Source organism: Clostridium sp. HCS.1 (assembly GCF_047900555.1).
In the GTDB taxonomy this organism is placed as follows: domain Bacteria; phylum Bacillota; class Clostridia; order Clostridiales; family Clostridiaceae; genus Clostridium.
Genome location: NZ_CP170704.1, coordinates 2326172 through 2441514, shown reverse-complemented (window position 1 = coordinate 2441514; position 115343 = coordinate 2326172). Strand labels below are relative to the sequence as shown.

General features: G+C 27.5%; 110 protein-coding genes and 1 pseudogene (2 of these 111 running past the window's edge). 97 read left to right on the top strand and 14 right to left on the bottom strand.

Annotation, left to right across the window (positions count from 1 at the left end; all coding sequences use genetic code 11):
* The 4 genes from ACFYH6_RS11630 to ACFYH6_RS11615 form a co-directional block, all read left to right on the top strand.
* On the top strand, positions 1-208 hold the end of the coding sequence (locus ACFYH6_RS11630) for an N-acetylmuramoyl-L-alanine amidase (protein WP_316343315.1). The gene continues 617 nt to the left of window position 1, outside the view; only the last 208 of its 825 coding nucleotides appear in the window; its start codon lies beyond the left edge, outside the window; it ends in the stop codon at positions 206-208.
* Positions 209-367: 159 nt separating this feature from the next.
* A complete protein-coding gene (locus ACFYH6_RS11625; RefSeq protein WP_416178654.1) occupies positions 368-988 on the top strand; it encodes a geobacillin-26 family protein in 621 nt (206 codons plus the stop codon).
* A 570-nt stretch (positions 989-1558) separates the two neighbouring features.
* Complete coding sequence (locus ACFYH6_RS11620; protein ID WP_416178653.1) at positions 1559-1816, top strand: hypothetical protein; 258 nt, start codon at positions 1559-1561, stop codon at positions 1814-1816.
* Between the two features lie 20 nt (positions 1817-1836).
* On the top strand, positions 1837-2049 hold the full coding sequence (locus tag ACFYH6_RS11615) for a LexA family protein (protein ID WP_316343318.1): 213 nt from the start codon (positions 1837-1839) through the stop codon (positions 2047-2049).
* A 94-nt stretch (positions 2050-2143) separates the two neighbouring features.
* On the opposite strand, the gene ACFYH6_RS11610 is transcribed toward ACFYH6_RS11615, so the two are convergent.
* Positions 2144-2365 carry a helix-turn-helix domain-containing protein gene (locus ACFYH6_RS11610; RefSeq protein WP_369076185.1) on the bottom strand — a complete coding sequence of 74 codons (222 nt, stop codon included), beginning with the start codon at positions 2363-2365 and terminating at the stop codon, positions 2144-2146.
* Positions 2366-2596: 231 nt separating this feature from the next.
* Between ACFYH6_RS11610 and ACFYH6_RS11605 the strand changes: the two genes are divergently transcribed.
* The 18 genes and pseudogenes from ACFYH6_RS11605 to ACFYH6_RS11520 all read left to right on the top strand — a co-directional run bounded on the left by ACFYH6_RS11605 (position 2597) and on the right by ACFYH6_RS11520 (position 18154).
* The gene (locus tag ACFYH6_RS11605) at positions 2597-2767 is read left to right on the top strand and encodes a hypothetical protein (protein ID WP_316343320.1); all 171 of its coding nucleotides are present in this window, start codon (positions 2597-2599) and stop codon (positions 2765-2767) included.
* A gap of 90 nt (positions 2768-2857) precedes the next feature.
* Positions 2858-3058, top strand: coding sequence for a DUF6290 family protein (locus tag ACFYH6_RS11600; protein ID WP_416178652.1), 201 nt, complete (start codon positions 2858-2860; stop codon positions 3056-3058).
* 331 nt (positions 3059-3389) lie between these two features.
* Positions 3390-3473: pseudogene (locus ACFYH6_RS11595) on the top strand (GGGtGRT protein); the annotation flags it as partial.
* A gap of 238 nt (positions 3474-3711) precedes the next feature.
* Positions 3712-4932: an SPFH domain-containing protein gene (locus ACFYH6_RS11590; RefSeq protein ID WP_416178651.1), complete on the top strand. Its 1221-nt coding sequence runs from the start codon at positions 3712-3714 to the stop codon at positions 4930-4932.
* Positions 4933-4936: 4 nt separating this feature from the next.
* Positions 4937-6343: a TFIIB-type zinc ribbon-containing protein gene (locus ACFYH6_RS11585; protein WP_416178650.1), complete on the top strand. Its 1407-nt coding sequence runs from the start codon at positions 4937-4939 to the stop codon at positions 6341-6343.
* A 153-nt stretch (positions 6344-6496) separates the two neighbouring features.
* A complete protein-coding gene (locus ACFYH6_RS11580) occupies positions 6497-6760 on the top strand; it encodes a hypothetical protein (RefSeq protein WP_316343324.1) in 264 nt (87 codons plus the stop codon).
* Between the two features lie 620 nt (positions 6761-7380).
* Entirely contained in the window at positions 7381-9081 is a 1701-nt protein-coding gene (locus tag ACFYH6_RS11575; RefSeq protein WP_416178649.1) for a peptide ABC transporter substrate-binding protein, read from the top strand.
* Between the two features lie 82 nt (positions 9082-9163).
* Positions 9164-10117 carry an ABC transporter permease gene (locus ACFYH6_RS11570; protein ID WP_416178648.1) on the top strand — a complete coding sequence of 318 codons (954 nt, stop codon included), beginning with the start codon at positions 9164-9166 and terminating at the stop codon, positions 10115-10117.
* Between the two features lie 16 nt (positions 10118-10133).
* Complete coding sequence (locus tag ACFYH6_RS11565; RefSeq protein ID WP_316343809.1) at positions 10134-11057, top strand: ABC transporter permease; 924 nt, start codon at positions 10134-10136, stop codon at positions 11055-11057.
* 13 nt (positions 11058-11070) lie between these two features.
* Positions 11071-12117 carry an ABC transporter ATP-binding protein gene (locus tag ACFYH6_RS11560; RefSeq protein WP_316343810.1) on the top strand — a complete coding sequence of 349 codons (1047 nt, stop codon included), beginning with the start codon at positions 11071-11073 and terminating at the stop codon, positions 12115-12117.
* A complete protein-coding gene (locus tag ACFYH6_RS11555; RefSeq protein WP_416178647.1) occupies positions 12110-13078 on the top strand; it encodes an ABC transporter ATP-binding protein in 969 nt (322 codons plus the stop codon). Before ACFYH6_RS11560 ends, ACFYH6_RS11555 begins: the two co-directional genes overlap by 8 nt.
* A gap of 18 nt (positions 13079-13096) precedes the next feature.
* Positions 13097-13444: a hypothetical protein gene (locus ACFYH6_RS11550; RefSeq protein ID WP_416178646.1), complete on the top strand. Its 348-nt coding sequence runs from the start codon at positions 13097-13099 to the stop codon at positions 13442-13444.
* Between the two features lie 138 nt (positions 13445-13582).
* Entirely contained in the window at positions 13583-13864 is a 282-nt protein-coding gene (locus ACFYH6_RS11545) for a hypothetical protein (protein WP_416178645.1), read from the top strand.
* A gap of 62 nt (positions 13865-13926) precedes the next feature.
* Positions 13927-14808: a LysR family transcriptional regulator gene (locus tag ACFYH6_RS11540; protein ID WP_416178644.1), complete on the top strand. Its 882-nt coding sequence runs from the start codon at positions 13927-13929 to the stop codon at positions 14806-14808.
* A 100-nt stretch (positions 14809-14908) separates the two neighbouring features.
* Positions 14909-15922, top strand: a complete 1014-nt coding sequence (locus ACFYH6_RS11535; protein ID WP_416178836.1) for a YeiH family protein — start codon at positions 14909-14911, stop codon at positions 15920-15922.
* Positions 15923-16166: 244 nt separating this feature from the next.
* The gene (locus tag ACFYH6_RS11530; RefSeq protein WP_416178643.1) at positions 16167-17381 is read left to right on the top strand and encodes an NADP-dependent isocitrate dehydrogenase; all 1215 of its coding nucleotides are present in this window, start codon (positions 16167-16169) and stop codon (positions 17379-17381) included.
* Between the two features lie 53 nt (positions 17382-17434).
* Positions 17435-17596, top strand: a complete 162-nt coding sequence (locus ACFYH6_RS11525; RefSeq protein ID WP_316343816.1) for a small, acid-soluble spore protein, alpha/beta type — start codon at positions 17435-17437, stop codon at positions 17594-17596.
* 102 nt (positions 17597-17698) lie between these two features.
* A complete protein-coding gene (locus ACFYH6_RS11520; RefSeq protein ID WP_416178642.1) occupies positions 17699-18154 on the top strand; it encodes a DUF3284 domain-containing protein in 456 nt (151 codons plus the stop codon).
* A gap of 131 nt (positions 18155-18285) precedes the next feature.
* On the opposite strand, the gene ACFYH6_RS11515 is transcribed toward ACFYH6_RS11520, so the two are convergent.
* Positions 18286-19518, bottom strand: a complete 1233-nt coding sequence (locus ACFYH6_RS11515; RefSeq protein ID WP_416178641.1) for an aminopeptidase — start codon at positions 19516-19518, stop codon at positions 18286-18288.
* Between the two features lie 168 nt (positions 19519-19686).
* On the opposite strand from ACFYH6_RS11515, the gene glsA reads away from it, so the two are divergent.
* The 4 genes from glsA (at position 19687) to ACFYH6_RS11495 (ending at position 24490) form a co-directional block, all read left to right on the top strand.
* Positions 19687-20604, top strand: a complete 918-nt coding sequence (gene glsA, locus ACFYH6_RS11510; RefSeq protein WP_316343818.1) for a glutaminase A — start codon at positions 19687-19689, stop codon at positions 20602-20604.
* 100 nt (positions 20605-20704) lie between these two features.
* On the top strand, positions 20705-23314 hold the full coding sequence (gene polA, locus ACFYH6_RS11505) for a DNA polymerase I (RefSeq protein WP_416178640.1): 2610 nt from the start codon (positions 20705-20707) through the stop codon (positions 23312-23314).
* Between the two features lie 14 nt (positions 23315-23328).
* Positions 23329-23931, top strand: a complete 603-nt coding sequence (gene coaE, locus ACFYH6_RS11500) for a dephospho-CoA kinase (RefSeq protein ID WP_416178639.1) — start codon at positions 23329-23331, stop codon at positions 23929-23931.
* Between the two features lie 10 nt (positions 23932-23941).
* Complete coding sequence (locus ACFYH6_RS11495; RefSeq protein ID WP_416178638.1) at positions 23942-24490, top strand: lytic transglycosylase domain-containing protein; 549 nt, start codon at positions 23942-23944, stop codon at positions 24488-24490.
* A 169-nt stretch (positions 24491-24659) separates the two neighbouring features.
* On the opposite strand, the gene ACFYH6_RS11490 is transcribed toward ACFYH6_RS11495, so the two are convergent.
* The 5 genes from ACFYH6_RS11490 to ACFYH6_RS11470 all read right to left on the bottom strand — a co-directional run bounded on the left by ACFYH6_RS11490 (position 24660) and on the right by ACFYH6_RS11470 (position 30015).
* Positions 24660-25526, bottom strand: coding sequence for a 50S ribosomal protein L11 methyltransferase (locus tag ACFYH6_RS11490; protein WP_316343822.1), 867 nt, complete (start codon positions 25524-25526; stop codon positions 24660-24662).
* 126 nt (positions 25527-25652) lie between these two features.
* Complete coding sequence (locus ACFYH6_RS11485) at positions 25653-26231, bottom strand: flavin reductase family protein (RefSeq protein ID WP_316343823.1); 579 nt, start codon at positions 26229-26231, stop codon at positions 25653-25655.
* A 71-nt stretch (positions 26232-26302) separates the two neighbouring features.
* Positions 26303-27595: a D-alanyl-D-alanine carboxypeptidase family protein gene (locus ACFYH6_RS11480; protein WP_416178637.1), complete on the bottom strand. Its 1293-nt coding sequence runs from the start codon at positions 27593-27595 to the stop codon at positions 26303-26305.
* A 319-nt stretch (positions 27596-27914) separates the two neighbouring features.
* The gene (locus tag ACFYH6_RS11475) at positions 27915-28640 is read right to left on the bottom strand and encodes a type 1 glutamine amidotransferase (RefSeq protein ID WP_416178636.1); all 726 of its coding nucleotides are present in this window, start codon (positions 28638-28640) and stop codon (positions 27915-27917) included.
* 16 nt (positions 28641-28656) lie between these two features.
* Positions 28657-30015 carry a Mur ligase family protein gene (locus tag ACFYH6_RS11470; protein ID WP_316343942.1) on the bottom strand — a complete coding sequence of 453 codons (1359 nt, stop codon included), beginning with the start codon at positions 30013-30015 and terminating at the stop codon, positions 28657-28659.
* 467 nt (positions 30016-30482) lie between these two features.
* Here ACFYH6_RS11470 and ACFYH6_RS11465 point away from each other — a divergent pair, with 467 nt between their 5' ends.
* The 4 genes from ACFYH6_RS11465 to ACFYH6_RS11450 all read left to right on the top strand — a co-directional run bounded on the left by ACFYH6_RS11465 (position 30483) and on the right by ACFYH6_RS11450 (position 37012).
* A complete protein-coding gene (locus tag ACFYH6_RS11465; RefSeq protein ID WP_416178635.1) occupies positions 30483-32414 on the top strand; it encodes a sensor histidine kinase in 1932 nt (643 codons plus the stop codon).
* Between the two features lie 6 nt (positions 32415-32420).
* Positions 32421-34430 carry a sensor histidine kinase gene (locus ACFYH6_RS11460; RefSeq protein WP_416178634.1) on the top strand — a complete coding sequence of 670 codons (2010 nt, stop codon included), beginning with the start codon at positions 32421-32423 and terminating at the stop codon, positions 34428-34430.
* 62 nt (positions 34431-34492) lie between these two features.
* The gene (locus tag ACFYH6_RS11455) at positions 34493-34990 is read left to right on the top strand and encodes a TspO/MBR family protein (protein WP_416178633.1); all 498 of its coding nucleotides are present in this window, start codon (positions 34493-34495) and stop codon (positions 34988-34990) included.
* Positions 34991-35056: 66 nt separating this feature from the next.
* Positions 35057-37012: a DNA topoisomerase gene (locus ACFYH6_RS11450; protein WP_316343933.1), complete on the top strand. Its 1956-nt coding sequence runs from the start codon at positions 35057-35059 to the stop codon at positions 37010-37012.
* A 115-nt stretch (positions 37013-37127) separates the two neighbouring features.
* On the opposite strand, the gene ACFYH6_RS11445 is transcribed toward ACFYH6_RS11450, so the two are convergent.
* Together ACFYH6_RS11445 and ACFYH6_RS11440 are read right to left on the bottom strand one after the other, a co-directional pair.
* The gene (locus tag ACFYH6_RS11445; RefSeq protein ID WP_416178632.1) at positions 37128-37832 is read right to left on the bottom strand and encodes an LrgB family protein; all 705 of its coding nucleotides are present in this window, start codon (positions 37830-37832) and stop codon (positions 37128-37130) included.
* On the bottom strand, positions 37832-38209 hold the full coding sequence (locus ACFYH6_RS11440; RefSeq protein WP_416178631.1) for a CidA/LrgA family protein: 378 nt from the start codon (positions 38207-38209) through the stop codon (positions 37832-37834). Before ACFYH6_RS11440 ends, ACFYH6_RS11445 begins: the two co-directional genes overlap by 1 nt.
* Positions 38210-38390: 181 nt before the next feature.
* Here ACFYH6_RS11440 and ACFYH6_RS11435 point away from each other — a divergent pair, with 181 nt between their 5' ends.
* The 8 genes from ACFYH6_RS11435 (at position 38391) to ACFYH6_RS11400 (ending at position 46974) form a co-directional block, all read left to right on the top strand.
* A complete protein-coding gene (locus ACFYH6_RS11435) occupies positions 38391-39419 on the top strand; it encodes an ABC transporter substrate-binding protein (RefSeq protein ID WP_416178630.1) in 1029 nt (342 codons plus the stop codon).
* Between the two features lie 167 nt (positions 39420-39586).
* On the top strand, positions 39587-40354 hold the full coding sequence (locus tag ACFYH6_RS11430; RefSeq protein WP_416178629.1) for an ABC transporter ATP-binding protein: 768 nt from the start codon (positions 39587-39589) through the stop codon (positions 40352-40354).
* Positions 40347-41135, top strand: coding sequence for an ABC transporter permease (locus tag ACFYH6_RS11425; RefSeq protein WP_416178628.1), 789 nt, complete (start codon positions 40347-40349; stop codon positions 41133-41135). Before ACFYH6_RS11430 ends, ACFYH6_RS11425 begins: the two co-directional genes overlap by 8 nt.
* Positions 41136-41345: 210 nt before the next feature.
* On the top strand, positions 41346-43190 hold the full coding sequence (locus tag ACFYH6_RS11420; protein ID WP_416178627.1) for a tetratricopeptide repeat protein: 1845 nt from the start codon (positions 41346-41348) through the stop codon (positions 43188-43190).
* A gap of 58 nt (positions 43191-43248) precedes the next feature.
* Positions 43249-44346, top strand: a complete 1098-nt coding sequence (locus tag ACFYH6_RS11415) for a hypothetical protein (protein ID WP_316343940.1) — start codon at positions 43249-43251, stop codon at positions 44344-44346.
* Positions 44347-44433: 87 nt separating this feature from the next.
* Positions 44434-45327, top strand: a complete 894-nt coding sequence (locus ACFYH6_RS11410; RefSeq protein ID WP_316343941.1) for an undecaprenyl-diphosphate phosphatase — start codon at positions 44434-44436, stop codon at positions 45325-45327.
* Between the two features lie 82 nt (positions 45328-45409).
* On the top strand, positions 45410-46087 hold the full coding sequence (locus ACFYH6_RS11405; RefSeq protein WP_416246458.1) for a transposase: 678 nt from the start codon (positions 45410-45412) through the stop codon (positions 46085-46087).
* Positions 46063-46974 carry an IS3 family transposase gene (locus ACFYH6_RS11400; protein WP_416246481.1) on the top strand — a complete coding sequence of 304 codons (912 nt, stop codon included), beginning with the start codon at positions 46063-46065 and terminating at the stop codon, positions 46972-46974. Before ACFYH6_RS11405 ends, ACFYH6_RS11400 begins: the two co-directional genes overlap by 25 nt.
* 55 nt (positions 46975-47029) lie before the next feature.
* On the opposite strand, the gene ACFYH6_RS11395 is transcribed toward ACFYH6_RS11400, so the two are convergent.
* Entirely contained in the window at positions 47030-47962 is a 933-nt protein-coding gene (locus ACFYH6_RS11395) for a hypothetical protein (protein WP_416179978.1), read from the bottom strand.
* 314 nt (positions 47963-48276) lie between these two features.
* Here ACFYH6_RS11395 and ACFYH6_RS11390 point away from each other — a divergent pair, with 314 nt between their 5' ends.
* The 10 genes from ACFYH6_RS11390 (at position 48277) to ACFYH6_RS11345 (ending at position 58089) form a co-directional block, all read left to right on the top strand.
* Positions 48277-49377: a 6-phosphofructokinase gene (locus ACFYH6_RS11390; RefSeq protein ID WP_316344202.1), complete on the top strand. Its 1101-nt coding sequence runs from the start codon at positions 48277-48279 to the stop codon at positions 49375-49377.
* A gap of 131 nt (positions 49378-49508) precedes the next feature.
* Positions 49509-50288: a serine hydrolase gene (locus ACFYH6_RS11385; RefSeq protein ID WP_316344201.1), complete on the top strand. Its 780-nt coding sequence runs from the start codon at positions 49509-49511 to the stop codon at positions 50286-50288.
* 171 nt (positions 50289-50459) lie between these two features.
* The gene (locus ACFYH6_RS11380; RefSeq protein ID WP_316344200.1) at positions 50460-51635 is read left to right on the top strand and encodes a LysM peptidoglycan-binding domain-containing protein; all 1176 of its coding nucleotides are present in this window, start codon (positions 50460-50462) and stop codon (positions 51633-51635) included.
* A 256-nt stretch (positions 51636-51891) separates the two neighbouring features.
* Positions 51892-52812 carry an aspartate carbamoyltransferase gene (gene pyrB / locus ACFYH6_RS11375; protein WP_416179977.1) on the top strand — a complete coding sequence of 307 codons (921 nt, stop codon included), beginning with the start codon at positions 51892-51894 and terminating at the stop codon, positions 52810-52812.
* Positions 52813-53244 (top strand): aspartate carbamoyltransferase regulatory subunit, encoded by a 432-nt coding sequence (locus ACFYH6_RS11370; protein ID WP_316344198.1) that lies wholly within the window; start codon positions 52813-52815, stop codon positions 53242-53244.
* 16 nt (positions 53245-53260) lie between these two features.
* On the top strand, positions 53261-54457 hold the full coding sequence (locus tag ACFYH6_RS11365) for a dihydroorotase (RefSeq protein WP_416179976.1): 1197 nt from the start codon (positions 53261-53263) through the stop codon (positions 54455-54457).
* A 9-nt stretch (positions 54458-54466) separates the two neighbouring features.
* A complete protein-coding gene (pyrF, locus tag ACFYH6_RS11360; protein WP_416179975.1) occupies positions 54467-55342 on the top strand; it encodes an orotidine-5'-phosphate decarboxylase in 876 nt (291 codons plus the stop codon).
* Between the two features lie 11 nt (positions 55343-55353).
* Positions 55354-56097, top strand: a complete 744-nt coding sequence (locus ACFYH6_RS11355; protein ID WP_416179974.1) for a dihydroorotate dehydrogenase electron transfer subunit — start codon at positions 55354-55356, stop codon at positions 56095-56097.
* A gap of 20 nt (positions 56098-56117) precedes the next feature.
* Positions 56118-57017, top strand: a complete 900-nt coding sequence (locus ACFYH6_RS11350; RefSeq protein ID WP_416179973.1) for a dihydroorotate dehydrogenase — start codon at positions 56118-56120, stop codon at positions 57015-57017.
* A 229-nt stretch (positions 57018-57246) separates the two neighbouring features.
* Positions 57247-58089 carry a hypothetical protein gene (locus tag ACFYH6_RS11345; protein ID WP_416179972.1) on the top strand — a complete coding sequence of 281 codons (843 nt, stop codon included), beginning with the start codon at positions 57247-57249 and terminating at the stop codon, positions 58087-58089.
* Positions 58090-58118: 29 nt separating this feature from the next.
* On the opposite strand, the gene ACFYH6_RS11340 is transcribed toward ACFYH6_RS11345, so the two are convergent.
* The gene (locus ACFYH6_RS11340; protein ID WP_416179971.1) at positions 58119-59561 is read right to left on the bottom strand and encodes an alanine/glycine:cation symporter family protein; all 1443 of its coding nucleotides are present in this window, start codon (positions 59559-59561) and stop codon (positions 58119-58121) included.
* A 243-nt stretch (positions 59562-59804) separates the two neighbouring features.
* A complete protein-coding gene (locus ACFYH6_RS11335; protein ID WP_416179970.1) occupies positions 59805-62462 on the bottom strand; it encodes a transglycosylase domain-containing protein in 2658 nt (885 codons plus the stop codon).
* A gap of 107 nt (positions 62463-62569) precedes the next feature.
* Between ACFYH6_RS11335 and yunB the strand changes: the two genes are divergently transcribed.
* A complete protein-coding gene (yunB, locus tag ACFYH6_RS11330) occupies positions 62570-63226 on the top strand; it encodes a sporulation protein YunB (protein ID WP_316344190.1) in 657 nt (218 codons plus the stop codon).
* 68 nt (positions 63227-63294) lie between these two features.
* On the opposite strand, the gene hpt is transcribed toward yunB, so the two are convergent.
* Positions 63295-63822, bottom strand: a complete 528-nt coding sequence (gene hpt / locus ACFYH6_RS11325) for a hypoxanthine phosphoribosyltransferase (protein WP_416179969.1) — start codon at positions 63820-63822, stop codon at positions 63295-63297.
* 229 nt (positions 63823-64051) lie between these two features.
* Between hpt and ACFYH6_RS11320 the strand changes: the two genes are divergently transcribed.
* The 25 genes from ACFYH6_RS11320 (at position 64052) to ACFYH6_RS11200 (ending at position 91358) form a co-directional block, all read left to right on the top strand.
* On the top strand, positions 64052-64831 hold the full coding sequence (locus ACFYH6_RS11320) for a GDSL-type esterase/lipase family protein (protein WP_416179968.1): 780 nt from the start codon (positions 64052-64054) through the stop codon (positions 64829-64831).
* Positions 64832-64834: 3 nt separating this feature from the next.
* Positions 64835-65311 carry a DUF4358 domain-containing protein gene (locus tag ACFYH6_RS11315; protein WP_416179967.1) on the top strand — a complete coding sequence of 159 codons (477 nt, stop codon included), beginning with the start codon at positions 64835-64837 and terminating at the stop codon, positions 65309-65311.
* 22 nt (positions 65312-65333) lie between these two features.
* Positions 65334-66737 carry an MBOAT family O-acyltransferase gene (locus tag ACFYH6_RS11310; RefSeq protein WP_416179966.1) on the top strand — a complete coding sequence of 468 codons (1404 nt, stop codon included), beginning with the start codon at positions 65334-65336 and terminating at the stop codon, positions 66735-66737.
* A gap of 16 nt (positions 66738-66753) precedes the next feature.
* The gene (locus tag ACFYH6_RS11305) at positions 66754-67920 is read left to right on the top strand and encodes a DHHW family protein (RefSeq protein ID WP_416179965.1); all 1167 of its coding nucleotides are present in this window, start codon (positions 66754-66756) and stop codon (positions 67918-67920) included.
* A 103-nt stretch (positions 67921-68023) separates the two neighbouring features.
* Positions 68024-69820 (top strand): GTPase HflX, encoded by a 1797-nt coding sequence (hflX, locus tag ACFYH6_RS11300; RefSeq protein ID WP_416179964.1) that lies wholly within the window; start codon positions 68024-68026, stop codon positions 69818-69820.
* Between the two features lie 113 nt (positions 69821-69933).
* Entirely contained in the window at positions 69934-70833 is a 900-nt protein-coding gene (locus ACFYH6_RS11295) for a nucleotidyltransferase domain-containing protein (RefSeq protein WP_316343459.1), read from the top strand.
* Between the two features lie 15 nt (positions 70834-70848).
* On the top strand, positions 70849-72252 hold the full coding sequence (locus ACFYH6_RS11290) for a PLP-dependent aminotransferase family protein (protein WP_316343460.1): 1404 nt from the start codon (positions 70849-70851) through the stop codon (positions 72250-72252).
* Positions 72249-72896, top strand: coding sequence for a YigZ family protein (locus ACFYH6_RS11285; protein WP_416179963.1), 648 nt, complete (start codon positions 72249-72251; stop codon positions 72894-72896). The genes ACFYH6_RS11290 and ACFYH6_RS11285 overlap by 4 nt, the downstream gene beginning before the upstream one ends.
* A gap of 80 nt (positions 72897-72976) precedes the next feature.
* Positions 72977-73714 (top strand): YebC/PmpR family DNA-binding transcriptional regulator, encoded by a 738-nt coding sequence (locus ACFYH6_RS11280; protein ID WP_416179962.1) that lies wholly within the window; start codon positions 72977-72979, stop codon positions 73712-73714.
* A 316-nt stretch (positions 73715-74030) separates the two neighbouring features.
* The gene (locus tag ACFYH6_RS11275; RefSeq protein WP_416179961.1) at positions 74031-75323 is read left to right on the top strand and encodes a TrkH family potassium uptake protein; all 1293 of its coding nucleotides are present in this window, start codon (positions 74031-74033) and stop codon (positions 75321-75323) included.
* A gap of 10 nt (positions 75324-75333) precedes the next feature.
* On the top strand, positions 75334-76008 hold the full coding sequence (locus ACFYH6_RS11270; RefSeq protein ID WP_316343464.1) for a TrkA family potassium uptake protein: 675 nt from the start codon (positions 75334-75336) through the stop codon (positions 76006-76008).
* Between the two features lie 486 nt (positions 76009-76494).
* Positions 76495-76632, top strand: a complete 138-nt coding sequence (gene scfA / locus ACFYH6_RS11265; protein WP_016208429.1) for a six-cysteine ranthipeptide SCIFF — start codon at positions 76495-76497, stop codon at positions 76630-76632.
* 67 nt (positions 76633-76699) lie between these two features.
* Positions 76700-78055, top strand: a complete 1356-nt coding sequence (gene scfB / locus ACFYH6_RS11260; RefSeq protein WP_416179960.1) for a thioether cross-link-forming SCIFF peptide maturase — start codon at positions 76700-76702, stop codon at positions 78053-78055.
* An 87-nt stretch (positions 78056-78142) separates the two neighbouring features.
* Positions 78143-79360, top strand: a complete 1218-nt coding sequence (locus tag ACFYH6_RS11255) for a M16 family metallopeptidase (RefSeq protein WP_416179959.1) — start codon at positions 78143-78145, stop codon at positions 79358-79360.
* A gap of 38 nt (positions 79361-79398) precedes the next feature.
* Positions 79399-80811: an aminotransferase class I/II-fold pyridoxal phosphate-dependent enzyme gene (locus tag ACFYH6_RS11250; protein WP_416179958.1), complete on the top strand. Its 1413-nt coding sequence runs from the start codon at positions 79399-79401 to the stop codon at positions 80809-80811.
* A gap of 137 nt (positions 80812-80948) precedes the next feature.
* Positions 80949-82805, top strand: coding sequence for a molecular chaperone HtpG (gene htpG, locus ACFYH6_RS11245; protein ID WP_416179957.1), 1857 nt, complete (start codon positions 80949-80951; stop codon positions 82803-82805).
* Between the two features lie 136 nt (positions 82806-82941).
* Positions 82942-83781, top strand: a complete 840-nt coding sequence (locus tag ACFYH6_RS11240) for a pyridoxamine kinase (RefSeq protein WP_316343469.1) — start codon at positions 82942-82944, stop codon at positions 83779-83781.
* Positions 83768-84292, top strand: a complete 525-nt coding sequence (locus ACFYH6_RS11235) for a TIGR04002 family protein (protein WP_416179956.1) — start codon at positions 83768-83770, stop codon at positions 84290-84292. The genes ACFYH6_RS11240 and ACFYH6_RS11235 overlap by 14 nt, the downstream gene beginning before the upstream one ends.
* A 25-nt stretch (positions 84293-84317) precedes the next feature.
* The gene (locus ACFYH6_RS11230) at positions 84318-85097 is read left to right on the top strand and encodes an endonuclease/exonuclease/phosphatase family protein (RefSeq protein ID WP_416179955.1); all 780 of its coding nucleotides are present in this window, start codon (positions 84318-84320) and stop codon (positions 85095-85097) included.
* Positions 85098-85276: 179 nt separating this feature from the next.
* Positions 85277-86134, top strand: coding sequence for an S-adenosyl-l-methionine hydroxide adenosyltransferase family protein (locus tag ACFYH6_RS11225; protein ID WP_316343472.1), 858 nt, complete (start codon positions 85277-85279; stop codon positions 86132-86134).
* A 44-nt stretch (positions 86135-86178) separates the two neighbouring features.
* Positions 86179-86730: an ECF-type riboflavin transporter substrate-binding protein gene (locus ACFYH6_RS11220; RefSeq protein WP_316343473.1), complete on the top strand. Its 552-nt coding sequence runs from the start codon at positions 86179-86181 to the stop codon at positions 86728-86730.
* Positions 86731-86916: 186 nt separating this feature from the next.
* Positions 86917-88626, top strand: coding sequence for an ABC transporter ATP-binding protein (locus ACFYH6_RS11215; protein ID WP_416179954.1), 1710 nt, complete (start codon positions 86917-86919; stop codon positions 88624-88626).
* The gene (locus ACFYH6_RS11210) at positions 88619-89446 is read left to right on the top strand and encodes an energy-coupling factor transporter transmembrane component T (RefSeq protein WP_316343475.1); all 828 of its coding nucleotides are present in this window, start codon (positions 88619-88621) and stop codon (positions 89444-89446) included. Before ACFYH6_RS11215 ends, ACFYH6_RS11210 begins: the two co-directional genes overlap by 8 nt.
* 172 nt (positions 89447-89618) lie before the next feature.
* Positions 89619-91043: a transcriptional repressor LexA gene (lexA, locus tag ACFYH6_RS11205; protein ID WP_416179953.1), complete on the top strand. Its 1425-nt coding sequence runs from the start codon at positions 89619-89621 to the stop codon at positions 91041-91043.
* Positions 91044-91151: 108 nt separating this feature from the next.
* Positions 91152-91358 carry a hypothetical protein gene (locus tag ACFYH6_RS11200; RefSeq protein ID WP_316343477.1) on the top strand — a complete coding sequence of 69 codons (207 nt, stop codon included), beginning with the start codon at positions 91152-91154 and terminating at the stop codon, positions 91356-91358.
* A gap of 169 nt (positions 91359-91527) precedes the next feature.
* Here ACFYH6_RS11200 and ACFYH6_RS11195 read toward each other — a convergent pair whose 3' ends face one another.
* Entirely contained in the window at positions 91528-91854 is a 327-nt protein-coding gene (locus ACFYH6_RS11195; RefSeq protein ID WP_316343478.1) for a DUF1622 domain-containing protein, read from the bottom strand.
* A gap of 145 nt (positions 91855-91999) precedes the next feature.
* Here ACFYH6_RS11195 and ACFYH6_RS11190 point away from each other — a divergent pair, with 145 nt between their 5' ends.
* The 23 genes from ACFYH6_RS11190 to ACFYH6_RS11080 form a co-directional block, all read left to right on the top strand.
* Positions 92000-92611 carry a DNA-3-methyladenine glycosylase gene (locus ACFYH6_RS11190; RefSeq protein ID WP_416179952.1) on the top strand — a complete coding sequence of 204 codons (612 nt, stop codon included), beginning with the start codon at positions 92000-92002 and terminating at the stop codon, positions 92609-92611.
* Positions 92612-92668: 57 nt separating this feature from the next.
* Complete coding sequence (locus ACFYH6_RS11185; protein ID WP_316343630.1) at positions 92669-93052, top strand: hypothetical protein; 384 nt, start codon at positions 92669-92671, stop codon at positions 93050-93052.
* A 46-nt stretch (positions 93053-93098) separates the two neighbouring features.
* Positions 93099-93539: a peptide-methionine (R)-S-oxide reductase MsrB gene (msrB, locus tag ACFYH6_RS11180; protein ID WP_316343631.1), complete on the top strand. Its 441-nt coding sequence runs from the start codon at positions 93099-93101 to the stop codon at positions 93537-93539.
* A gap of 126 nt (positions 93540-93665) precedes the next feature.
* The gene (locus tag ACFYH6_RS11175; RefSeq protein WP_416179951.1) at positions 93666-95852 is read left to right on the top strand and encodes a stage V sporulation protein D; all 2187 of its coding nucleotides are present in this window, start codon (positions 93666-93668) and stop codon (positions 95850-95852) included.
* 15 nt (positions 95853-95867) lie between these two features.
* Positions 95868-97031 carry a stage V sporulation protein E gene (gene spoVE, locus ACFYH6_RS11170; RefSeq protein WP_416179950.1) on the top strand — a complete coding sequence of 388 codons (1164 nt, stop codon included), beginning with the start codon at positions 95868-95870 and terminating at the stop codon, positions 97029-97031.
* Between the two features lie 75 nt (positions 97032-97106).
* Positions 97107-97973, top strand: coding sequence for a DegV family protein (locus ACFYH6_RS11165; RefSeq protein ID WP_416179949.1), 867 nt, complete (start codon positions 97107-97109; stop codon positions 97971-97973).
* 232 nt (positions 97974-98205) lie between these two features.
* Complete coding sequence (ruvA, locus tag ACFYH6_RS11160) at positions 98206-98811, top strand: Holliday junction branch migration protein RuvA (protein ID WP_291707453.1); 606 nt, start codon at positions 98206-98208, stop codon at positions 98809-98811.
* 10 nt (positions 98812-98821) lie between these two features.
* Positions 98822-99847, top strand: coding sequence for a Holliday junction branch migration DNA helicase RuvB (gene ruvB / locus ACFYH6_RS11155; RefSeq protein WP_416179948.1), 1026 nt, complete (start codon positions 98822-98824; stop codon positions 99845-99847).
* A gap of 33 nt (positions 99848-99880) precedes the next feature.
* Positions 99881-100909: a tRNA preQ1(34) S-adenosylmethionine ribosyltransferase-isomerase QueA gene (gene queA, locus ACFYH6_RS11150; protein WP_416179947.1), complete on the top strand. Its 1029-nt coding sequence runs from the start codon at positions 99881-99883 to the stop codon at positions 100907-100909.
* A 21-nt stretch (positions 100910-100930) separates the two neighbouring features.
* Positions 100931-102073, top strand: coding sequence for a tRNA guanosine(34) transglycosylase Tgt (tgt, locus tag ACFYH6_RS11145; RefSeq protein WP_416179946.1), 1143 nt, complete (start codon positions 100931-100933; stop codon positions 102071-102073).
* Between the two features lie 99 nt (positions 102074-102172).
* A complete protein-coding gene (gene yajC, locus ACFYH6_RS11140; protein WP_316343647.1) occupies positions 102173-102448 on the top strand; it encodes a preprotein translocase subunit YajC in 276 nt (91 codons plus the stop codon).
* A gap of 51 nt (positions 102449-102499) precedes the next feature.
* The gene (locus ACFYH6_RS11135) at positions 102500-102868 is read left to right on the top strand and encodes a TIGR04086 family membrane protein (RefSeq protein WP_416179945.1); all 369 of its coding nucleotides are present in this window, start codon (positions 102500-102502) and stop codon (positions 102866-102868) included.
* A gap of 158 nt (positions 102869-103026) precedes the next feature.
* Positions 103027-105156, top strand: coding sequence for a protein translocase subunit SecD (secD, locus tag ACFYH6_RS11130; RefSeq protein WP_416179944.1), 2130 nt, complete (start codon positions 103027-103029; stop codon positions 105154-105156).
* A 129-nt stretch (positions 105157-105285) separates the two neighbouring features.
* Positions 105286-106137: a DHH family phosphoesterase gene (locus tag ACFYH6_RS11125; protein WP_316344052.1), complete on the top strand. Its 852-nt coding sequence runs from the start codon at positions 105286-105288 to the stop codon at positions 106135-106137.
* 102 nt (positions 106138-106239) lie between these two features.
* Positions 106240-106758 carry an adenine phosphoribosyltransferase gene (locus tag ACFYH6_RS11120; RefSeq protein WP_316344051.1) on the top strand — a complete coding sequence of 173 codons (519 nt, stop codon included), beginning with the start codon at positions 106240-106242 and terminating at the stop codon, positions 106756-106758.
* Between the two features lie 100 nt (positions 106759-106858).
* A complete protein-coding gene (locus tag ACFYH6_RS11115; protein ID WP_316344050.1) occupies positions 106859-109048 on the top strand; it encodes a bifunctional (p)ppGpp synthetase/guanosine-3',5'-bis(diphosphate) 3'-pyrophosphohydrolase in 2190 nt (729 codons plus the stop codon).
* Positions 109049-109060: 12 nt separating this feature from the next.
* On the top strand, positions 109061-109510 hold the full coding sequence (gene dtd / locus ACFYH6_RS11110; RefSeq protein WP_316344049.1) for a D-aminoacyl-tRNA deacylase: 450 nt from the start codon (positions 109061-109063) through the stop codon (positions 109508-109510).
* A 19-nt stretch (positions 109511-109529) separates the two neighbouring features.
* Positions 109530-110132 carry an MBL fold metallo-hydrolase gene (locus tag ACFYH6_RS11105; protein ID WP_316344048.1) on the top strand — a complete coding sequence of 201 codons (603 nt, stop codon included), beginning with the start codon at positions 109530-109532 and terminating at the stop codon, positions 110130-110132.
* 11 nt (positions 110133-110143) lie between these two features.
* Positions 110144-111568 carry a coproporphyrinogen III oxidase gene (locus ACFYH6_RS11100; RefSeq protein ID WP_416179943.1) on the top strand — a complete coding sequence of 475 codons (1425 nt, stop codon included), beginning with the start codon at positions 110144-110146 and terminating at the stop codon, positions 111566-111568.
* Between the two features lie 11 nt (positions 111569-111579).
* Complete coding sequence (gene hisS, locus ACFYH6_RS11095) at positions 111580-112827, top strand: histidine--tRNA ligase (protein ID WP_416179942.1); 1248 nt, start codon at positions 111580-111582, stop codon at positions 112825-112827.
* Between the two features lie 17 nt (positions 112828-112844).
* Positions 112845-114629 carry an aspartate--tRNA ligase gene (gene aspS / locus ACFYH6_RS11090; protein ID WP_416179941.1) on the top strand — a complete coding sequence of 595 codons (1785 nt, stop codon included), beginning with the start codon at positions 112845-112847 and terminating at the stop codon, positions 114627-114629.
* Positions 114630-114862: 233 nt separating this feature from the next.
* On the top strand, positions 114863-115237 hold the full coding sequence (locus ACFYH6_RS11085; RefSeq protein ID WP_316344044.1) for a GntR family transcriptional regulator: 375 nt from the start codon (positions 114863-114865) through the stop codon (positions 115235-115237).
* A gap of 2 nt (positions 115238-115239) precedes the next feature.
* Positions 115240-115343: the start of an ABC transporter ATP-binding protein gene (locus tag ACFYH6_RS11080; protein ID WP_416179940.1), read on the top strand. The gene runs 748 nt beyond the window's last position; 104 of the gene's 852 nt are visible here — the first part of the coding sequence; its start codon is at positions 115240-115242; the stop codon falls past the right edge of the window.

Below are 115343 nucleotides of genomic sequence, written 5' to 3'. Positions count from 1 at the left end.
AAGAGCAGCAGAGTACCTAGCAGATTACTTACAATGTCCTTGTATAGATGCAACATTGCCATTTAATTATAAAGGCGTGGCAGAAAATATAATTGCAGTAGGTGGAAATGCTACTCCAGTTGGATTTAGTGGATATACTACTAAATATATAGCTGGACCTAATAGATATGAAACAGTAAAAGAAGTTTTAAAATTTATAGGTAAGTAATAATTTAAAGGCTAGTAGGCAGGAGAAATCTTACTTACTAGCCTTTTTACTAATAATTTAATAAAAAATTTAATTTATTTAAAAAAATAAAGGAAAAATACATTTAATATGGAATATATATAATACAACCCAAAAATAGAAAAAAATGGAGGAGATAAAATGAAAAAAAATCTAAAAAAAATAATCACAGGAACACTTTGTGGGATAATGACAACATCATTATTGCAAATATCAGCTTTAGCTGAGACAAAACAATCAAGTAATGCAGTAGAGTACGATAACTCTACTTATTACGTAGAAGAATCTGTAGATAATTCTACAAATAGAGTTGTAACTGTTAAAGAGGGTGATTCAACAGTTACAGCAGAATTCAATAAAGAAACAGGGGAAATGACAGTAATTGAGAATGGGATAGTATTATTAAGTACAAATATAAATAATAATATAGAGGTTTCTACTCAAGAACCTTATGCGATGCCAAGAGCAGCTTTATTAGATTCAGAAACAGATTTTAATGGAGAGTATGGATTTTGGCGTTATGCTGGTGGGCAATGGGTATTAAAAGTTCCAACTGGGGGAGATGTAACATATGAAAATAGTAATAATAAGGAATACTTATTAGGTTTTGCAAGTGCAGTAAGAGATATTCTTAGTGCTCAAGTTACTATTCTTAGTATAGCTGGAGGAGGAACTATTGCAACTATAACAGCATTATTTGCAGCAAGTGGTCCAACTTTAGGAACTTCAGCAGTAATAGCATTGTTAGAGCGGCTGGTGTAGCAGTAGCATGTACTCCTGCGGCGCTTAACTGGTATTTTGCAGTTAAAGATGCCAATTTGAACTATAAGCTTGCATAATATAAAAAAGAAATCTACTAACAGTAGATTTCTTTTTTATATTATTTTTTTACACAGTTTTTTTAGCTTATTATTTAGTATAATTATAGTTAGTGGAGTAGATAATATTATAATTAAAATATACAATTGATTATCAAGAATCAACAAAAATCCAGATAATATAAATAAGAAGCCTAAGGTTTTCAAAGCAATTCTAAAGCACTTGTAATAATAAGTTTTGTTTGTTACAATATATTTTTTCTCATTAGGAGAAATAAAACTGTATGGAATAAAGTTAGAAATTATTATTATTAAGAGCCCAAAAAGTGGAAGGATTAAATCAGACACTATTTTAAAAAACATAAATAGATCACCTCATAAAATACAAATATTTTTATTAATATTATAACACATATACATAGGTTAATAAAATCATTATAAATATAGTATCGGCTTTACAAAAGAACGTTTGTTCGCTATAATTTTATTAAGAATTACCAGGGGAGTGATATTCTTGAAAGTTGTTGCTAAACCAATACAGATGATAGCATGGTTTAATAAGGATGGTTCTATTAATCCGATAAGATTTAAATTAGAAGAAGATGAGGATAAAGTTATTAAAGTAGATAGGATATTAAAAGCAGAGCAAGAACGATTAGCAGGATGTATAATGGAGAAATTTACTTGTAGTAGTAATATAAATGGAGTAGAGAGAATATTTGAATTAAAGTATGATAGTAAAAGTTATAAATGGATATTATTTAAAATTTAAATGAAAAAGGGATGGGAATTATGACAGAAAGACAACATGAAATATTGAATATGATCAATGAATATATTAATAAGGAAAGAATTTCTCCTACAGTAAGAGAGATATGTGATATTGCTGGCTTAAAATCTTCTGCGACTGTACATAGGCATATTAAAGTATTGCAGAATAAGGGATATATTCAAATGATAAAGAACTCCCCAAGGAGCATGAGAGTAGTAAAAGAGTTAGCGTGATCACTAATGTCATTAAGTTAACAAATTGGGTTTAACAAGTCTTATAAGAGCAAGATGTAAACAAATATCTTGCTCTTTTTTAATATGAAAAACTTTAAAGTTCTGTTATATTATTTAAATCAGTAAAGTCTTTACCATTGGCATAATTGATAAACCTTTCTAATTCAGTAGAAGTTATCTTTAGTGAACCTAATTTTAATGCTTCTAAATGACCTGCTTTAATTAATAAATACACATAATTAACATTTACTTTCAAGAGTTTTGCGACCTCAGCTATTGTTAATAACTCAACAGGTTTATTATTATTTGTAGACATTGATTTGGATTTATTAGTATTACACAAATTATTTAAGCTTGAAGATATATCTATAATAAAGTCTTTAAGTTCATTACATGGAATATTTATTTCTAATTTAATAAAATCTTCTATTATAATAATCACCTCAAATAGATTAATATCCAATTCTATAAAATTTAAACATACAAGTTCTATAATGTACTCCTAAGGCATACAATGTATTACTAAGCAATATTTAGGAGGTGCATTATGGCTGAAAGATTAAGAATAATTGTAGAGTTTTCTAAGACTAAGGAAAGGGAATTAAAACTTTATGCTAAGTTACAAGATTATTCAGTTCCATCTGTAGCAGTTAAAGATATGCTACTAGGTTTAATTCCATTACCAGATATAAAAGGCGACAATGGTATGCAGAAGTAGCAGTTTATTAGTCCGTACAGTCCTAACGTGTACGGACAAGCCTTTTAAAAGTATTAAAATTTGCGTTGAAAAGAAGTGGGGGAGAGTAGAGTGAATAAGATAATAGAGTTGCTTAATTCTATATTTGGAAAGAAAGAAATTATTTTAGATGATAGAATAGAATTTAGAGTCAATAAAAAAGAAAAGATTTTAATTAAAAAGTATTGTGATCTTAAGAGAATTACAACAAGTGATTTCTTTAGAACTCTCGCTATGAAAGAAATAGATAGCTTTATTAAACAAGGAAGGTGAATATATGTATATAGATATAAAAATAGCCAGTATAAAAATTAAATTGATGGTCCTCTAAAACACATTAAAAAATTTAGATACTAGCTAATTATTATTATAATATTAAGGGTAGAAATAATCTACCCTTTTATATAGTATTCTACTAGATATAATTTAATTTTCATCAAATTTTTATATTTATTTATGTTTTGTCAACGATTTGTCAACGCTAACTAAATTTAATTATAGGACAAGCTATGGAAAGAGATTGAATTAAATTTTTTATAATATGGGTAAAGCTAATAAAATAGCCATATTACAATTTTATAGGTGATTGTATGTGTAACTAAACTTAAATATTATTTATATGGGTAACAATCCAATGGTAGGTGCTACAGTTGCTGTTGCAGTTGCTGTAGAAGAAGCAATGAAATAGAAAAGTTTAAAAATATAGAGTCTTATATGAAATTATTATGTTTTCATATAAGACTCTTTTTATATTACAAATAAAACCATTAAATTTACTTTGAATATTTTGGAAGAAAAATATAATTTTTTTCAGAATATATAACTATACTATATTAATAAAAAGAATAGAGGGTTAATAATATATTTTTATAAATCATATTATTTTAAAAGCAACTATTCAAAAATATTAAAAAAGAGGTGGGAAAATGGGATTTATTAAAGCATTTACAGGTGCAATTGGTGGCACACTTGCTGATCAATGGAAAGATTATTATATGCCGAGAACTGATGTGCCTTCAACAGCTGGTTTATTTCAAGCTGTCCCAAGAGGAAAAAATAACGGACGTGGAGCAAATACAAAAGGAAATGATAATATCATTAGTAATGGTAGCAAAATTGTAGTACCAGAAGGAACTGCTCTTATTACTTTGCAAGATGGTGCAATAACTGGAATAATTGCTGAGCCAGGAGGATTTATTTTCACATCAAATGATTCAAATTCACAGACGATTTTTCAGGGAGATGGAATAATGTCCTCTTTGATTAAATCAAGCTGGGAAAAAGTGAAATTTGGAGGACAAGCAAACTCTCAACAATTAGCCTTTTATATTAACTTAAAGGAGATACCTAATAATAAATTTGGGACTCAAGCAGAAATTTATTGGGATGATGCATATTTTGGAACACAAGTAGGAGCTTTAGTTAGAGGCACTTATACTTTAAAGATTATTGATCCTTTACTCTTTGTAAAGAACTTTGTACCAGCAAAATATTTACAAGCTTCAGCGCCAGTATTTGATTTTAATGATATGGATAATGATGCAGGGGAACAGCTTTTTAATGAAGTTGTTGGTACTTTATCTGCTGCCTTTTCAAATTATACAAATGATCCAAGGATGGGAAATCGTATTTCAAAAATACAAGGGGACCAAATAGGCTTTGCTAAGGCTATGTCTCAGGCTGTAGAAGATGCATATCAATGGAAAAGAGAACGTGGACTTGAAATAGTTAAAACTGCAATACTTGCTATAGAATATGATGAAGATACTAAAGCATTAATGAGTGATGTTAAGAAAGCAGATGCATTATCTGGAACTCGTGGGAATTCATTTATGCAACAAGCAGCAGCTCGTGGCATGCAAAATGGTGGTGGAGCTAATATGGCATTTATGGGTATGGGTATGAATGCAGCTAATGGAATTATGGGAGGAATGAAACAAGAAGTAACTCAATCAAGTTATCAACCTTCCTTTGGACAACAACCAACTGAACCAGCAATTGAGCAACAAGTTCAACAAACTCAACAATCAGCACCAGTACAGGAGGATCCAGTAGCTAAATTATTACAAATGAAAAAACTTCTTGATGCTGGAGCAATTTCACAAGAAGAATATGATATTTTAAAGGCAAAAATATTGGGGTTATAATATTATGAGTAAAGATTATAGCAATATTATAGATAATGAAAATAATCTATCTGATGAATCTAGAATTATACAAACAGATTTTGGTGCTGAAGATGGACAAGATAAATGTCCTAAATGTGGTTCTACAGATATAAAACTTAACATCAAAACGGGACAATTAAAATGCAACTTTTGTAGACATGAATTTGAACAAGAGAAAGTAGATGTATTAGAAACTGATATAAGTAATTTGCAAGGACAAGTTATGGGATCTGCTCTACAAGATATCATAGAAGATAGTAATGATATTTTAACATTAAAATGTAGTAGCTGTGGTGCTGAAGTCGTAATAGATACTTCACAAGTAACACAAGCGAGATGTCACTGGTGTAGAAATACATTGTCAATAAATCAACAAATTCAAAATGGTAGTATTCCAGATTTAGTATTACCTTTTAATATTACAAAAGAAACTGCTGAAAATGAAATAAGAAATTTTGTAGGAAAAAGGAGATTTTTTGCTAACCATAAATTTAAAGAAGAATTTACAACAAACAATATAATGGGTACGTATCTTTCATATGTATTAGTTGATATAAATGCTCATGTAAAGCTAGCAGGGCAGGGGGAAAAACTAGTTAGAAGATATTCAGAGGGGGGTAAAGATAACAAAAAGACTTATTATGATGCTGATTTATATGAAGTTGAAAGAGAATTTGATTTAGTTATTGATGGCCTATCTGTTGAATCTAGTTCTGATAAATTAAATATAAATGCATCAGATAAAACTAATAATATAATAAATTCAATAATGCCTTTTGATGTAGAGAATTCTGTTAAATGGAATGCAAATTATTTAAAGGGATATACATCTGAAAAGAGAGATACTAATGTGGAGCAACTAAGACCTATAGTTAATACTCAAGCAAAAGATATTGCAAGATTTTCTGCTAATAATACATTAAAGGCATATGATCGTGGGGTAGCTTGGTCATCTGAAGACTTTGATATTAAAGGACAGCAATGGAAGTCAGCATATTTACCAGTATGGTTATACAGCTATCAGCAAGTAAAGGGAAGTAAAAAAATGCTACACTACATTGCTGTAAATGCTAGAACAAAAGAAACAATGGGAAGTGTACCAATTCATATGGCAAAATTGTTTTTGGTATCAGTTTTAGTTGAGATATTAGGACTTATAGCAATGATATTTGTTGACTTTGATTATAACTGGATTTTCTTGTTGTCAGGTTTTATATATTTCACATTAATTTTCTTAAGGTATCGTAATTCAGATGCTAGACATGAATATGAAATTGAAACAAAAACAGACATGACAAATTTAAGAAAAGTTGATAAATTTATAAAAGCTAAGAAGAGGCTTACTAATTCAGTGATGGTAGGTGCAAATAATAAAAATCTAAATGGTTAAAGAATTTAAATAACCTACTTGATAAAATTAGAAAATTTGAAGAAAAGATAATAAAAAAGGATGTTAATAACAGGGGATTATGTATATATTAAATATCTATTTTTGAAGGAATATATAATTATTTGTAGAATTATATATAAAAGGAGTGATATTATGATAAATAAAGAAATACAAATTGAAGATATGGCTAAAAAGGCATTAGAAACATTAAAATGCCCAGTATGTAATTCAGATAATTTTATGGCGAATTATAATATTACAGCAAAATTTCCAGTAGATAGAGATGATAATCAAATTAATGGAGACATTTCTCCTTCAATAGAATTTACATGCTTGGAGTGTGGGAATATAGTTTCCATGAATGCGGATATATTAGCAAAAAGGGTAATAGAAAGTGAAGAAAAAGAAACTCAGTAATTTTAGATACAGTAAGAAAGATATAGGATAGTTAGTATAATAACTATCTTATATCTTTTTTTTATAAGTAAATTCACATTAAAATTTATAAGTGAAAAATAAAACTTTCAATATTTTAAATTTAATAATCAAAGCATTATAAATATCAGTTATAAAAAATATTCCTATAATTTTTTTATATAAGAATAATAGAAATTTTATTAAATATAATATATTAAGGATAAATTAGCATTTTAACTTTATTTTTGATAAATTATCGAAATTAGAAAGCTTTGCACTAATAAGTATTAAAAAAGTATAGAAAAATTTGAAAAATTCGAAAAATAAATATTGACATTAAATACACTATAATGTATTATTTGTATAAATTAAACAATGAAGTTGAGTTTAAATGATAATACTATTATAGGATTAGAGAGTAAATTCAATTTTTATTTTAATAGTATTAATTTATATATTTAAATATATAGATAATAATATTAAAAAATATTCATATAAAATAGATTTTATATGGTGAGAAAAATTAATTAGGAATAAAGGAGGTTTACACTAAGGAAATAATTATTTTTATACTTAATTATAAATATTAAATAAGTAATATTAAAAAGGGGGAAATTTTAATGAAAAAGAAATTAGTTTCATTACTTGCAATAGGTTTAAGTTGCATGATGATACTTGGAGGTTGTGGGAAAAAGACCACTGAAGAAAAAGGAAATAATACAGCAAAGGATAGTGAACAAGTACTAAATACTATTTATTTTGACGTTGCAACTTTAGACACTAATGATGTTACGGATAACCAAAGTTCATCTATTCTTAATGCAGTACAAGAAGGTTTAGTTAGAATTGAAAATAATGGTAAAGGCGATGAAATAGTACCAGCTGGGGCAGAAAAATGGGAAACATCAGATGACGGTTTAACATGGACATTCCATCTAAGAAAAATGAATTGGTCAGATGGAAAGCCAGTAGTAGCACAACATTATGTTGATTCATTCCAAAGAATATTAAATCCTGATAATGGATTTGCTTATTCATTCTTAGCTTATGATATTGCAGGAGCAGAAGAATATAATACAGGTAAGGGATCTCTAGATGCTGTTGGAATAAAAGCACCTGATGATTATACTTTAGAATTTAAATTAAAGCATCCATTGCCTTACTTTGTATCAAAAGTATCTTATACAGTTTTCCATCCAATTAGATTAGATGTTATTGAAAAATTAGGTGACAAATTTGCTAGTGAAATTAAAGACACAGTATATAATGGACCTTTTAAGATAGAGAGCTGGGATAATGGAAACTCAATGGTATTAGTTAAAAATGATACTTATTGGGATGCTGAAAATGTATCTCTTGATAAAATAAATATGACAGATATTAAAGAATTCGCAACTCAAGCTCAATTATTTGAAGCACAAGAGTTAGATATATCAGGAGCTCAAACTGATTATATTGAAAAATGGACTGAAAAAGCTGATGCAGGAGAATTCCAAAAGCTTACTGGTGAAGATCCAGGATCATTCTATTTATATTTCAATCAAAAGAGTGAATCAGCTAATGGTATATTAAAGAATGCTAAAATAAGAAAAGCTATAGGATTATCAATAGATAGAGATGTTTATACTAAGGATTTAGTTGGTAGATATCAATCTGCTTATGGAATAATCCCAACAGCTATAAATGTTGGAGATGAAAAGTATAGAGATAAAGTTGAAGGACCTTTAGCAAGTGATGCTAAAACTTATGTGAATAATAAAGAAAAATTACAAGAGTTATTTAAAGAAGGTTTAAAGGAATTAGGTCTTCAAGCAGATGATTTAAGTAAGTATGAATTAACTTATTTAAGTCAAGGTGCATCAGAATTACAAAAACAAAGAGCTGAATGGATGGCACAACAAATTAACGGGAATTTAGGAATAAAGATAAACGTTGAAACTCAAGGAGACTGGGGAGTGTATTTAGATACAATGGACAAGTTAGAGTATGATTTCACATTATCAGGTTGGTCAGCAGATTATAACAATCCAATGACTTTCTTAGATATATGGATATCAAATGGCGGAAATAACCATACAGGTTATGCAAGTTCTGAATATGATGACCTATTAGCATCTGTATATAAAGAAACAGATGAAGATAAGATAACAGAAATCTATAAAAAATTAGAGAATAAATTAGTTAACGAAGATGCTGTTATTTCACCAGTTTATTATACAGATAAATATTCATTCTATCAAAATTATGTTAAAGATATTCAATTCACTTCATTTGGTTCAGTTTATGAATTTAAACATGCATATATACAAGGAAAAAATTAATTAACTATATTATATAGAACTAGTATAATGCACATCAACGAATGTTGGTGTGCATTAATTGAATTCAGAAAGGGAGACGAATATGATTAGGTATGTTATAAGAAGATTTATTGAAATGGTTATTACTATTTATTTAATAGGAACAGCTACCTTTTTTCTTTTAGCAGCAGTTCCAGGAACAGCTATTGATAAGAAAATTCAAAAATTACCAGAGCAAACAAAACAAATTGTTATAGCAAAATATGGCTACGATAAGCCAGTAATGGAGAGATATTTAATAACATTAAAGAATTATGTAGTAAAAGGAGAATTTGGTGAATCTTTAGTTCATGCTGGAGATACTCTTTCAAGCATAGTAAAAAATAAAATGCCAGTATCATCAAGGCTTGGAATACAACAAATTATTGTAGGGGTTTCATTAGGTATTATCCTTGGTATTGCTGCAGCTATGAATAGAGGAAAGATTATAGATTATGTAATATTAGTAAGTGTATTATTATTGGCATCTGTGCCATCTTTAGTACTATCTTTATTATTACAACAATATTTAGCTAAAGGCCCTATATTTAATTTACCTATAATTGGGTGGCCAAAAGGATCTGATGTTTGGTTTGGAGGATGGAAGTATACTATTTTACCAACTTTAGCAGGAGCAGGATCATATTTAGCATATTATGCTAGATTAATGAAAACTAGTATGTTAGATAGTATAAATCAAGATTACACCCTTACAGCGAGATCTAAGGGACTATCAGAAGTTGATATAGTGAAGAAGCATGTTTTAAGAAATTCATTTATACCAATTATTACAGTATTGCCAGTTGCAATATCAGGAGTAATTTCAGGATCCTTCTTTATAGAGAGAGTTTTTGCTATTCCAGGTGCTGGTCAATATTTTATCCAAGCTTCAAACGATAGAGATATTCCAATACTAATGGGATTAACCTTATTATATGCATTAATTTATCTTGTAACAATATTTATAACAGACATACTTTATACAGTTGTAGATCCACGTATAAGATTAGTTAAGTAGACAGGAGAGAAGCGTTATGAGTAAATTAGATTTAAAAGATAAGAGATTTGAATTTGTAGATTCATCTACATTAGATAGTGATTTAGTTGTTAGACCTAATATTAGTTATTGGCAAGATGCTTGGAGAAGGCTTAAACAAAATCATGTTGCTATGACAGCATTAATTGTACTAATTGTAATTATTTTAATGGCTATATTTTCACCAATGATTAGAAACATGGATTATCAAACAGTAGTAACAGAAAATAAAAATTTATCTCCAAGTGGTAAGTTTTGGTGGGGAACAGATGCTATGGGAAGAGATTTATTTACAAGAGTATGGGTGGGAACAAGAATATCAATAAGTGTAGCTTTAATAGCTACTGTAATAGATATAGTAATTGGTTGTTTATATGGAGGAATAGCTGCCTATGTAGGTGGAATAGTAGATGAAATAATGATGAGAATCGTTGAAGTATTAAATAGTATTCCATATTTAATAATCACACTACTAATTTTAGTTGTTTTAGGTAATGGATACTTTCAGTTGATGCTAGCTTTATGTTTAACAGCTTGGACAAGCACAGCAAGAATGATAAGAGGACAAATTCTTCAATTAAGAGAAAGTGAATACGTCTTAGCAGCAGAAGCTTTAGGAGCATCACCATTAAGGATAATATTAAAGCATTTATTACCAAATACAATAGGGTTGATAATATTGGATGTTGCATCAACAATTCCAAGTGTAATTGTTTCTGAAACAGTACTTTCATTTTTAGGGTTAGGATTAAATATTCCAGCATTTAGCTTAGGATCATTATTATCAGCTGGACAACAAGCTATGTCATTCTATCCTTATCAATTATTATTCCCTACTGTAGTTTTATGTTTATTAATTTTAGCATTTAATGTTTTAGGCGATGGATTAAGAGATGCTTTAGATCCAAAGTTAAGACAATAGGAGGCATAAAGATATGGAGAATTTATTAAATAAAAATGAATCAATTTTGAATGTAAAGAATCTAAAGGTATCCTATCATACTTATGCAGGAGAAGTTCAATCTGTTAGAGGAGTTTCTTTTGATGTTGATAGAGGGGAAGTATTAGCTATAGTTGGAGAATCAGGATGTGGTAAAAGTGTTACAGCTAGGGCAATTATGGCATTAATACAAGCACCACAAGGAGAAATTAAAGAAGGTAGTGAGATACTTTTTGATGGAGAAAATATATTATCTTATGATAAAAATAAAATAAGAAGCTTTAGAGGTGGAGAATGTGCAATGATATTCCAAGATGCATTAACTTCACTTAACCCAACAATGAAGGTAGGAAAACAAATAATAGAGAATTTAATTATTCATAGAAATATGGATAAAAAGACTGCAAGAGAAGAGGCTATAAAAATTCTATCTTTAGTTGGAATACCAAATCCTGAAACAAGAATTGATCAATATCCACATGAATTTTCTGGTGGAATGAGACAAAGGGTTATGATAGCTATTGCAGTTGCCTGTGAACCGAAAATATTAATAGCTGATGAGCCAACTACAGCCCTAGATGTTACTATTCAAGCTCAAATACTTGAACTTATTAATGAACTTAAGGATAGACTTAATACTGCAGTAATATTAATTACTCACGATTTTGGAGTAGTAGCTGGAATGGCAGATAAAATTGCTGTAATGTATGCTGGTAAAATTATTGAAAGTGGAGAAAAAAGAGAAATATTTTACAATCCAAAGCATCCGTATACTTGGGCACTTCTAAACTCAGTTCCTAAGTTAGGATGGAAGGGTAAGCAATTATTAGATTCAATAAAAGGAACTCCACCAGATTTAATTGCACCACCAACCGGATGTGCCTTTGCAGCCCGTTGTAAATATTGTATGAATGTATGTTTAGAAGAAGAGCCTAAGGAATATTCCTTTGGAGATAAACATAATGTGAAATGCTGGTTATATAGTGAAGATATGCCAGAAGATAAGTTGAATTTAATTATGGAGGGAAGAAGAAATGGCTAATGAAAATAATATAATTTTAGAAGTGAAAAACTTGAAAAAATACTTTAAAATTGGCAGTAAAGACATTCTAAAAGCAGTAGATGATGTTTCATTTGCCATAAAAGAAGGAGAGACATTAGGCTTAGTTGGTGAATCAGGATGTGGTAAGACAACTTGTGGAAGAACCGTTATTGGTATGTATGATAAAACAGAAGGAGAAATTCTTTATAATGGCAAACCTATAGATAAGCTAAAAGGCAAAGATAAAAAGCAATTTAATAAAGAAGTTCAAATAATATTTCAAGATCCGTATGCATCACTAAATCCTAGAATGACAGTTGCAGATATAATTTCTGAAGGTATAGAGATACATGGATTAGCCAAATCAAAAGAAGCTAAGAATAAAAGAGTTTATGAATTATTAGAACAAGTAGGACTAAATAAAGAGCATGCTAATAGATTTGTGCATGAGTTCTCAGGTGGTCAAAGACAAAGAATAGGTATAGCTAGAGCTTTAGCTGTTGAACCTAAATTTATATTATGTGATGAACCTATTTCAGCCTTAGATGTATCAATTCAAGCACAAATTGCCAATTTATTAATAAAGCTACAAAAAGAATTAGGATTAACATATTTATTTATTGCCCATGACTTATCCATGGTTAAGCATATTTCAGATAGAGTAGCAGTTATGTATTTAGGAAGTATGGTTGAATTAGCAGATTCAGATGTATTATTTAATAATCCTAAACATCCTTATACAGAGGCACTTATGTCAGCTATTCCTATAGCAGATCCTGATGTAGAAGAAAATAGAAAAAGAATTATGTTAGAGGGAGATGTTCCTAGTCCGATAAATACTCCTAAAGGATGTAAGTTCCAAGGGAGATGCAGTAAGTGTATGGAAATATGTAGAAATATAGAACCTGAATTAAAAGAAATAGAAAAGGACCATTTTGTAGCATGTCATTTATATAATTAGAATTTAGGAGATTAACCAATGGAAAAATTAAGGAAAATTTTAAAGGATTTTATAAAATGTTTATTTACTGGAAGTCTAATATCCATAGGAATAATTATATTAATAGGCATAATATCATTATTAATAACGAATTTTAATTGGAGACAGTCATTACAAGTTGTAAAAAGTACCTTACTTATAATAGGACCACTAGGACTTATGTTAGGAGCTCTTTTAATACTTAAGAAGAGAGAAGAAAAAGAATTAATATATATTGAGCAGTGGAAAAAAAGGTTTAATATATTTTCATATAAAGTTGTATTAATAGTAGTTAGTTTAGTTATTGTATTTTACGGAGGACTTATTGATTGGATTTTATTTATATAAAATTAAAAATAGTTAAATAGTATTAATAACCTTTTAAAGAAATAAAATATATCCCTTGTTGAAATAATAATTTACCTATGGTATAATTACTCCAAGGTGGAGAAAAATAATATTATTAAAATGAAGAGGTAAATTAATATGAATGATAAAATTAAAACATGGTTATATATTGTCGGTTCTATATTAGTAATTGGAGTAGTTGGGTACTTAGCTATAAGTCTTTTAATTTATTTAATTCCTGTTTTAGTAGTTATTTATATAATTTTTAAAATTAAGGGATATATAGGTAGAAGAAAAGGTACTAGCTCAAAGAGGGAATACAAAACTCAATATAAAACAACTTATGATACTAAAATAGATGATGCTGACAATTCTTATGGGGAAGTTATTGATGTTGAATATGAGGATGTAAATAAATAAATTTAATTATTTTAATTAAAAACTCAGTATTTGCTGAGTTTTTATTATGTAAAGAGGTAAATATGAATTTTAGAAAACTTACTATATTTTATGAAACTGCTAAGTATTTAAATATGACAAAGGTTGCAAAAGAAATGTATATAAGTCAGCCATCTATAAGTCAAAGTATAAACGAGTTAGAATCAGAATTAGAAGTTAAATTATTTGATAGAATAGGAAAAAAGTTATATTTAACACATGAAGGAGAAGTGTTTTTAAATTACACTAGAAGAATATTAAATTTATATGATGAAAGTGTAAAAACTATTAGAGATATTAATTTAAATGAAAAGGGAAAATTAATTATAGGTGCAAGTACAACTATAGGAATATATATGCTACCAGAAATAATAAAGGAATTTTCAAGTAAATTTAAAGATATAGAAATATCTTTAATTATTGAAAATACTAAGCATATTGAAAAGTTAATCCTAGAAAATAAAGTTGACTTTGCATTTGTTGAAGGAGATATTCATTCTGAAGAAATATTAAAGGAAGTTATATGGAAGGATGAGTTAGTTTTTATTTGTGGACACGAAAATAATCTTAAATCTTATAAGGAGATTTCAGGAAAAGAACTTGAAAAAGAAAAGCTAATTATGAGAGAAGAAGGAAGCGGAACAAGGGAAGGTACAGAATTATTTCTTAAGAAAAATAAAATAAAATTTAATACTTTTTTAGAATTAGGAAGTACTGAAGCAATAAAGAAAACAGTAGAAGCAAATTTAGGTATAGGATGTCTTTCATATACTGTGGTAAAAGATAAAGTTAAAAGTAAAGAACTTTATATGTTTAGATTAAGTGAAGGCAGGATAGAAAGAGATTTATTTTTAATAGTACATAGTGATAAATTTATTTCTAATAATATGAAGACATTTATAGAGTATTCAAAAAATTACATATAGGTAAATTATTATTATAATAATAGAATAATAGTATTTTTACTTTTAACAAATAATATCTATAATAAGTTTTAGTAATTTAATTATAGATATTGAGGTGTTAATTTTGAAAAAATTAAAAAATATTTTGCCAGGAGTTTTTATTTGTTTAATAATAGGAATTATATCTGAATTTCTTGGGAAAAGATTTTCTACAGTCGGAGCAGCTACCTTTGCTATTTTTATAGGTATAGTTGCAGGTAATACTTTATTTAAAGGAAACCAATACGATAAAGGAACAAAGTTTGCAGAAAAAGACTTATTAAATTATTCTATAGTTTTAATGGGAGCAAATTTAAACCTTAGAGAAATTATTGGATTAGGCTTTAATGGACTATTTTTTATCCTTTTACAAATGACTTTAACTATTATCACTACCTATTGGATAGGAAGGAAGTTAAAATTCAATGAGAAATATTGCTTATTAATGGCTTCAGGGAATGCTGTTTGTGGATCTTCAGCAATAGGAGCAACTGCTCCTGTAGTTAAAGCTAGTGACTCTGATAAAGTAATATCTATTACTATTGTTAATGTAGTAGGTACAATACTTATGATTTTATTACCCTTTATAACTTCAGTATTATACAATAATGAAACATTACATACATCAGCTATGATGGGAGGAATTTTACAATCAGTAGGTCAAGTAATAGGATCAGCTAAATTCGTATCAGATGATGTTGTGAAATTAGCAACTGTATTTAAAATTATTAGAATAATATTACTAGTAGGAGTAGTCCTAGTATATGAAAAAGTTGATTTAACTGCTGATGAAGTTCCACAAAAACCTGATGAAATAATACATATTGATAAAAAGAGAAGAATAAATATCCCTTGGTTTATAACAGGATTTTTTATTATTTGTGTACTTTATACAATAGGATTTGTTCCACAATCAATTTCAAAATCATTTAAGTGGATAAGTAGTAACTTTGAAATAATTGCTCTTGCGGGTATAGGTATGAGAGTGAAAATTTCTGACTTAGTTAAAGAAGGACCTTTAGCAATGCTATATGGTGGAGCAGTAGGTGCTTGCCAAATTGTTTTTGCAATAATACTTATAAGTATTTTCTTTTAAATAATATTTTAAATTAACAAAGCAGACAATAATTTGAACTGCTCCCTGTCTACTTAACAGGGAGCATACCAATTTTGTCTGTTTTATTTTTTATACTTTAATACACTATAATTTGAAAAAATATAATTAAGGAAATTAGAGTATCAGCTTGCTAATCAGTATATAAGAAACAGAAAAGATATTTGTAAAAGGGTATATTATAATGTATAATTTATTTATCAAAATTTAGATAAGGGGGCTAATAATGGAAAAGATTAAAATGATAAATCCATTAGTTGAAATGGATGGAGATGAAATGACAAGAATCTTATGGGGCATTATAAAAGAGGAATTGTTATATCCATTCCTAGACTTAAAAACAGAATACTTTGATTTGGGGTTAGAATATAGAAATGAAACCAATGATGAAGTTACTGTTTTAGCAGCAGAAGCTATAAAAAAGTACGGAGTAGGTGTAAAATGTGCAACTATAACTCCAAATGCTGAAAGAGTAAAAGAATATAATTTAAAAGAAATGTGGAAAAGTCCAAACGGAACTATTAGATCAATTTTAGATGGAACAGTTTTTAGAGCACCTATTACAGTTGATTCTATTAAGCCTTATGTTAGGACTTGGGAAAAACCAATAACTATAGCTAGACATGCTTATGGTGATGTTTATAAGGATGTAGAAATGGAAATTGAGGGTAAAGGAAAAGCAGAACTTGTATTTACTAGTGAAGCAGGTAAAGAACAGAGAGAATTAATCCATAACTTTAATGGAGATGGAGTAGTTCTAGGAATGCATAATTTAAATAAATCAATTGAAAGCTTTGCGAGAAGTTGTTTTAATTTTGCAGTAGATACTAGACAAGATTTATGGTTTGCAACTAAGGATACTATATCAAAAAAATATGATCATACTTTTAAGGATATTTTTCAAGAGGTATTTGATAATGAATATAAAGAAAAGTTTAAAGAGCTTAATATCGAATATTTCTATACATTAATAGATGATGCTATAGCTAGAGTTATAAAATCACAAGGTGGATACATATGGGCTTGCAAAAATTACGATGGCGATGTAATGAGTGATATGATAGCTACTGCCTTTGGCTCTTTAGCAATGATGACTTCTGTTTTAGTTTCACCAGAAGGCTATTATGAGTATGAAGCTGCTCATGGAACTGTTCAAAGACATTATTATAATTATTTAGAAGGAAAAGAAACTTCAACTAATTCTATTGCAACTATTTTTGCATGGTCTGGAGCTTTAAGAAAAAGAGGGGAATTAGATGGAAGTAATGATTTGATTGAATTTGCTAATAATTTAGAAAAAGCTTCTATGCAAACAATTAATGAAGGATATATGACTAAGGATTTAGCTTTATTATCAGAATTAGAGAATATTACAGTAACTAATTCTTCAGAGTTTATAAAGGAAATAAGAATTAGATTAGAAAAGATTTACAATATATAATAATTAGAATAAAAAAATCACCTTCAATTAAAACTATAATTGGAGGTGATTTTATGTCTCATAAAAATAATAAAAATTCAAAGAAAAATAAGAAGGCAGGACAAAAGACTAAAGCTGAATTAAGAAAGATGAAGGTGGAAACAGCAGACGAAGTTGGATATTCAAAGGAGTCTAGAAAATTAGGAAAAAACAAACCAAGAAGTGAAGACAATTAGTTATTAAAATAAAAGGATTCCATATCCTTTTATTTTTTTATAGATGTTTTAAATAAAAAATGCAATAATATTATTATGATTAAATAGTTAGGGGGATTTAAATTGAGTAATTATAAGATTAAGACTACTGTAAACTATCCAATAGAAAGAGTATTTAAAGTGTTCATTGATTTAAATAAAAGAGAAATTCCAAAGTTTAATGATAAAAATCCTGTTGGATGCAGTAATAAAAGAACTATAAAATATGTAGCTAAGCAAAAGATAGAAATGTTAACAACAGTAACTGGATATGAAAAGAATAAATTATATGAAGTAACTAATTCAATTGATAAGGACAAGTATATTTCTAAATATACTTTTTCTGAAATTGATTCTAACTCCACAGAAATATCCTTAAGTGAAGCTCAAGATATAAAAAGTTTTTCTTCTAAACTTACTGTTTTAATACAAAAAATTGGTGCTAAAAAGAAAATGAAAGAAAAAATAAATAATTTAAAAGAAATACTTGAAAAAGAATTAGAAAGACGAGACAAAGGGACTGTAAATAAGGAAAATTAAAATAACAAAGTAAGAACATATAATAAAATAAGAGGCTGTTTCAACAGCCTCTTATTAAAAATATATCTTTTAATAAACTTCTTCAGGAGTTTATTCTTTCATTTTACATTCTACATTATTAATTCTACATTTTAAAAGGCCCAATTACCATTAGTAAATATTTTTATTTCCTTATTCTCAGATGTGTATCCAACAATATCTAAATCTTTTGTACCTATCATAAAGTCAACATGGATAATTGAATCATTAGCACCTTTATTTAAAAGCTCTTCAGTTGATAGATTTTCACCATTTACTAAACAAATAGGGTAGGATCTACCAAAAGCTAAGTGGCAAGCTGCATTTTCATCAAATAAAGTATTATAGAAAATAATATTTGAATTAGATATAGGTGAATCATAAGGAACTAAAGCAACTTCTCCTAGGTATCTTGCTCCTTCATCACTTTCTAATAAGTCTTTTAAAGTATCATAACCTTCTTCAGCCTGATAATCAACAACTTTACCATCTTCAAAAGTTAAGGAGAAGTTATTAATTAAATTACCACTATAACTTAATGGCTTAGATGATGTTACAGTACCATTAACTCCATTTCTCTTTGGTAATGTGAATACTTCTTCAGTAGGCATATTAGCATTAAATTCTATTCCTGAACTACATTTCTCAGCTCCACCAAGCCATATATGATCTTCAGGCAGCTCTATAGTTAAATCTGTTCCTTGTGAATTTTTATAATGTAATTTTTTAAATTTATATTCATTTAAGAATTCTAATTTTTTTGCAATATTTTTATTATGCACATCCCAAGCTTTAATTGGATCATCGTTATTTAATCTTACAACATCAAAGATAACCTCCCATAGTTTATCTACAGCATCTTTAGAGTTTGAATCTTTAAATACCTTCATTGCCCAAGCTTCCGTTGGAACTGAAACTACTGTCCAACGAATTTTATTTGACATAGAGTAATCATAGTACTCCTTTAAAGCTAATTGTCTACTTTTTTGAAAAGCAGATATTTTTTCCATAGGAATTCCTTTATAACCATCAGGGTCAGATGCAGAAATAGAAATTACACAACATCCTTCTCTTGCATAAGAATTATAAGATTCAGCTACCCAGTTTGGAACATCTTTTAATGTATCAATAGATGCCTTTTCTAGTTTAAGCCTTTGTATAGTTTGATCACCATAATGAACTATAACTTCTTTTGCTCCTTCTTCATATCCAACTTTAGCAATAGCTCTTGCAAAATCAACACATTCAACAGGTGTATTTATTAGTAAAACCTGATTTTTTTGCAAGTTAACTCCTTTTTTTACTGCTAATTTAGCATACTTTTCTAACATTTTTTCCATATCCATAAAAAATCACCTCAAATTTATAAACTTTATACTTTTATTATATCATTTTTACATAATATAGTAGATTAGTCTAGTTAAAATAAATAAGTATAAATTTTCTTGTGTAGAATAATAATTATTAATATAATATATAGTGCTATAAACCAATGAAACAAGAGGTGAAATTTAGTGTTTAGTTTATTAAATACACTAGTAGAAAAAAATAAAATATATGGAAAAGAAGGAAAAGTTGCATCTTATATACCAGCTCTATCAAAGGCTAATATAGATGATTTAGGTATTTATGTTGTAGATTCTAAAGGAAAAGAATATTATGCAGGAGACTATGATAAAAAATTTACTATGCAAAGTATTTCTAAAATAGTTTCTTTAATTTTAGCAATAAGAGATAACGGAAGATATAATGTATTTAAAAAGGTTGACGTTGAACCAACTGGAATGGGCTTTAACTCAATAGTTAATTTGGAAGCTAGAGATAGTGGAAAGCCATATAATCCAATGATTAATGCTGGTGCAATAGTTACAACTTCATTAATAGATGGTAAAAATGTAGAAGAAAAATTAGAGAAGATCCTAGATTTTATGAGGGCTGTAACTAATAATAATCATATAGATGTAAATGAAGAAGTATATTTGTCAGAAAAGGAAACTGGAAATAGAAATAGAGCTTTAGCCTACTTTATGAAAAGTACTGGAGTTTTAGAAGGTAATGTTGAAGAAATACTAGATCTATATTTTAAGCAATGTTCAATAGAATTAACTGCAAAGGATTTAGCAAGATTTGGTGCAGTACTTGCAAATGATGGAGTTATACCTTGGACAAATGAAAAGATAATACCTAAGGAAGTCTGTAGAATAGTAAAAACTATAATGGTGACTTGTGGAATGTATGATGCATCAGGAGAATTTGCTGTAAATGTAGGCATTCCAGCAAAATCAGGAGTTGGTGGAGGTATAATTGCAACAGTTCCAAGAAAGTTTGGAATAGGAATTTATGGACCATCACTAGATGAAAAAGGAAATAGTATTGCAGGTCTTAAATTGATTAAAGATTTATCTAATGAATTAGATTTAAGTATTTTCTAGTTTATATATTAATTAAAATGTAATGATTTATTTGCTTAATAATAGTATAATTTATATAAAAATAGCTTTAAGGAATTAGTTCCTTAATTTGGAGGAAAGAATGGAAAGATTATTGATTTTAGATTCAAACTCTCTTTTAAATAGAGCATTTTATGCAATTCCAGAGCTTACAAATTCTGAAGGCATTCATACAAATGCAGTTTATGGATTTGTAAATATGTTATTTAAAATGAGAGATGAATTAAAGCCGGATTATATAGTAGCAGCTTTTGATAAAAAAGGGCCTACTTTTAGACATAAAGAATATCAAGAGTATAAGGCTGGCAGAAAGAAAATGCCACCAGAACTTGCAGAACAATTTCCAATAGTAAAGGAAATTTTAAATTTATTATCAATAACGATATATGAACTGGAAGGATTTGAAGCTGACGATATTATAGGATCATTATCTAAGTATGCAGAAAAAAATAATATAGAAGTATTTATAGTTACAGGAGATAAAGATGCTCTTCAATTAGCTTCAGATAATATAAATGTAATTATAACTAAAAAGGGTGTATCTGAAACAGCTATATATAACTACAATAGTTTTATTGAAGAATTTGGTGTTACTCCAACTCAATTTATAGATGTAAAAGGTTTAATGGGAGATAAGTCGGATAATATTCCTGGAGTTCCTGGAATTGGAGAAAAAACTGCTTATAAGTTAATACAAACTTATGGTTCTATAGAAGAAGTATTAAATAATATAGATAATATTAGTGGTAAAAAAGTAAAAGACAATTTAGAAACCTATAAAGAACAGGCGATTTTTAGTAAAAAGCTTGCTACTATAATGACTGAAGTTCCAATAGACTTTGATTTAGATGATATAAAAAATCAAGAATCTTTTAATAAAGATGGTCTTAAGAAGATGTTCTTTAAATTGCAAATGAAAACTTTATTAGATAAGTTTTTCAATGGTGAAGATGATGATAGCGAAGATGAGGAAATAAATATTAAATATATAGATAATTCAAAGTCGCTTTTAGCACTTTCTAATGAATTAAAGCAAACTATATATATTTCTTTTGAGGCAAATAATAGTGAAAAGTATTCAGAAATATCATTAAATAATCTTTATATTTCATGTAATAAAGAAAACTATTTTATTAAGTTCAGTGAAATAAGTAATGAAGACGAGAATTCTGCTAATTTAGCTTTAAAAAATATAATGGAAAATAGTAAATTGAAAAAGGTTATTCATGAAGGAAAGCCTTTAATTACTATATTAAATAAGCTTGGAATATCAATTGCTAGCTTTGACTTTGATACAGCAATAGCAGCTTATTTAATAAATTCTGCAAGAAGTTCTTATGATCTTCTATCTTTAGTAAATGAATACTTAGGTGAAGATATTAAAGGAAATAAAGATGAAATTAAGTGTAGGATTAACAGTAAATTAGAGGATATTTATAATATTCTTAAGGAAAAAATTAAAGAAGAGAATATGGAAGAACTATATTACAATGTAGAACATCCTTTAATTTTTGTTTTATCATCAATGGAATCATTAGGTTTTAAAGTTAATGGGGAAATGCTAGATACTTTAGCCATAAAATTTAAAGAGGAAATTGGAAGAACAGAAAAAGAAATATTTGAATTAGCTGAAGAAAAATTTAATATAAATTCACCAAAACAGCTAGGAAAAATTCTTTTTGAAAAACTTGATTTACCAGTTATAAAGAAAACAAAAACAGGTTACTCAACTAATGCTGAGGTATTAGAAAAGCTTCAAGATAAGCATGAGATAATACCAAAGATAACTTATTATAGACAAATAACGAAACTTAATTCAACTTATGTGGAAGGTTTAAAAAATGTTATTGATGTTGATGGAAAGATACATTCAACTTTCAATCAAACTGTAACTACTACAGGAAGATTATCTAGTACAGAACCTAACCTTCAAAATATTCCTATAAAATATGAGATGGGAAGAGAAATAAGAAAAGTATTTATACCTGATGAAGCAGAAGATATATTGCTATCTTGTGACTATTCACAAATTGAGCTTAGAGTATTAGCAGAAATGGCAAAGGATGAAAAAATGATTGATGCCTTTAAACATCATAGTGATATTCATAGAAAAACAGCATCAGAAGTATTTAAGGTTCCAATAGAAGAGGTAACGCCATTAATGAGAAGTAGAGCAAAGGCTGTTAACTTTGGAATAGTCTATGGTATTAGTGATTTTAGTCTTTCTCAAGATTTACACATAACTAAAAAGGAAGCTTCAGAATATATGGAAATATATTTTGATAGATATCCTAAAATAAAAGGTTATCTAGATGGTTTAATTGAAGAAGCTAAAGAAAATGGATTTGTAATAACTATATTAAATAGAAGAAGATTTATTCCTGAAATAAAATCATCTAATAGAATAGTTAAGGCATTAGGGGAAAGATTAGCTATGAATGCACCTATCCAAGGAAGTGCTGCTGATATAATTAAATTAGCAATGGTTAATGTATATAATAAATTAAATGAGCTTCAATTAAAGAGTAAAATAATATTACAAGTTCACGATGAACTTATATTAAATGTTAAAAAAGATGAATTAGAGCAAGTTAAAGCTTTAGTAAAAGAAGAAATGGAAAATGTACTAAAGATGGATGTACCTTTAGAGGTAGATATAAATATTGGTAATACATGGTATGAAGCTAAATAGGGAGGCCGAATATAATGATAAAAATAGGGTTAACAGGAGGAATTGGTTCGGGAAAGAGCACTGTTTCAAAAATGCTAACAGATAAAGGCTTTAAGGTAATAGATGCAGATAATATAGCAAAGGAAGTTTTAGTAAAATATCCAGAAATAATAGATAAGATTAAAATAGAATTTGGAACAGGATTTTTTGACTGGAGAGGTGAATTTAGAAGAAGGGAATTTGGAAATCATATTTTTAGATTCCCTAAGCAAAGAAAAAAATATGAAGATATAATTATGCCTTATATAAAAAGTGAAATTTTTAATGAAATTGATAATTATGAAAAGGCAGGGGAAGGTATAATAATACTTGATGCCCCAACATTAATAGAAAATGATCTTCATACATTTATGGATTATATAATAGTAGTGTGGGTAGATAATAATACTCAAGTTATTAGATTGAAAAATAGGGATAGGTTATCTAGAGAAGAAGCTATAAATAGAATGAATGCTCAATTATCATTAGATAAAAAAAGAGATTATGCGCATATAATTATAGATAATAATGGAGACTTATTAAAAACAAAGAATCAAGTAGATAAGGTGATGGATTTTTTAAATGTAATTAATAAGTAAGGAGAAAGTAATGAAGTTTAAACGAATAGTAACTATTTTAATTGCAATTCTTATATTTTATTTTGGATTTATGTTTGCAATGAAAAAGTATGTGTATCCTTACAAATATGCTGAATATGTGAATAAATATAGTGAGGAATATGAATTAGATCCATATCTAGTTTTAGCTGTAATCAAAACAGAAAGTGATTTTGATAAAGCAGCAGTATCTAAAAAAGATGCTAAAGGATTAATGCAAATAATGGATACAACAGGCGAATGGGTAGCCAAGGAAATAGGAATTAATTATTTTATGGCATCTATGATGTTTGATCCAGAGTTAAATATAAAAATTGGATGTTGGTATCTTAGAAACTTGAATGAAGAATTTGACGGGAATTTAGATTTAGTTTTAGCTGCATATAATGGTGGAAGTGGAAATGTAAATAAGTGGCTAACTTATGAGGAATACTCTGCAGATGGAGAAAACTTAGATTATATTCCTTTTCCAGAAACTAAGAAGTATGTAGATAAAGTAAAGGCAAATTATAATATTTATAAATATTTATATGATAAATAGAAAAAGCACAGTTATGCTGTGCTTTTTTATTTTATAGAAATTTATAAAAATTTAACCCTGTAAATAAGTTTTAATAAATTTATACCTTCAATTTTGAAGGATATAAATCTTATATGACGGCGACTTGGAGCTTGCGACGGAGCAAGGAATATAAGATTTATGTCCTTTTCTAATTAAATATTGCAGTAATCCATTCATTACTTTGGTATTTATCTGTTAACTTAAATCCATGACTTTCAACTATTGATTTAACCTTATCAAAGCTCCATTCTACTAGACCAGATACTAGTAATTTACCACCTGGTAATAAATGTTCTTTTATAAAGTTCATGAATAATTCAGTTTCTTCTCCACCTATATTTATATATATCCAATCATAATTATCTTCTATTTTAACTTCACCCTTTAAAGCGTCTCCCACTAAGGTTTCTATATTATAAATACCGTTAAGAGATGAATTTAATTCAACTTCTTCTCTAACATCTCTAATATCTAAGGCTGTTACCTTTGATGCACCTATAATTGCTGAAGCGATAGATAATATACCTGAACCAGTTCCAATATCTAAAACTTTTTTATCGCATAAATCAATTTTAGTTAAGATTATATTTAATAAATCTTTAGTTGTTTCATGCAAACCTGTACCAAAGGCTCCTTGAGAAATAAAAGATATTTTATGAATATTTTTATCACAAATATCCTCATCAGGGGAAGCTAGTACCCAGTTATCATTAATGCTAATTGATGGAAAATCGTATGTTTCATAGTTATAATTGGCTTCTTCAACAGAAATACACTCACTATTTATTAATGAAGATATTTTATCTTTAAATATATTTAAATTATCCACTTCTTCATCATAAGCAATTTTAATATCAATTGTAGAAACTTCCTTTTCTAAATAGCCATAGCCATATTCATCAGTTGTAATTTCTAAAGGACTTTCATAAAAAACATTAAATATATCATTAATTTGCAACAACTCGATTATTTCATCTAAATTTCTAAAATTGACATTATAAGTTAATATATACATTTTGAATCCCCCAAATTAATTGATTATAACATTATAGAGTATAGATACATTTTAGTTTTATGTCAAGAAATTAGTAAAAAATTAATAATTATTACTTATATTATGTCATTAAATATCGGAATAACTCTATCTTTTCTTCTTTTTCTTCTTAATAGAATAACCAAAGGAACCTAATGGTTTAGCATTTAATCCATAATATTCTCCGTGATTATAACAAATTAAATTAGCCTTATTAAAGCAGATTTTACCTCTTTCATCAATTATATCTTCATTAACCTTAACATTAATTACATCTAATAAAAAAAGATCATGAGTACCAAGAGGAGTGATACTTTTTACTTTACATTCAAGAGCAACTGGTGATAAATCTATTGAAGGAGTACTTATGGCTACACCCTCAGATAATTTATATCCAAAATGCTTAATTTTGTCTATCTTCCTACCAGATGTAACACCACAATAATCAACAAATTTAACCATATCTCTTGAAGGAAGATTAATTACACATTCCATGCTTTCTTTTATGTAATCATATGAAAGACGTTCTGGTCTTACTCCCATAGCTAATATAGGTTCTTTTGTACAAACTGTACTAATCCAACCTACAGTAAATGCATTAACTTTATCTTCTTTATTTTTACAAGTTACTATAACAACTGGAGTTGGATTTAGCATTACACTACCTTTAAAATTTTCTTTTTTCATAACTAATCCTTTCGGTAACAAAAAATTTTTATCAAGAAGAATGGAGCTGCTTTATAACAGCTCCATTATTATTAATAATATCTTCTTCTACGTTTTCTCTTACGAGTATTGATAATTCTTATTACTAGAACAACTAATACTAAAACTATCACTAAAATAAGAAGTGATAATAAATATAATGGTAAGTTAGCTTTAATTAATTCCATAGCAGAAACTTTAATAGTTCCATTTACATCTTGAGAGTAGCCAGGAGTTGAATAAGTTAAAGTAACTTCTTTATTTCCACTTAGCTTCCAAGCATCTTTAATTTCTCCATTATATGAAATTGTTGCATTCTTATCATTAAAATCATTTTTATAATACTGTACATCTTCATTAAGATATATAGGAGCAGTTATTTGCTTTTCAGTACCAAAAAATCTAAAAGTTTTATAAGTTAAATCTATAGATCCAACTTCATCACCTGAATTTTTATAGGTTTGTTTTTCAGCAGAATAACTATAATTAGCTACTTTTTCAGTATCTTCAAATACGTGAAGACCAGTTGCACCGTAGTCAGATTTTAGAACAACAGTAACTAAGTTTCTACCATCTTTTTCAAAGAATCCAACGAAACAATGGCCAGCTAATTCTTCTGTACCAGTTTTTCCACCTACATTATTATATTTACCAAGTATCTTATTTCTAGATTCTATTTCTATTGGATAGCCTGATAAAGTTATAGATGTTTTACCATTCTTAGGTGAAACAGTATCTTTTACCCACTCATTCTTAAAAGCAGCGATACCTATTTTAGCTAAATCATAAGCTGTAGTTTGATTTACATTAGTATTACTTGGATTTAAAGGATCTATTTCTAGCCCAGATGGGTTTTCAAAATGAGTATCTTTTAAACCTAATTCAGCAGCTTTTTCATTCATCATATTAACAAAATTATCTACTGTTCCTCCTACAGATTCTGCCATTAAATAAGCAGTATCATTTGCAGAAAAAATAAGAACAGCCTTCATTGTATCTTCAGCAGAAATTTTATCCCCAGGTTTTAGAGCTACATAATTATTTAAAGCTGTTTCTGTTACTTTTAATGATGTATCAGTAAAGTTTAGTATATCTGTTTTATTTTTGTTTTCCGCAAATAATAAAGCAGTCATTAATTTTGTAGTACTTGCTGGTGAAAGTTTTAAATCTGCATTTTTTGAATAGATAACTTCTCCTGTATCTATATCCATAGTTATTGATGCTTCACCAATAATTTCTGGAGCTTGAATGTTTACATCTTGTGCACTAACTTTATTAGCTAAAGGAGCTAATAATGAAACTGAAAGAGCAAGTGCTAGTGTTTTAAATAAGTTTTTTGCTTTCAAGTTCATCTCCCCATTTCTTTAGATTTTAGTTATTATGTTTACTTACTTACGCACTGTTAACAGTATAACACCTACATTTAATAATAACAATAATTATAAAAGTTGTTAAGTAATTTAAATTACTTATAATATATTTTTAATAATTAGTAAAAATATATTAATTAAATTCATATTATAAATGTTAATATATTTATAATATTTTTTATAAATTATATCCAGGTTTAAGATAAATATTCTAAACCTATTGTAAAATATAATATCTTTAATAATGTACAAAATTATAGGAGCTACACTTTATAAAAGAAGCTCCTATAATTAATTATTTATTATTTAATTTATTTATTATTATATTTTTAGCCTTAAGTTCTAATTCATCATCAAGTTTGTCTAATTTAACTTCACCATATTTATGACTAAGTGCAATATTTAGGAATCTATCAGCAAGTTCAGGATTCTTAGATAAAAGAGAACCATGGAAGTAGCTACAATAAGTATTCTTATAAATACAACCTTCATAACCATCTTCACCATTATTGCCATAACCATGAAGACATTTTCCTAAAGGCTTTAATCCATTAATATAGGTTCTTCCTGAATGATTTTCAAATCCAACATATGTTTCATTAAATTCTTCATTATATATTACAGTATTTCCAATAAAACGAGTATCTCCGCCTTCAGTATATATATCTAAAATACCTAATCCTTGAATTTTTTCCCCGTTTGGCGCCATATAGTAGTTTCCTAGAAGTTGATAACCACCACAAATAGCAATAACTAATTTTCCATCTTCAATATATTTTTCAAGAGAAGGCTTTTTTATATTTTTTAAATCATCTGATACTATTGATTGTTCAAAATCTTGACCTCCACCAAAAAATAGTATATCAGTATTTTCAGAATCAAATTCATCATTTAATGATATATTTATTAAGTTTACCTTTATTCCTCTTTCTTCAGCTCTATGTTTAAGTATTAATATATTACCAACATCTCCATATACGTTAAGTAAGTCAGGATAAAGATGACAGATATTTAACTCCATATATAGGCCTCCTTTCTTACCAAAGCTTCTTAATATAGCCTTTTGAATATAAGTGCTTTCTATAATTAATCATAGCAGTATAAGTAGCTAAAATATAAATTTTATTATTTTTACTAGCTTTAATTTTTTCTGTTAATGAATCAAAGTTTTCTTCTATAATAAATTTATCTTTATTTAATCCAGCAATTTTAAGTCTTACTGCCATATCATAACATCTAATACCAGAAATAAATATTTCATCTATATTTAAATCATGAAGCTTTTCAAAATCAACATCCCAAATCCAAGAAACATCAGTGCCATCCGCATAATTATCATTTAAAAGAAAAGCAGCAGCAAAATTATCTTTATTTAGGCAAAGAGTATCTAGTGCTTGATTATAACCAGCAGGATTCTTAACTAAAATAATTTTAACTTCTTTTCCTTCTATATTTAATGATTCTTGTCTACCAAAGCTTGAATCTTGGTTTTGTAAGGAATTTCCAATAGACTCATCATTTATTCCAAGTTCTTTAGCAATAGAATAAGCACATAATGCATTATAAATATTGTATACCCCTGATTGACTTATATTTACTACTAAATCATTAATTTTAACATTAGAGCTATCAGGAGTTAGTTCTAATATTTCATTTACAGCATATTTAAGCTCAGCTCTTTTGAAACCACAGCCTGTACAGTAAAAGTCACCTAAATGGTTATATGTAATGTGGTTATACTCATAAGGAGATTTACAAAACTTACAGAACTTTGCATCTGCATTAATATCAATATTTTTATTATCATTTATTTTTGCATTAAAACCATAAAATACAGTTTTATTAGGAAGTTTTAAATCACCTAAAAGAGATTCATCACCATTTAGAACTAGAGTAGTATTTGGAGAAAGAGTAATTCCTTCTAATATTTTAGAAAGAGTAGTATATACTTCACCATATCTATCTAATTGATCTCTAAAAAGATTTGTTACTGTAATTATTTCAGGAGAAATATATTCAGTAATATATTTTAAATTTGCTTCATCTACTTCAATTATTGCATAAGCATCTTTAGTTGGACTAAAGAACTTGTAATTATCAATAAAAGTTGTTACTATTCCAGGAAAAAGGTTAGCTCCAGTATTATTTGTAATTACTTCTTTTCCACTCATCTTTACAATGTTGTAGATCATGCTAGTAGTAGTAGTTTTACCATTAGTTCCTGTAACTAAAACTACTTTGTAGCCTTTTGATACTTTTTTTAGTATATTACTATCTATTTTTAAGGCTACTTTTCCAGGGAAGGTAGTTCCCCCTTTTAGTATTGTTTTTGTAAGAAAAATTGTTAATTTTGAAGCTATAATGCTTATTGTAGATTTAATACTAATCTTATTCACCGCCTTATAATATTTATTCATATTATTTACAATAATATAAATATATAATCATGTTAAAGTAAAATTTAAATTTACAAAGAATAGTATAACATAACTTTAGATACTTAAAAATAATCATATGATAAGATTTTATTAATATTTTCTATGAAAGGGGAAGAGAATTTTGGAGAAGTATGTATTTAAAAATAGTGAAGGAAAATCCAGAGCATATTAAAAGTAGGAAAGCAGTAAAAAATCTAATGGAATAATTCAATTATTACATGAAGTGTCAGAGTGGATATGAAAAAATGATGATTTCGCTGAAAAATAAATAAACATATATTTTAAAGTTTTAATTGAAGCTATTTATTTAGAGCATTTTTTAATATATAAAAATATATTTATTTACAATATGTTACAATTGTATTCACATATAAAAGAAATTGATGTAAAATTATGTAGTAATAATGTTTAGCGAGGGGAAAAACATGGATTATAATAATTTTAAAGAAAAAATTTATTATATGAATTCACTAGAGATTTTGTTATATATTTTAGGTACATCATTTATATATTGTTTATTTAGCCAAGTTGCTTTTTTTAATAAGAATATGGCATCTGATTTATTAAAGTTAATTGAATTAATGGTGTCAATTATTCTGTTAATATTTTCAATACATATAAAAAGTATTACGCAAAAGAAGATATATGGAATAGTAAAGATATTTCTAATAATTAATTGTACTATAATATTAGTATTTTTATCTCCAGAAGGACAATTTATATTTTTAAAGAATTTACTTAATAATATAGGATATAATAGTGCTGATTTTAGCTATATTAATATAGTTATTTTTTATTATATGATATCTAAATATAGAGTTAGTGAAGATAATATTGAAATTATGCATATAGAATACATAATTTTGATTGTTATAAGTATTATTCAAATAAATTTACTAAATAAATATAATAGCTGGCAGATAGGTATTATACATATATTATTTATTTTCATTCTTATTTTTATAACCTTAAGAAATACCTTTAAAGTTGATTTTAATTGTAAAGGTAAGGTTGATTTAATTAAATTAAGTTTATTTATTGAAATAATAAGATTACTTTTTATTATTATTTCAATAAATATAGTAATTAATACAATAAGTAATTTTATTATAATCCTAATGAAAATTATATTGATATCAACTATGATTGGAGTAATTAGTAATGTAATTAAAGAATGCTATGTATTTCTTTTTAAAGAAAAAGTAGATACAAGTAATTACTTAGAAGATATAAATAGAAAAATAATGAATAATAATTATAAACTTGAAGAAATTTCAAAAAAATTAAGTGATAACCAAATGATGTACAAAAGCTTTTTAGAAAGCTTGACAAGTCCTATTGTAATTGTAAATAGCAATTTTAGAATTACATATTGTAATATAAAATTTTTAAATGAAATAGGAGATAAAAATATTAGAAATGTTATAAATAGACGTATAGATAGATTTGTTGACTTTAACGTTAAAATTAATAAGGAGACTTGCTTTGGTAATAGCTCAAGTCCTTATACAACTACAGCATATCTAAATGATAAAAAACTAGAAGTAAGATTTTTTAACTTAAATAATGATGATTCAGAATTTATTTTAATATTTAAAGATTTAACAGAAGAAATAAAATTATTAGGTATGAAAGAAGAACTTCAAGATATTAAAGTGAGAGAAGAAATAAAAAAGAATTTTTTATCAAATATATCTCATGATTTAAAAATACCAATTAACGTCATATATTCTGCTATTCAGCTTGAAAAAATATTAATAGATAAAAATGATATTGAAAAGGTAAAATCCTATAACCAAATTAGTATGGAAAATTGTTTGATATTAACTAAACTTACAAATAATATAATTGACATAAGTAAAATAGACACAGAAAATTTAGAAATAAATTTAGGCCTTTATAATATAGTTGAATTTATTGAAGATTATTTGTTTTCTTTGACTCCTTATATAAATAATAGTGGTCTTGATATTATATTTGATACTAGTGAAGAGGAAATATATATTCATTTTGATAAGGAAATGATGCAAAGAGTTATATTAAATTTAGTTTCAAATTCAATAAAATTTACTAATAGTGGTGGAAATATATTTGTAAAAATAGAGGATTTTAGTGAGTATGTATTAATAGAATTAAGTGATAATGGAATAGGAATGAATAAAGAGTTTATTTCTAGAGCTTTTAATAAATATGAAATGGAAAAAAGAAATAAGAGTAATTTTTCAAAGGGATTTGGAGTTGGGTTATTTGTGGTACATAATTTAATAAAAGCTCAAAATGGTGATATAAAACTTGAAAGTGAAGTAGGTAAAGGAAGTCGTTTTTCCATAAAGTTATATAAGAAAGGGGTGGTATAAATATAAATGATTAAAGAGAAATTAAGATATTCTTATAAAGGGTTAATGTCTCAAGTATTTGTACCAATTATTATAGTACTTACTATATTAAAAATTTTTTATAACATGGATAATGAATTTATTTTTGTTACAGGAATTTTATGTCTATCAATAACAGTATTATTATTTACTATGAGTATGGTTAAGGTGGATAATGAAGAGGTAGGAAGCTTAAAACTAATAGGACGAGGATATTTTTTTATAGCTATATTAGGATTTGTCTTTGGAGAAGATGCATATTTAATAAATAATATTAATTTATCTACAACCTTTTTTCAAATTTTAATTTTTTTAACTTTAATAAATATACTTGTAAGTATAATAATTTATTATAGAAAGTATTCATCAATGATACATTGGGTGCTTTTTTTATTATTAATACCACTTATGTTTTTTATTATGAAAAGTCAATGTAATAATTTAAAATATGCTAACTATTTTTTTCAAAGTAAAATAGGATTAATAACTAATTTATTATTTGGGATTCTTATATTTTTAAGTATATTATATTCATATAAAAGGTTTAATTTAACTAAAAATAAAGAATGGATATTAGAAATTAGTTTTTTTATGATTTTAAGTAATATTTTTTTGTTTCTTGCTCTTTACTATAAAAAAGATTTATCTTATTTTATATGGACAAGTAATTTGATTTCGTGTTTTATATTATATAATGAGTTTGAAAAAAAGTTATTATATAATCTTTATGCTAATGCATATGAGAGTTTAAACAAAGCTAAAGAAATAAAAAAGAATTTGAATAAAAGTTTAAAAAGTAGGGAAAAGGATTTAAAGGATTTAAATTTATTATTAAAAAAGAGTGAAAAAAAATATAAAGATGTAGTACAAGCTTTTTCTAAAGGATTACTAGTATTTGAAAATGATATATTAGTTTACTCATATTATTTTCAAGAAATTTTCGATATAAAAGATATTAACATGAAGTATAAAAAAAATAAAATAACATTAAATGAAATACTTAATAAAATAACAGGTGAAATTTATATTGATAATGGAGAAAATAAAGAATTTTCTGCTGAAGTAAAATTAAAAGATAAATTTGGTAAATTAAGAGATTATGATATGTGTTTGATAAATATTAAAGAAAATAAGAAAATACTTGTTTTTTTTGAAGTAACTGAAATTATAAAGCAAAGAAAAGAACTAGTAAAGATAGAAAAAAAGCTAAAAGAAGAAAATATAAATGAGGGCTTCTATTCAAATATTTCTCATGAACTTAGAACTCCAATTAATGTAATTTATTCAGCTCTTCAATTAAATGATATCTATTTAAAAGATAATAAAATAGATAAGATTAATAAAAACAACCAAATTATTAAGCAAAATTGTTTAAGACTTATTAGAACTATAAATAATTTTATTGATAGTAATAAGCTTTCAGAAGGATTTTTAGAAAGCGATATTAAAACCTATAATATAGTTGACATTATTGAAAATGTAATATTATCTTGCGATAATTATATGAAATTAAAAAAAAATAACCTTATTTATGATCCACAATTTGAAGAAATATATTTAAACTTTGATAAAGACCATATGGAAAGAATAATGCTAAATATATTATCAAATTCATTAAAGTATGGAAAAGAAAATGGGAATATTTATATTTCCATAAAAATTGAAAATGATAATATAATAATTGAGGTTTTAAATGATGCGGAAACTATACCAAAAGATAAAAGAAATGAAATTTTTGAAAAATTTACAAAAGTAAATGCTTCTTTTAGTAGACCTTCAGAAGGAAGTGGATTAGGTTTATATTTAACTAAAGGATTAGTGAATCTCCATAAAGGAGAAATTACTATAAGTGCAGGACCTAAATATGGAAATCTATATAAAATAGTATTGCCATATAATAAAAACTTAAAGGCTAAAGACAGCTGCTTAAGTCATGATATGACTATAAATGAGCTTCAGCAAAAAATAGATATAGAGTTTTCAGATATTTACTTCTAATAACATAACTTAAATTATTAAAGCATATATAATAAAGAATAATTTATATAGGAGTGTTATATGTGAAAAATAAACTTAATAGAAGTATTAAAATTATTCCATTAGTTTTTAATATATTAGTTCCTCTTCTTGGTGGTTTTTTAGTTTCTTACATAAATAGGAATGCTATTAATTTTTACAGTGCTAATGTAAAAAAGCCATTTTTCATGCCGCCAAGCATTGTATTTCCTATAGTGTGGAGTATTTTATATGTTTTAATGGGAATTGCAGCATATAGAATATATATAAGAAATAAAGAACATAATGAAGATAATGGAGCATATTTCTTTTATTTAATTCAACTTATATTAAACTTTATGTGGAGTTTTATATTTTTTACTTTTAGATTATATGGAGTAGCCTTTATATGGATAATAATATTATTTATTTTTGTTGCAATTACCTTTATAAAGTTTATAAAAATAGATAAAATTGCTGGAGCATTACTTTTTCCATATATGCTTTGGTTAGTTTTTGCAGGAGTTTTGAATTTCTTTATTTGGGTTTTTAATGAAATGTAAATTAAGTTGTAGTATAATAAAGTAGACCTTCTATGAAGGTCTACTTTATTTAGAAAGGAAGTTTCTATGGGGAAAACTTTATTTATTGCAGAAAAACCTTCAGTTGCTATGGAATTTGTGAAGTTGTTAAATGTCAAGGGGAAGAGAAACAACGGATATATTGAGGGTGAAAAAAGCATCTTTACTTGGTGTGTAGGACATATGGTAACAATGAGTTATCCAGAAGTTTATAATGAAAAATTAAAATTTTGGAATTTAAGAGACTTACCTTTTTTACCAAAAGAATATAAATATGAAGTAATTCCTTCTGCCTCTGCACAATTTAATGTTGTAAGTGGTTTAATGAATAGAGAAGATGTAGAAACCATTTATGTTTGTACTGACTCTGGGAGAGAAGGGGAATATATATATAGACTAGTGGATGATATGGCTGGTAATCCTAAAAAAGTAAAGAAAAGAGTATGGATAGATTCTCAGACTGAAGAGGAAATAAAAAGAGGGATTAAAGAGGCAAAGCCATTGTCAGAGTATGATTCTTTAGCACATTCAGCATATTTAAGAGCTAAAGAAGATTATATATTTGGTATAAATTTTTCAAGGCTATTAACACTATTGTATGGTAAGACTCTTGCTAATATTCTACAAAAGGATAAGAATGTTGTTATAGCTGTAGGTAGAGTTATGACTTGTGTTCTTGGAATGGTGGTAGAAAGAGAAAGAGAAATAAGAGATTTTAATAAAAAGTCTTTTTATAAGATATCTGGTAAATTCTCAAAGGAAGAAGATACTGTAGAAATAGTAGCAGATTGGAAGGCCATAGAAGGATCAGAGTATTTTGAATCTCCTAAACTATATAGTGAAGTAGGTTTTAATAAGAAGGAAGATGCTGAAGAGCTAATTACTAAATTAAGAGATATAGGATTTGGAACTATAAAAGAAGTTAAGAAAACTAAGGAAAAAAAGAATCCACCTCTTTTATATAACTTAGCAGAACTTCAAAATGAATGTACAAAGAGATTTAAAATTAGTCCAGATGAAACCTTAAAAATAGTTCAAAATCTTTATGAAAAGAAGATGGTTACATACCCAAGAACTGATGCAAGAGTATTATCTACAGCAGTTGCAAAGGGGATTAAAGGAAATGTCATTAAACTTAAGAATATGCCCATAGGCGAAGAACTATCCAATGTAGCAAATGAAATAATAGAAAAGGATTATGCAAAGAGCATATTAAAGAGCAAATATGTAGATGATAGTAAAATTACTGATCACTATGCCATAATACCAACTGGAGAAGGAAAAGATACTTTGCTAAAGCTACCTAGCTTAGATAAACAAGTATACTTTGTTATTTTAAGAAGATTTTTATCTATATTCTATCCTCCAGCACAATATAGTAAAATGGCTATTACTATATTAGTTGGAAAAGAAAACTTTATTTTAAATAAAAAGGTATGTATTGACAAGGGATATCTAGTTATATTAGGTAATGATAAAGAAGAAAAGGAAGAGGCTTTTCCTGAAAACTTACGAAAAGGAACTAAGCTAATTATTAATGAATTAGAAATAAAGGAAGGTGAGACTTCACCACCAAAGAGATATACTACTGGTTCAATGATAATAGCTATGGAAAATGCGGGAAAGCTTATAGAAGATGAAGAGCTTAGGGAACATATTAAAGGAGCTGGAATTGGAACATCAGCTACTAGAGCAGAGATTCTTAAAAAGTTAATTAATATAGAATATATGCAAGCCAATAAGAAAACTCAAATTATAACTCCAACTAATCTTGGAGAAATGATATATGAAGCAATAAAGGTTTCTGTACCATCTCTTCTTAATCCTGCATTAACAGCTTCCTGGGAAAAGGGATTAAAGCTTGTAAATGATAAGGAAATAGAGCCAGATGAGTTTATGACTAAGCTTGAAGCATATACTAGAAATAATACACAAAGGGTATTAAAATCATCTAATATAGGAGCTTTAAATACTAAATTATTAAAGATTAAAAACCAACAATAGTAATTAAAGAATGAAGAGTAAAAAAACTCTCTAAAAATTTGATTTCATCAAGTTTTTAGAGAGTTTTTATTTGCTTAAAATTATGTAAGTTTAAATAATATGTAAATTATATTGTTTATTTAATTAAAAATGATAATAATGCATAGAAGGCTGGAGCTAAGAATACGGTCATAATTCCAGCTATACCAATTGATAATGAACTCATTGCACCTTCAGTTTCGCCAAGTTCTAAAGCTTTAGATGTTCCAACAGCATGGGATGCTGTACCTATAGCAATACCAATAGCAACCTTATCATTAATTTTAAATTTCTTGCATAATAATGGTCCAATTATAGATCCAATAATTCCAGATATAACTATAGATAATACTGTAACTGGAGCTAAGCCACCAAGTTGATTGGTTATTTCTATACCTATAGGAGTTGTAACAGATTTTGATAATAAAGATATAGTTAATACTTTGTCTAAACCAAAGATATTAGCTAATAAAATTACTGATGATATTCCTATAGAACTTCCTATTAATATACCTATTAATATAGGTAACAAATGTTTTTTTAATAAATGGAATTGCTTATAAAGTGGCACTGCTAAAACTACAGTTGCAGGACCAAGAAACATATTTATAAACTGCCCACCTTTATTATATACATCAACATCGATTTTAAAAATTAGTAAAAAGCTAATAACTAAAGCTATAGCTATTAATAGTGGGTTAAAAAGTGGGAATTTAGTTTTTTTATATATTAATAAACCAGCTTCGAAGGCTAGGAGTGAGATTATTATTCCAAATAAAATGTTTTCTGTTAGTATTTCCATTACTTTGCATTGTATCCTTTCTTGATTTTCTTTTCTTTAATTCTTATTACATATTGGACAATAGTACCAGTAGATATAACTACAATAGCTGTAGTAATTAAACATAAAAGTAAAATATATATTAAGCTATCCTTTATTGAGCTAAAGGATGAAATCAATCCTACACCAGCTGGTATAAAGAAAAACGACAAATGATCTAAAAAAAATGTAGATATGCTTTCTATCTTTTCAACTTTAATTACTTTTGCAAATAATAATACTAATAAAATTATCATTCCTATAATATTTCCAGGAAGTGGAAGAGAAAACCCTTTAGAAATTAGCTCTCCAACTAGATAAATACCAAGAATAATAATAGCTTCTCTAAATATTTTCATTAGATTACCTCCTTAAACTATCATTATTAATTTATCACTATTAAAAACATAAGTAAATGAAGTAAAACATTTACACAGAAATAAAAGTAAAAATAAATTATAATCCCTTATTTTTTAACAAAATTTGCTACCTATTCATATTATAAACCATAGATTAATTACTATTCTTATGGAGGATTAAATGAAAAGCAAATTAATTAAAATTGCATCAACGGTTGCTTTATTAGGAATAACTTCATTAAGTTTAATTTCTTGTAATAAAAAAGCTGTTGATGAAAGTAAAGAATTAACAAAAGTTAGGTTAAATGAGGTAGTAAGATCAGTATTTTATGCACCTATGTATGTTGCTATAAATGAAGGTTTCTTTAAGGAAGCGGGGCTAGAAATAGACCTTAGCACTGGACAAGGCGCAGACAAAACCATGCAACAAGTTTTAAGCAAAAATGCAGATATTGGTTTTGCAGGACCAGAACAAGTAATTTACATTAATAATCAAGGTAGAGAGGACTATCCAGTTCTTTTTGCTCAATTAACTCAAACTGATGGAGCCTTTTTAGTAGGAAGAGAAGCAAAGGAAAACTTTAAATGGACAGATTTAAAGGGTACTGAAATCATAGGAGGAAGACCAGGTGGAGTTCCTGAAATGGCTTTCGAATATGCTTTAAAGAAAAATGGATTAGATGCAAAAACAGATGTTAATATGGTAACTAATATAGACTTTACAGCTACTTCTGGAGCATTTAAAGCTGGAACTGGTGAATATGTTACTTTATTTGAACCAACAGCTTCAATGTTAGAAAAAGAGGGGAGTGGTAAGATTATTACTTCTATTGGAAAAGAAGTTGGAAATTTACCATATACTTGTTTCTTTGTAACTAAATCATATATGGATAAGAATCCAGAAATACTTCAAAGATTTACTAATGCAATTTACAAGGGACAGAAATGGGTTGAAACACATAATAATGAAGAGATAGCTGATTCTATTAGTTCATTTTTCCCTGGAACAGACAAAGATATAATAGTTTCAGTTGTAAAAAACTATAAAGAGATAAATGCTATTGCTACTAAACCTTCAATAAAAGAAGAAGACTTAGCAAGATTAATGGATGTTATAGAAAGTTATGATAGTAGTCTATTACCTGAAAGACCTTCATTTGAAAAGATAGTAAATAATACTTTTGCAGAAGAATCTATGAAAGCTAAGTAATATAATAAGAGGCTGCTAAACAGCCTCTTATTAAAAATTTACATTTTTATAAGCTTTGAAGAAGCTTATTTCTGAATTCTACGGCCTTAATTTTTAATTTTATATTTTAAAAGAGCTCTTTATATGCGATTTAAAGTATTAATACATAATTGAAAGGAGGTTAGAAAATGAGTTTAATAAATATTTCAAATGTGGGTTTAACTTATCACTCTATAAATGCAGAAACTAAAGCAATAGATAAGTTAAATTTTTCAATAGAAAAAGGTGAATTTGTAAGTATAATTGGACCATCGGGTTGTGGAAAATCCACGTTATTAAATATAATTAGTGGTTTATTAAAGCCATCTGAAGGTGAAATAGTTTATAATGATAAAAATATTAAAAATAGATTAGATAAAATGGGATATATGTTTCAAAAAGATTATTTATTTCCATGGCTTTCTGTTAGAAATAACATAATGCTAGGTCTTAAAGTAAAAAAAATAAATACTAAAGAAAATATTGAAAGGGTAGATAAGCTATTGAAAAATTATCAATTAGATAGATTTAAAAACCATAAACCAACTGAATTATCTGGAGGTATGAGACAAAGAGTTGCACTAATTAGAACTCTTGCTTTAAATCCAGATGTGCTTCTTTTAGATGAACCATTTTCAGCTTTAGATTATCAAACCAGACTAAAGGTTTGTGATGATGTAAAGGGAATTATAAAAAAAGAAGGAAAAACTGCCATAATGGTAACCCATGATTTAGGAGAAGCCATTGCCACTTCAGATAGAATAATAGTTCTTACTAAAAGACCAGCAAAGCTAAAATTAGATGTAAAAATTGAATTTAATAATAAAGAAGCTACTCCTTTTCAAAGGCGTAAAGAGCCAGAGTTTAACGAATACTTTAATTTGTTATGGAAGGAGTTGGACATTGTAAATGAGTAATGAACATTTAGAATATATAAAGAAAGTAAAAAGAAATTCATTGAAGGTTACTTTATTTAGAGTAGGGTTATTAATAATTTTCATAGTTTTATGGGAATCTTTAGCAGAACTTAAAATTCTAGATCCATTTTTAACATCTAGTCCAAGTAGAATAATAAAATCATTGGTTTCATTTATAAAAGAAGGAACTCTTTTTAGTAACATACTAATCACATGTTATGAAACAATATTAGGCTTTACATTAGGCACTGTATTAGGAGCTATAATAGCTATTATTTTATGGTCTTTTCCTTTTGCATCAAGAGTATTAGATCCATACCTTGTAGTATTAAATGCACTCCCTAAGGTTGCACTTGCCCCTATAGTTATATTTTGGGTAGGTAATGGTATTACAGCAATTATAGTTGTAGCATTACTTATTTCAATTGTAACTACTATTATAACTGTATTAACTGGATTTAATGAGGTTGACAAAGGTAAATTAAAACTAATGGAAACTCTACAAGCAAATAAATTTCAAACTTTAAGATATCTTGTTTTCCCAGCTAATATTCAAGTTATAATATCAGCATTAAAAATAAATGTAGGCTTATCCTGGGTAGGAGTAATAATGGGAGAATTCTTAGTAGCAAGAAAGGGGCTTGGATTTTTAATCGTTTATGGTGGACAAATATCTCAACTAGACATGGTTATGATGAGTATAGTTATACTTTCAGTAATTGCATTTATTATGTATAAGCTAGTTTCAAAGCTTGAAGAAAAGCTTAAGAATATAAGTTAAATTAGTAATTAGAATAAAAGTAATAGTAAGTTTGTTTAGGGCTGTGATATATAGAAATTAAAAATATGAATCTAGGTTAAATATACTTCACAGCTCTTTAAATAGCATATATTCCATATTTAAATTTATAATTGTAAAAAAGGTGAATATTTGATAAAATCTATATGTATTAAAATAGAACACATAGATAAACTTATTTTGGAGGGGAATATGAAAGAAGTAAAGGGACTTTTTTCTAAGTTTAAAACACGTTTGAAACCGTTTTTTAACAAAGTTAAAAGCTTATTTAAACCAGTTAACAAAGCTTTAAAAAGTAGCATGAAAAAGATAAGCTATTTATATAAAAAAGCAAATTCTAAAAATAAATATGTAGAACCACTTTTTGTTATAAGCACTTCATGTCTTTTAGTTCTTATTATGATAATATCAATAAAAAGTTTTACTACTGTGGAAGAAGTAAATATTGCTAGTAATTCTGCAGAATATTTATACTATGAAAATGAAAATGATAAAGCTATTGAAGAATATAGAAAAATGCAAGAAAATGATAATTGGCCAATATGGACAGTTAAAATTGCAGATATATATTCATTACAAGGTGAAAAAGAAAAATCAAATACTTTATTAAAAGAAGCATTAATAAAGAGAGACAAAGTTATAAAAGCTGAAGGCTATGAAGCATATAAAGAAAAAGATTTAGAATTAATAAAATCAATGCTATTTACCTTTACTTTTAACCAAGAATATGGAGATGTAATTTCCTTTGGGGAACAATACATTAAAGATTATGGACAAAATAAAGATATTGCAAAAATTTTATTTATTGCATATCTTCAAAATAATAATGAGTATAAAGCAGAGGAACTTTTAGATACTTATCCTTTAGATGAAAAATCATCACATGACATTGCTACATATGCTAATATGAACATATTAATTAATAGATGGGATAAAGGAATAGATTTATTAAAAGAGGCTTGGAATATAGATAATAATGACATAAAAATATTTAATGTAATAAGAGAAATGTATTTATTTGATAAGGATTCTTTAATTGAGGAATTAAAAAATAGAATAAATGATTCAAATGAAGATGAATATAAGGTGTTTTTAGCAGCTGCATATTCAATGGACAAGAATTCTACAGATAAGGCATTAAAGTTAATTAATGAATTAGATAATAAAAAGATTGACACTATTAATACTGATCTTATAAAGCAAGAAGTATATAATAATTCAAATAATGAAAGTATGAAGCAAGAATATTTAGAAGATGCTATTCATAAATCAAAAGCAATAGATAAGGAATCCTATTCAACATATTATTTATTATCTCTTAAAGCCTTAAGTAATGGAAAATATGATGAAGCTTTAACATATGCAAAGAAGAGCATAAACTCTAATATTAATAATGGTGAAAGTTTTGGAATATTAATACCAAGTATACTAAATGGTAAGAAGGACTTTAATACTATTGAAATATATTATAGGGAAGCAATGAAAAAAGAACCTTTTAACTATGAAATAATATTGAATTTGGCTAATTATTGTACAAATTATGTTTCTAATGATGAAAAAGCAAAGGAATACTATAAATTTGCCATTAATTTAAGAAATAATAATAGCGATTTATATAAAAAGCTTGCAGAAATAGATATAAAAGATGAAAAGTATGAAGATGCTATAGAAAATATTAAAGAAGCTATAGAAATTGACGATAATATACAAGAGTACTATACAACATTAGGGGCCCTTTATTTAATAGAAGGAAATTATGAAGAGGGGATAGAGGTAACTCGTAAGGCTTATTCAATGAATGATAAAGATGTTAGAGCATTAAATAATGCAGCATGGTATTATTTAGTTGTTGAAAAAGATTTGTTAAGAGGTTTTGAAAATCTTAAAGCAGCTTATTCAGAAATCTCGGCAGGAATGACTGATGAAGATAAAAATATAATAATAGAAAACTATAATTCTATTAAAAATGCCTATGATAAATATATGGCAGATGAAACAGAAGAATTTAATATTAAAGATTTAAAATTGATATATTAAAAGTGCTATTTAGCACTTTTTTTATAAAAAAAATCATTTAAAGGTTTTTGGAGGGTGTATGAAAGGTGCTAAGAAAGGAATTAAAGTTATTTTAGTTATACTTATTATAATTATTGGATTTTTTTATATTTATAAGAATAAATATAAAGAAGGCCTAAATGTTAAGAGTTGGGAAAATATATACAATGAAAATAATATACAGTTTTTTTATAGTGATGAAAATGATAAAAAAATAAGTGTATTAAAGCAAACTAATAATGTAGAAGAAAAATTAAGAGGTGAAAAGGATAATCTTAAGAAGTCTATAAAGGTTATTACTGTACTTAATGAAATTATTACTTTTGATGATATTCAAAGTACAAATAGAATTAATGGCTTTGATATTTTAAAAGACAAGGCAGAGTCTAAAAAAGTATCAGCACGAGATTTAGGTATAATTTATAGAGATGTTTTGCAAAGCCTTGGATACACAGCTAGAATTGGCGAATTTAAGAGGCTTAATACTAGTTTTAATAAGGAAAAATCTTATTATGTAGTTGAGTACTGGAGCAAGGAATATAATAAATGGATAATGATTGACTTTATAGATAAGGGATATTTTGATAATAATGGATTCCCTTGTAGTGCTATGGAGTTATTAGATACAGATATAAGAAATTTAAATTATACTGGAAATACTGACAGAAGTGATTATATTCCTATGCTAAAGAAACTTTTATATACATATACAATAAGTATAGATAATACAACAGATATGTTAAAAAGTAATAGTTATATAACATATATAAAGGATAAAAAGGATATTACCCTTAAATTTAAGGGAAGTTATTTACCTCCAACTATATTTACAGAAAATAAAGAGTTAATGAATAAAAATCCTATTGAAGATGTTAAAAATCAAGACGAGAAAGCATATATAATATTAATGAAAAAACAGGATAATAGTATTGGAAATGAAGAAAATAGAGAGGCTTTTATAATAGGTGCTTTTAAAGATGGTAAAATTCTTGATGAATATTACATAAGAGAAAATAATGGAGAATTTATAAAGGTTAAGAAATATAAAGATATAAATCTTACAGAAGGAAATAATAGTATAGAACTTTCATTAAATGGAGTAGATGTAACAAGTAAGATAGAGGTGAATTTTAAATAATAAATTTTTAATATTTTATGAATAGACAGTATTTATATATGAATGTATAATAAAACTTGTTGTAGAAGACATAAGGGAGGAAAAGTAATGGGTTTAGATTTTATTTATATACTTAAAGCTATAGTTATAGCAATAGTAGAAGGTCTAACGGAGTTTGTACCGGTATCATCAACGGGTCATATGATTTTAGTTGGAAGTTTAATTGGATTTAGAACGGGAGCTCCTGGAGCGGAAGAGTTTGCTAAGATGTTTGAAGTTGTTATTCAACTTGGTGCAATATTAGCAGTTGTAGTATTATATTGGAATAAACTTTGGGGAGCAGTTGTAGAGTTTTTTACTTTTATTTTCTCAGGTGGGAAAAAAGGAGAAAAAGGATTTAAGTTTGGAATAAATATTATTATTGGTTCTATTCCAGCTTTAATAGTAGGATTAACTTTATATGATAAAATTAAAGAAAAATTTGAACCATGGGCAGTTGTAGTTGGATTTATAGTAGGTGGTATACTGCTAATAGTTATTGAAAATATGTTCAGAAATAAAGTTTCTAAAAGAAAAGGAAAGATGCCTACTAATGATGTATTTGATATAACTCCAATTCAATCAATTAAGGTAGGATTATTCCAAGTGTTATCTATGTGGCCTGGAATGTCAAGAAGTGCGTCTACTATTATGGGTGGATGGATTGCAGGACTTTCAACACCAGTAGCAGCAGAGTTTTCATTTTTCTTAGCTGTGCCAGCTATGGTTGGATCATCTGCAATGGATTTATTACATTTTGATTTTTCAATTATGAATTCAACATTTACTGTGGCATTAATATTAGGATTTATTGTAGCCTTTATAGTATCAATAATTGTTATGGATATTTTTGTAAGCTACTTAAAGAAGAAACCTATGAGAATTTTTGCTATATATAGAGTGGTTGCAGGTATAGTGTTACTAGCATTATCACTTGCAGGAATAGTAACTTTAACAATATAAAAAACAGGGGTATTGATATGCTCCCTTTATAGTAGACAGTTAAAATAATAAAACTGTTATTACTATGAAGGGAGTATTTTTTATGGGAAGAAAATCAAAAATATCAGTTGAAATTAAATTAGAAACTCTTGATGATTATATTAATGGTAATAAAACTATGTCACAAATATGCGCTGCTCTACAAATAAATCCAAGCTCAGTTGAAGATTGGTTACGTAAATACAAAACATTTGGGAAAGAAGGATTGATTACTGAATCTCATAACACAAAGTATTCATCTAAAATTAAAGTACAAGCGGTAAATGATTACCTTAACGGTAAGGGTTCTTTAAGCGATATATGTGTACTATACAAAATATCAAGTCGTAGTATTCTTAGAAGATGGATTAAGCAGTATAATGATCATAATATAGTTAAATTTAAAAAGACTAAAGGAGCTACTATTATGACAAAAGGAAGAAAAACTACTTATGAAGAAAGAGTTGATATTGTTTCATTTTGTATTGCTAACGCTAACGACTATAACTTAACTTCTAATAAATATGATGTTTCCTATCAGCAAGTTTATACTTGGATGAAGAAGTATAAAAAAGATGGATATAACGCCCTAGTCGATAGACGGGGTAGACATAAAAGAATTGAAGAGTTAAGTGAATCTGATAAAACTACTGCACATTTAAAACTTCTAAAAGCAGAAAATAAGCGTTTAAAAATGGAAAATGATTTCTTAAAAAAATTGAAGGAGATAGAAAGGAGGTAGATAAATACACTATTTCGTCAAAAAATAAGTATCTAGCAATAAAAGAGTTACATGAATTAGGATACTCAATATCAGGCTTATGTAAATGTGCGAAAATCGGACGAGCATCTTATTATAAATGGTTAAATCATTCAGAAACTTTTAGAGATAAAGAAAATAAAATTATCTTAGATGAAGTTTCTAAACTTTATTCAGAAGTAAATGGAATTTATGGCTATCGCCGTATAACGTTAAATATTAATCGAATATTAAATTCACAATATAATCATAAACGTATATATAGGCTTATGAGATCTATAAATCTTACGGCTGTTATTAGAAAGAAAAAGAAAAAATATATTAAAAGCACTCCTCAAATTACAGCTGAAAATATATTAAATAGAGAGTTTACATCAAATAAGCCAAATGAAAAATGGTTAACTGATGTTACCGAATTTAAATTAACTAATGGAAACAAGGCTTATTTAAGTGCAATACTGGATCTCGGTGATAACAGTATTATTTCTTATGTATTAGGTAAGTCTAACAATAATAAGTTAGTATTCGATACCTTAGATAAAGCTATTATTAGTAATCCGAACGCAACGCCACTATTCCATAGTGATCGAGGTTTTCAATATACAAGTAAAATCTTTAAAAATAAACTCAATGCTATTAATGCAATACAAAGTATGTCTAGAGTAGGTCGTTGTATAGATAACGGGCCGATGGAAAGCTTTTGGGGTACACTGAAGTCTGAAATGTATTACCTAAGGAAGTTTAATACCTATGAAGAACTTAATCAAGCTATTGATAAATACATGGAATTTTATAATACAAAAAGGTTGCAGAAAAAACTAAAAGGTATGGCTCCTATTGAATATAGAAGCCACACCTTAGCAGCATAATTTTTTATTATTTACCCTGTCTACTTGACAGGGGGCAGTTCATATCCCTGTTTTTTTATTTCTTAACCTCTTCCTCTAGCTTTATCTTTAGATTTTCTAAATTATTTTCGGCCAGTTTTAATTTATCTGTTAATTTATTTTGAATATTTATAACATTATTTTTTAAATTTATAGATGAATCAAGAGCAGAGTTGATTTTACCTTGAATAAAATAATCTGTAAAAAAGTTGTCAAAGAAATAATCCATAAATCCTGAAAAACTATCTAAATTCAATGATACACTTATATCTTCACTTAAATCATTTAGTTCAGAATTATATTTATTAAGCATTACCTTTATGGAGTTAAGTGCATTAGAAGCATCACTCATCTTAGATCTTTTAGCCATTGTAGCTATTAAATCTCCACCCATCATATCATAAATACCCCAATTTTTTGCACTATTTAATGAGGATATAGCATTATCTATATAAGGAATAAGTCTATCACCTTCAAATAAGGCTTCTTGAATTTCTCTTTTTTCTATGGATATAAATTTAATTTTCTCTAATATTTTCAATATACTTTTGCTCTTATCATTATTTAAGCTTAAAATATATTCAGAAGATTTGTTTAATAAATTATTATATTTTAAATCTAAATCTCCTAACTTAGATAGTTCATTTAATATTTCCTTTTTATTAAGTAATAATCTTTTTAAGTAATCTTCACATTCAATATATTTTGCTTGTGCTTCTAAAAATTCAAATCTTTCTTTAGATATTTTTTCATCTATGTTACCCTTCATCTTAAAATAAATATAGGATAAAGTAAAAGATTCAAGTTTATCTACATCTTTCTTTTCCTTAGATAATTTGATTTTTAATTCTTCGAAAGTCTTTTCAGTTTTATTAATTTCATTTCCAATAGCTAAAAGTTTATTCTTTAACTTTTTTTGCTTAGTTTTATCTAATTCAATTTTTGTAAATTCTTCATTAATATTGTTCATAATACCTCCTTAATAAAATAGTAATAATATAATTAAATAATAATGTATAATAAAATATATGAGGATTAAATTAATTATACATTATTATGAATTCATAGTATAATTTTACCTAAATAAAAAAATATTGAAAATATGAACAATTCTACTTTTCAGTAAATTATCTTTATGATATTATAATTATGATAAGAAAAGAATGAATTGTAAAGAATTACAAAAGAAAATTATAAAGCAATTATTTTTTTGCATGAAATTCACAGAAAATTTAAAAAAATACAATCAATTATAAAGTAACTAAATGGGTAGGGGGAATTTTTATGGTACAGCAAATAAAAAAAATAGCATTATTAACAGGTGGGGGAGATTGCCCTGGGTTAAATGCAGTAATAAGAGCCGTAACAAAAACAGCGATATTAAATTATGGAATGGAAGTAATAGGCTATAAGTTTGGTTATAGAGGATTGTACAATAATGACTATGTACCTCTAACTTTAGATAGCGTTTCAGGAATTCTAAATAGAGGTGGTACTATTTTATATAGTTCAAATAAAGACAATCTATTTGATTATTTAGTTGAAGAAAATGGCGTTATGGTTAAAAAGGATGTTTCTGATGTTGCGGTTGAAAATTTAAAAAAAGAAGGAGTAGATGTATTAATAGTAATTGGGGGTGATGGTACTTTAACTTCTGCAAGAGACTTTGCAAGAAAAGGTGTTAAAGTTATAGGAGTGCCTAAAACTATAGACAATGATTTAGCATCTACAGATGTTACTTTTGGATTTAATACAGCTATTGATGTAGCAACTGAAGCTTTAGATAGGCTACATACAACAGCAGAATCTCATCATAGAGTTATGGTTTGTGAAGTTATGGGAAGAGGTGCAGGTTGGATTGCATTAGAATCAGGAATAGCTGGTTCTGCTAATGTAATACTATTACCTGAAATCCCATATGATATAAATAAAATTGTGGAAAAAATTAAGGCTCGTGAAGCTGAAGGAAGAGAATTTAGTATAATTGTAGTTGCTGAAGGGGCTAAGCCAAAGGATGGGGAAGTAGTAGTAGCTAAAATTGTTGCTGATAGTCCAGATCCAATTAGATTAGGTGGAATAGGTAATAAGTTAGCAGATGATTTAGAAAAATTATTACCAGGAAAAGAAGTTAGATGTACAGTTCTTGGACACATACAAAGAGGAGGAACAACATCAACATATGATAGAATTCTTTCAACTAGATATGGAGTAGCAGCTGTTGAATTAATAAATGAAGGAAAATTTGGTGAAATGGTTTCTTTAAAAGATGGTAAAATCTCAAGTGATAGCTTAGAAAATGTTATTGGACAAAAATCAAAACTAGTTGATCCTAATGGAGAATTAGTTAAGGTGGCAAAAAAAGTAGGTATTTCTTTTGCTGATTAGGGAATTATAAGTGGTGGAGATTTACTTCACCACTTTTAATTTAAATTATTTTAAGGAATACTTCAAAATTTTCTGACAATATGGTATAATCAGAATAGGCAGAGAATACAGTAAGAAAGCTGGAGGGTATTATGAAAGAGATAAAGAAATATTTAGAATCAAGAATTGGAACATATGGATTTTTTTTCGAAGATTTGAAGAGTGGTTATATTTATGGTTACAATGAAAACGTTCAAATGACGGCGGCAGGTTGTATGAAGTTGCCTATAGCAGTATCTTTAATAAAAGCAGAAGAAGATAAGAAAATAGATTTCTTAGATAAAATTAAAATTGATAGTAAAGATAAAGTATATGGAACAGGAATAATTCATGAATTTAATGAGAGAGAATATACTGTTTTTGAATTATTAGTTGCAATGTTAATTCAAAGTGATAATACTGCAGCTAATAAGATAATAGATATACTTGGAATTGAAAATATTAATAGCGATATAAGAAGTATGGGTTTAAAAAACACTGTTTTAAATAGAAAAACAACTGATGAGAGAAATTCAAAGGATGAAGTTGAAAATATGACTTCTGCTTATGATTTAGCTCAAGTTTGGAAGCATTTATATAATGGAACATTTTTAAATAAAGAAGATAGTCAAATGCTAATTGATATATTAACTAGACAGCAAATTAAAAATAAATTAGCTTTATATATTCCAGATGATTTAAAATATGAAATTTCTAGTAAAACTGGAGATAAAACTGGAGTGGAAAATGATACAGAGTTAATAAGATTACCAAAAGGAAACTTTTCATTTACAGTTTTATCAATGGGTATACCTAATAGTGTTTATGGAACAGTTACACTTGCTAAGTGTGGTAAAATGATGTGGGATGATGTAATGAATAATTGGCATTAAACTAAAAATAAATAATAAGCGTGTTATAAAGAGTGTCAAAATTTTGACACTCTTTTTGTATTTATAATAAACTAAATAATTCGATAACATAATATCTTATTACTAATATAATAAATAGTAAGAGAAAATATATCAAAAGATAAAAGATATTTAATAGAGGTGAGATATAAAGTGAGCAAAACATTTGGTATAGATGTAAGCACTTGGCAAGGAAATTTTAATTTCAAGCAAGCTGCTGATGAAGGTGTCAAATTTGCTATAATTAGAGGTGCTTATAATAGAATTAAAGATAATAGATTTGAAGAATATTATAAAAATGCTAAAGCTGTTGGTTTAAAGGTAGGGGTATATCAATATAGTATGGCAACTACAGTGGAAGAAGCTATAGCAGAAGCAAAATTTTTAGAAGATAATGTACTAAAAAATAAAAAGTTTGAACTTCCTATTTACTTTGATGTAGAAGATAGTATTCAGAAAAATCTTAGTAAAAATCAAGTTTCAAATTTAGCGAAAGCCTGGTTAGATTATCTTGAGGAAAGAGGATATTTTGTAGGAGTATATTCAAGCAAGTCATTTCTTGAGAGCTATTTAAATGAGGATATAAGAATAGATTATTCTATATGGGTTGCACAATGGGCTACTGAGTGTACCTATAAAGGAGCTTATGGAATGTGGCAATTTGGAGGGGAAACAAATTTAATTAGAACTAATAAAGTAGCTGGTGTAGTTTGTGATCAAAACTATATGATAGTAGATTATCCTTCCATAATAATTAAAAAAGGCATGAATGGATATGACAACAGTAATAGTGGCAATGATAGTGGAAGTGATAGTGGTACTAAGGAAGAGCCTAAGGATACTATAGGAGAAGTTACTAGAGTTAATTATGTAGTAAAAGAAGGAGATACTCTTTCTTCAATAGCTGTTAAATATGGAACAACTTATGAATCTATAGCAAAATTAAATGGCATAAGTAATCCAAATTTAATATATCCAGGGCAAGTATTAAAGATAGAAGCATCAAAGAAAGATGCTTCAAACGGCGAAGCTATTTATTATACTGTTAAGGATGGAGATAGTCTTTCTTTAATAGCAGCAAAATATGGAGTTAGTTATCAAACTCTAGCAAGTATTAATGGAATAAGCAATCCAAATTTAATATATCCAGGACAAGTGTTATTAATAAGAGGAGATAATAAATCTAAGATTTATTATACTGTAAGACCAGGAGATACCATTTCTAGTATAGCTGCTACTCATGGATTAAGTTATCAGTCTATAGTTAATTTAAATAAAATAAGTAATCCAAATTTAATATATCCAGGAGAAGTATTAAGAATAATATAATAGTAAATTTTGAATAGAGCTGTTTTTTTCAGCTCTATTCTTATATATAAATAGTTTCTTGACAATGAGTAGTTTAAGTGTTATTCTATTGGAAAAGATAACCTTTAAGTTGATCCAGAGAGATTAATAAGGGAGATTAAAGTATTTTAAATACTTGTGTTTACTATGTCTTCCTTTATTATAAGGAAGTTTTTTTTATGTAAAAAATAGTATAACCTTTAAATTTAACACAGAGATGTTAACAAGGAGTGATAATATGAAAAATAAGCATTTAATTGATTCAATGGATTTTTCTAAAAAGGAATTAGAAGAAATCTTTAATTTAGCACATCAAATTATATCAAATCCTAAAGAATATTCTCATATTTGTCATGGGAAGATATTAGCTACACTATTTTATGAGCCAAGTACTAGAACTAGATTTAGTTTTGAAGCAGCTATGATGAAACTTGGTGGAAAGATCTTAGGTTTTTCTGAGCCAAATTCAACATCAACAGCAAAGGGGGAAACTTTAGCAGATACTATTACTATGGTATCTATCTATTCAGATATAATAGCAATGAGACATCCTATGGAAGGAGCAGCAAAACTTGCTAGTATGTATTCAAAGGTTCCAATAATTAATGCTGGTGACGGAGGTCATCAACATCCAACTCAAACCTTAACAGATCTTTTAACTATTCAAACATTAAAGAATGGTCTAGAAAATCACACTATAGGAATATGTGGTGATCTTAAAAATGGAAGAACAGTACATTCGTTAATAAAAGCAATTTCTAGATATAGTGGAACTAGATTTATATTGATTTCACCTAAAGAATTATCTCTACCAGCCTATATTAGAGAGGAAATATTACTAAAAAATAATATTAATTTTAAAGAAGTTGAAAAATTAGAAGATGTAATTAATGAAGTAGATATTCTTTATATGACTAGAATCCAAAAAGAAAGATTCTTTAATGAAGAAGAATATTTAAGATTGAAAGATAGCTATATATTAAATACAGAAAAGATGAAATTGGCAAAAGATGATATGATAATTCTTCATCCATTACCAAGGGTAAATGAAATAGATATAGAAGTGGACAAGGATAGTAGAGCTTGTTATTTTAAACAAGCAGAATTTGGAATGTATGTAAGAATGGCATTAATTGCAAAGCTTTTGGGGGTGGTATAGATGTTGGAAATAACTACTATAAAGGATGGATTAGTAATTGATCATATTAAAGCAGGGATTGGAATTAAAATATTTAATTATTTAAATTTAGATAAGGTAAATAGCCAAGTAGCTTTAATAATGAATGTGAAAAGTGAAAAAATGGGAAAAAAGGATATTATAAAAATTGAAAATTCTTCAGATGTTGATTATACCATCATTACTTTATTGTCTCCTCACTTAACTATTAATGAAATAATGAATGGAGAGATATTTAGAAAAATAAAGCCAGAATTACCTAGAGAGGTAGTAAATATAATAAAATGTAATAATCCAAGATGCATAACAACTGTAGAAAGCTATGTTCCTCATACATTTACATTAATTAATGGAGACAAAGGAACTTATAAGTGTGATTATTGCGATAATATAATAAAACTATCTGATTTATAATAGAAGAGGTGAAATTATGGATTTATTAATTAAAAATGCTAGGATTGTTGACTATTCTCAAGATTTTACTGGGGATATTTATATAGAAAAAGGAATAATTAAAGAAATAGGATTAAATATCAATATAGATAATATAGAAACTATTAATGCCAATGGACTTGTAGTAATGCCTTCATTTATAGACACACATGCTCACTTTAGAGAACCTGGATTAACATATAAAGAAGATATAGAAACAGGATCTAAAGCTGCTTTACGAGGTGGGTATACAGGGGTTTGTCTAATGGCAAACACTCAACCTATATGTTCAAGCAAAGAAGTTTTAGAAAAAGTTAGAAATAGAGAAAAGGAATTAGGATTAATAGATTTACATCAATGTATTTCAGTTACTAAAGGGTTTAATGGGAAAGATTTAAGTCATCTTGATGATTTTGAAAATGATGAAAGGCTTAAAGCAATTTCAGATGATGGCGTTGGAGTTATGGATTCCGAAATAATGTATAATGCAATGCTTAAAGCAAAAGATAATGGATGGATTATAATGTCTCATGCCGAAGATAAAGGTTTTTCAGATATAGATATGAAAATAGCTGAAAACATAATGACATTAAGAGATATATATTTAGCAAAAGAAACTGGGGCTAGACTTCATATGTGTCATGTTAGCACAAAAGAAGCTATTGAATATATTAGAGATGCAAAGAAGCACTTTAGCAATATAACTTGTGAGGTTACTCCACATCATATATATCTAACAAAGGATAAGAATGATTATAGAGTTAATCCACCAATAAGAGAAAAAGAAGATGTAATTGAAGTAATAAAAGCAATTAAAGATGGTGTAGTTGATTGTATAGGAACAGACCATGCACCACATACCAAAGAAGACAAAGAAAAAGGTTCTCCAGGAATGGTAGGATTAGAAACAGCTTTCCCAATTTGTTATAAAAGTTTAGTTAAAAGTGGAGAAATAACTTTAAATAAACTAAGTGAGATAATGTCTAGGAATGGAGCTAAAATACTTGGAATGAATAAAGGTGTTATAAGTCCAGGGATGGATGGAGATTTAGTATTATTAGATTTAGATAAAAAGATAGTTGTAAATTCAAAGGATTTCCATTCAAAAGCTAAAAATACGCCTTTTGAAGGAATGGAGTTTTATGGTGAAGTTCAAATGACTATAAAGTCTGGAAGAATTCTTTATAAAAAGTAGGAGGATAATATGAAAAGTTTTATAATAGATAAGTTATACAATAGAGTAAAGGAAAGAGGAGTTGTATGTGTTGGTTTAGATACAGCTATTGAATATATACCTGATCATCTTTTGGAAGGAAGAAGTGAAACAGAGGCTTTAGTTGAATTTAACAAAGAAATAATAGATGCAACTATAGATGTAGCTGCTTGTTTTAAAGTGCAAATAGCTTATTATGAAGCTTTAGGATTAAAAGGAATGCTTGCTTATAAAGAAACATTAGATTACTTAAGAGAAAAAGATGCAATTATTATTGCAGATATAAAAAGAGGAGATATAGCTGCAACAGCTAAACAATATGCAAAGGCTCATTTTGAAGGAGATTTTGAAGCAGATTTTATTACTTTAAGTCCATATATGGGAATGGACAGTATAGAACCATATATGCCATATATGGAAAAAGGAAACAAGGGAGTTTTTACACTAGTTAGAACTTCAAATCCAGGGGCAGAAGATATAGAAATGATAAAAACTGAAGACGGAAGAGATGTTTATAAAATTGTTGGAGATAAGCTTACTGAAATGGGAAGTAAAGTATCTGGAGACTGTGGTTATTCAAGTATTGGTGGAGTAATAGGCTGTACACATGTTGAAGAGGGAATTGAGATAAGAAAGAGATTTAATAATATGTTCTTTTTAATACCTGGATATGGTGCACAAGGTGGAAAAGCAGAAGATGTAGCTATATATTTAAACAATGGAAATGGCGGAATTGTTAATTCTTCAAGAGCTATACTTTTAGCTTATAAGAAGCAATCAGGAAGAGAAAAAGAATTTGCATTATGCGCAAGAGAAGAAGCTATTAGAATGAGAGATGAAATAAGAGCTGCAGTGGAGAATCTATAGGAGGAGAACTAATGAAGATGGCTTATACTAAATCAAAAGTTATATCAAATGAAAACATAGTCCCTGGAATATACAAGATGGTTGTAGAAGATAATAATGAAGTAAGAGCGGGACAATTTTATATGTTAAAGTTAAATGGACAAACTTTACTTCCAAGACCTATAAGTGTATGTGAAAAGAATCAAGGAACTATAACTTTCTTATATGCTGTAGTAGGAAATGGTACTAGAGAATATGTTGATCTTAAAAATGGAGATTATATAAATCTTACTGGACCATTAGGAAATGGATTTAATGTATATGAGGATCTTGGAAAAGTAGCATTAGTTTCAGGGGGAATTGGTACTGCACCTATGCTAGAGGTAGCTAAAAAGTTAAGAGAAAATAATAGAAATTCCCAAATAGATTTATATGCAGGATTTAGAGATGATATTTATTTAATAGATGAAATAAAGGAATATGCTGATAATGCCTATTTAAGTACTAATACTGGAAAGCATGGACACAAGGGATTTGTAACTGATATTCTCAAAGTAGAAGAATATGATACTGTTCTTTGCTGTGGTCCAGAGATAATGATGAAAAAAGTAGTAGATATGTGTAAAGAAAAGAATGTAAAAATATATGTATCTATGGAAAAGCATATGGCTTGTGGAGTAGGTGCTTGTTTAGTATGTACTTGCAAAACAAAAGATGGAAATAAAAGAACCTGCAAAGATGGTCCAGTTTTTGATGGATATTATGTGGAGCTTTAAAGTCAAGGGAGGAAGTTGTAATGTTAAAGGTAAATATAAATGGAGTAGAATTTAAAAATCCAGTGATAGCTGCCTCAGGAACCTTTGGATTTGGAGCAGAGTATAATAATTTTTATGATGTTGGAATTTTAGGCGGAATATCCTCAAAAGGACTAACATTAAATCCTAAAGCGGGGAATGGTGGCGTTAGAGTATACGAAACTCCATCAGGAATGATGAATTCTGTTGGATTACAAAATCCAGGAATAGATAAATTTATATCTGAGGAATTACCAATGATGAAGAAATTAGGAACAAACATAATTGCAAATGTTGGTGGTGGATGCATGGAAGATTATGAAGAAGCTATTGAAAGATTAATAGGAACAGATATAGATATGATTGAGCTAAATATATCTTGTCCCAATGTTAAATCAGGAGGAATGGCCTTTGGAATAAAATCAAATGTTGCATATGAGGTAGTATCCAAGATAAAGAGAATTTCTGATAAGCCTCTAATGGTTAAGCTTTCTCCTAATGCAGAGGACATTGTTAGGATGGCAGTTAGTTGTGAGGAAGCAGGAGCTGATTCAATATCTTTAATAAATACATTAAAAGGATTTGCAATAGATCCATATAAGAGAAAAGCTGTATTTAATAATGGATATGCAGGACTTTCGGGACCAGCGATAAAGCCAATTGCGTTAAGAATGGTTCATGAAGTTTCTAAGGCAGTAAATATTCCAGTAGTAGGAATGGGTGGGATTTCAAGCGGTATAGATGCAATTGAATTTATGATGGCAGGAGCAACTGCAATACAAATAGGAACTATTAATTTTATAAATCCACTAGCTGGAAAAGATATAATATCAGAAATAGAAGGCTTTTGTATAGAGCAGGGTATTAAAGATATAAATGAAATAATAGGATGTATAAAATAAAAATTATAAAGATTAAAAAGGTTGTAAGATTATATTTAGAATAGTCTTACAGCTTTTTTATATAATAAGATAATTTAAAAATAAAAGAGTATATCATGTATATATTTTTTAAAATATTCTTTATATTCTTTAATAAATGGTGTAGAATATATAATGAACAATAATATAATAAATCATTGTATGTAATAAAGATTTGATTTTATTACTATGGTAAGTTAAGGAGGATACAATGAGATTTAAAAAAGCAAGTATAGTTTTTAGTGTAATTATTATAGTATTGTTATTACTTATAGGATTTAGCGTAAGTAATATACTAGATAGAGGCACAAAAGAAGTTAAGGTAGCAAAAGAATTTATAGAGGAATTATATGATAATGATATAATTGAAAAAAATAGCATAATTAAAGATGCTGTAGTAGAAGAAGAGGCATTGAATAAATTATCAAACAAAAATTCTATTATAAAATATTCAGTTATAGTTGGTAACTATGGAGTTGATATTGATAAAGACTATAGGGTTGTAGGATTTTCTAATAAAAATTTAGGAGAAGAAAAATATAAAGCAGAAGAAATTAGTGGAGATAAAGCTATTGCTTTGGCTAAAACATATATTTCTAATATAACAAAGGAAAAGTTTGCTTTCAAGGAGATTAAAAGTAAGGATAATGATAACTCTTTAGTATATAATGTTATATTTTATAAATATAGAAATGAATATCCTTGTTATCAACAAGAAATAAATAGCTTAATTAACAAAATTACAGGTAAGTTAGAGGGATATACTAATTATTCATTAGAAGCAATGAATTATATAGATGAAATAAATATAGATGAAGAAAAAGCAAGAGAAAGTGTAAATAATAACTTTAAAAGTTTAAATATTAATGCAAAAATAGAAGGTAAGCCTATTTTAGCCTATATTAATAATTCAGATAAGGAAATGGTACTAGCATATATATTTAATATAAAAATTATTAATAAGGATAGTACAGAGGAATTTATTAAATCTTTTGTAAGAGCAGATAATGGAGAAATAATAAATTATAATTTAGAGGCTGTTGCTAAAAAATAAAAAGAGGTTGCTTAAGCAACCTCTTTTTATTATGCTACTAATTCATCGTCATCATCATCAGGATTTTCTTCAGAATATACTGGCCATTCTGTTATATGACCTTCTAATTCAGGAATAGATGATGAGTAGAATACTGGATCTTTAATTCCTTGGCTTTTTTGATATTTATAATCTTCTAAAGCTTTAATAGCTATTTTACTTAAAAGTACTATAGCTATAAGATTTATTATAGCCATAAGGCCCATAAATACATCAGCCAAATTCCAAACTATGTCCATACTTACTAAGGAACCAAAAAACACCATAAACCCAACAGATATTCTGTATAAATGAATATAGATTTTTTTGTCTGTAATAAATTGAATATTTGTTTCTCCATAATAATAATTTCCAACTATTGAACTGAAAGCAAATAATAAAATACATACGGAAATAAATATTCCACCCCAAGAACCTACTTGAGAACTTAAGGCTAGTTGAGTAAGCTCAATACCTTTAATTGAACCATCTAGTGGTACATCAGCTAATAATATGATAAAAGCTGTACAACTACATATTATTAATGTATCTGTAAATACTCCTAGAGTTTGTATAAACCCTTGTTTAACAGGATGTGAAACTGTAGCTGTAGCTGCTGCATTTGGAGCAGATCCCATACCAGCTTCATTTGAGAATAAACCCCTCTTTATTCCATGCATAAGTGCGGCACCAATCCCACCTCCAAGAACTTGATTAAATCCAAAGGCATTTTCAAATATCATTTTAAAAACACCAGGTAAAGAAGTGATATTTTTAAAAACTATAAACAAAGCAACTAATATATATGCAATAGCCATAATAGGAACTATAATAGAAGATATTTTTGCAATTCTATTAATTCCACCTAAAATAACAGCTAAGGTTAAAACTGTTATAATTGTGCCGATTACAATTTTATTAAAACCAAAAGAACTACTTAATGAAAGAGTGATTGTATTTGCTTGCACTGAATTAAAAACTAATCCAAAAGCAATGGTAATTAAAAATGCAAATATGACACCCATCCATCTTTTTTTCAATCCTCTCTCCATATAGTAGGCAGGACCACCAATGAAGCTCTTTCCATCCTTTTTTTTATATATTTGAGCTAAAGTTGATTCTATAAAACTTGATGCTGATCCAATTAATGCAATAAGCCACATCCAAAAAATAGACCCTGGTCCTCCAATAGATATAGCTGTTGCAATACCAGCAAGATTACCAGTACCAACTCTAGAAGCAGTGCTTATACAAAAGGCTTGAAAAGATGAAACAGAAGTTTTATCTTTAGATTTTCCATCGGATAAAAGGTTAAACATTTCTTTAATATTTCTAAATTGAACAAATTTTGTTTTAAATGTAAAATAAAGACCAATTATTATTAGCATTGCTATTAATATGTAAGTCCAAAGAATATCATTAATTGATAATATTACATTATTTAATGAATTCAAAATAATTCCCCCTTTTCATTAGTGTAAAATTTATTTAATTTCAATAAGAATATAATATAATATTTTATTAAATTATGCAAGGGAATAGCATAAAAGATTCATAAAAGTAGAATAAAATCCCTAATTTACAGGAAATTAAAAGAAAAAATGAAACTATTACATATTAAATATTCATAAAAAGAAATAAAAAAAGAGGCTACTTAAGTAGCCTCTAATTAAATATTCAAAATGTAAAATGAAGAGTTATTCATTAGGAGATTCTGTTTCTCCGTTTTCGTTTGGTTCTTCATTATTATTATTATTATTATTATTATTATTAGGAGTTTCTGCCTCTAGTTCTATAACTATAGTATCGCCCTTTTTAGCTTTATCAGAGGAGATACTTTTAATAGTTCTATTTTTAGAATCATTATTTTTAATAGTAACATTAACGCCTTTAGATTTTAGAAGATTTATTGCATCATCTGCATTAGTACCAACTTTAATTCCTAAGTCTGATAATTTAAACTCTTCAATTTTTTCAGGAGCCTTTGTATCATCCTTTTCTGTTGGTAAAACATATTTATAATCAGCAGCATTTTTATATGCATTTTCTTTCTTAATAAATACTTTTTCTTCAACTAAATCCTTTGGAGTATTTTCTGTAGCTAACTTATTATTATTTTTATTAACTTTAGCTGATACGTGAACATCACATACTCCTGAAGGTTCTGTTCCAGATATAAACATTTCTGTGTAAACTCTTGAGCCTCTTTGATCATGTGAACAAAGGTCAGTTGCTCTCTTACCAGAATCTTTACAAATTGTAACAGTTGTAACTCCACCAGGATTTCCATCAAATTCTTTATATTCTAAATCTGCATGAATTGGAGCCATAACAGCACCCCATAATGAAGCAGCTGAAGAACTATAACTTGCCCCACCCATTTTTCCATGGTTATCATAACCGATCCAAACAGCACCTGAATAGTAAGGAGTTAATCCAGCAAATAGGAAATCTGTAACAAGGCTAGTAGTTCCTGTTTTACCTATTACAGGCATATTGGAAAGTCCTGCTAAAGAACCATCAAAACTTAAAGGACCTTTAAGTAAATCTCTCATAATATATGCAGTTTGTGGGGAGAAAACTTGTTCTTGTTTAGGGGTCTTCTCTAGTAATACTTTGCCATTTCCGTCTACAACTTTAGTATAAAGAATAGGTTCAGTATATAATCCATTGTTACCAAAGGTACCAAAAGCAGAAGCTAAAATGAATGGATTGCCACCATCTATAGAACCATCTTCTTCATCATAACCAGTGAATTCTCCTAAAGAGAGTGTAGCTATACTACTTCTTGATTTTGTACCATAAATTATACCTAATTTTTCACCGTAGGATAATCCATTTTCAATACCAAGTTTATCTTCCACCATAACTGTAGGTACATTCTTAGATAGTGCAAGTGCTTCTCTAACTGTGATATATCCATCAGATTTAAAATTCCAGTTTTGAGGATTATAATTATTATACTTAGCACTAATTGAAGAAGGCAATAAAGCATCATCAAAAACTGTTCCGGCAGTTACAGCTCTGGTATCTATAGCAGGTCCATAAACTGTCAAAGGTTTAGTAGTAGAACCTATAGATCTTAAAGCATAATAGGCTCTATTAGTAGATCTTGCAGGCTGATCACCTCTACCACCAACTAAGACTTTTACTTCTCCTGTTCTATAATCCATTATAGCAGCTGCTGCTTGAAGAGCAGGAGTACCATTTTCATCAGTAACTTCTGGGTTAGCATAAATATCAAGTTGTTGAATACTACTTCTATCATTTAAAACTGCTTGAGTAGAATCTTGCATTGCTCTATCCATGGTAGTATATATTTTAAGACCACCTGTTGAGAATAATCTATCTACTTCTTCATCAGTGTATTTGTATGTTTCTTTTAAATCTTCTCTTACTTGATCGATTGCAGGATATACAAACCATTCATAGTTTATTTTATAAGTAATAACTGTTTGAGAAAATGCAAATTGATTTGCATCTACAAAAGCATAAGCTTCATCATATTCTTCTTGAGTTATTTTTCCTAAATCCTTCATTTTCATAAGAACTGTTTTAGTTCTATCTAAGTAAAGACTAGGATCTTCTTTGTTAGCAGGATTGTAGGGACTATAATCAGTAGGTGCTTGAGTTAATCCAGCAATAAATGCAGATTCAGGTAAGCTTAAGTCTTTAGCACTTTTTTCGAAGTAGTACTTTGCAGCAGCTTCAACACCATAAACCTTGCCACCTAAAGGAATAGTATTTAAATATGCTTCTAATATTTGATCCTTAGATAATTTCTTTTCTAGACTTAAAGAAAGATAAATTTCTCTAATTTTTCTTTCTATTTTTACGTCATTTGTTAATAATGTATTTTTAATTAATTGCTGAGTTAAAGTAGAACCACCTTGTACAGAACCTTTACCAGTAAAATAATAAATACCAGATCTTAAGGCAGATCCTATAGTTCTTTTTATATCAATACCAGGATGAGTTTCAAAACGTTCATCTTCGATGGCAATATAAGCATCTTTAAGGTAGTCGGACATTTCATCTAAACTTACTTTATATCTTTCTTCGTCAGTAGGTAAATTATCAATATATGTTCCTTGGCTATCAAAAAGCATAGAAGGTTCATTTAAGCTTAAAACTGCATTAACATCTAATTCTTCAGTACTTTTTATAATTGCAAATACATATCCAAGTCCTACTACAACGCATAGAAGTAATGCAACTAGTATCCCAAGAAATGTACCTTTCAAAATTTTCTTATATTTAGGTTGATTTTTTTTCTTGCTTTTTTTGCTAGTGTTCTTATTTTTCTTAACATTAGCTTGGCTTTTTTCTGTTCTAGAAGTATCTTTGTTAGCCATTTGTTCCTCCCTTATAATTTGTAATTATTTAATGGTTCATAATAAATAATATAATATATTATAGCATATTTATATTAAGAGTAAAATAATAACTCTAGAAGGTGACTATGAAGTATTATACAAAAAGATCTAAAATACGATTTCAAATTAAACACCCTAAGATTATAATGGTTATTATTGCCATTTTTCTACTATTTAATTCTATTTTATACTTTTTCGATAAAAATATTCTTCCAACTGTATTGTCTATTGGAGAAGAAAAACTTAGAAGGGAAGCCACAGCTATAATTAATGAAACAGCCTTAGATATTTACTCTAAAGATTTTGATTACAAGGATATGATAATTACAGAGAAAGATAATGAGGGGAATATAACTATGTTAAGGGCTGATACGGTAAAACTAAATTACTTATCAGCAAAATTAGTATTAGCATCTAATAATAAAATAGGTGAGTTAGAAGAAGTAGGACTAAAGGTACCTTTGGGATATATGACTAAAAGCTTAGTTTTTTATAATTTAGGTCCTAAGATTAATGTTGATATGACTCAAATTGGTAATATTACTAGTAGTTATGAATCTGTTTTTGAAAGTGCTGGAATAAATCAAACTAGACATAAAATATATTTAAATGTAAATATGAAGATGAAATTAATTGTGCCATTAAAAAGTAGAGAGGTTGAAATTGCTAGCCAAATACCAATTGCTGAAACTATTATAGTTGGTAAAGTACCTAATACAGCAATAGAACTTAATAAAAATTAGATGTTTTTCTTAGAAATAAAAAAAGCTGATTAATTCAGCTTTTTTTTATTATTGTAAATATATGTATTTTATTTATCTTCCCAATTAAATACATAAGGAACATTTCTATAGAAGCTTTCGTAGTCAAGACCATAGCCAACAACGAATAAATCTTCTATTTCAAAACAACAATAATCTGGTGACAAATCAACTTTTCTTCTAGAAGGTTTATCTAACAAAGTACAAGTTTTAACTGACTTAGCACCACGTTTTTTTACATAGTCTACAACAAATTCCATTGTATAACCAGTATCTATTATATCATCTACTATAAGTACATCCCATCCTTCAATATTGTCTGGAATATCATTTACTACCTTAACTTCACCAGTACTTTCTTCACCATGACCATAACTTGAAGTAGTCATAAAACCGACTTTAGCTTTACAATCTAAGGCTCTAAAAATATCTGCTCCGAAAATAAAACTTCCTCTAAGTAATGGTAAAACATAAAGTTTCTTATCTTTATAATCCTCGGTTATTTGTTTACCAAGTTCAGTAATTCTATTTTTTATTTGTTCTTCTGTAAAAAGTATATTTCTTTTTTTATCATCCATTTATGTGAATCCTCCTAAAGAAAAATGTAAAAGTTAATAAATTTAATATTATATTTAATAGTACATATTTTTTATTATATTTGCAACTTTATTTTAAATACGTAGTGTTCATTGTTACTAAATATTAGTATCTAGTAACAATTATGTATATAATGTGTAATAATTTTGTAGCCTATTAAAAATAAAAAAAATTATAATTTTAAATATAAATATAGATGAGGTGCTACCAATGAAAAGATTAATATTAACTTTAATAAGTATAATAATTTTTTTTGTAAGTATAAGAGGTATTTTTTTTAGCTCAATTATACTTTCTGATAATAAAACAATTAGTCAGGCTGTGGAGGTATTAAAAAAATATGAAGATAAAGATATAGATAAAATTAAAAATGAAATTATATTAGAAAAGAAAAAATATGAAGCAGAAAATTTAGCTCAAAATCATGAAGATGTTACTTATTTTCAGTTTTATAAAGATACTTTATTTTTAGGTGATTCTATTACAGAAGGGCTAATAGACTATAGTTTTGTAAATGAGTATAATGTTTTGTCTGAAAAAGGTGGAATGGTAAAAGATGCATTTAGTGAAATTACAAGAATAAAAGAAGCAAGACCTAGTAATATAGTTCTATTTTATGGAATGAATGATGTGATTGAATATGATAATTCAAATGATGAGCTTACAGCAAATAATTTTAAAAAAACATATATAGATTTAATAAGTGAAATAAAAATGACTTTACCAAACACAAAAATTTTTATTATTTCTCCAACAAACGTAACTGGTGATGCAATAAATAAAAACTATAGGTTAACAAATGAAAATTTAAATGAATTTAGAAATATAATTAAAGAAGTTTGTGAAGAAACTAATGTTAAGTATGTTGATGTAAATTCAAAAATAATTAATAGAAATGATTTGCATGAAAGTGATGGGATTCATTTTAAATATGATTTCTACAATATATGGTTAGATACATTGAAGGAAAGCATATTAGGAGGTGAATAATATATGAGTAAAGGAAAGTATTTCAAAATTTACGTTATAGAAGTAGTTTTAGTAGCATTATTTTTTATATCGGCATATCCATTTTTAAAAGTAAAAGATTTAAATATGGATGATTTAAAAGAAGATATTATTCCGATTTTAAATGAAGATCTTAAAGAAGGGACATTAGATGATATAAGAAAGATATATGGAATATCTAAAGCTGATGTAGATGATTTTTTGTATTTTAGAACAAAAAACAATATGAACCCTGAAGAAATTTTAGTAATTAAATTTAAAGATGAAACATTAATAAATAATAACAAAAATAAAATTAAAAATGTTATAGATAATAAAAAAAATAGTTTTAAAGATTATAATGCAAATGCATATTCACTTACAGAAAATAATATTTTTGAGACCAAGGGTGACAATTTAATATTAATAATTGATGAAGATAATAGAAATATAGAAACAATAATTAATAAAAATTATAAATAATGCAAAGGATGAGATAATAAATATGGTATTTAGTAGTTTAGCTTTTATTTTTGTGTTTTTACCAATATTATTATTGGTTTACTGTATTTCACCATATAAGTATAAAAATATAATTTTATTAACTTTTAGCATTATATTTTACACATTAGGTGAACCTAGATATATTCTGCTAATAATAATTAGTATGATAATAAATTATATATTATCGATATTAATATATAATAATAAAGAAAATAAAGATAAGAAAAATTTATTACTTTTTACGACAATATTACTTAATATTTCTGTTATGATATTTTTCAAATATTATTCATTTATAATAGATAATGTTAATATAATTTTTAATTCTAATTTGAAAGTTATAGAAATACCTCTACCATTAGGTATATCATTTTATACATTTCAATTAATTTCCTATATAGTGGATGTTTATAAAGGTAAACTTATTCCTCAAAAAAACTTAGTTAAGTTTTCATTATATTTATTAATGTTTCCTCAGCTGGTAGCAGGACCAATTGTAAAGTACTCTGATATAGAAAAACAGATAGACTATAGGAAAATAAATATAATGAAATTTGGACAAGGAGTAGAAAGATTTATAATTGGACTAGCAAAGAAAGTTATATTAGCAAACAACTTAGGACTTATATTGGATGAAATAAAGTTAGTTAACATTGAAAGTCTATCTTTATTTTCAGCATGGATAGGTATAATATCATTTACTTTACAAATATATTTTGATTTTAGTGGATATTCTGATATGGCTATTGGGCTTGGGAAAATGTTTGGCTTTGACTTTTTAGAGAACTTTAATTATCCATACATTTCAAAAAGTATCACTGAATTTTGGAGAAGATGGCACATTTCTCTTGGAAGTTGGTTTAAGGAATATTTGTATATTCCTCTTGGAGGAAATAAGAGGGGAAAGCTTATTCAATTTAGAAATATTATTATAGTATGGCTAACAACTGGATTATGGCATGGAGCAAGTTGGAATTTTATAATCTGGGGTCTATATTTTGGATTTATTTTATATTTCGAAAAAATATTCCTAAAAAAAATATTAGGAAAACTTCCTAAGGTTATATGTAATTTATACACAATGATAATTGTAATAATTGGATGGGTATTCTTTGACTCAAATAATTTAAGTTCAGCAGTAGATTATATAAAGGTAATGTTTGGTTTTGGAAATGTTAATTATGATAATTTAGGAAAGTACCTATTTAGTACAAATGTATTATTAATTTTAATTTCTATAATTATTTCAACAAATATATTGAAAAAATTAATTGAACAAATAAAGAAGAACTATAAGGTAAATGATTTAATACTTACAGTATCTATAAAAACCATGATATTTATAATAAGTATAACATATTTAGTTTCAGAAACTTATAATCCATTTTTATATTTTAGATTTTAGAAATAGGTGAACATATATGAAAAATACTAAAAGAAAAAATAATACTATTATTAAAAGAAATATTATGAAATTTAATAAAATATATTTTATATCTATGTCTTTATCTTTTTTGTTAATTTTACTATTCTTTGTAATAGCTAATACAATTGGTAACGACAAGAAATTTTCAGAAATAGAGAATAGAAATTTACAAGAAAAACCTAAAATTTTATCAGATAATTATGTAGAAAAATTAAATAGTTATATGGCTGATCAATTTTTTATTAGAGAAAAGTTTATTTCATTTAAATCAAGAATTGATTTAATTTTAGGTAAAAATAAAATAAATAATGTTTACATAGGTAATGACAACCAATTATTTGAAGAATTTAAAATAACATCTAATGATGACCTGCTTAATAAAGTAGATGTAATTAATGAATTTAAAAAATCTAATGAGGATTTACTTGTTAATTTTATGTTAGTGCCAACAGCAACAAGTATTTTAGAGGAGAAATTACCATTGTATGCTCCAGTTGATGATGAGATTGAGTATATAAATAAGGTAAAAAGTTATTTATTAGATGATATTAAATTTATACCTATCTATGATAGGCTAAAAGCTAATAAAAATGAATATATTTATTATAAAACAGATCATCATTGGACTGCTGATGGAGCATATTTAGGCTATGAGGCTTTTTGTGAATCCTCTGGAATAGAGGCTACTAATAAGGATGATTTTGAGAAAATAATAGGATCAAATGATTTCTATGGTAGCTTATCTTCTAAAGTTGGATTGTTTGGGCTATATAGGGACAAAATAAACATATATATACCAAAAAACTCTAATTTGTTAGTTAACTATGTAATGGAACAAAAAAAAGATACAAGCTTATTTAATAGCGATAAACTTAAACATAAGGATAAATATCAAGTGTTTCTTAATGGAAACCATCCACTTATAGAGATAGAAACTGATAAAAATCTAGATAAAAAAATATTAATAATTAAAGATTCATTTGCTAATAATTTTGTACCATTTTTAACTGAAAATTACGGAAATATTTTTCTCATTGATTTAAGATATTATACAGATTCTATTAATGAATTCATAAAAAATAATGATATAAATGAAGTTCTCTTTTTATATAATGTAAATACTTTTAATGAGGATGATTCTATTTTTAACTTATCAACATAAGATGTTATAGCATAAATACTTGACAATAACCTATAATACAAACATAATTAATAGAAAGAAAAAGTATTATATAGTTAATATAATAAAAGTAAGGTGATATATAATGATATTTGGAAATATAGATGGGATAAAAAAAGCTTTTCTAGAAGAACTTGAAGGCATTTATAAAATGAAAGTTCTTAAGGATGAAGTTTGTAGCTTAGAAATAATTAATATAATTTCAAGAGTATCTCATGCAATAGAACGAGAAATAAGTGTTGCTGTAGATAGAAGAGGGAAAGTAGTTTCTGTAGCTATTGGTGATTCAACATCAGTAGAAGTAGGGATGATAGATATAAGAGAAAAAAGATTATCTGGAGTTAGAGTAATTCATACTCATCCTAATGGATTTTCAAATTTATCTGCATTAGATTTATCAGCTTTATTAAAGCTTAAATTAGATGCAATTATGGCAATAGGTGTATATAATGGTAACATTACAGATTATTCATTAGGTATGATAACAATAACTAATGATTTATTAGATTATGAAGAAAAATTAAATCTTTCTTTAGAGGAAGTACTTTCTATTCATATATTAGATAAAATACAACATATAGAAAAATTAATTAAAGAAAGAGATGTTATTGAAGATGAAGGTGAAAAAGCCATTTTAGTTGGTTCTGATACAAAAGAAAGTCTAGAAGAATTAAAAGAGTTAACTAAAGCTTGTGATATACCTGTATTAGATTTAGTATATCAAAGTAGAAGTAAAATAGACCCTGCTTTCTATATAGGAAAAGGAAAAGTTTTAGAAATAGCCTCTTTAAGACAAAGTAGGCATGCAAATTTAATTATATTTGATGATGAACTTTCAGGATCACAAGTAAGAAATTTAGAAGCTGCACTTGGAGCAAAGGTAATTGATAGAACTACACTTATACTTGAGATATTTGCAAGAAGAGCAAAAAGTAAGGAATCTAAAATTCAAGTAGAGCTAGCTCAGTTAAAATATAGAATGAGTAGGTTACAAGGTCTTGGAACAGTTCTTTCAAGAACTGGTGGAGGAATTGGAACAAGAGGACCAGGGGAAAAGAAATTAGAAACAGATAGAAGACATATAAAGGAAACAATATATGATTTGAATGATCAATTAAAAAAGATCAAAAAGAATAGAGAAGTTCAAAGAGAAAAGAGAAATAAAGAGAGTATACCAAAGGTATCTTTAGTTGGTTATACAAATGCAGGTAAATCTACTCTTAGAAATAAGCTTTGTGATTTAGCAGCTCAAAAGGAAGTTCAAGGTAAAGAAAAGGTTTTTGAAGCAGATATGCTTTTTGCAACCTTAGATATTACTACAAGATCAATTATATTAAAAAATAAGGGAGTAGTTACTATTACAGATACAGTTGGATTTGTTAGAAAGCTTCCTCATGATTTAGTAGAGGCCTTTAAGTCTACATTAGAAGAAGTTATATATTCTGATCTTTTATGTCATATTGTTGATGCATCTTCAGATTCTTCATTAGAGCAAATAGAAGCTGTAGAAGAAGTATTAGCAGAACTTGGAGCTAAAGATAAAGATACTATTTTAGTATTAAATAAAATTGATAAAACTAATGAAGAGCATCTAGAAGAATTAAGAAAAGCTTGTTCTGAATATGAAGTAATTGAAATTTCAGCAAAAGAAAACGTAAATTTAGATGGACTTTTAGAATTAATTGAAGAAAAACTTCCATATAAAATGAAAAAGTGTGAGTATATAATACCTTATGATAGAAGCGATATTAATTCATTCCTTCATAGAAATGGTAGAGTTTTAGAAGAAGAATACAGAGAAGATGGAAGTTATATGCTAGTGGAAGTTGATGATGAGATATATAATAAGTCTAAAGAGTTTGTAACAAAAATAATATCCTAAAATATATAAAGATTTATAAAAACTGCAATGAAGGTTATACTTTATTGCAGTTTTTATTTATATTCTATATAATTATTTTAATAATGAAATCGTAGATAACAGGGGGGCAAGTAATGGCAAAATCAATTATAGATTATCAAAATGCCTATAAAGAAATAACAGAAACACTTAAGAAAAATGATAATATACTTTCTATATTTATATTTGGAAGTATGGTTAGTGGAGACCTTTGGGAAGGATCAAACATAGACTTATTTGTAATATATAAAGAAGATTTTGATGAAATTAGAGATATTTATTCAGAAGTATTAGATATACCAATACATATAAAATTTATAAGTAAGGAATTATTTAAAAAATATTATAATGAAGCAGGAAAAAGAGAAGTTATAAAGAATTCATTAATTGCTTCAAAAATGATATATTCAATAGATGATGAAATAAATGATTTATATCAAAAGATTATATATATGATAGATTCTGATAAGGGAAGATTGAACCTTGTATATCTTGGTAACTTCTTTAAAGAAATTGGGATTTGTAAAAAATATATAGGAAAAGGAAGCATATATACTGCACATGAACTTTTGTTAAGAGCATTAAATAATTTTTCAATGCTTTTTTTAAGCATAAATGGATATACAGTAAGTAAAGATTCTCTAACAATGGCATGTAATCTAAATGATATGTTAAATGATAAAGTTAAGAATTTGATATATAAAGAAGTTGATGATATAACTATTAAAGAGTTGTTAGATTATATGGAAAATTACTTAGAATATAATATAGAAAAAGCATCTATGGATTTAATTAACTTTATAAAAAATGAAAATAGGTCACTAAGTGCTTATGATATTAAAATTAATCCATATTTTAAAAATTTTAAAATAAAAATAGAGGAAATATTAAAGGTATTATGTAAAAATAATATTATTATTCAAGAAAAAAGAGAGTTTAGAGATTCTAAAGGTAACTTTCTAGCTATGGAAAATGTATATTCTTATAAAAACTAGCATGCTGGAGGTTTTATGAAGGAATTATTTAAAATATATTTTAAGGAAGAGATTCCTAAGTATATTCAAATTGCAGGACATATAAAAAAATTAATAGATAATAGATATATAAAGGATGGGGAAAAGCTACCGACTATTAGAGAACTTTGTGATTTTTTGAATGTAAATAAAGTAACTATAGTTAACGCCTATAAAAAGTTAAAGGCTGATGGATATGCATATCAAAAGGTAGGTTCTGGAACTTATGCTAAAAGAAGAGAAACTATTTCTTCATTTAATAGAGAATATTCAAAAATATTTAAGGAATTATCTTCAGATGACTTAAAATATATAATTGACTTTACTGGAGAAACCAATTCAGATGTTTATTTTCCAATAGAGGATTTTAAACATGTAATTAATAAAGTTTTAGATAGGGATGGAGCTAATGCTTTAATAAATAAGGAAGCTCTTGGTTATGAAGATTTAAGGAAAACCATAAATAAGGCTTTTTGGAATGAAAAATTAGATTTAAACAATATTTTAATAGTTTCAGGAGCTCAGCAAGGAATAGATATAGCCTCTAAGGCAATAGTAAATATAAATGATAATGTGGTAGTAGAAAAACCTACATATGGAGGAGCTATTTCAGTATTTAAATGGAGAAGAGCTAATATATTTGAATTGAACTTGGAAAGCGATGGAGTGGACTTGCAAGAATTAGAAGAGGTTTTGAAAAAGAACAATATAAGTTGTTTTTATACAATGAGCTATTTCCATAATCCTACAGGGATAAGCTATAGCTTAGAGAAAAAAATAAGATTACTAGAACTTGCAAAAAAATATGACTTTTATATTATAGAAGATGATTATTTATCAGAACTTATATATGACGATAATATTAAGCATCAGCCCTTGAAAAGTTTAGATAAGTATGAAAGAGTAATATATATTAAAAGTTTTTCTAAGATTTTTTTACCTGGTATAAGGCTTGGCTATATGATAACTCCATCCTCCTTTAATGAAAGTATTCAAAGTTCTAAAATTAATACTGATATATCAACTTCTAGTCTTATGCAAAGAGCTTTGGAATTATATATTACTGAAGGCTTTTGGAAAAAGAATATAGATTACCAACAAAGGATGTATAAAGAAAAATATCTATTAATGAAAGAATTAATAAATAAAGAGCTTTCCAATAAGGTCTCATATATAGATCCAAAGGGAGGGTTATATTTCTATTTAGAAATGAAAAATAAAAATATAAATTCAAGGGAATTATTTTATAGATTAAAAAAGAAAAATTTATTTATTACACCAGGAGCTATATTATTTAAAGATTCAAGTAATGGAGATTATTATTTTAGAATTAGTTTCTCCCAAGCAAGTAAGGAAAAAATAGTTGAAGGAATAAATTTAATTAAGGAGGAGCTTAAATGAGTTACGTTACTATAAGAGATTTTGGAGAAGATAGATTTTTAGAAAAAAAATCAGAATTTATAGGCTATGCAAAAAGATGCGAAACTGAAGAAGAGGCTAAGTCATTTGTAGCAGAAATAAAAAATATGCATAAGCAAGCTAGGCATAATTGTTTTGCTTATATTATTGGAGAGAATATGGGGATTCAAAGATATAGTGATGATGGAGAACCACAAGGTACTGCTGGAATACCTATATTAGAAGTAATGAAAAAAAGTAATATTACTGATTGTGCAGTAGTAGTAACTAGATACTTTGGAGGTATATTACTTGGAGCTGGAGGTCTTACAAGAGCTTATACAAAAGGTGCATCAATTGCATTAAAAGCTGCTGGTATAGTAGAAAAAGTTAAAGGTATTAGACTATTACTTTCTATGGATTATGATATGTTAGGTAAAATACAATATAAATGTAATGAGAACAATTGGCACATTGAGGAAGTTGAATATACAGACAAAGTAGTGGTACATATATTAGCAGAACTTGATCTATCAAAAGAAATTGAAAAAACTGTTATAGAAGTTTCTAATGGTAAAATAATAATAAATAAAAAAGATGAAGATATATATTTTAAAGAAAATAATAGATTATATAAGTTGATTTAGGGTATTTGTCATAATAAATTAATTATGATATAATTCCACTGTATTTATAAAATAATCATTAATGTTGGGAGGAATAAAAAATGTCAGGACATTCAAAATGGCATAATATACAAAATAAAAAAGGAAAAGCAGATGCTAAAAGAGGAAAAATATTTACAAAGCTAGGTAAAGAAATTATGATAGCAGTTAAAAATGGTGGTCCTGTTCCCGACACTAATCCTAAATTAAGAGATGTAATTGCTAAAGCAAAGGCTGCAAATATGCCTAATGATACAATAACAAGATCAATAAAAAAGGCTTCAGGAGAACTTTCAGGAGTTAACTATGAAAAGATAGTATATGAAGGTTATGGTCCATCAGGAGTTGCTGTAATTGTAGAAACATTAACAGATAATAAAAATAGATCAGCAGGGAATGTAAGAAGCGCCTTTACAAAAGGTGGTGGAAACATGGGAGCTACAGGATGTGTAAGCTTTATGTTCCAAGAAAAAGGTGAAATTGTTATTGAAAAAGAAGATAAGGACGAAGATGAAGTAATGATGCTTGCATTAGATGCAGGAGCAGAAGATTTCCAATCAGAAGAAGAAGTATTTATAGTAACAACTACTCCAGAAGATTTTGGAACAGTAAGAGAAGCATTAGAAGCTGAAGGAATAGAATTCTTAGAAGCAGATGTTAAGATGATACCAGATACATATACTGAAATTAATGAAGATGATGCTAAGAAGTTCCAAAAGATGTTAGATTTACTTGAAGATGATGATGATGTTCAAGAAGTGTACCACAATGCTGAATTCCCAGAAGGATGGGATGAATAGAATATTAAATTGTACTATTGTACATTGTTAATTTGAAGTTGCTTATGCAACTTCAAATTTTTTTTTTTGATTTGATTTAAAATATATTGAAATTATATAAATATTAAGGGAGTATTAATAAAAATGAGTGTATTTTAAATGTTTTATGATTAAAAGAACTGTAAATGAATTTATTTACAGTTTTCAGCTAAATTCTAGCAATTTAAATAAAAATAAGGAAATTGACAGTGTAAATTATGGAATATATAATGAGTTGAATAAAGATAAATTGTAGCATAAGATTTATTTATTTACATAGCTTAAAGGAGAAAGGAATATGAACTTTTTTAAAAAATTAAGCCCGGGCAGAATAATTGTTTTGGGATTTTTTTCTGTAATTGTTATTGGAACTATATTATTAAAGTTACCTATATCAATTCGTGATGGTGTAAATGTCTCTTGGGTTGATGCTTTATTTACATCAACTAGTGCAGTTTGTGTAACAGGATTAATTGCTATTGATACGGCTGATACCTTTACTGTATTTGGACGAGCAGTAGTAGCTTTATTAATTCAAATCGGTGGACTTGGAGTTACATCAGTTGGTGTTGGGTTTATTTTGCTTATGAGAAAAAAAGTTGGAATAAAGGAAAGAGTACTAATTAAAGAATCAATGAATTTAGATACAATGAAGGGCCTTGTAAAGCTAATTAAATCTGTATTATTAGTTACTTTGAGTTTTGAAGTAGTTGGAGCAATTCTAAGCTATTTAGTATTTTCAAGGGATTATAGTCCTTTAGATGCCTTAGGAATAAGCATATTCCACTCAATAGCAGCTTTTAATAACTCAGGGTTTGATATTTTAGGTGGATTTCAGAACTTAATACACTATCAAAATAATGTATTGTTAAATTTAACTACATGTGGATTAATTATTTTTGGTGGGTTAGGATTCTTAGTTATTAAAGAAATAATAATAATTAAAAAGTTTAAAAAATTCAGTCTACATGCAAAGGTAGTTATAACTGTAACTGCTATTTTACTTGTAGTAGGTACTATATTACTTAAAGCAACAGAAAATATATCATGGCTTGGAGCATTTTTCTTTAGCACTTCTGCAAGAACAGCTGGATTTAGTACTTATAATCTTGGAAATTTTACAAACGCAGGATTATTTACATTAATTGTTTTAATGTTTATTGGTGCATCACCTGGTTCAACAGGTGGAGGTATAAAAACTACCACAATATTTACTTTAATTAAAAGTATTTATAGTACATCTACAAATAAAAATTGTGTTGCATATAAAAGGAAAATACCAGCATCTGTTATATTTAAAGCATTTAATATATTTGTACTAGCTATTATGGTAGTTTGTTTCGGAGTATTTTTATTAAGCATATTAGAACCTAATCGTACATTCATTCAATTATTATTTGAGGTTACTAGTGCTTTTGGAACTGTAGGATTATCGACTGGAATTACTCCAGACCTTAGAGATTTAAGTAAAATAATTATATCTATAATTATGTTTATAGGTAGACTAGGACCAATGACTATGGCAAGTATATGGTTAGTGAAGGAGCCATCAAATGCTTGTTATTCAGAAGAAGCAGTTATAATTGGATAGGAGGATAAATATGTTTAATCATAAAGTATCTATAGAATTTGGAATAATAGGAATAGGAAGATTTGGTTTTGCATTAGCAAAAACTTTAATTGAAGCAGGTAAGGAAGTTATAGTTATAGATAATGATGAAGATAAAATAAAGCAAATAAGGAACTTAACTGACAATGCTTTTGTAGTAAATAATTTAGGCAAAGAAGCCCTTGAGGAGACTGGAATTCAAAATTGCGAAACAGTATTTGTATGTATTGGTGAAAAGATAGATGTTAGTATTTTAACCACATTAAATGTGATAAATATGGGGGTTAAAAGAGTTATTTCTAAGGCTAATACCTATGAGCAAGGTTGTGTATTAAAGAAAATAGGTGCTGAAATTGTATATCCAGAGAACGATATGGCAATTAGAATTGCAAATAGATTATTAAATGAGGAAGCCTTCGAATTTATTGAGTTAAATAATGATATTCATATAGAGGAACTTAGAGTTACTAAAGTAATAGATGGTAAATCAATATTAAAATCTAAAGTGCGTAATGAGTTTGGATTAAATATTATAGCTTTAGAAAGAGATGAAGAAACTATAATTGAATTAGATCCTAATTTTATATTAAAGGAAAATGATTTTATAGTAGTTATAGGAAAGAAGAATTCTATTAGAAAATTCGAGGAATATTTAAATCATAAATAAAAAAGGATATAGATATTATATTCTTTGCTCCGTCGCAGGCTCCAAGTCGCCAGAATATAATATCTATATCCTCTAGTACTGAAGGAAAGGAAATTATAAAAAATTATTAACAGGATAATATTTTTATAATTTCCTAAAAAATAAAAAAAGAGTGATTTGCCAAAATCACTCTCCAGAGTACCTCTGTAAATTACTGTTTCACTCCACTTGGAAGCTACTTAAGTATAAATATATAATAACAAAATTAAAAATTTTATCAATATGAAATTAAAGTAATAATAGGTAATATGTACTATAGAGTGAAAAATAATATAAATATACTTATTTACTAGACTTTTAAAAGATAGAATATGTATTAGTTTAAATTATATTACCTTATAATGGATGTATACTTAGAATTGTGGAAAATTAGATAAATATATCTTTTATTGAGATATATTTTATGTTATAATTTGGGGGTATTTTTAGTGATGGGGGAGTATAATCATGAAGCATATTAAGACAATTAATAAGACGAATATCAAAAACAGCTTAGTTAAACCAGGTTGTAAGGAATGTGCTAACTCATGTCAATCAGCTTGCAAGACATCTTGTACAGTTGCAAACTTAGAGTGTGAAAACTAATTAAAGAAAGCGGCAACAAAAAGTTGCTGCTTACTTTTTGTTTGAAAAAGCTTTTGGAGGGATGTAAATGTCTTTAATACACAAATTTAAACAAGGGGAAAATTACTTTGTATTAGATGTAAATACAGGAGCAGTTCATATAGTAGATGAGTTAGTATATGATTTAGTTCATGATGATGGAATGAAAGACAAAGAAGAAACAGTTAAGCTTTTAGCTAATAAGTATGATAAGGAAACTATTATAGAAGCTTACGATGAGATATTACAACTTATAAATGATGGAATGTTATATTCTGAAGATAAGTATGAAGAAATAGCCCATGGATCTATGGAAGATAGAGATTATATAAAGGCAGTTTGCTTAAATATAATTCATGGATGTAATTTAAGATGTAAATATTGCTTTGCAGATGAAGGAGAATATAATGGACATAAAGGTGTTATGTCTTTAGAAACTGCAAAAAAGGCAATAGATTATGTTGTAAAAAGAAGTGGTCCAAGAAGAAATATAGAAATAGATTTATTTGGTGGAGAGCCCACTATGATTATGGATACTGTAAAGGAAATAATACAGTATGCTAGAGATAATGAGAAAGAGTGGAAGAAAAACATTAGATTTACTATGACAACAAATGCTACTCTTTTAAATGATGATATGATGGATTTTATGGATAAAGAAATGGGAAATATCATATTATCATTAGATGGTAGAAAATGTATTAATGATAATGTAAGAATAAAAGTTGATGGAAGTGGATCTTATGATGACATAATTCCAAATATAAAGAAAATGATTAAAAGAAGAACACCAGGTAAAATGTACTATGTTAGAGGAACATTTACAAGAGCAAATACTGACTTTTTTGAAGATGTAATGGCTATGCTAAATGAAGGCTTTGATGAAGTTTCTATAGAGCCTGTAGTTTTAGAAAATGGACATCCTCTTGCTTTAAGAGAAGAAGATTTACCAGAAATAATGAAAAATTATGATAAGCTATATGAAGACATGGCAAGAAGAAAAAGAGAAAAAAATGGAGAATACAATTTCTATCATTTTAACGTTGACTTAAATGGTGGACCATGTGTTTATAAAAGAATTTCAGGTTGTGGTGCAGGATTTGAGTACGTTGCAATTACTCCACAAGGAGATGTATACCCATGTCATCAATTTGTAGGAAAAGAAGAATTTAAACTTGGAAGCATATATGATGATACATACGATAAAGATCTTGGTAAAGAGTTTAAAAAGGCTCATATATACAATAAACCTAAATGTAGAGATTGTTGGGCAAGATTTTACTGTAGTGGAGGATGCCAAGCAAATAACTTTAACTTTAATGGGGATATGAAAATTCCTTATGAAATTGGTTGTAAAATGCAAAAGAAGAGAATTGAATGTGCTATAGCTTTAAAAGCAGAATAATATAAATAAGAGGGTTGGTATTTGCTTATGTTCAGATACCAACCTTTTATATTACAATAATAAGAAGAATAAGTCTTGGAGGTTAATATGGAATTTATATTAAAAAACAAAATAAAACTTATATATAAGAAAACAACATCTAACTTAACTTCAATGTCAATATCTATAGATGCAGGAGCCTGTAAGGAAAAAGATTTATTAGGAGTTGCCCATGCCACAGAACATATGGTGTATAAGGGTACAAAAAATAGAACAGAGCAGGAAGTAAATAAAGATTTAAGCAAAGTTTTTGGATTTCAAAATGCCATGACTAATTTTCCTTATGTTATTTACTATGGAACTATGTTAAATGAAGATTTTGAAAGAGGTACAGAAATTTTTTCGGATATAATTTTAAATCCGACTTTTCCTAGTGAAGGCTTTCAAGAGGAAATGAAGGTTATAAATGAAGAACTAAAGGAATGGGATGAGGAATTAGAGCAATTTTGTGAAGATAAGTTATTTTTAAATAGCTTTAAAAATAGAAGAATAAAATATCCTATTATAGGTACAACTAAAGATTTAGAAAAAATTAACTTAGAGCACATAAAGGAATTCTATAGAGAAAATTATTTACCTAATAAAACTTCCATTGCAGTAGTTTCTTCTTTAGAATTTGAAGAGGTTAAAAATATAATTGAAAGGTATTTCGAATCTTGGGAAAATTCCTGCTATGAAGAAAAGGAAGAAGAAATTATTTATGATAAAGATAATTTTGGAGTATATAAAGACAAAAGAGATGGTATTAATAGCTGTAAAGTTCAAATAATATTTCCAATAGATGAATTAAATTATGAGGAAATAAAAGCCTTAAGAATATTTAATGAATACTTTGGTGAAGGAGTTAATTCATTATTATTTGATACATTAAGAACTAAAAATGGAATTGTATATGATATACTAACTAAAATTTCTTGTGAAAAGTATATAAAGCTTTATAAAATAACTTATAGTACTTCAAAGGAGAATTTAGATAAATCCTTAGAATTAATAAACAAATGTATAGAAGAAATAGATAAGTTTGAAAAAGTAATAACTGAAGAAGAAATAAGAGATTTTATAAAGTCTATGAAACTAAGAAGATGGTTTAGAGAAGAACAAAATATAATTTTAGCAAAAGAATTATCCACATATAATACAATGTTTGGTGATTATAAATTATATTCTGAAGAGTTTAAGAATCTTCTAAATATGGATAAGAAGTATATTTTAGAGGTAGCTAAGAAAGTCTTTAAATATAAATCTATAGAAGTAATAAGCAACTAAAATATTATGAAATATTAAATATGAAAAGGGAGATATTAATGAATAAAGCACCTTTATTGGAAGAATTATTAAAATACCATAAAGAAGAGAATTTAATATTATCTATGCCAGGAAATAAAAGTGGTAAAGGATTTTTAAGAGATTCCTTAGGAAAAAGTTTTAAAGAAGCTTTAGGTAATTTAGATATTACAGAAGTTGATAATTTAGATAATTTACATTGTCCAGAGGGAGTAATAAAAGAGGCACAGGAGCTTTTAGCAAAAACTTATGGCGTAAAAAAAGCATATTTTCTTGTGAATGGAAGCTCCTGTGGGAATTTAGCATCAATTTTCTCAGCTTTTAATGAAGGTGATGAGGTATTAGTAGAAAGGAATTGCCATAAATCAATTTACAATGCTCTTATTTTAAGAAAATTAAAAGTAGTTTATATTGAGGCTGTTATAGATAGAAATTTAGGCGTATTTTTACCTCCTAGGAAAGAAGAAATATTTAAAGCTCTTAATAATGCTAAAAATCCAAAGGGGATTATATTGACTAATCCAAATTATTTTGGAATTAGTTATGAAGTAGATGAAATAATAAAAGAACTTAAGGAAAAGGGACTAAAGGTAATAATAGATAGTGCTCATGGTGCACATTTTGGAATAAGTAAAGAGTTACCTAAATCCATGGCTAAATTAGGAGATTATGTAGTATTAAGTGCACATAAAACATTGCCAAGTCTTACTCAAGGAGGATTTTTATTAGTAAATGGTGATGACCAAAATATTGATTTTTACATAAAAGCTTTTATGACTACATCACCATCCTATTTAATTATGGCATCTTTAGATTATGGAAGATATTACTTAGATAGTTATGGGAAAGAAGATTATGATAATCTTATTGAAAGAGCAGAATTTTGGAAGAATAAAATAAATTCTCTTAGTAAAGTCAATATTGTAAGTAATATAAAAATAGATGAAAATTATAAAATAGATAAAAGTAGATATTTAGTTACTTTAGAGAATGGATATAGTGGACATAAGCTTTTAGACTACTTAAAAGAAAAAAAGATTCAATCAGAAATGAGCTTTTCTAAGGGGTTAATATTAATTTTATCACCTTGTAATAGTAGTAATGATTTTGAAAAGCTTTATTTTGCAATAAAAGAACTAGATATGAATAATATAGCTTCAGTAGAAAAAAATTATATGTATGAAAGTATAGTACCAATAAAAGTTTTAGAACCTTTTGAAGTACTTAATTTAGACTATAAGAAAGTTGCTTTTAATGACTCTATAGGTAAAATATCTAAAAACTTTATAACGCCATATCCACCAGGAATTCCAATAGTTTGTCCTGGAGAAATTATTACTATAGAAGTAAAGGAGTTAATAGAAGAATATTTAAGAAATAACTTAAGGGTAATTGGAATAGAAAATAAAAATATTGAAATAATAGAGATTTAAAGCTTTACTTTAATATGATGATATTTGTTTATATATTTTAAGATAAAAACCAAAATAAGGATAAAATGAATTATAGTAAATATTGACATATAATATTTATTTAAATAAAATGTTTTGTTGTAAGAGGAGGGATTTTAATGGAGAGAAATAAAGGAAATATATCAATTCATACTGAAAATATTTTCCCTATTATAAAGAAATGGTTATATTCTGATAAGGACATTTTTATTAGGGAGCTTATTAGTAATGGATGCGATGCAATAAGTAAATTAAAAAGATTAAGTACCTTAGGGGAAGCAAAAGTAAATGAAGATGAAAAATATAAAATCTTAGTTTCAGTTAATAAAGAAAATGGAACTCTAAAGTTTATAGATAATGGGATTGGTATGACTGATGAAGAAGTGAAAAAGTATATCAATCAAGTTGCTTTTTCTGGAGCAGAGGATTTTATTAATAAGTACAAGGATAAAATGAATGAAGATAAGGATATAATAGGACACTTTGGTTTAGGTTTTTATTCTGCGTTTATGGTATCAAAAAGAGTTCAAATTGATACATTATCATATTTAGAAGGAGCAGAAGCTGTGACCTGGGTTTGTGATGGTGGAACTGAATATGAGATATATCCATCTGAAGATAGAAAAGAAAGAGGAACCACTATAACTTTATTTATTGATGATGATAGTAAAGAATTCTTAGAAACTTATAAAGTTAGAGAAGTTATAGAAAAATATTGTTCCTTCTTACCAATAGAAATATATTTAGAAGAAGAGGGTAAAGAAGTAAAAGAAGAGAATTTAAAACCTCTAAATGATATTAATCCACTTTGGATGAAGGCACCAAAGGATTGTACAGATGAAGAATACAAAGACTTTTATAAAAAGGTATTTATGGACTATAATGATCCTTTATTTTGGATTCATTTAAATGTAGATTATCCATTTAATTTAAAGGGAATATTATATTTCCCTAAATTAAAACATGAATTAGAAGCAACAGAAGGTCAAGTTAAGCTATACAACAATCAAGTTTTTGTAGCTGACAATATAAAAGAAGTTATACCGGAATTTTTACTTTTATTAAAGGGTACAATCGATTGCCCAGATTTACCTTTAAATGTTTCTAGAAGCTTCCTTCAAAAAGATAAAGATGTTATTAAAATTTCTAAACATATAGTTAAAAAAGTTGCAGATAAATTAGTAAGCCTTTATAAGAATGAAAGAGAGAACTTTAATGGTTTCTGGAAGGATATACAAATATTTATTAAGTATGGTTGTTTAAGAGATGAAAGCTTTTATGAAAAAATTAAAGACATTATTATATTTAGAAGACTAAATGGTGAATATATTACTTTAAAGGAATACCTTGAAGAAAATAAAGAAAAGCATGAAAATAAAGTCTTTTATGTAACTGATGAGAAGCAACAATCACAATATATTAAAATGTTTAAGGAAGCAAACTTGGATGCTCTAGTATTAGATTGTTCACTAGATAATCACTTTATAAGCTTTTTAGAAGCTAAGGAAACAGGAGTTACATTTGCAAGAATAGACTCTGATATATCTGAAACATTAAAGAATAATGAAACAGAAGATTTAAAGGATTTAAATGAAAAAATAAAAAATCTATTTAATGAAGTTATTTCTAATGGAGTAAAAGAAGTTAAAGTAGAAAGCTTAAAAAATTCTGAAACACCAGCTATGATATTAGTTTCAGAACAGTCAAGAAGAATGGCTGAAATGAGTAAAATGTTTGGTGGCATGGATATGCCAGATATGTTTAAAGAAGAAAGAACTTTAGTTATTAATAATAATAATGCAATTATTAAGAAGATATCTTCAATAGATTTAGAAGGAAAAGAAGAAAAAGTAAATTTAATATGTAATTATATACTAGATATTGCTTTATTATCTAACAAAGAGTTATCTTCAGAAGAAATGGATAACTTCATAGATAGAAGTAATAAATTATTAAATATGGTTATTGGATTATAAATATACTTCTTAAATATTTTTAATAAAAAACTCCGAAAGGAGTTTTTTTATGTTGCAATAATTGTACCGATACAATAGACAAAATGAAAAACTTGGATTATTATAAAGTAAATAACTTTTAGAAGTAGGTGCACTTATGAATGAAGTTAAAAAAGTAGCAACAATAAACGATTTATCAGGAATAGGAAGATGCTCCTTAACAGCAGCAATACCGGTTTTATCTGCATTAGGAGTTCAATGTTGCCCTTTTCCAACAGCAGTATTATCTTGTCAAACTGAGTTTGATAAATTTACTTTCTTAGATATTACTGATGAAATGAAAAAATACAAAGAAACTTGGGATGAATTAGGAATTAGATTTGATTGTATTTATAGTGGATTTTTAGGATCAGAAAAACAAATAGATATAGTATTAGACTTTGCTAAAGAAAGAGAAGATGCATTAATTATTGTTGATCCTGTTATGGGGGATAATGGAATTCTATATGATACCTTTACTGAGGAAATGTGTAGAAAAATGAAAAGACTAGTTTCTGTAGCAGACTTGGTTACGCCTAATTTAACTGAGGCTTGTATTTTAACTGGTGAAATATATAAAAAATATGAAACTAGTGATGAGAAAGTAATTGAAATGGCAAAGGAAATATCCAATATGGGACCTGATAGGGTAATCATTACTGGAGTTATAAGAGATAATAAAATTTATAATTTTGCTTATGATAAAAAAGATGATAAATTCTTTAAGGGGGAATCATATTTTAATAATGAATCCTATAGTGGTACAGGAGATATATTTACTTCTATAATTATAGGGCTTCTCTTAAATGGACATGATTTAAACTATTCTATAAAAAATGCAACAAATTTTATTTATAAAGCAATTGATTTTACATCTAAGTTTCATACTAATCCAAAAGAAGGAATTATGTTTGAATTATTTTTAAAGGAGTTGATTTTAATAAATGAACACAAGTAGCAAAACTAAAAATATTGTATTAGCAGCACTATTTGCAGCAATGATATGTATAACTATTGCATTTTTATTTCATATTCCAACAGGATTTAATAATGGATATATTCATTTAGGTGATACCCTTATATATTTAGCAGCTGTTCTTTTACCTACACCATATGCAATGGTGGCAGCAGCTATTGGAGCTAGTCTTGCGGATATATTAATGGGTGGAATGATTTGGGTTATCCCAACTATAATAATTAAGTCTTTAATGGTAATATTTTTTACTTCTAAAGCAGATAATATAATTTGCAGACGAAATATTATTGCAGTATTTATAGCAGGATTTGTTGGATGCTTTGGGTATTATTTAGCAGGAGCTATTATTTCAGGAAACTTTATTGCTCCTCTTGCAACTTTATATTTAGAATTTATACAGCCTTTAGTAAGTGGCATAATATTCTTAGTAGCTGGTTATTCTTTAGATAAGATAAAGATTAGAGATAAAATTTCACATGCTTCTGTAAAATAGTTATTATAAAAAAGAGGTAATCTTTATGAAGGTAATGACCTTTAATTTAAGGACAGATTTTCCATTAGATATTAATAATAGATGGAATGAAAGAAAAGAAATAGTATATGAAATTATAAATAATAATGATTTTGATATAATTGGAGTTCAAGAATTAAATAATAAAATGTTTAAAGATCTAACTTCAGAAATATCTAATTATAATTTTGTAGGGACTCCAAGAAGTAAAAAGTACTTTATAGAAAGAAATGATATTTTAGTTTCTACAAGACATAGAATTCTTGACTATAATACTTTTTGGTTATCAGATAAACCAGATAAAATAGGAAGTTCTATATGGTATTCTGTATATCCTAGAATTTGCACTACAGCTTTAATAGAATTAGAAGATGGAAATGTTATTAGAGTATATAATACTCATTTAGATTTTTTATTTTCTAAAGCAAGGGAATATGGACTAAGAAAAATATGTGAGTATATGGAAAGTAAGCATGAAAAAGACGATTATCCAGCAATATTAATGGGAGATTTTAATGCTAGTCCAAATAGTAAGGCAATTAAAGAATTTTGCGAAGGTAAATATGGTGCAAAAAAATTTATAACTGTTCAAGAAAATAAAAAAGAAATATATTCTATGTCTACTTTAAGTAAGTTTAAAGGAAATAAAAAAGGACTTCATATTGATTATATTTTTGTTACAGAAGAATTTAATGTTAGAAAAAGTGAAATAATATATTATAACAAGAAGGGAAAATATCCTTCTGATCATTATCCTGTAAGTGCTGAATTAGAAATTATAGATTGATAAGGATAGTAAATTAAGCTGATTTTTATTAGTATAATTTACTATCCTTTATTTATTTTTATAATAATTTAATTCAATAAATGTATAAATATAGTTATATTTACGAACAAAAAATGTATTGACTTTATCATTATTCGTATTATATACTTTTAATGTATTTGAACAAAGGAGGAGATTAAATGAAAAATGCATTAGTTTTTCAATCAGATTTTGGAATAGTAGATGGAGCAGTAAGTGCTATGTATGGGGTGGCATACTCAGTAGATAAGTCTTTACAATTATTTGATTTAACTCATGAAATACCACAATATAACATATGGGAAGCTTCATATAGATTAATTCAAACTACAGTATATTGGCCAAAGGACACTGTATTTGTATCAGTAGTAGATCCAGGAGTAGGTTCTAATAGAAAGAGTATAGGTGTTAAAACTGCTACAGGTCAGTATATAATTACTCCTGATAATGGAACTCTTACTCATATTAAGCGTATGTGTGGAATTGTAGAAGCTAGAGAAATCGATGAAACTATTAATAGATTACCTAATTCAGGAGCATCGTATACTTTCCATGGAAGAGATATATATGCATATACAGGTGCGAGACTTGCAGCTGGTGTTATAACTTTTGAACAAGTTGGACCAGAAATACCAGTAGAAGAGGTTGTAGAACTTCCAGTAGTTGAAGCATGCAAGGAAAATGATGTTGTTACTGGATCTATTGATGTTTTAGATGTAAGATTTGGTAGCCTATGGACTAATATATCAAGAGAATTATTTGTAAGCTTAGGTATTAATTATGGAGATAAAGTTGAAGTATCTATTAAGAATAACAAGAGAGAAGTTTATAGAAATATAATGGTATATGCTAAATCTTTTGCTGATGTTCATGTAGGAGAAACTTTAGTATATGTTAATTCATTAGATAACCTAGCAGTTGCTATAAATCAAGGTTCTTTCTCAAAGGCTTACAATATAGAAACAGGTACAAATTGGATGATATCTATAAGAAAAGCTCCAAGATTAGTATATGAATAAAAAAAATTATAGCACTGATAGTACTATTATATGGAGGAATTATAATGAAAAAGAATTTATCTATTAAAACTATAGTAGCAATAGGAATAGGAGCAGCAGTATTTATGATATTAGGACGTTTTGGTTCTATTCCATCAGGAATACCAAATACTAATATTGAAACAAGTTACGCATTCTTAGCTTTAATGGCAGCTTTATATGGACCAATAGCAGGTTTATCTATAGGATTTATAGGTCACGCATTAAAAGATTTAGTATTCTATGGTTCACCTTGGTTTAGTTGGGTTATAGCTTCTGCAGGAGTAGGTTTAATACTGGGATTAGCATGGAATAAGCTAAAGGTTAATGAAGGAGAATTTCAAAAGAAAGAAATTATTATATTTAATATTTATCAAGTAGCTGCTAATGTTATTTCATGGATTATAATTGCACCTACACTAGACATTATTATTTATGCAGAGCCAGTTAATAAGGTTTATTTACAAGGTATAATAGCTGCTATTTCTAATTCTATTACAGTTGGATTATTAGGAACTTTTTTAATTAATACTTATTCAAAAACTAGAGTTAAAAAAGGAAGTTTAGATAGGGAATAATACCCAATTAAAATACTGGAGACTTTAGGTTTCTGGTATTTTTTATTTTTAGATATATAAATAAAATGTATTAATTACATATAATATCTATGATTTTTTTGTGTACATATTGAAGAAAATATAGTAATATTTAAAGTCGGAGATAAAATCTTTAATATTATATTTTATTGTAAAGGGAGATTTGCTATGAAAAAACCTGTTATTGAGTTCAAAAATTTTACTTTCCAATACAGAGCTCAAGCAAAGCCAACATTAAATAATATAAACTTAACTATATATGAAGGTGAAAAAGTTCTTATTGTTGGACCATCTGGATCAGGAAAAAGCACAATTTCAAATTGTATAAATGGATTAATACCATTTTCATATAAAGGAAATATTTCAGGAAGTTTAAAAATAAATGGAAAAGAAACAAGAGATATGAGTATTTTTGAATTATCCAATTCAGTTGGTACAGTTCTTCAAGATCCAGATAGTCAATTTATTGGATTAACTGTAGCAGAGGATATTGCCTTTAAGTTAGAAAATGATTGTGTTGAGCAAGATGAAATGAAGGAAAAAGTAAAAATAACTTCTAAGATTGTTGATATAGATAATCATTTAGAACTAGCACCTTATAGCTTATCTGGTGGACAAAAGCAACGTGTAACTTTAGCAGGAGTTATGGTTGGTGATGTAGATATTCTATTATTTGATGAACCACTAGCAAGCTTAGATCCAGCAACGGGGAAAAATGCTATTGAATTAATTGATGAGATAAAAAGAAAGACAAAGAAAACAATAATAATTATAGAGCATAGACTAGAAGATGTATTACATTGTGATATAGATAGAATAATTGTTGTAGATAAAGGCGAGATAGTAGCAGATATGGCACCAAAAGAACTTTTAGCCTCTAATATACTTTCAGAGGTTGGTATCCGTGAACCTCTTTACATTACGGCATTAAAATATGCTAAATGTGAAGTGAATTCTAATATTAACCCACAACATATAAATACATTAAATTTAGATCAATGTACAGATAAGTTAAAATGCTGGTATAATGATACTTTTGAGGAAAAGAAAGAAATATCAGATGAAGTATTATTAGAATTAAAAAATGTTAAATTTGGCTATGAAAAAAATAGAGAAATATTAAAAGGCATTTCCTTTAAAATTAAAAAAGGTGAAATGATTAGCATAGTTGGAAGAAATGGTGCTGGAAAATCTACAATATCAAAGCTAATTTGTGGTTTTTATAAACCGACAGATGGTGAAATATTATTTAATGGTAAGAACATACTTAATGAAACCATTAAAGAACGTGCTGAAAAAATTGGAATTGTAATGCAAAATCCAAATCAAATGATATCTAAAACAATGATATTTGATGAAGTTGCATTAGGCCTTAGAGTAAGAGGAATAGATGAAGAAGAAATTAAAGAAAGAGTATTTGATACTTTAAAAATTTGTGGATTATATGAATTCCGTAATTGGCCAATTTCAGCCCTTAGTTTTGGACAGAAAAAACGTGTAACAATAGCATCTATATTAGTATTAAATCCAGAAGTAATTATTTTAGATGAGCCAACAGCTGGGCAAGATTTTAAACATTACACTGAAATTATGGAGTTTTTAAAGGAATTAAACCAAAAAGGTGTAACAATTATAATGATTACTCATGACATGCATTTAATGCTTGAATACACTAATAGAGCTATTGTATTTTCAAATGGTTTAAAATTAGCTGATGATGTAGCTGGAAATATTATTACAGACAAAAATGTTATAAATGAAGCAAATTTAAAAGAAACATCTTTATATGAATTAGCAATAAAAGCTGATTTAGATAATCCAAGAGAATTTGTGAAGAAATTTATTGATTATGATAGGAGGATTAGAGCATATGAGTAAAATGTTAGAGTATTCCAATATAGATTCCCCTATTCATAAGTTAACTGGTGCAGCAAAGTTAATTGCATTTATAATATGGGCTATAGCATCTATGATTACTTATGATACAAGATTACTTATATTAATGTTTGTTTTAAGTATAGTTGTATTTAAAATTTCCAAGGTAGAGTTTAAACAAGTATCATTTGTACTTTATTTTATATTAATATTTTTATTGTTGAATAATTTGGCAATATTTATTTTTTCTCCATATGAAGGAGTACAAGTATATGGAAGTAGAACTGATTTATTTAAAATTGTAGGACCTTATACAGTAACTTTAGAACAATTATTTTATCAATTTAATATAACAATAAAATACTTTTCTATAATACCAATGGCATTATTATTTATGGTTGCAACTAATCCAAGTGAATTTGCTGCATCACTAAATAGAATTGGTGTTAATTATAAGATAGCTTATTCTGTTTCCATTGCTTTAAGATATATTCCAGATGTTCAACGTGATTATCAAGATATATCTTTTGCACAACAAGCTAGAGGAATAGATATGTCTAAAAAAGAAAAATTAACAAAAAGAATAAAAAATTCAGCTTCAATATTAATGCCATTAATTTTTTCAAGCTTAGATAGAATAGAGAGTATTGGTTCAGCTATGGAACTAAGAGCTTTTGGGAAAAATAAAAAACGTACTTGGTACAATGGAAGAAAATTTGAAAAAGGTGATTATATTATAATAGCTTCAGCTACAGCCTTGTTAATTATAGCTATAATATCTGTTAAAATTAACAATGGAAGATTTTATAATCCCTTTATATAAAATAAACAAAATATAGTTAATTAAACTTTAATGAGGATAGTAAATTAGTCTATGTACTGTAGTCTAAGTTACTATCCTTTAATTGTAAGTTATTTTATTGTTTGACAGAAATCTATATAGAATATATTATAAAAATACATAAATAATTGGACAGGGGTAAGGCGGTGAAATCATGGAATTAACAAAAGCTCAAGATAAGTTTATAAGACATAAGTCATCTGGGTATCAAGTTCTAAAGGGAAAGGAAGGCACAGGAAAAAGTACAGCATCAATCTATAAAGCTTTAAACTTAGAAAATAACTATTGCCTTTACGAAGATGATAAAATACTATTTGTAACTTCTAATTATAGTAAAAATGCTGAAGCTTATAATCTCTATAATAAAGAAAATAATCAAGAGTATTTTTATTCATTATTTTCATTAGAAACAAATAGAGTAAATATAATGACTTTTGAGGAATTAATTAATACATATTATAATGCTTATGTAAGAGAAAAAGGACAAGTATTTAAGATAGTAGATAAAAAAGAAGCATTAGAGATATTAGAATCTTTAAAAAATGAAATAGAAAAGTTTTATAAAAAATCTAAGTTTATTGAGAAGGCTACATTAGATTTTTTACTAGATGAGATATCTTGGATTAAAGCTAGTAATCTATCCTTAGATGAATATTTAAGTGTAGATAGGAAGGGTAGAAAGAATAGAATTAAGAAAGCATCATATACAAGAAAATCAATTTATAATATTAAAGAGATGTATAATAATAAATTATATGTGAATTCACTTATTGATAAATATGATCATGTTCTCTTTGCTCTTGAGTATATTAAAAAATATAAAGGAATATATAGTCATATATTTTTAGATGATATTGAAAGATTAACTAAAGCTGAAATAGATTTTATAAAGGCTATTTATAAAGAAAAGTCATATTCATCTTTTATTTTTATACTTAATAGTGAATTAAATAATAAAGAAAACTCATGGATGATAAAGGGCAGAAAATTTAATAGTCTAGGTGTTGATGTAAAGGGAAAAAGCTTTAGTTTTAAGTTAAAGTTTGAAAAGAAAAAGAAGGTAATTAATACAATAGAAAAATTCCAATATATAAATTTAAAGAATAAAGATGTAGTAGAGTTTAAGATAGATACAGCTTCTAATGATAAAGAAATATTTGATAATGATAATACTATATACAATAAAGAAGAATTGGTAGATTTACCTATGTTTAGCAATATAGCTGCTGGTAATCCTATTGAAATGAATGATAATATAGAAGGTACATTTTATTTACCTAAGTATTGGCTTGAAAGAGGAAAGGACACCTTTATATTAAGAGTAAAGGAGGATTCCATGGTAGATAAGAATATCTGTGATGGAGACTTAGTTGTAATCAAAAAGCAAGCAAATGCAAATCATAATGATATAGTAGCAGCTAATTTAGATGGAGAAGCAACTTTAAAAACATTAAATTTAAATGATGATAGCCCTAAATTAATGCCAGCTAACTCATTATACTCACCTATAGATTTAACTAATAGGAATGTAAGTATATTAGGTGTAGCTATAGGAGTAATTAAAGAAGAGATAAACTAAAAATATCTCTTCTTTTTTCATCACCATTTTGTAATTATTTCCCAGAAAATAATTAACATAATATAATATTTATAGGAATATTATATGCTATGAAGGGAGAGATATTATATGGTTGAGAATTTAATAGTAAATCAAAAAAGAAAGATTTTAGATCATATTAACTATGCAAAAGAAAGAAATTTAAATAAGATTTCTGCTTTGATAGTTTGTGATAATGAAGAAATACAAAAGGAACTTTTAACTTGGTTAATTTTTCATGGATATAAGGTATCTTTAACTAAAGATGAGGTTAGTGTTCTAGTAATAGAGTGGTAAGGTATAATTTTTAAAGTTATTGACAATATTACAAAAAGAGATATAATAAACTATATAATTTATGAGTTTAAAATATTATATATAATAATGGAACCATAAAGTCATTAAATAATTTAAAAATAGCGAAGATATGGGAGCTTATTAAGCTCCTTTATCTTTGCTATTTATTTTATTTTCTAGGTTTTTCTGATTTCATTTCCCAATGGATTATTAAAGTTAAAAATCCTCTTATTAGAGTTATTGAACCTAAGATAATTAGTTCATTAATATTTCTAACAATGACTGTTTTAAGAATTTCTGCTGCAAGTTTAAATTCAAGAGCTGTTGCCATTGAATTTGCATATTCCCATTTTAATGGATAATAACTGCCTTTAATTAAAGAAAATATATAGTGATAAAAGGCTTTAACAGAACCTACGCATATAACAAAAATACCTATTAATTCTAGTATATTTATTAATGGCGGAAGAATAGTCTTTATAAAATTTTCTAACATAAGTAGCACCACCTTGCTTTTATATTATTTATTATTTCAATAAAAGATAAAAAAATAAGTGAAATAAAAAATTAAGGAATAAATAATAAAGAAAAATAGAAAATAATATATAATTATAAATATAAAAATAGTTTGGAGAAGAAATATGGTTATAGGTAAGGATTTTTATCAAAAAGGAGCAATAGATATTGCCAGAAATATATTAGGGGATTTTCTTATAAGAGAAGTTAATGGCAAAAGGATTAAAACTATGATTGTTGAAACTGAAAGTTATATTGGAGCTACTGATAAGGCATGTCATGCTTACGATTATAAAAAGACTGAAAGAACAAAACCTCTTTTTGAGGATGGAGGCATAGCTTATGTTTACTTTATTTATGGCTTATATTACTGTCTTAATATTGTAACTAATAAAAAAGATGAGCCAGAAGCTGTTTTAATAAGGGCAGTTGAACCATTAGATAGCTTTGATTACCTTGCTAATATTAGATTTAATAAAAATTATGAAGAGTTAACTAAGACTCAAAAAAGGAATTTAACTAATGGACCTGCAAAGTTATGTAGTGCCCTTAATATAACTAAAAGTGATAATTATAAAAAACTATACTTAGAAGGTGATTTATATTTAGAACATAATCCCAATAAAAATTTCGAAATAGTTGAGACAAAAAGAATAGGCATTGATTATGCTGAAGAAGCTAAGGACTTTTTATGGAGATTCTATATTAAAGATAATAGTTATGTATCAAAAAAATGAATATTTATATAGTTTTGTATAAAACTAATAATGATTTTATATCAAGGAGGTTTATATATGAAATTAAAAAAATCATTATTAGTAATTTGCTCATTATTAATATTTTCTTCTATATTAATTGGAGCCGCAGAACCAGAGAAAGCAATGAATGCTAAAAGTCCAGTTGTTATTGGCGAAATTATAGATGTAGAAAAAAGTGAAGATAATAAATCTGTTAGAATAACCGTTGAGGGTTATATAAAAGATAAAGAAGTAAACAAAATAAAAGTTGTAGGAATAATTGATGATACAACTAAAGTTATGAATTCTTCTAACGATAAAAAAGAAAAGATAGAATTTCAAAAGGGAGATTTAGTTTATATGAGAGTAAGTGAAGCTATGACTAAATCTAATCCACCGCAAACTATAATAAAAAGAATATTTATTACAAAAAATAAGTAAAAAATTAAATATAATATCTACAATATAAATAAATGGAGGGTGAAAAATGAATAAATATGATAAAGATGAATTAAAAGATAGATTAACAGAATTACAATATAAGGTTACTCAAGAAAATGCTACTGAAGCACCTTTTTCAAATGAATATTGCGATAACTTTGAAGAAGGAATATATGTAGATATAGTTTCTTTAGAGCCTTTATTCGTGTCAGATGCAAAGTTTGATTCAGGATGTGGGTGGCCAGCTTTTTCAAAGCCTATTGATAGAAAGCTAATTAATGAAAAAGTAGATAGAAGTCATGGAATGGTAAGAACAGAAGTAAGAAGTAAATCTTCAGATTCTCATTTAGGACATGTTTTTTGTGATGGACCAGAGGAATTAGGAGGACTTAGATATTGCATAAATTCAGCAGCATTAAAATTTATACCTAAAGACAAAATGAAAGAAGAAGGATACGAAGAATATTTAAGTTTATTTGATAAATAAGAAAAAGGTGGTTTCCACCTTTTTTATTTATGTTTGTGAGCATGTAGTAATTTACATAATTATTTAATGTTTGTTATAATAGATATAAAACCTATGAAAATACAATTACAACCATGGGGGTCTAGGATGAGTAAAAGTAGTAAACGTAATAAAAAAAATAATAGAGAAAGAGCTTTATATGTAACCATATGCGTTTGTTTAGTCTTTATGTTTTTAATTGGTAAACTAACATATATAATGGTTTATAAAAGTAAGGAATATAGGCATATGGCTCAAGGACAATGGAATTCTCATGTGACAGTAAAAGCAACAAGAGGAGATATAGTTGATAGAAATGGTTCAATACTTGCAACATCAATAGATGTTTATAATGTTGATTTAGATTTAGAAGCCATAGATATACATATTCAAGATGAAAAGACAACAAAAGAAGAAGTGGCAAAGGCATTAGCAGAAGCATCAGGACTTAGTATAGAAGAGGTAAATGAAAAGTTAAATCCATCTAGTGAAGATGGTGTAAAAATTACCACAAGTACTTTGGTAAAAGGAATAGATAAGGAAACTTCTGATAGAATTAGAGCATTAAATATATATGGTGTAGTAACATCTATTAGTCAAAAAAGATATTATCCTAATAATAATTTCTTAGCTCATGTTCTTGGAAGTGTAAATTCTGATAACATAGGATTAAATGGAATTGAATTAGAATATGATTATGAACTTTCTGGAATAGATGGAAATAAAATTTCGGAAATAGATGGAAGTTTAAAGGACTTACCTTATCAAACAGTTAAATATTCAAGTCCTGTAGATGGGAAAAATGTTGAATTAACTATAGATGAAAATATACAATTAATGGCTGAAAAAGCTGCAGAACAAGGATATACAGATAATAAGGCTAAAGAGGTAACTATAATTGTTATGAATCCTAATAATGGAGAAATATTAGCAATGGTAAATAAGCCAGATTTTAATCCAAACACTCCTTATGAAGATTATGAAAAATTTGCCGGAGAAGATGATTTTGAAAAGCTTCAAAATATGTTTAGAGATAGTGCAATTAGTGATACCTTTGAGCCAGGATCAACATTTAAAAATATTACTATGGCAGCGACATTAGAAGAAGGAACAGCTAGTGAAAATGATACTTTTTATTGTGATGGTGGAGTAAAATTTGGTTCTACAACAATAAAATGCTGGAATACATCAGGACATGGAACTCAAACTCTTCCTCAAATATTACAAAATTCTTGTAATGTAGGATTTATGGAACTAGGAGCAAGGCTTGGTAGTGAAAAACTTAAAGAATATATTGATAAATTTGGCTTTGGTAAAACAACTAATATAGATTTACCAGGAGAATCAGAAGGTATCGTTAAGTCAGTTAGTGATATGAGTGAAATGGACTTAGCTACTATTGCTTTTGGACAAACTAATACAGTAAATAGTGTTCAATTACTAACAGCTTTTAATGCTATAGCTAATGGAGGGGATTTAATTCAACCTCATATAATGAAAAAAATAAGTTCTGAAGCTAGCAATGGAACAAAGGTGATTGATGAAATATTTGAACCTACTATCCAAAAGGGAATAATTTCTGAAGAAACTACTGCTACATTAAGAGATTACTTAGAAAGAACAATTAATCAAGGACAAGCAATTGGAAGTTTTATGGGGAAGGATAGGAGAGTAGGAGGAAAAACAGGGACTGCTCAAACTATAGATTCTATAAATGGAGGTTATTCTTCAGATAAATATATAGCATCTGTATTAGCATTATATCCAGTAGAAGATCCTCAAATAACTATTTATATAAAAGTTAATGAACCAAGTGCAGGTCAATATTATGGGGGACCTGTTACTACTCCAATATTAAAATCATTACTTACAGAGTTATTTAATTATATGGATTCACAAGTATATAAGGAAAAATATACAGAAAAAGCACCTGTAGTGGTGCCAGAAATTAGAGGGAAAAGTATTTCAGAGGCTCAAAAAATATTAGAGCAATATAATTTATCTATAAGTATAGAAGATTCTTCTTCTAAGGTTACTAATATGGAGCCTTATCCTGGGGCATTAGTAGAAGCAGGATCAACTATTAGTGTTAATTTATCAGAGGATAAGATAGATTCAAATAAAATTATAATGCCTAATTTAAAAGGAAAAACTTTAGAGGAAGCTAGTGAAATATTAAATAGATTGAATTTAAAATTTACAACTAATGGAATGGGTATAGTTTCTGGACAAAATGTTATTGAAGGAAAGGTTATTGAGAAGGGAACGAAGATTTCTTTAGATTTAAAAGAATAATTAATAGGAGATAAGATGAATAAAATTAATAATGTAAATTCAAGAAGCAGAGCTAAAAGAAGAAAATTTAAAAAAATTAATATGAAAAGCATAGATTATGCATTATTATGTGGTTTATTATTATTACTTTTTATTGGAGTTGTAATGGTATATTCATCAAGTTCATACTATGCCTTGTATCAAAAAGATGTTTATAATACAGAGTACTATTTTATAAAGGAAATAACCTGGGTAATTGTTGGTATAATAGGTATGGCTGCTACTATGTCTATAGATTATCATATTTATAAAAAGTTTACTCCATGGCTAGTTATGATTACCCTAGCACTTTTAGTATTAGTTTTATTTATTGGTGCTGATATAAATGGAGCAGTAAGATGGATAAGATTAGGGCCTTTATCCTTTCAACCATCTGAGCTTGCAAAGTATGTAATGGTTCTTTATTTAGCTTTACTTATTGATAAAAGAAAGGGTAAGATTAAGAAGTTTGGAGAAGGTACAATATTTTATTTATGTATAGCAGCTGTTTTTGCAGTTCTTATATTACTTGAAAAAAATCTAAGTATTACAGCTATAATTATGATGGTTGCTTTTATAATGATTTTAGTTGGAGGAGCAAAAATCAGTCACTTGCTATCATTGATACCAGTTGGACTTGCTGCAGGGCTAGCATTAATATTTACTCAAAGCTATAGATTAGATAGACTTACAAGCTTTCTAAATCCTTGGGCTGATCCATCTGGAGATAGTTATCAATTAATTCAATCCCTTTATGCATTAGGATCAGGAGGAATATTTGGAGTTGGACTTGGAAATTCAAGGCAAAAAGCTTTGTTTATGCCAGAGCCTCATAATGATTTTATTTTTTCAATTATAGGTGAGGAGCTTGGATTAATCGGATGTATTTTTATTATAGTACTATTTATGTTTATAGTAATTAGAGGAGCCACAATAGCTGTAAAAGCAAGAGATAATTATGGATTTTTATTAGCTATTGGAATAATTTCAGTTATTGCATTACAAGCTCTAATTAATATAGCTGTTGTAAGTGGTTCAATGCCTGTAACAGGGGTTCCAATGCCTTTTATAAGTTATGGTGGAACATCTTTAGTATTTAACTTAGGAGCAATGGGAATATTACTTAATATATCTAGACAGAGCAAAGATGAAGAAATATAATAAAATAGGACTTAAATATAAAAGAATAAAATATTATTATAATGAAGTTATATTTGGCAATATAGGAGGAATGTAATGAAGACTATACTTTTCACTGATTCTTGTTGTGATTTACCTATAAGCTTTGTTAAGGAAAATAATATTCAAGTTATGCCAATAATAGTGAATATTAATGGTGAAGATATCCCCGATGATTTAGGCAGAAGTATATCACACAAGGATTTTTATAGCCTTATAAGAAATGGTAAGTTACCAACAACATCACAAGTAAACGTAGATACTTTTGAAAGAAATTTCAGGAAATATGTAAGGGAAGGATACTCAATAATATATATTGGATTTTCTTCAGCCTTAAGTGGATGTGTTAATAGTGCAAGATTAGCAAAAGAACTTATAGATGAAGAAATAAAAGATGCTGATATTACTATAGTAGATACGAAAAGTGCATCAATGGGCTTAGGCTTACTTGTATATTATGCAGCTAATATGCTAAGGGATGGAAAAAGTAAAGAAGATATTATTAATTGGCTAGAAGAAAATAAGCTTAAAGTAAATCATTGGTTTACTGTTGATGATTTAAATCATTTAAAAAGAGGCGGCAGAGTATCAAGTACAGTAGCTATAGTAGGAACTATGCTAAGTATAAAACCTATTATGCATGTTGATAATGAAGGAAGACTAATTCCAGTATCAAAGGTAAAAGGTAGAAAAAAATCTATTAAAGATTTGTTTGACAAACTTAAAGAAAATATTGTAGATTCTGAAAATCAAACTATATTTATTAGTCATGGAGACTGTATAGAAGAGGCAGAAAGTTTAAAAGAATTAATATTAAGTGAAATAAGAGTAAAAGAAATTATAATTAATAATATAGGACCTGCAGTAGGTAGTCACTCAGGACCAGGTACATTGGCATTATTTTTCATTGGAAATAGTAGATAGTATTAAAATTTAATAATGTATAATTTAAGATAAATTCATAAAAAACTCCGAAAGGAGTTTTTTTATTTGATTTTTGTTAATGCATTTTACTATAAGCTATAAATATTGCAATTAGAATTATTTATGATGCTCCTTTTACCTTGAATTATTTAAGCTATAATGATAAAGTATAGTGTAGATTAAAAATTGAATTAAAATAATTTTAATATTGGCATAAAGAAAGGGTAGTTGTATGTACGAATATATAATAGGTAGATATAAAGGAATAAATAAAGATTATATAATTGTTGAAAATAATGGAATAGGATATAAAATTTTTACTTCAGGAGCAACTATGTCAGCTATGCCTAAAATAGACGAAGAAGTAATGCTTTATCTTGAACAAATAGTTAGAGAAGATTTTTTAGGACTATATGGATTTGATACTAAGGAAGAGCTTGAGATGTTTAAACTTTTAATTTCTATAAATGGAGTTGGGTCTAAAGCTGCATTGTCATTGCTTTCTATAAGTAGAATTAATAATCTAAGATATGCAATTATGATGGGAGATGACAAGCATTTATGTAAGGCACCTGGAATAGGTAAAAAAACTGCAGGTAGAATTATTTTAGAATTAAAAGATAAGATTAAGAAGGAAGACTTGGCAGAAGGTATTGAAAATATCGGAGATTTTGAAGATATTGTACCTGAAAATGCTAATAATATAGCTGAAGCTTTAGGAGCACTTTTAGCATTAGGATATTCTGAAAAAGAAGCAGAATTAGCTATAAAGAAGGTAGATAAAAATGACAGCATAGAAAATATTATAAAGAATTGCTTAAAGGTTCTTATGGGTTAGGGGTGAATAAATGGAAAGAATAATAACTCCACAAGAAATTTTTGAAGATGGAAGTACTTTAAGTTTAAGGCCTCAAAATTTACAAGAATACATAGGTCAAGACAAGGTTAAGGAAAGGTTAAATATATTTATAAAAGCTGCACAAAACAGAAATGAGTCCTTAGATCATGTACTTTTATATGGACCACCTGGACTTGGTAAAACTACTTTAGCAAATATAATAGCAAAAGAAATGGATGGTGAACTTAAGATTACATCAGGACCTGCTATAGAAAGAGCTGGTGATTTAGCAGCAATTTTAACAACTTTAAAGGATAATGATGTACTTTTTATAGATGAAATCCATAGACTTAATAGAAATGTTGAAGAAATATTATATCCTGCCATGGAGGATTACGTTTTAGATATTGTTATTGGAAAAGGAGCAGCTGCAAAGTCAATTAGACTTGATTTACCTAAGTTTACTCTAATAGGAGCTACAACAAGAATTGGAATGCTTACTTCTCCACTTAGAGATAGATTTGGAGTTCTTTGTGATATGCAGTATTATACTGAAGAGCAATTAAAAGAAATTATCATAAGATCTGCCTTTGTTTTAAATTGTAATATAACTGAAGAAGGTGCCTATGAACTTGCAAGACGTTCAAGAGGAACTCCAAGAATAGCCAATAGATTGTTAAAGAGAGTTAGAGATTATGCAGAAGTATACTCTAATTCAGTAATAAGCTATAAGGAAGCAAAAGCAGCTTTAGAACTATTAGAAGTTGATAGTAAGGGTTTTGATAGAGTTGATAATAAGATTCTAGAGGCTATAATAGATAACTTTAATGGGGGACCTGTAGGAATAGAAACTCTTTCATACTTTATTGGAGAAGAGCTTGGTACTATAGAAGATGTATATGAACCATATCTTTTACAAACTGGGTTTATAGTTAGAACATCTAGGGGAAGAGTTGCCACAGATAAGGCTTATGAACATTTAGGAAGAAGCAAGAGTAATAGAAAAACCACAGGGGAGCAACAAAAATTATTTTAAGAAATATACAATAAAAGATAAGGAGATAATAAAATGAAGGTTAGTGATTTTGATTTTGATTTACCAGAAGAATTGATAGCACAACATCCCTTAGAAAAAAGAGATGCTTCAAGATTAATGGTTTTAGATAAAAATACAGGGAATATAGAACATAGATCCTTTCATGATGTAATAGAATATTTAAATGAAGGAGATACTCTAGTATTAAACAATACTAGAGTAATGCCAGCTAGATTAATAGGCGAAAAAGAAGAAACTGGTGGGAAAATTGAATTTTTACTTCTAAAAAGATTAGAAGGAGATAAATGGGAGTGCCTTGCTAAGCCAGGTAAAAGAGCAAAAATAGGTCAAAACTTTGTTTTTGGTGATGGAAAATTAAAGTGTAAAGTTGTTGATATTATAGAAGAAGGGAATAGGATAATTGAGTTTTCCTATGATGGTATATTTGAACAAGTGTTAGACGAACTTGGAGAAATGCCACTTCCACCATATATAACAGAAAAGCTAGATGATAAAGAAAGATATCAAACTGTATATTCAAAAGAAAAGGGATCAGCAGCTGCACCCACAGCAGGCTTACATTTTACTAATGAATTATTAGAAGAAATAAAAGCTAAGGGAGTTAATATTGCTTATTTAACTCTTCATGTAGGACTTGGTACTTTTAGACCAGTTAAAGTTGAAGATATAAATGAACATATAATGCATTCAGAATTTTATCATTTAGATAAAGAAAATGCAGATTTAATTAATGAAACTAAAAAAAGAGGAAATAAGGTTATAGCTGTAGGAACTACATCTACAAGAACTTTAGAAACAATAGGAGATGAAAATGGTTTTGTAAGAGAACAAAGCGGATGGACAGATATATTCCTTTATCCAGGGTATAAATATAAAGTTATAGATGAACTTATTACAAATTTCCATTTACCAGAATCAACATTAATTATGTTAGTATCTGCTTTAGCAGGTAAGGAAAATGTAATGAATGCATATAATACAGCTGTAAAAGAAAGATATAGATTTTTCTCCTTTGGAGATTCAATGCTTATTAAAGAATAACATAAAAGAGGAAGTGAAATATTGAGTACAAAAAAATATACTTTATTAAAAAAAGATGGAAAAGCTAGAAGAGGTAGATTTGAAACTGTTCATGGAACTATAGAAACACCAGTATTTATGAATGTTGGAACTTTAGCAGCAATAAAAGGTGCTGTGTCATCTATGGATTTAAAAGAAATAGGATGTCAAGTTGAATTATCTAATACTTACCATCTTCATTTAAGACCATCTGATAAAGTTGTAGCTAATTTAGGTGGATTACATGATTTTATGAATTGGGATAGACCTATATTAACTGATTCGGGTGGATTCCAAGTATTTTCTTTATCAGGAATGAGAAAAATAAAGGAAGAAGGAGTATATTTTTCTTCACATATAGATGGTAGAAAGATTTTTATGGGACCAGAAGAATCAATGCAAATACAAAGTAATCTTGGATCTACTATTGCTATGGCTTTTGATGAATGTATTCCTAATCCATCAACTAGAGAATATGTAGAAAAGTCAGTAGCAAGAACTACTAGATGGCTTGAAAGATGTAAAGTTGAAATGGATAGATTGAATTCATTACCAGAAACTATAAATAAAGATCAAATGCTATTTGGTATTAATCAAGGTGGTTGCTACGAAGATATAAGAATAGAGCATGCTAAAACTATTACTAAAATGGATTTAGATGGATATGCTATAGGTGGTTTGGCTGTTGGGGAAACTCATGAAGAAATGTATAGAATTATTGATGCAGTTGTTCCATATTTACCTGAAGATAAGCCAATTTACTTAATGGGTGTTGGTATTCCTAGTAATATTTTAGAAGCTGTAGATAGAGGTGTTGACTTCTTTGACTGTGTACTACCAGCAAGAAATGGAAGACATGGTCATGTATTTACAAAAGAAGGAAAAATAAATTTAATGAATGCTAAGTTTGAGCTAGATACTAGACCTATTGATGAAGGATGTCAATGTCCAGCATGTAAAAGCTATACTAGAGCATATATAAGACATTTATTTAAAGCTAAAGAAATGTTAGCTATGAGACTTTGTGTTTTACATAACCTTTATTTTTATAATAAACTTATGGAAGATATAAGAGCAGCTATAGATGGAGGATACTTTAAGGAATTTAAGGAACAAAAGCTTAAAGAGTGGAATGGAAGAGCTTAAAGTATTAAATATCTGTTAATAAGATTGACAGTACTATATAAATGTTATATATTTTTTATTATGGAATAGTAAAAAGTTTACATGGAAGGAATGAATTAAATGGAAGCTATATTATCACTAGTGGTACCTTTTGCTTTAATGTTTGCATTAATGTACTTCTTATTAATATTACCAGAGAAAAAAAGAACAAAGAAATATAACGAAATGGTTTCAGCTTTAGAAAAAAATGATGAAATAGTTACAAGAGGCGGAATTATGGGTAAAATCATAATAGTTGAAGATGACTATGTAGTAATTGAAACTAGTGCTGATAGAACTAAATTAAGAATTACTAAAAATGGAATTGCAAGCAAAATAAATAAAACAGAAGAATAAGAATAATGCCCCCTAGTAAATCATAAAATATTTACTAGGGGGTGAAATTTTATGGAGTGGATAAATTATTTTAAAAGTGTATTAAGAGGTTTAGTTTGGGCACTTGTAATTACCATAATTATATCAATAATATTTTCTTTTATAATGAATAGTATACCTATGGGAGAAAAGGTTTTTAATATTATTTATGTGGTAATTTCATGCTTAGCATTAGTAGTAGGATCTATAATTGCTGTGAAGTCTTATGGAAGTAAAGGCTGGATTGTTGGATTAGCTGTAGGTTGTATATTTTACATAGGACTGTATTTCATTGGAATATTATTTGGTGCAGAAGCTACTTTAACAATATATGATTTTATAAAATTTGTATTATGTCTCTTTATAGGACTTTTTTCAGGAATGCTTGGAATTAATCTTTAGTTTTTAAAGAAAAAAGGTGTTGGTGTTACAGCACCTTTTTTTATTAGTATAAATTAAGCAGATATATGGTAAAAATATACAAAATAAAGAAAAAGTTGTTGATATTACTTAACATAAGTAATATAATTTATATGAAAATGAACTAGAGGGGGAAGAACATGAAAGGGAAAAGCAAAAGTAAGAGCAAAAGTTCAGTATTATTTGTACTTTCTGTAGTTGTAATTATATTACTAGCTCTTGTTGGTTTCAAAGGAGTTGAAATAGCAGGCTGGGAAGTGAAATCATTTAATAATGCAATTACAAAGGGCCTTGATCTTCAAGGTGGAGTTTCCGTTTTAATGGAGATACAAGAAGAGGATGTTTCATCTGACGTACGTCAAAGAACTAAACAGTTATTAGAGCTTAGAGTTAATTCACTAGGAGTAGCAGAAACTGTTGTTACTGAAGAGGGAGAAAAGAGAATAAGAATTGATGTCCCTGGAGCTTATGATTCTAATGAGATAGTGGATGGATTAAGTAAAACTGGTAACTTAGAGTTTAAAGACTCAGATGGAAATGTAGTTTTAACAGGAAAAGACGTAAAAGAAGCAACAGCGATTTTAGATGATACATCAATGCCAGTAGTATCATTAGAATTAAATAGTGATGGCCAAGAAAAATTTGCTGAAGTTACAGCAAATAATATTGGTAAATCTATTAGTATATATATGGACGATGAGGTAGTTTCATCTCCTGTAGTTCAAAGTGCAATTACTAATGGTAAAGCAGTAATTAATGGTATGTCATCAATGGAAGAAGCAACAAAACTAGCAGGAATTATAAGCTCAGGTGCACTTCCAGTTTCCATAAAAGCTGTTTCAATTACAAATGTTGGAGCACAATTAGGTTCAGAAGCTTTACCAAATGCAATGAAGGCTGGTGCCATTGGTATAGGAATAATATTTTTATTTATGATAATTTACTATAGAGTACCAGGAACATTTGCAAGTATTGCATTAACATTATATATTACTTTAGTTCTGTTAGTATTTACAGAAATGAAAGTAGCGCTAACATTACCAGGAATAGCAGCATTACTATTAACTATTGGTATGGCAGTAGATGCAAACGTGTTGATATTTGAAAGAATTAAAGAAGAATTAAATAACGGAATATCAGTAAAAAGTGCAGTGAAGGCAGGATTTGAAAATGCTATGTCATCAATTGTTGACTCAAATTCAACAACCTTTATTGCTGCATTAATATTATATTTCATAGGTTCTGGATCAGTAAAAGGATTTGCAGTTACTTTAATGATTGGTATTCTTTTAAGTTTATTTACAGCTTTAATAGTTACAAAGACTTTAATGAACTTATCAATTGATATGGGATTATTAAAGAAAAAGTGGCAATTTGGTAATAAAAAAGAAATAAAATCCTTTAAAGTAATTGAAAAAACTAAGATTTGGTTTGTCTTATCATTAATAGTGATAATAGTTGGATTAGGTTTTACAGTTTCAAAGGGATTAAACTTCGGAATAGATTTCCTAGGTGGTACTAAAATGGTAGTAGAGCTTGGAGAAGGTTTTAATAAACCAGAAGCTGATGAAATTGTAAAAGCATTAGTACCTGATGCTGTTACTAATGAAGCAGCAGATACACAATATGAAATAAAATCAAGAGACTTAGATAGTTCTAAAGTGTCAGAAGTATTTAAAGCTCTACAAGATAAATATAGTTTAGAAGATGAAGCTTTATTATCTCAAGATGAAATAGGAGCTTCAGTAGGTAAGGAACTTACTAGAAATTCTATAATTGCTTTATTAGTAGCTTGTTTAGCAATGTTAGTATATATTGTTATAAGATTTAAGATGGATTATGGTATAGCCGCTATAGTTGCACTTGTACACGACATATTAATTACAATAAGTGTATTTGCTATTTTTAATATTCCTGTAAATACACCATTTATTGCAGCAATATTAACTATTGTTGGATATTCAATAAATGACACAATAGTAATATTTGATAGAATAAGAGAAAATTCAAAGAGTATGAGAAGAGCTTCAGCTACAGAAATAGCTAATAAGAGCATAACTCAAACTATGTCAAGATCTATAAATACAACATTAACAACCTTAATAACAATTACTGCTGTTAATATATTTGTACCTACAGTTAGGGAGTTTTCTTTCCCATTAATTATAGGAATAGCTGCTGGTGCATATTCTTCAATATTTATAGCATCACCAGTATGGGTTTTATTAAGACATAGAGAAGAAAAAAAGTCTAATAAAAAATTAGTTTAATTCCAAAAATATAAAAAAATAAACCTCCTAAAGCAAATGGAGGTTCATTTTTTTTAGAAAACATTTGTATTATTTATGAATATACATTATAATATATGTGTTTTCTTAAGTTTTATGGAGGAGTTTATAATGCGTAAGTTTTGGGAGAGTATTTATAGTCCAAATTATATTACTGGATATAATCCCTTTATACTTAAAAATATGAGCAAAGCAATTGAACATATGGTAGAAGCTGTGAATAATAGAAAAAAGATAGTTATATACGGAGTGCCAAATGTTGATGGACTATGTGCCATATCTTCTTTACATTTAGTTTTAAAGTATTTAAATGCAGATATAGAATATGTAATCTGTGATGAAGATTCTAATTCGAGAATTACTTCTGAAGAAATAATAAATAATGTTAGTTTTTTAGGAGGACAACTGTTAATAACTCTAGGATTAGATTTAAAGTCAGATGAAGAGGAAAAGCTTTGTGGGGATCTTGGGATAGATTTGATAGTATTGGAAAATAAAGAAGTAGATAGTGAAAGAAATTATATATACATAAATCCGAATCAAAGAGGATGCAATTACAGATATAAGAATTTGTCTATAAGTGGAATTACTTTTAAATTAATGCAAGCAATTGCAATATATTACAATATAAAAAGTATAAATAAATATCTAGATTTAATTCTTATAGGAGAACAATGGGCAGAAGTTCCTTTAAAGGGCGAAAATGGAGTCATTTTAAAGGAAGGTAGAAAGTTCTTAATTAATACAAATAACTACGGTTTAAGAGCAATAATGGATTATTATGATATGGTTCAAATGGATGATGAATGCATATTAAAGATTATTAATCTTATTACACCAACTATAAATGCTGTAACCATGATGGATAACGCACGCATTATTATAGAGTTATTGACAACAAATAAAAAAGATAGAGCTGAACAAATAACAAAATATTTAAATAAATCCAAAATGACTATATAATTTTATATTAATTACTTTGAAATAAGAATAATTATAGTATTTTTTTTCTAAAGTGCTTATAATAATTATATGGTTATAATTATTAGTGATGGAGGAGTTATCATGGATCTAAAGGAAAGAATAAGAGTAGTTGAAAATTTTCCAAAGGAAGGAATTAGTTTTAAAGACATTACCACAGTTATTGGCGATGGTGAAGCTCTAAAGTACTCAATAGACAAAATGGTAGAACACTTAAAGGATAAAAAGATAGATTTAATAGTTGGACCAGAAGCAAGAGGATTTATTTATGGAGTACCAGTTGCTTATGCTATGGGGGTAGGATTTGTTCCTGTTAGAAAACCAGGAAAATTACCTGGAGAAACAATATCAATCACTTATGATTTAGAATATGGTAGCGACACATTACAAATTCATAAAGACGCTATTAAAAAGGGACAGAGAGTAGCTATAGTAGATGATTTATTAGCAACTGGCGGAACAATAGATGCTGTAGCAAAACTTGTAGAATTAGCAGGTGGAGAAGTGGTTTGTTTAGATTTTGCTATTGAGCTTACAGGTCTTAATGGAAGAGATAAACTTAAGAAGTATGAAGTTATGTCATTAGTTGATTATGAGTTCTAATTTTGTTGAAATAAAAAGACAAATATTATATAATAAAAGAAAATGGCTGGTTGTTAAAACCAGCCAATTATTTTAGACTAAATCAAAGGAGATTACCCATATGTATGAAAGCCTATTGCAGAAAATTAAAGAAAATTGTAATAATGTTGATATAAATATAGTAAAAAAAGCATATGATTTAGCTTGTGATGCTCATAAAAGTCAAAAAAGGGAATCAGGAGAACCTTATATAACTCACCCTATTGATGTAGCTATAATTTTGGCTGAAATGGGTATGGATACAAGTACTATTGTTGCTGGCCTTCTACATGATGTAATAGAAGATACAGAATATACTTACAATGATATAAAAAATATATTTAATGAAGAAATAGCAGATTTAGTTCAAGGGGTAACTAAACTTGGTAAAATAGAGTACAAAACAAAAGAAGAACAACAAGCTGATAATGTAAGAAAAATGCTTTTAGCAATGGCAAAGGATATTAGAGTGATAATTATAAAGCTTGCAGATAGACTTCATAATTTAAGAACATTAAAGTTTATGCCAAAGGAAAAGCAAAAACAAAAAGCTAAAGAAACTCTAGATATTTATGCACCTTTAGCTCATAGATTAGGTATTTCTAAAATAAAATGGGAACTTGAAGATTTATCTTTTAGATATTTACATGAAGAAGAATATTATGATTTAGTTAAAGAAATAGCTGAAAAGAGAGTTGAAAGAGAAACATATATATCAGAAATTAAAGAAGATTTATATAAAAAACTTGAAGAATCAGAAATAGATTGTGATATTGATGGAAGACCAAAGCATTTTTATAGTATTTATAAAAAAATGGTGACTAAAAATAAAAGTATTGAACAAATATTTGACTTAACAGCAATTAGAATTCTAGTTAATACAGTGAAAGATTGTTATGGAGTATTAGGGATAGTTCACACAATATATAAGCCTATTCCAGGTAGATTTAAAGATTATATAGCTATGCCTAAGCCAAATATGTATCAATCTCTTCATACTACAGTTATAGGGCCTCAAGGCAAAACCTTTGAGATTCAAATTAGAACCTTTGAAATGCATAAAACTGCTGAATATGGTATAGCAGCCCACTGGAAATATAAAGAAGGGGACACTCAAGAAGAAAGAGAAAATACCTTCGAAAATAAGTTAGCATGGTTAAGAGATATGCTAGAATGGCAAAAAGAAACATCAGATGCAGAAGAATTTATTGAGGGTTTTAAAATAGATTTATTTACTGACGAAATATTTGTATTTACTCCAAAGGGAGTAGTAATAAATTTACCAAGTAAAGCAACACCAATAGATTTTGCCTATAGAATTCATACTGATGTTGGAAATAGATGTGTTGGTGCAAAAGTAAATGGTAAGATAGTGCCACTTGATTATAATTTAAAGACAGGGGAAATAGTAGAAGTATTAACATCTAATAATGCAAAAGGACCTAATATAGATTGGTTAAATATTGCTAAGAGTAATCAAGCTAAGAGCAAAATAAGACAATGGTTTAAGAAAATTAAAAAAGAAGAAAATATAGATAAGGGGAAAGAAGCTTTTGAAAAAGAGCTTAAGAAGCAAGGTGTTATTTATTCAGAAATAGCAAAAGGCGAAAGCTATGAAAAAGCTATTAAGAGATATAATATACACAATATGGAGGATTTATATGCTGCTATAGGAATAGGACAAATATCAGCATCTTCATATATTTCAAAGCTTAAAGAAGAAAATATTGTTGAAAAACATAATATAGAAAATATAAATAAGGCCATTGATGAGCATATAAATAAAACAGATAAAAACAACACTAAGTCTATACAAGCCAACTCATATGGAGTAACTGTTAAAGGGGTTAGCAATCTTATGGTTAGATTTGCTAGATGCTGTAACCCAGTACCTGGAGATGATATACAAGGATATATAACAAAGGGAAGAGGAGTATCTATCCATAGAAGTGATTGCAACAATTTAAAATCTTTAATTAGCTTTGATCCTGGAAAAGTAGTTGAAGTTTCTTGGGGATTATCTAAGGGAGCTGCTTATGTTGCAGAAATACAAGTAAGAGCTGAAGATAGAATAGGAATATTATCAGATATTATGACAGTAATAACTGAATCTAAGCTTCCATTAAATGCTTTAAATGCTAAATCAGCTAAAGGCAATATAGCAATGATAAATATAAAAGTAAAGATAGATTCCATTGAACAATTAAAAGAGCTTATGAGAAAAATAAGAAGACTTAAAGGTGTAATGGATGTTTATAGAATGAACAATTAGTGAGGATTAATTATGCGTGTTGTAGTTCAAAAAGTAGCTTCATCAAAGGTAATTGTAAATAATACTGTTGTAGGTTCAATAGATAAAGGACTTAATTTATTAATTGGATTTTCAAAATCAGATACAGAGGAAGATTTATTATATTTAAAAGATAAAATAGTTAATTTAAGAATATTTGAAGATGAAAATGATAAGATGAATCTTTCACTTTTAGATGTTAAAGGTGATATTTTAGCTATATCTCAATTTACTCTATATGGAGATTGTAGAAAAGGTAGAAGGCCTAATTTTATGGAAGCAGAAGGTGGAGATAGAGCTAATGAATTATATGAAAGATTTATTGAATTATTAAGAGAAACTAATTTAAAAATTGAAACTGGAGAATTCGGCGCTCATATGAAGGTTGATATTCAAAATGATGGACCAGTAACGATAATTTTAGATAGTAAAAAGAATTTTTAGTTTAGGAGGAGGAAAGTTTATGGAAATAAAAACATATCCTCTTGGATCCCTTCAAACTAATTGCTATATAGCAATAGATGAAGAAACTAATAAAGCTGCTATTATAGATCCAGGAGCAAGTGCAAATTATCTTATTAAAGAAATTGAAGCTTTAGGAATTGATATAGATGTAATACTTTTAACTCATTGCCATTTTGATCATAATGGAGCAGTTGAAGAGTTGAAAGATAAATATAAAGTAGACGTATATTTAAATGAAGCTGAAGAAGAATATATGAATATAGATACAACTGGAATATTTGGTAAACTACCAAAGTTCTATAAATATTTAAATGAAGGTCAAGAAATAAAGGTAGGTAACTTAAGCTTTAAGACTATTTTCACTCCAGGACATACAAAAGGTGGCACATGCTTTTTAGTAGAAGATAATGTATTTACAGGTGATACTTTATTTAATACTTCTATAGGTAGAACAGACTTTTTAGGTGGAAGTTATAATGAACTTATTAATAGTATAGAAACTAAGCTTATGGCACTAGATAATAATGTTAATGTATATCCAGGACATGGACCAAAGTCTACTATTATGCACGAAAGGATGAAAAATCCATTCCTAGTGTAAAAGGAGAATAAATGGAAATAATAATAAATTTAAACAACTTAAAGTACAGATACGATGTATATCAAATGTTTAATATATATTATCCTTTAGATGAAATTAAGTTTGAAGATAAGGGAGATTATATTGTAAATATAGAAGAAAATAAAATTTCATTTTCATATAAGGATTTTTATAAGGAAGCTTTTTTAGAAGAAAATATTAAGGAAGATATAAAGAAATTAATATTTTCTTCTCTTAAAGAAATAACAGGAGACTATTATCCATGGGGAACACTAGTGGGTATTAGGCCTTCAAAAATTGCTCTTAAGTATTTAGAAGAAGGTAAAAATGAAAGTGAAATAGTAGAATTATTTAATAAAAAGCATTTAGCTTCAGAAGAAAAGGCTAAGCTTTGTATTGAAGTTGCAAAAAAGGAAAAGGAACTAGTAAATAAAGATGAAAGAAATATTGCTATTTATATAGGAATGGCATTTTGTCCAACTAGATGCTTCTATTGCTCTTTTACAGCAAATCCAATAGGTAGCAATAAGAAGTTAGTAAATCCTTATTTAGAAGCATTAACATACGAAATTAGAGAAATGAAGAAATATGTTGATGAAAGAGGATTAAAAATAGAAAGTGTGTATTTTGGAGGGGGAACTCCCACTGCAGTTAATAACGATGAATTTGAACATATAATGAAAGAAATACATACAGCTTTTGTTGAAAATAGAGAAATACTTGAATTTACTGTTGAATGTGGAAGACCAGATAGTATTACTTTAGAAAAGTTAGAAACTATGAAAAAATACAACACTACTAGAATTAGTATAAATCCTCAAACTATGAATGATAATACACTAAAGATGATAGGAAGAGGACATTCATCTAAAGAGGTAATAGAAAAGTTTAACTTAGCAAGAGAAATAGGCTTTGATGATATTAATATGGATATGATAATAGGTCTTCCTGGCGAAGGTATAAAGGAAGCTAAGTATACTGCTGAAGAAATACTAAAACTAAGACCAGACAGCTTAACAGTTCATGGATTGTCATTAAAGAGGGCATCTATTCTTTATGAAAACTTTATTCTAAAAAAGGGAATACAAATTAAAAAGCAAGAAGAGCTTTCTTCAATGTATGAAATTAGCAGAAAATTAGCAAAGGATTTAGATATAAAACCATATTATATGTATAGACAAAAAAATATGGTTGGAAATATGGAGAATTTGGGATATTCTAAAGAAGGCAAAGAATGTCTTTATAATATTCAAATGATAGAAGATAAGCAAACTATTATTGCATTAGGAGCTGATGCTGTTTCTAAAGTAGTCTTTTTAGAAGAAAATAGAATAGAGAGATTTGGAAATGTTAAAGACATCAAAGAATATGCAAATAGAATTAAGGAAATGGTAGAGGAAAAAAGAAAACTTTTAGATACACTTTACCTTAAATAGGAGGAGATAATATGGAAATCCAAGCACCTAAGGGTACTAAGGATATGTTACCTCAAGATGCTTATAAATGGCATTATGTTGAGGGCGTATTAAGAGAAGTTTCAAAATCATTCGGGGTAAGAGAAATAAGAACACCTATATTTGAACATACAGAGTTATTTTTAAGAGGGGTTGGAGAAACTACTGATATAGTTCAAAAGGAAATGTATACTTTTAATGACAAAGGAGATAGAAGTATTACATTAAAGCCAGAAGGTACAGCACCTACTGTTAGAGCTTTTATAGAAAACAGATTATTTAATGAAGCTCAACCTACAAAACTATATTATATTATTCCATGTTTTAGATATGAAAATGTTCAAAAAGGAAGACTTAGACAATTCCATCAATATGGTGTTGAAGTCTTTGGATCAAAAGAGCCATCTATGGATGCAGAAGTTATTTCTTTAGCAATGGAAGCTTTAAAGAATTTAGGCTTAAAAAGCTTAAGTTTAAATATAAACAATTTAGGTTGTCCAAAATGTAGACCTAAATATAATGAGGCTTTAAAGAAGTATTTAGAAGATAATTATGATAATCTTTGCAATATATGTAAAACTAGATTTGAAAAGAATCCAATGAGAATTTTAGATTGTAAAGAAAAAACTTGTAAGGAAATTACAAAAAATGCTCCAATTATTTTAGATTATATATGTGAAGAATGTGATTCACATTTTACTGAAGTAAAGAGATATTTAGATGCTTTAAATATTAACTATAATATAGATCCAGGTATAGTTAGAGGCTTAGACTACTACACTAAAACTATTTTTGAAATATTAAATGATGATTTCACTGTTTGTGGTGGTGGTAGATATGATAAGCTAATAGAAGAGATTGGTGGACCAGAAATGCCAGCCGTTGGCTTTGGACTTGGACTAGAAAGACTTATAATGACGTTAGAAAAAGAAGGAATAGAAATTCCAAGAGAAGATGTTATAGAGCTTTATATTGGTGCTAGAGGTGAAGAAGCTAAAACTGAAGCTTTTGTTTTAGCAAATAAACTAAGAGCTAATGGCATAAAAACAGAAGTAAATCATATGGGCAGAAGCATAAAAGCTGAAATGAAATATGCTAATAAAATAGGTTCACTATTTACAACTATTATAGGTGATGACGAACTTCAAAATAAAACTCTAAAGCTTAAGAGAATGAGTGATGGAGAACAATTTGAAGTTAGTTTAGACAATATAAATGAAATAGCAAAAGTTATAAAATAGTTAGGAGGAAGTAAAAAATGGGTGAAGCTTTAAATGGATTAAAGAGAAGCCTAATGTGTGGAGAAGTTAGAGAAAACAATGTTTCTCAAAAAATCACATTAATGGGTTGGGTACAAAGAAATAGAAAATTAGGAGGTCTTCAATTTATAGACCTAAGAGATAGAACAGGTATTATGCAAATAGTATTTGGTGAAGAAATTAATGCAGGGGCTTTTGAAAAGGCTAAAGATGTAAGACCTGAATATTGCATTGCTGTAACAGGAGAAGTTGTATTAAGAGAAGCTCCAAATCATAATATGCCAACAGGATTAGTTGAGCTTAAGTGTGAAAGCTTAAAGGTTCTATCAGAATCAGAAACTCCTCCAATCTATATTAAAGAAGGATTAGATGCAGCTGAAAATATAAGATTAAAATATAGATATTTAGATCTTAGAAGACCTGATATGCAAAAAATATTTATGGTTAGAAGCAAAGTATCTAAATCAGTACGTGATTATTTAGATGCAAATAACTTCTTAGAAGTAGAGACTCCTATATTAACTAAGAGTACTCCAGAAGGGGCTAGAGATTATCTTGTACCTTCAAGAAATTATCCAGGAATGTTTTACGCACTTCCTCAATCACCTCAAATATTTAAGCAATTATTAATGGTATCAGGATTTGATAGATACTATCAAGTAGCTAAATGTTTTAGAGATGAAGATTTAAGAGCAAATAGACAGCCAGAATTTACTCAAATAGACTTAGAAATGAGTTTTGTTGAAGAAGAAGATGTAATAAAGATGAATGAAGGCTTAATAGCTCACGTATTTAAAGAAGTAGCTGGTGTAGATGTTAAACTTCCAATAAAGAGAATGACATTTAAAGAAGCTATGGAAAAATACGGTTCAGATAAGCCAGATTTAAGATTTGGAATGGAAATCACTAATATTACAGATGACGTAAAAGATATGGATTTTGTAGTATTTAAGTCAGCAATAGAAACTGGTGGATCTGTAAGAGCTCTTTGCCTAAAGGGTGGAGCTGACCTTGGAAGAAAGCCAATAGATAAGTTAGGTGAATTTGTTAAAACATATAAGGCTAAAGGTCTTGCATGGATTCAAATAAAAGAAGATGGAATTAAGTCTTCAATTTCTAAATTTTTAACTGATGATGTTACAAATTCAATAATTAAAACTATGAATGCAGAAGTTGGGGATGCTATATTTATAGTTGCTGATAAAAATTCAGTAGTATTCCAAAGCTTAGGTGCATTAAGATTAGAATTAGCTAAGCAATTTGATTTAATTAAGGATAAAAATGAATTTAATTTTACTTGGATAACTGAATTCCCTCTATTTGAATACAACGAGGAAGAAGGAAGATATCATGCAGCTCACCATCCATTTACATCACCAATGGATGAAGATTTAGATATGATAGAAACTAATCCTGGTGAAGTTAGATCAAAGGCTTATGATTTAGTATTAAACGGAGAAGAACTAGGTGGAGGATCAATAAGAATTCATGATTCTAAGTTACAACAAAGAATGTTTAAAGCTTTAGGATTTACTGAAGAATCAGCACAGGAAAGATTTGGATTCTTAATAGATGCCTTTAAGTTTGGACCACCACCACATGGCGGTTTAGCTTTTGGTTTAGATAGAATGGTTATGTTCTTAGCAGGCACTGAAAATATTAAGGATGTTATAGCCTTCCCTAAGAACCAAAATGCATATTGTTATTTAAGTGAAGCTCCTAACATAGTAGATGAAAAACAATTAGATGATTTAGGAATTTCAATTAATACAAAAGAAGAGTAATAGTGAAAAGTTAATAAGTAAAAGTAAATAATAGTTTAGGAAGTAATTTGTTTCAAATTACAAATAGACAAAGAGATAGTTTTTAATAAAGCTATCTCTTTTTTTATAAATTCCTTTCCTTCAGTAATCTTTTTTATGGAATAATTTATAAGAATATTGACAAGATTGTATATAAGTATTAATATATGTATATAGATAGTATACACACTTAATATACACTTGGAGGTGGAAGTTTGAATATAATAATTAGTAATTCTTCACAAGTGCCATTATATGAACAAATAGAAAGTCAAATAAAAAATCAAATTGTGAATATGCTGTTAAAGCCAGGAGAACCATTGCCATCAATAAGGACTTTGGCAAAGGAGTTAAAGGTTAGTATTATTACTACAAAAAGAGCTTATGAAGAGCTTGAAAAGGAAGGGTTTATAAAAACAGTAGTTGGGAAAGGAACCTTTGTAGCTGAAGCAAATAATGAGAGGCTGAGAGAAGTTGCAATGTATGAAATAGAAAATAAACTAGAAGAAGCAATCATAGCAGCTAAAGCAATAGGTTTAACTTTAGAGGAAACTTTAGATATAATAAGAAGTTTGTTTGAGGAGGTATAACTATGGAAGCAATCGAGATAAGGGGATTAGAGAAAAAATATAATAGTTTTAAGCTAGATTTAAAAAAATTAATTGTAAAAAGAGGATATATAACTGGCTTTATAGG

Excerpts from the sequence above, each read along its gene's own strand:
- ACFYH6_RS11625 (WP_416178654.1), top strand. The coding sequence starts at position 368 with ATGAAAAAAAATCTAAAAAAAATAATCACAGGAACACTTTGTGGGATA.
- ACFYH6_RS11615 (WP_316343318.1), top strand. The coding sequence starts at position 1,837 with ATGACAGAAAGACAACATGAAATATTGAATATGATCAATGAATATATT.
- ACFYH6_RS11610 (WP_369076185.1), bottom strand. The coding sequence starts at position 2,365 with ATGTCTACAAATAATAATAAACCTGTTGAGTTATTAACAATAGCTGAG.
- ACFYH6_RS11605 (WP_316343320.1), top strand. The coding sequence starts at position 2,597 with ATGGCTGAAAGATTAAGAATAATTGTAGAGTTTTCTAAGACTAAGGAA.
- ACFYH6_RS11590 (WP_416178651.1), top strand. The coding sequence starts at position 3,712 with ATGGGATTTATTAAAGCATTTACAGGTGCAATTGGTGGCACACTTGCT.
- ACFYH6_RS11585 (WP_416178650.1), top strand. The coding sequence starts at position 4,937 with ATGAGTAAAGATTATAGCAATATTATAGATAATGAAAATAATCTATCT.
- ACFYH6_RS11580 (WP_316343324.1), top strand. The coding sequence starts at position 6,497 with ATGATAAATAAAGAAATACAAATTGAAGATATGGCTAAAAAGGCATTA.
- ACFYH6_RS11575 (WP_416178649.1), top strand. The coding sequence starts at position 7,381 with ATGAAAAAGAAATTAGTTTCATTACTTGCAATAGGTTTAAGTTGCATG.
- ACFYH6_RS11570 (WP_416178648.1), top strand. The coding sequence starts at position 9,164 with ATGATTAGGTATGTTATAAGAAGATTTATTGAAATGGTTATTACTATT.
- ACFYH6_RS11565 (WP_316343809.1), top strand. The coding sequence starts at position 10,134 with ATGAGTAAATTAGATTTAAAAGATAAGAGATTTGAATTTGTAGATTCA.
- ACFYH6_RS11560 (WP_316343810.1), top strand. The coding sequence starts at position 11,071 with ATGGAGAATTTATTAAATAAAAATGAATCAATTTTGAATGTAAAGAAT.
- ACFYH6_RS11555 (WP_416178647.1), top strand. The coding sequence starts at position 12,110 with ATGGCTAATGAAAATAATATAATTTTAGAAGTGAAAAACTTGAAAAAA.
- ACFYH6_RS11550 (WP_416178646.1), top strand. The coding sequence starts at position 13,097 with ATGGAAAAATTAAGGAAAATTTTAAAGGATTTTATAAAATGTTTATTT.
- ACFYH6_RS11545 (WP_416178645.1), top strand. The coding sequence starts at position 13,583 with ATGAATGATAAAATTAAAACATGGTTATATATTGTCGGTTCTATATTA.
- ACFYH6_RS11540 (WP_416178644.1), top strand. The coding sequence starts at position 13,927 with ATGAATTTTAGAAAACTTACTATATTTTATGAAACTGCTAAGTATTTA.
- ACFYH6_RS11530 (WP_416178643.1), top strand. The coding sequence starts at position 16,167 with ATGGAAAAGATTAAAATGATAAATCCATTAGTTGAAATGGATGGAGAT.
- ACFYH6_RS11525 (WP_316343816.1), top strand. The coding sequence starts at position 17,435 with ATGTCTCATAAAAATAATAAAAATTCAAAGAAAAATAAGAAGGCAGGA.
- ACFYH6_RS11515 (WP_416178641.1), bottom strand. The coding sequence starts at position 19,518 with ATGGATATGGAAAAAATGTTAGAAAAGTATGCTAAATTAGCAGTAAAA.
- polA (WP_416178640.1), top strand. The coding sequence starts at position 20,705 with ATGGAAAGATTATTGATTTTAGATTCAAACTCTCTTTTAAATAGAGCA.
- coaE (WP_416178639.1), top strand. The coding sequence starts at position 23,329 with ATGATAAAAATAGGGTTAACAGGAGGAATTGGTTCGGGAAAGAGCACT.
- ACFYH6_RS11495 (WP_416178638.1), top strand. The coding sequence starts at position 23,942 with ATGAAGTTTAAACGAATAGTAACTATTTTAATTGCAATTCTTATATTT.
- ACFYH6_RS11490 (WP_316343822.1), bottom strand. The coding sequence starts at position 25,526 with ATGTATATATTAACTTATAATGTCAATTTTAGAAATTTAGATGAAATA.
- ACFYH6_RS11485 (WP_316343823.1), bottom strand. The coding sequence starts at position 26,231 with ATGAAAAAAGAAAATTTTAAAGGTAGTGTAATGCTAAATCCAACTCCA.
- ACFYH6_RS11475 (WP_416178636.1), bottom strand. The coding sequence starts at position 28,640 with ATGGAGTTAAATATCTGTCATCTTTATCCTGACTTACTTAACGTATAT.
- ACFYH6_RS11465 (WP_416178635.1), top strand. The coding sequence starts at position 30,483 with ATGGATTATAATAATTTTAAAGAAAAAATTTATTATATGAATTCACTA.
- ACFYH6_RS11460 (WP_416178634.1), top strand. The coding sequence starts at position 32,421 with ATGATTAAAGAGAAATTAAGATATTCTTATAAAGGGTTAATGTCTCAA.
- ACFYH6_RS11450 (WP_316343933.1), top strand. The coding sequence starts at position 35,057 with ATGGGGAAAACTTTATTTATTGCAGAAAAACCTTCAGTTGCTATGGAA.
- ACFYH6_RS11445 (WP_416178632.1), bottom strand. The coding sequence starts at position 37,832 with ATGGAAATACTAACAGAAAACATTTTATTTGGAATAATAATCTCACTC.
- ACFYH6_RS11440 (WP_416178631.1), bottom strand. The coding sequence starts at position 38,209 with ATGAAAATATTTAGAGAAGCTATTATTATTCTTGGTATTTATCTAGTT.
- ACFYH6_RS11435 (WP_416178630.1), top strand. The coding sequence starts at position 38,391 with ATGAAAAGCAAATTAATTAAAATTGCATCAACGGTTGCTTTATTAGGA.
- ACFYH6_RS11430 (WP_416178629.1), top strand. The coding sequence starts at position 39,587 with ATGAGTTTAATAAATATTTCAAATGTGGGTTTAACTTATCACTCTATA.
- ACFYH6_RS11425 (WP_416178628.1), top strand. The coding sequence starts at position 40,347 with ATGAGTAATGAACATTTAGAATATATAAAGAAAGTAAAAAGAAATTCA.
- ACFYH6_RS11420 (WP_416178627.1), top strand. The coding sequence starts at position 41,346 with ATGAAAGAAGTAAAGGGACTTTTTTCTAAGTTTAAAACACGTTTGAAA.
- ACFYH6_RS11415 (WP_316343940.1), top strand. The coding sequence starts at position 43,249 with ATGAAAGGTGCTAAGAAAGGAATTAAAGTTATTTTAGTTATACTTATT.
- ACFYH6_RS11410 (WP_316343941.1), top strand. The coding sequence starts at position 44,434 with ATGGGTTTAGATTTTATTTATATACTTAAAGCTATAGTTATAGCAATA.
- ACFYH6_RS11405 (WP_416246458.1), top strand. The coding sequence starts at position 45,410 with ATGGGAAGAAAATCAAAAATATCAGTTGAAATTAAATTAGAAACTCTT.
- ACFYH6_RS11395 (WP_416179978.1), bottom strand. The coding sequence starts at position 47,962 with ATGAACAATATTAATGAAGAATTTACAAAAATTGAATTAGATAAAACT.
- ACFYH6_RS11390 (WP_316344202.1), top strand. The coding sequence starts at position 48,277 with ATGGTACAGCAAATAAAAAAAATAGCATTATTAACAGGTGGGGGAGAT.
- ACFYH6_RS11385 (WP_316344201.1), top strand. The coding sequence starts at position 49,509 with ATGAAAGAGATAAAGAAATATTTAGAATCAAGAATTGGAACATATGGA.
- pyrB (WP_416179977.1), top strand. The coding sequence starts at position 51,892 with ATGAAAAATAAGCATTTAATTGATTCAATGGATTTTTCTAAAAAGGAA.
- ACFYH6_RS11370 (WP_316344198.1), top strand. The coding sequence starts at position 52,813 with ATGTTGGAAATAACTACTATAAAGGATGGATTAGTAATTGATCATATT.
- ACFYH6_RS11365 (WP_416179976.1), top strand. The coding sequence starts at position 53,261 with ATGGATTTATTAATTAAAAATGCTAGGATTGTTGACTATTCTCAAGAT.
- pyrF (WP_416179975.1), top strand. The coding sequence starts at position 54,467 with ATGAAAAGTTTTATAATAGATAAGTTATACAATAGAGTAAAGGAAAGA.
- ACFYH6_RS11355 (WP_416179974.1), top strand. The coding sequence starts at position 55,354 with ATGAAGATGGCTTATACTAAATCAAAAGTTATATCAAATGAAAACATA.
- ACFYH6_RS11350 (WP_416179973.1), top strand. The coding sequence starts at position 56,118 with ATGTTAAAGGTAAATATAAATGGAGTAGAATTTAAAAATCCAGTGATA.
- ACFYH6_RS11345 (WP_416179972.1), top strand. The coding sequence starts at position 57,247 with ATGAGATTTAAAAAAGCAAGTATAGTTTTTAGTGTAATTATTATAGTA.
- ACFYH6_RS11335 (WP_416179970.1), bottom strand. The coding sequence starts at position 62,462 with ATGGCTAACAAAGATACTTCTAGAACAGAAAAAAGCCAAGCTAATGTT.
- yunB (WP_316344190.1), top strand. The coding sequence starts at position 62,570 with ATGAAGTATTATACAAAAAGATCTAAAATACGATTTCAAATTAAACAC.
- hpt (WP_416179969.1), bottom strand. The coding sequence starts at position 63,822 with ATGGATGATAAAAAAAGAAATATACTTTTTACAGAAGAACAAATAAAA.
- ACFYH6_RS11320 (WP_416179968.1), top strand. The coding sequence starts at position 64,052 with ATGAAAAGATTAATATTAACTTTAATAAGTATAATAATTTTTTTTGTA.
- ACFYH6_RS11315 (WP_416179967.1), top strand. The coding sequence starts at position 64,835 with ATGAGTAAAGGAAAGTATTTCAAAATTTACGTTATAGAAGTAGTTTTA.
- ACFYH6_RS11310 (WP_416179966.1), top strand. The coding sequence starts at position 65,334 with ATGGTATTTAGTAGTTTAGCTTTTATTTTTGTGTTTTTACCAATATTA.
- ACFYH6_RS11305 (WP_416179965.1), top strand. The coding sequence starts at position 66,754 with ATGAAAAATACTAAAAGAAAAAATAATACTATTATTAAAAGAAATATT.
- hflX (WP_416179964.1), top strand. The coding sequence starts at position 68,024 with ATGATATTTGGAAATATAGATGGGATAAAAAAAGCTTTTCTAGAAGAA.
- ACFYH6_RS11295 (WP_316343459.1), top strand. The coding sequence starts at position 69,934 with ATGGCAAAATCAATTATAGATTATCAAAATGCCTATAAAGAAATAACA.
- ACFYH6_RS11290 (WP_316343460.1), top strand. The coding sequence starts at position 70,849 with ATGAAGGAATTATTTAAAATATATTTTAAGGAAGAGATTCCTAAGTAT.
- ACFYH6_RS11285 (WP_416179963.1), top strand. The coding sequence starts at position 72,249 with ATGAGTTACGTTACTATAAGAGATTTTGGAGAAGATAGATTTTTAGAA.
- ACFYH6_RS11280 (WP_416179962.1), top strand. The coding sequence starts at position 72,977 with ATGTCAGGACATTCAAAATGGCATAATATACAAAATAAAAAAGGAAAA.
- ACFYH6_RS11275 (WP_416179961.1), top strand. The coding sequence starts at position 74,031 with ATGAACTTTTTTAAAAAATTAAGCCCGGGCAGAATAATTGTTTTGGGA.
- ACFYH6_RS11270 (WP_316343464.1), top strand. The coding sequence starts at position 75,334 with ATGTTTAATCATAAAGTATCTATAGAATTTGGAATAATAGGAATAGGA.
- scfA (WP_016208429.1), top strand. The coding sequence starts at position 76,495 with ATGAAGCATATTAAGACAATTAATAAGACGAATATCAAAAACAGCTTA.
- scfB (WP_416179960.1), top strand. The coding sequence starts at position 76,700 with ATGTCTTTAATACACAAATTTAAACAAGGGGAAAATTACTTTGTATTA.
- ACFYH6_RS11255 (WP_416179959.1), top strand. The coding sequence starts at position 78,143 with ATGGAATTTATATTAAAAAACAAAATAAAACTTATATATAAGAAAACA.
- ACFYH6_RS11250 (WP_416179958.1), top strand. The coding sequence starts at position 79,399 with ATGAATAAAGCACCTTTATTGGAAGAATTATTAAAATACCATAAAGAA.
- htpG (WP_416179957.1), top strand. The coding sequence starts at position 80,949 with ATGGAGAGAAATAAAGGAAATATATCAATTCATACTGAAAATATTTTC.
- ACFYH6_RS11240 (WP_316343469.1), top strand. The coding sequence starts at position 82,942 with ATGAATGAAGTTAAAAAAGTAGCAACAATAAACGATTTATCAGGAATA.
- ACFYH6_RS11235 (WP_416179956.1), top strand. The coding sequence starts at position 83,768 with ATGAACACAAGTAGCAAAACTAAAAATATTGTATTAGCAGCACTATTT.
- ACFYH6_RS11230 (WP_416179955.1), top strand. The coding sequence starts at position 84,318 with ATGAAGGTAATGACCTTTAATTTAAGGACAGATTTTCCATTAGATATT.
- ACFYH6_RS11225 (WP_316343472.1), top strand. The coding sequence starts at position 85,277 with ATGAAAAATGCATTAGTTTTTCAATCAGATTTTGGAATAGTAGATGGA.
- ACFYH6_RS11220 (WP_316343473.1), top strand. The coding sequence starts at position 86,179 with ATGAAAAAGAATTTATCTATTAAAACTATAGTAGCAATAGGAATAGGA.
- ACFYH6_RS11215 (WP_416179954.1), top strand. The coding sequence starts at position 86,917 with ATGAAAAAACCTGTTATTGAGTTCAAAAATTTTACTTTCCAATACAGA.
- ACFYH6_RS11210 (WP_316343475.1), top strand. The coding sequence starts at position 88,619 with ATGAGTAAAATGTTAGAGTATTCCAATATAGATTCCCCTATTCATAAG.
- lexA (WP_416179953.1), top strand. The coding sequence starts at position 89,619 with ATGGAATTAACAAAAGCTCAAGATAAGTTTATAAGACATAAGTCATCT.
- ACFYH6_RS11200 (WP_316343477.1), top strand. The coding sequence starts at position 91,152 with ATGGTTGAGAATTTAATAGTAAATCAAAAAAGAAAGATTTTAGATCAT.
- ACFYH6_RS11195 (WP_316343478.1), bottom strand. The coding sequence starts at position 91,854 with ATGTTAGAAAATTTTATAAAGACTATTCTTCCGCCATTAATAAATATA.
- ACFYH6_RS11190 (WP_416179952.1), top strand. The coding sequence starts at position 92,000 with ATGGTTATAGGTAAGGATTTTTATCAAAAAGGAGCAATAGATATTGCC.
- ACFYH6_RS11185 (WP_316343630.1), top strand. The coding sequence starts at position 92,669 with ATGAAATTAAAAAAATCATTATTAGTAATTTGCTCATTATTAATATTT.
- msrB (WP_316343631.1), top strand. The coding sequence starts at position 93,099 with ATGAATAAATATGATAAAGATGAATTAAAAGATAGATTAACAGAATTA.
- ACFYH6_RS11175 (WP_416179951.1), top strand. The coding sequence starts at position 93,666 with ATGAGTAAAAGTAGTAAACGTAATAAAAAAAATAATAGAGAAAGAGCT.
- spoVE (WP_416179950.1), top strand. The coding sequence starts at position 95,868 with ATGAATAAAATTAATAATGTAAATTCAAGAAGCAGAGCTAAAAGAAGA.
- ACFYH6_RS11165 (WP_416179949.1), top strand. The coding sequence starts at position 97,107 with ATGAAGACTATACTTTTCACTGATTCTTGTTGTGATTTACCTATAAGC.
- ruvA (WP_291707453.1), top strand. The coding sequence starts at position 98,206 with ATGTACGAATATATAATAGGTAGATATAAAGGAATAAATAAAGATTAT.
- ruvB (WP_416179948.1), top strand. The coding sequence starts at position 98,822 with ATGGAAAGAATAATAACTCCACAAGAAATTTTTGAAGATGGAAGTACT.
- queA (WP_416179947.1), top strand. The coding sequence starts at position 99,881 with ATGAAGGTTAGTGATTTTGATTTTGATTTACCAGAAGAATTGATAGCA.
- yajC (WP_316343647.1), top strand. The coding sequence starts at position 102,173 with ATGGAAGCTATATTATCACTAGTGGTACCTTTTGCTTTAATGTTTGCA.
- ACFYH6_RS11135 (WP_416179945.1), top strand. The coding sequence starts at position 102,500 with ATGGAGTGGATAAATTATTTTAAAAGTGTATTAAGAGGTTTAGTTTGG.
- secD (WP_416179944.1), top strand. The coding sequence starts at position 103,027 with ATGAAAGGGAAAAGCAAAAGTAAGAGCAAAAGTTCAGTATTATTTGTA.
- ACFYH6_RS11125 (WP_316344052.1), top strand. The coding sequence starts at position 105,286 with ATGCGTAAGTTTTGGGAGAGTATTTATAGTCCAAATTATATTACTGGA.
- ACFYH6_RS11120 (WP_316344051.1), top strand. The coding sequence starts at position 106,240 with ATGGATCTAAAGGAAAGAATAAGAGTAGTTGAAAATTTTCCAAAGGAA.
- ACFYH6_RS11115 (WP_316344050.1), top strand. The coding sequence starts at position 106,859 with ATGTATGAAAGCCTATTGCAGAAAATTAAAGAAAATTGTAATAATGTT.
- dtd (WP_316344049.1), top strand. The coding sequence starts at position 109,061 with ATGCGTGTTGTAGTTCAAAAAGTAGCTTCATCAAAGGTAATTGTAAAT.
- ACFYH6_RS11105 (WP_316344048.1), top strand. The coding sequence starts at position 109,530 with ATGGAAATAAAAACATATCCTCTTGGATCCCTTCAAACTAATTGCTAT.
- ACFYH6_RS11100 (WP_416179943.1), top strand. The coding sequence starts at position 110,144 with ATGGAAATAATAATAAATTTAAACAACTTAAAGTACAGATACGATGTA.
- hisS (WP_416179942.1), top strand. The coding sequence starts at position 111,580 with ATGGAAATCCAAGCACCTAAGGGTACTAAGGATATGTTACCTCAAGAT.
- aspS (WP_416179941.1), top strand. The coding sequence starts at position 112,845 with ATGGGTGAAGCTTTAAATGGATTAAAGAGAAGCCTAATGTGTGGAGAA.